The 110,616-nt window shown below is 72.9% G+C and carries 113 protein-coding genes, 3 tRNA genes and 4 pseudogenes (1 of these 120 cut by a window edge); 71 read left to right on the top strand and 49 right to left on the bottom strand.

The features are described from left to right. Window positions 1–39: 39 nt before the first annotated feature. The 3 genes from AB0D28_RS15470 to AB0D28_RS15480 all read right to left on the bottom strand — a co-directional run bounded on the left by AB0D28_RS15470 (window position 40) and on the right by AB0D28_RS15480 (window position 3,462). Window positions 40–999, bottom strand: a complete 960-nt coding sequence (locus AB0D28_RS15470; protein WP_357386188.1) for a carbohydrate ABC transporter permease — start codon at window positions 997–999, stop codon at window positions 40–42. A gap of 1 nt (window position 1,000) precedes the next feature. Then, window positions 1,001–2,050, bottom strand: coding sequence for a sugar ABC transporter permease (locus tag AB0D28_RS15475; protein ID WP_357386190.1), 1,050 nt, complete (start codon window positions 2,048–2,050; stop codon window positions 1,001–1,003). A 71-nt stretch (window positions 2,051–2,121) separates the two neighbouring features. Continuing rightward, on the bottom strand, window positions 2,122–3,462 hold the full coding sequence (locus AB0D28_RS15480) for an ABC transporter substrate-binding protein (protein ID WP_357386192.1): 1,341 nt from the start codon (window positions 3,460–3,462) through the stop codon (window positions 2,122–2,124). A gap of 237 nt (window positions 3,463–3,699) precedes the next feature. Between AB0D28_RS15480 and AB0D28_RS15485 the strand changes: the two genes are divergently transcribed. After that, on the top strand, window positions 3,700–4,476 hold the full coding sequence (locus AB0D28_RS15485; protein WP_357386194.1) for a peptidoglycan DD-metalloendopeptidase family protein: 777 nt from the start codon (window positions 3,700–3,702) through the stop codon (window positions 4,474–4,476). Between the two features lie 44 nt (window positions 4,477–4,520). Here the strand turns inward: AB0D28_RS15485 and AB0D28_RS15490 are convergent, their stop codons facing one another. The 5 genes and pseudogenes from AB0D28_RS15490 to AB0D28_RS15510 all read right to left on the bottom strand — a co-directional run bounded on the left by AB0D28_RS15490 (window position 4,521) and on the right by AB0D28_RS15510 (window position 6,952). Next, window positions 4,521–5,018: a TspO/MBR family protein gene (locus AB0D28_RS15490; RefSeq protein WP_357386196.1), complete on the bottom strand. Its 498-nt coding sequence runs from the start codon at window positions 5,016–5,018 to the stop codon at window positions 4,521–4,523. A gap of 158 nt (window positions 5,019–5,176) precedes the next feature. Continuing rightward, window positions 5,177–5,323, bottom strand: a complete 147-nt coding sequence (locus AB0D28_RS15495) for a GPGG-motif small membrane protein (RefSeq protein WP_013288160.1) — start codon at window positions 5,321–5,323, stop codon at window positions 5,177–5,179. Continuing rightward, window positions 5,314–6,094: pseudogene (locus tag AB0D28_RS15500) on the bottom strand (metallophosphoesterase). Before AB0D28_RS15500 ends, AB0D28_RS15495 begins: the two are co-directional and overlap by 10 nt. A gap of 10 nt (window positions 6,095–6,104) precedes the next feature. Then, window positions 6,105–6,314 carry a hypothetical protein gene (locus tag AB0D28_RS15505; protein ID WP_225853111.1) on the bottom strand — a complete coding sequence of 70 codons (210 nt, stop codon included), beginning with the start codon at window positions 6,312–6,314 and terminating at the stop codon, window positions 6,105–6,107. A 56-nt stretch (window positions 6,315–6,370) separates the two neighbouring features. After that, window positions 6,371–6,952, bottom strand: a complete 582-nt coding sequence (locus tag AB0D28_RS15510; protein ID WP_357386198.1) for a nucleotidyltransferase — start codon at window positions 6,950–6,952, stop codon at window positions 6,371–6,373. Window positions 6,953–7,099: 147 nt separating this feature from the next. Between AB0D28_RS15510 and AB0D28_RS15515 the strand changes: the two genes are divergently transcribed. Continuing rightward, on the top strand, window positions 7,100–7,858 hold the full coding sequence (locus AB0D28_RS15515; RefSeq protein ID WP_357386200.1) for a dTMP kinase: 759 nt from the start codon (window positions 7,100–7,102) through the stop codon (window positions 7,856–7,858). Here AB0D28_RS15515 and AB0D28_RS15520 read toward each other — a convergent pair. After that, window positions 7,843–8,520 (bottom strand): SDR family NAD(P)-dependent oxidoreductase, encoded by a 678-nt coding sequence (locus AB0D28_RS15520; protein WP_357386202.1) that lies wholly within the window; start codon window positions 8,518–8,520, stop codon window positions 7,843–7,845. The genes AB0D28_RS15515 and AB0D28_RS15520 overlap by 16 nt on opposite strands. A 265-nt stretch (window positions 8,521–8,785) precedes the next feature. On the opposite strand from AB0D28_RS15520, the gene AB0D28_RS15525 reads away from it, so the two are divergent. The 3 genes from AB0D28_RS15525 (at window position 8,786) to AB0D28_RS15535 (ending at window position 12,098) form a co-directional block, all read left to right on the top strand. Continuing rightward, the gene (locus AB0D28_RS15525; protein ID WP_174533806.1) at window positions 8,786–9,700 is read left to right on the top strand and encodes a MurR/RpiR family transcriptional regulator; all 915 of its coding nucleotides are present in this window, start codon (window positions 8,786–8,788) and stop codon (window positions 9,698–9,700) included. Further along, window positions 9,697–10,644, top strand: a complete 948-nt coding sequence (locus AB0D28_RS15530; RefSeq protein ID WP_357386204.1) for an N-acetylmuramic acid 6-phosphate etherase — start codon at window positions 9,697–9,699, stop codon at window positions 10,642–10,644. Before AB0D28_RS15525 ends, AB0D28_RS15530 begins: the two co-directional genes overlap by 4 nt. 464 nt (window positions 10,645–11,108) lie before the next feature. After that, window positions 11,109–12,098, top strand: coding sequence for a sigma-70 family RNA polymerase sigma factor (locus AB0D28_RS15535; RefSeq protein WP_357386370.1), 990 nt, complete (start codon window positions 11,109–11,111; stop codon window positions 12,096–12,098). A gap of 73 nt (window positions 12,099–12,171) precedes the next feature. Here the strand turns inward: AB0D28_RS15535 and AB0D28_RS15540 are convergent, their stop codons facing one another. Further along, window positions 12,172–13,137: an NlpC/P60 family protein gene (locus tag AB0D28_RS15540; RefSeq protein WP_357386206.1), complete on the bottom strand. Its 966-nt coding sequence runs from the start codon at window positions 13,135–13,137 to the stop codon at window positions 12,172–12,174. A 415-nt stretch (window positions 13,138–13,552) separates the two neighbouring features. On the opposite strand from AB0D28_RS15540, the gene AB0D28_RS15545 reads away from it, so the two are divergent. Further along, window positions 13,553–14,071 carry a DUF6232 family protein gene (locus tag AB0D28_RS15545; RefSeq protein WP_357386208.1) on the top strand — a complete coding sequence of 173 codons (519 nt, stop codon included), beginning with the start codon at window positions 13,553–13,555 and terminating at the stop codon, window positions 14,069–14,071. A gap of 7 nt (window positions 14,072–14,078) precedes the next feature. Here the strand turns inward: AB0D28_RS15545 and AB0D28_RS15550 are convergent, their stop codons facing one another. Together AB0D28_RS15550 and AB0D28_RS15555 are read right to left on the bottom strand one after the other, a co-directional pair. Beyond that, window positions 14,079–14,408: a DUF3817 domain-containing protein gene (locus AB0D28_RS15550; RefSeq protein ID WP_357386210.1), complete on the bottom strand. Its 330-nt coding sequence runs from the start codon at window positions 14,406–14,408 to the stop codon at window positions 14,079–14,081. 25 nt (window positions 14,409–14,433) lie between these two features. Then, window positions 14,434–14,907, bottom strand: a complete 474-nt coding sequence (locus AB0D28_RS15555) for a hypothetical protein (protein ID WP_357386212.1) — start codon at window positions 14,905–14,907, stop codon at window positions 14,434–14,436. A 124-nt stretch (window positions 14,908–15,031) separates the two neighbouring features. Here AB0D28_RS15555 and AB0D28_RS15560 point away from each other — a divergent pair, with 124 nt between their 5' ends. The 3 genes from AB0D28_RS15560 to AB0D28_RS15570 are packed head-to-tail and all read left to right on the top strand — an operon-like array spanning window position 15,032 to window position 16,219. Next, entirely contained in the window at window positions 15,032–15,325 is a 294-nt protein-coding gene (locus AB0D28_RS15560; RefSeq protein WP_357386213.1) for a DUF6158 family protein, read from the top strand. Next, window positions 15,325–15,642: an SRPBCC family protein gene (locus tag AB0D28_RS15565; RefSeq protein WP_030502250.1), complete on the top strand. Its 318-nt coding sequence runs from the start codon at window positions 15,325–15,327 to the stop codon at window positions 15,640–15,642. The genes AB0D28_RS15560 and AB0D28_RS15565 overlap by 1 nt, the downstream gene beginning before the upstream one ends. A 34-nt stretch (window positions 15,643–15,676) precedes the next feature. Further along, window positions 15,677–16,219, top strand: coding sequence for a DUF1360 domain-containing protein (locus AB0D28_RS15570; protein ID WP_357386216.1), 543 nt, complete (start codon window positions 15,677–15,679; stop codon window positions 16,217–16,219). A 61-nt stretch (window positions 16,220–16,280) separates the two neighbouring features. On the opposite strand, the gene AB0D28_RS15575 is transcribed toward AB0D28_RS15570, so the two are convergent. Genes AB0D28_RS15575 through AB0D28_RS15585 form a run of 3 tightly spaced genes read right to left on the bottom strand, consistent with a single transcriptional unit; the run spans window position 16,281 to window position 17,890 of the window. After that, a complete protein-coding gene (locus tag AB0D28_RS15575; protein WP_354871007.1) occupies window positions 16,281–16,490 on the bottom strand; it encodes a hypothetical protein in 210 nt (69 codons plus the stop codon). A 25-nt stretch (window positions 16,491–16,515) separates the two neighbouring features. Further along, window positions 16,516–16,740: a hypothetical protein gene (locus tag AB0D28_RS15580; RefSeq protein WP_269704453.1), complete on the bottom strand. Its 225-nt coding sequence runs from the start codon at window positions 16,738–16,740 to the stop codon at window positions 16,516–16,518. A 49-nt stretch (window positions 16,741–16,789) separates the two neighbouring features. Further along, complete coding sequence (locus AB0D28_RS15585; protein ID WP_357386372.1) at window positions 16,790–17,890, bottom strand: 3-deoxy-7-phosphoheptulonate synthase; 1,101 nt, start codon at window positions 17,888–17,890, stop codon at window positions 16,790–16,792. Between the two features lie 252 nt (window positions 17,891–18,142). On the opposite strand from AB0D28_RS15585, the gene AB0D28_RS15590 reads away from it, so the two are divergent. Then, on the top strand, window positions 18,143–18,364 hold the full coding sequence (locus tag AB0D28_RS15590; RefSeq protein ID WP_354871002.1) for a hypothetical protein: 222 nt from the start codon (window positions 18,143–18,145) through the stop codon (window positions 18,362–18,364). On the opposite strand, the gene AB0D28_RS15595 is transcribed toward AB0D28_RS15590, so the two are convergent. After that, complete coding sequence (locus tag AB0D28_RS15595; protein ID WP_357386218.1) at window positions 18,339–19,052, bottom strand: phosphodiesterase; 714 nt, start codon at window positions 19,050–19,052, stop codon at window positions 18,339–18,341. The genes AB0D28_RS15590 and AB0D28_RS15595 overlap by 26 nt on opposite strands. A gap of 85 nt (window positions 19,053–19,137) precedes the next feature. Between AB0D28_RS15595 and AB0D28_RS15600 the strand changes: the two genes are divergently transcribed. The 6 genes from AB0D28_RS15600 (at window position 19,138) to AB0D28_RS15625 (ending at window position 25,980) form a co-directional block, all read left to right on the top strand. After that, window positions 19,138–20,427, top strand: coding sequence for a pitrilysin family protein (locus AB0D28_RS15600; RefSeq protein WP_357386220.1), 1,290 nt, complete (start codon window positions 19,138–19,140; stop codon window positions 20,425–20,427). Then, window positions 20,427–21,770 carry a pitrilysin family protein gene (locus AB0D28_RS15605; protein WP_357386222.1) on the top strand — a complete coding sequence of 448 codons (1,344 nt, stop codon included), beginning with the start codon at window positions 20,427–20,429 and terminating at the stop codon, window positions 21,768–21,770. The genes AB0D28_RS15600 and AB0D28_RS15605 overlap by 1 nt, the downstream gene beginning before the upstream one ends. A gap of 96 nt (window positions 21,771–21,866) precedes the next feature. After that, window positions 21,867–22,889 (top strand): aspartate-semialdehyde dehydrogenase, encoded by a 1,023-nt coding sequence (locus AB0D28_RS15610; RefSeq protein ID WP_357386224.1) that lies wholly within the window; start codon window positions 21,867–21,869, stop codon window positions 22,887–22,889. Window positions 22,890–22,970: 81 nt separating this feature from the next. Further along, entirely contained in the window at window positions 22,971–23,387 is a 417-nt protein-coding gene (locus AB0D28_RS15615; protein ID WP_357386226.1) for a CBS domain-containing protein, read from the top strand. 161 nt (window positions 23,388–23,548) lie between these two features. Then, window positions 23,549–23,920: an SCP2 sterol-binding domain-containing protein gene (locus AB0D28_RS15620; protein ID WP_357386228.1), complete on the top strand. Its 372-nt coding sequence runs from the start codon at window positions 23,549–23,551 to the stop codon at window positions 23,918–23,920. Next, window positions 23,920–25,980, top strand: a complete 2,061-nt coding sequence (locus AB0D28_RS15625; RefSeq protein WP_357386230.1) for a glycogen debranching N-terminal domain-containing protein — start codon at window positions 23,920–23,922, stop codon at window positions 25,978–25,980. Before AB0D28_RS15620 ends, AB0D28_RS15625 begins: the two co-directional genes overlap by 1 nt. Window positions 25,981–26,027: 47 nt before the next feature. On the opposite strand, the gene AB0D28_RS15630 is transcribed toward AB0D28_RS15625, so the two are convergent. Further along, a complete protein-coding gene (locus AB0D28_RS15630) occupies window positions 26,028–26,417 on the bottom strand; it encodes a VOC family protein (RefSeq protein ID WP_357386232.1) in 390 nt (129 codons plus the stop codon). A gap of 77 nt (window positions 26,418–26,494) precedes the next feature. Here AB0D28_RS15630 and AB0D28_RS15635 point away from each other — a divergent pair, with 77 nt between their 5' ends. Next, the gene (locus AB0D28_RS15635) at window positions 26,495–27,247 is read left to right on the top strand and encodes a lysophospholipid acyltransferase family protein (RefSeq protein WP_357386234.1); all 753 of its coding nucleotides are present in this window, start codon (window positions 26,495–26,497) and stop codon (window positions 27,245–27,247) included. A gap of 40 nt (window positions 27,248–27,287) precedes the next feature. Here AB0D28_RS15635 and AB0D28_RS15640 read toward each other — a convergent pair whose 3' ends face one another. From AB0D28_RS15640 to AB0D28_RS15655, 4 genes are all read right to left on the bottom strand, one after another. Beyond that, window positions 27,288–28,031, bottom strand: coding sequence for a hypothetical protein (locus AB0D28_RS15640; RefSeq protein WP_357386236.1), 744 nt, complete (start codon window positions 28,029–28,031; stop codon window positions 27,288–27,290). A 74-nt stretch (window positions 28,032–28,105) separates the two neighbouring features. Then, window positions 28,106–28,822 (bottom strand): response regulator transcription factor, encoded by a 717-nt coding sequence (locus tag AB0D28_RS15645; protein WP_357386238.1) that lies wholly within the window; start codon window positions 28,820–28,822, stop codon window positions 28,106–28,108. Continuing rightward, window positions 28,792–29,937: a hypothetical protein gene (locus tag AB0D28_RS15650; RefSeq protein WP_357386374.1), complete on the bottom strand. Its 1,146-nt coding sequence runs from the start codon at window positions 29,935–29,937 to the stop codon at window positions 28,792–28,794. Before AB0D28_RS15650 ends, AB0D28_RS15645 begins: the two co-directional genes overlap by 31 nt. 40 nt (window positions 29,938–29,977) lie before the next feature. Beyond that, on the bottom strand, window positions 29,978–31,153 hold the full coding sequence (locus AB0D28_RS15655) for an ATP-binding protein (protein WP_357386240.1): 1,176 nt from the start codon (window positions 31,151–31,153) through the stop codon (window positions 29,978–29,980). Between the two features lie 257 nt (window positions 31,154–31,410). Between AB0D28_RS15655 and AB0D28_RS15660 the strand changes: the two genes are divergently transcribed. The 3 genes from AB0D28_RS15660 (at window position 31,411) to AB0D28_RS15670 (ending at window position 33,209) form a co-directional block, all read left to right on the top strand. After that, entirely contained in the window at window positions 31,411–31,851 is a 441-nt protein-coding gene (locus AB0D28_RS15660; protein WP_357386242.1) for a hypothetical protein, read from the top strand. After that, window positions 31,848–32,249, top strand: coding sequence for a pyridoxamine 5'-phosphate oxidase family protein (locus AB0D28_RS15665; RefSeq protein WP_357386244.1), 402 nt, complete (start codon window positions 31,848–31,850; stop codon window positions 32,247–32,249). The genes AB0D28_RS15660 and AB0D28_RS15665 overlap by 4 nt, the downstream gene beginning before the upstream one ends. Window positions 32,250–32,357: 108 nt before the next feature. After that, the gene (locus AB0D28_RS15670; protein ID WP_357386246.1) at window positions 32,358–33,209 is read left to right on the top strand and encodes an aminopeptidase; all 852 of its coding nucleotides are present in this window, start codon (window positions 32,358–32,360) and stop codon (window positions 33,207–33,209) included. 28 nt (window positions 33,210–33,237) lie between these two features. Here AB0D28_RS15670 and AB0D28_RS15675 read toward each other — a convergent pair whose 3' ends face one another. Further along, window positions 33,238–33,597: a MerR family transcriptional regulator gene (locus AB0D28_RS15675; protein WP_357386248.1), complete on the bottom strand. Its 360-nt coding sequence runs from the start codon at window positions 33,595–33,597 to the stop codon at window positions 33,238–33,240. Window positions 33,598–33,671: 74 nt separating this feature from the next. Here AB0D28_RS15675 and AB0D28_RS15680 point away from each other — a divergent pair, with 74 nt between their 5' ends. Next, a complete protein-coding gene (locus tag AB0D28_RS15680; protein WP_357386250.1) occupies window positions 33,672–34,400 on the top strand; it encodes an SDR family oxidoreductase in 729 nt (242 codons plus the stop codon). Window positions 34,401–34,431: 31 nt separating this feature from the next. Here AB0D28_RS15680 and AB0D28_RS15685 read toward each other — a convergent pair whose 3' ends face one another. Beyond that, a complete protein-coding gene (locus AB0D28_RS15685) occupies window positions 34,432–34,929 on the bottom strand; it encodes a hypothetical protein (RefSeq protein WP_357386252.1) in 498 nt (165 codons plus the stop codon). Between the two features lie 172 nt (window positions 34,930–35,101). On the opposite strand from AB0D28_RS15685, the gene AB0D28_RS15690 reads away from it, so the two are divergent. Then, complete coding sequence (locus tag AB0D28_RS15690) at window positions 35,102–35,524, top strand: Imm10 family immunity protein (protein ID WP_357386253.1); 423 nt, start codon at window positions 35,102–35,104, stop codon at window positions 35,522–35,524. A gap of 86 nt (window positions 35,525–35,610) precedes the next feature. On the opposite strand, the gene AB0D28_RS15695 is transcribed toward AB0D28_RS15690, so the two are convergent. Further along, window positions 35,611–35,683: transfer RNA gene (locus tag AB0D28_RS15695), tRNA-Arg, on the bottom strand. A 171-nt stretch (window positions 35,684–35,854) separates the two neighbouring features. Between AB0D28_RS15695 and AB0D28_RS15700 the strand changes: the two genes are divergently transcribed. Continuing rightward, on the top strand, window positions 35,855–36,589 hold the full coding sequence (locus AB0D28_RS15700; RefSeq protein WP_357386255.1) for a hypothetical protein: 735 nt from the start codon (window positions 35,855–35,857) through the stop codon (window positions 36,587–36,589). A gap of 64 nt (window positions 36,590–36,653) precedes the next feature. Here the strand turns inward: AB0D28_RS15700 and AB0D28_RS15705 are convergent, their stop codons facing one another. Next, the gene (locus AB0D28_RS15705; RefSeq protein ID WP_357386257.1) at window positions 36,654–37,670 is read right to left on the bottom strand and encodes an alpha/beta hydrolase; all 1,017 of its coding nucleotides are present in this window, start codon (window positions 37,668–37,670) and stop codon (window positions 36,654–36,656) included. Window positions 37,671–37,827: 157 nt separating this feature from the next. Beyond that, window positions 37,828–38,238, bottom strand: coding sequence for an HPF/RaiA family ribosome-associated protein (locus AB0D28_RS15710; RefSeq protein ID WP_357386259.1), 411 nt, complete (start codon window positions 38,236–38,238; stop codon window positions 37,828–37,830). 285 nt (window positions 38,239–38,523) lie between these two features. On the opposite strand from AB0D28_RS15710, the gene ssb reads away from it, so the two are divergent. The 3 genes and pseudogenes from ssb to AB0D28_RS15725 form a co-directional block, all read left to right on the top strand. Beyond that, window positions 38,524–39,378 carry a single-stranded DNA-binding protein gene (gene ssb, locus AB0D28_RS15715; protein WP_357386261.1) on the top strand — a complete coding sequence of 285 codons (855 nt, stop codon included), beginning with the start codon at window positions 38,524–38,526 and terminating at the stop codon, window positions 39,376–39,378. Window positions 39,379–39,483: 105 nt separating this feature from the next. Further along, on the top strand, window positions 39,484–40,491 hold the full coding sequence (locus AB0D28_RS15720) for a cobalamin biosynthesis protein (RefSeq protein ID WP_357386376.1): 1,008 nt from the start codon (window positions 39,484–39,486) through the stop codon (window positions 40,489–40,491). Then, window positions 40,488–42,159, top strand: a pseudogene (locus AB0D28_RS15725) (cobyric acid synthase); the annotation flags it as partial. The gene AB0D28_RS15720 and the pseudogene AB0D28_RS15725, both read left to right, overlap by 4 nt. Here the strand turns inward: AB0D28_RS15725 and AB0D28_RS15730 are convergent. Next, window positions 42,058–42,459, bottom strand: a complete 402-nt coding sequence (locus AB0D28_RS15730; protein WP_357386378.1) for a rhodanese-like domain-containing protein — start codon at window positions 42,457–42,459, stop codon at window positions 42,058–42,060. The pseudogene AB0D28_RS15725 and the gene AB0D28_RS15730 overlap by 102 nt on opposite strands. Between AB0D28_RS15730 and AB0D28_RS15735 the strand changes: the two are divergent. From AB0D28_RS15735 to AB0D28_RS15750, 4 genes and pseudogenes are all read left to right on the top strand, one after another. Then, window positions 42,394–43,268 (top strand): annotated as a pseudogene (locus AB0D28_RS15735) (hypothetical protein); the annotation flags it as partial. The gene AB0D28_RS15730 and the pseudogene AB0D28_RS15735 sit on opposite strands and share 66 nt — an antisense overlap. Next, on the top strand, window positions 43,246–44,610 hold the full coding sequence (locus AB0D28_RS15740; protein ID WP_357386263.1) for a dipeptidase: 1,365 nt from the start codon (window positions 43,246–43,248) through the stop codon (window positions 44,608–44,610). The pseudogene AB0D28_RS15735 and the gene AB0D28_RS15740, both read left to right, overlap by 23 nt. A gap of 78 nt (window positions 44,611–44,688) precedes the next feature. Continuing rightward, window positions 44,689–44,895, top strand: a complete 207-nt coding sequence (locus AB0D28_RS15745; protein ID WP_192580616.1) for a hypothetical protein — start codon at window positions 44,689–44,691, stop codon at window positions 44,893–44,895. Between the two features lie 170 nt (window positions 44,896–45,065). Further along, window positions 45,066–46,649, top strand: coding sequence for an ATP-dependent DNA ligase (locus AB0D28_RS15750; protein WP_357386265.1), 1,584 nt, complete (start codon window positions 45,066–45,068; stop codon window positions 46,647–46,649). A gap of 4 nt (window positions 46,650–46,653) precedes the next feature. On the opposite strand, the gene AB0D28_RS15755 is transcribed toward AB0D28_RS15750, so the two are convergent. Beyond that, window positions 46,654–47,349, bottom strand: a complete 696-nt coding sequence (locus tag AB0D28_RS15755; RefSeq protein ID WP_357386267.1) for a hypothetical protein — start codon at window positions 47,347–47,349, stop codon at window positions 46,654–46,656. Between the two features lie 82 nt (window positions 47,350–47,431). Beyond that, window positions 47,432–48,256, bottom strand: a complete 825-nt coding sequence (locus tag AB0D28_RS15760; RefSeq protein WP_357386269.1) for an SURF1 family protein — start codon at window positions 48,254–48,256, stop codon at window positions 47,432–47,434. 134 nt (window positions 48,257–48,390) lie between these two features. On the opposite strand from AB0D28_RS15760, the gene AB0D28_RS15765 reads away from it, so the two are divergent. Further along, a complete protein-coding gene (locus tag AB0D28_RS15765) occupies window positions 48,391–49,761 on the top strand; it encodes a cobyrinate a,c-diamide synthase (RefSeq protein WP_357386271.1) in 1,371 nt (456 codons plus the stop codon). Next, on the top strand, window positions 49,758–50,327 hold the full coding sequence (locus tag AB0D28_RS15770; protein ID WP_357386273.1) for a GNAT family protein: 570 nt from the start codon (window positions 49,758–49,760) through the stop codon (window positions 50,325–50,327). The genes AB0D28_RS15765 and AB0D28_RS15770 overlap by 4 nt, the downstream gene beginning before the upstream one ends. 136 nt (window positions 50,328–50,463) lie before the next feature. On the opposite strand, the gene AB0D28_RS15775 is transcribed toward AB0D28_RS15770, so the two are convergent. After that, window positions 50,464–52,596: a transglycosylase domain-containing protein gene (locus AB0D28_RS15775; RefSeq protein ID WP_357386275.1), complete on the bottom strand. Its 2,133-nt coding sequence runs from the start codon at window positions 52,594–52,596 to the stop codon at window positions 50,464–50,466. Window positions 52,597–52,717: 121 nt separating this feature from the next. Between AB0D28_RS15775 and cobC the strand changes: the two genes are divergently transcribed. Genes cobC through cobA form a run of 3 tightly spaced genes read left to right on the top strand, consistent with a single transcriptional unit; the run spans window position 52,718 to window position 56,117 of the window. Beyond that, window positions 52,718–53,800, top strand: coding sequence for an Rv2231c family pyridoxal phosphate-dependent protein CobC (gene cobC / locus AB0D28_RS15780; RefSeq protein WP_357386277.1), 1,083 nt, complete (start codon window positions 52,718–52,720; stop codon window positions 53,798–53,800). Then, window positions 53,800–54,870, top strand: a complete 1,071-nt coding sequence (gene cobT, locus AB0D28_RS15785; protein WP_357386380.1) for a nicotinate-nucleotide--dimethylbenzimidazole phosphoribosyltransferase — start codon at window positions 53,800–53,802, stop codon at window positions 54,868–54,870. The genes cobC and cobT overlap by 1 nt, the downstream gene beginning before the upstream one ends. Next, the gene (gene cobA / locus AB0D28_RS15790) at window positions 54,867–56,117 is read left to right on the top strand and encodes a uroporphyrinogen-III C-methyltransferase (protein ID WP_357386279.1); all 1,251 of its coding nucleotides are present in this window, start codon (window positions 54,867–54,869) and stop codon (window positions 56,115–56,117) included. The genes cobT and cobA overlap by 4 nt, the downstream gene beginning before the upstream one ends. Before the next feature lie 231 nt (window positions 56,118–56,348). Here cobA and otsB read toward each other — a convergent pair whose 3' ends face one another. The 4 genes from otsB to AB0D28_RS15810 form a co-directional block, all read right to left on the bottom strand. Further along, the gene (gene otsB, locus AB0D28_RS15795; protein ID WP_357386281.1) at window positions 56,349–58,949 is read right to left on the bottom strand and encodes a trehalose-phosphatase; all 2,601 of its coding nucleotides are present in this window, start codon (window positions 58,947–58,949) and stop codon (window positions 56,349–56,351) included. Then, a complete protein-coding gene (locus tag AB0D28_RS15800; protein WP_013288079.1) occupies window positions 58,946–60,346 on the bottom strand; it encodes a trehalose-6-phosphate synthase in 1,401 nt (466 codons plus the stop codon). The genes otsB and AB0D28_RS15800 overlap by 4 nt, the downstream gene beginning before the upstream one ends. A 141-nt stretch (window positions 60,347–60,487) precedes the next feature. Then, complete coding sequence (locus AB0D28_RS15805; RefSeq protein ID WP_357386284.1) at window positions 60,488–60,874, bottom strand: hypothetical protein; 387 nt, start codon at window positions 60,872–60,874, stop codon at window positions 60,488–60,490. Next, window positions 60,867–61,148, bottom strand: coding sequence for a hypothetical protein (locus AB0D28_RS15810; RefSeq protein WP_052165697.1), 282 nt, complete (start codon window positions 61,146–61,148; stop codon window positions 60,867–60,869). The genes AB0D28_RS15805 and AB0D28_RS15810 overlap by 8 nt, the downstream gene beginning before the upstream one ends. Before the next feature lie 209 nt (window positions 61,149–61,357). On the opposite strand from AB0D28_RS15810, the gene ettA reads away from it, so the two are divergent. From ettA to AB0D28_RS15830, 4 genes are all read left to right on the top strand, one after another. Beyond that, window positions 61,358–63,034, top strand: a complete 1,677-nt coding sequence (gene ettA / locus AB0D28_RS15815; RefSeq protein ID WP_357386286.1) for an energy-dependent translational throttle protein EttA — start codon at window positions 61,358–61,360, stop codon at window positions 63,032–63,034. After that, window positions 63,027–63,470, top strand: coding sequence for a thioesterase family protein (locus tag AB0D28_RS15820; protein WP_357386288.1), 444 nt, complete (start codon window positions 63,027–63,029; stop codon window positions 63,468–63,470). The genes ettA and AB0D28_RS15820 overlap by 8 nt, the downstream gene beginning before the upstream one ends. Next, window positions 63,467–64,129 carry a hypothetical protein gene (locus tag AB0D28_RS15825; RefSeq protein ID WP_357386290.1) on the top strand — a complete coding sequence of 221 codons (663 nt, stop codon included), beginning with the start codon at window positions 63,467–63,469 and terminating at the stop codon, window positions 64,127–64,129. The genes AB0D28_RS15820 and AB0D28_RS15825 overlap by 4 nt, the downstream gene beginning before the upstream one ends. A gap of 131 nt (window positions 64,130–64,260) precedes the next feature. Continuing rightward, on the top strand, window positions 64,261–64,845 hold the full coding sequence (locus tag AB0D28_RS15830) for a YbjN domain-containing protein (RefSeq protein ID WP_357386292.1): 585 nt from the start codon (window positions 64,261–64,263) through the stop codon (window positions 64,843–64,845). Between the two features lie 7 nt (window positions 64,846–64,852). On the opposite strand, the gene AB0D28_RS15835 is transcribed toward AB0D28_RS15830, so the two are convergent. The 3 genes from AB0D28_RS15835 to AB0D28_RS15845 form a co-directional block, all read right to left on the bottom strand. Next, the gene (locus AB0D28_RS15835) at window positions 64,853–65,239 is read right to left on the bottom strand and encodes a globin (protein ID WP_357386382.1); all 387 of its coding nucleotides are present in this window, start codon (window positions 65,237–65,239) and stop codon (window positions 64,853–64,855) included. 78 nt (window positions 65,240–65,317) lie between these two features. Then, window positions 65,318–66,691 carry an MFS transporter gene (locus AB0D28_RS15840; protein ID WP_357386294.1) on the bottom strand — a complete coding sequence of 458 codons (1,374 nt, stop codon included), beginning with the start codon at window positions 66,689–66,691 and terminating at the stop codon, window positions 65,318–65,320. Between the two features lie 235 nt (window positions 66,692–66,926). Further along, window positions 66,927–68,000 (bottom strand): mechanosensitive ion channel family protein, encoded by a 1,074-nt coding sequence (locus AB0D28_RS15845; RefSeq protein ID WP_357386296.1) that lies wholly within the window; start codon window positions 67,998–68,000, stop codon window positions 66,927–66,929. Window positions 68,001–68,207: 207 nt separating this feature from the next. On the opposite strand from AB0D28_RS15845, the gene AB0D28_RS15850 reads away from it, so the two are divergent. Then, window positions 68,208–68,747, top strand: a complete 540-nt coding sequence (locus AB0D28_RS15850) for an HNH endonuclease (RefSeq protein WP_357386298.1) — start codon at window positions 68,208–68,210, stop codon at window positions 68,745–68,747. Between the two features lie 7 nt (window positions 68,748–68,754). Here AB0D28_RS15850 and AB0D28_RS15855 read toward each other — a convergent pair whose 3' ends face one another. The 3 genes from AB0D28_RS15855 to AB0D28_RS15865 form a co-directional block, all read right to left on the bottom strand. Beyond that, window positions 68,755–69,618, bottom strand: coding sequence for a class F sortase (locus AB0D28_RS15855; protein ID WP_357386300.1), 864 nt, complete (start codon window positions 69,616–69,618; stop codon window positions 68,755–68,757). Window positions 69,619–69,630: 12 nt separating this feature from the next. Next, on the bottom strand, window positions 69,631–70,140 hold the full coding sequence (locus tag AB0D28_RS15860) for a hypothetical protein (RefSeq protein ID WP_357386301.1): 510 nt from the start codon (window positions 70,138–70,140) through the stop codon (window positions 69,631–69,633). 78 nt (window positions 70,141–70,218) lie between these two features. After that, window positions 70,219–70,659 (bottom strand): Lrp/AsnC family transcriptional regulator, encoded by a 441-nt coding sequence (locus tag AB0D28_RS15865; RefSeq protein WP_091423095.1) that lies wholly within the window; start codon window positions 70,657–70,659, stop codon window positions 70,219–70,221. 142 nt (window positions 70,660–70,801) lie between these two features. Here AB0D28_RS15865 and AB0D28_RS15870 point away from each other — a divergent pair, with 142 nt between their 5' ends. From AB0D28_RS15870 to AB0D28_RS15920, 11 genes are all read left to right on the top strand, one after another. Further along, window positions 70,802–71,686, top strand: coding sequence for a tryptophan 2,3-dioxygenase family protein (locus AB0D28_RS15870; RefSeq protein ID WP_357386303.1), 885 nt, complete (start codon window positions 70,802–70,804; stop codon window positions 71,684–71,686). Window positions 71,687–71,700: 14 nt separating this feature from the next. Then, complete coding sequence (kynU, locus tag AB0D28_RS15875) at window positions 71,701–72,981, top strand: kynureninase (protein WP_357386305.1); 1,281 nt, start codon at window positions 71,701–71,703, stop codon at window positions 72,979–72,981. Then, a complete protein-coding gene (locus AB0D28_RS15880) occupies window positions 72,978–74,306 on the top strand; it encodes an NAD(P)/FAD-dependent oxidoreductase (RefSeq protein WP_357386307.1) in 1,329 nt (442 codons plus the stop codon). Before kynU ends, AB0D28_RS15880 begins: the two co-directional genes overlap by 4 nt. A gap of 20 nt (window positions 74,307–74,326) precedes the next feature. After that, window positions 74,327–75,808, top strand: a complete 1,482-nt coding sequence (locus tag AB0D28_RS15885; RefSeq protein ID WP_357386384.1) for a 2-hydroxymuconic semialdehyde dehydrogenase — start codon at window positions 74,327–74,329, stop codon at window positions 75,806–75,808. A gap of 136 nt (window positions 75,809–75,944) precedes the next feature. Continuing rightward, a complete protein-coding gene (locus AB0D28_RS15890; RefSeq protein ID WP_357386309.1) occupies window positions 75,945–76,742 on the top strand; it encodes a fumarylacetoacetate hydrolase family protein in 798 nt (265 codons plus the stop codon). 76 nt (window positions 76,743–76,818) lie between these two features. Continuing rightward, window positions 76,819–77,754: an acetaldehyde dehydrogenase (acetylating) gene (locus AB0D28_RS15895; protein WP_354870887.1), complete on the top strand. Its 936-nt coding sequence runs from the start codon at window positions 76,819–76,821 to the stop codon at window positions 77,752–77,754. Next, entirely contained in the window at window positions 77,751–78,806 is a 1,056-nt protein-coding gene (dmpG, locus tag AB0D28_RS15900; RefSeq protein WP_357386311.1) for a 4-hydroxy-2-oxovalerate aldolase, read from the top strand. Before AB0D28_RS15895 ends, dmpG begins: the two co-directional genes overlap by 4 nt. Next, complete coding sequence (locus AB0D28_RS15905; protein WP_357386313.1) at window positions 78,803–79,576, top strand: 4-oxalocrotonate decarboxylase; 774 nt, start codon at window positions 78,803–78,805, stop codon at window positions 79,574–79,576. Before dmpG ends, AB0D28_RS15905 begins: the two co-directional genes overlap by 4 nt. A 20-nt stretch (window positions 79,577–79,596) precedes the next feature. Continuing rightward, the gene (locus tag AB0D28_RS15910) at window positions 79,597–80,058 is read left to right on the top strand and encodes a RidA family protein (RefSeq protein ID WP_357386315.1); all 462 of its coding nucleotides are present in this window, start codon (window positions 79,597–79,599) and stop codon (window positions 80,056–80,058) included. Then, window positions 80,051–80,575 carry a 3-hydroxyanthranilate 3,4-dioxygenase gene (locus tag AB0D28_RS15915; protein WP_013288058.1) on the top strand — a complete coding sequence of 175 codons (525 nt, stop codon included), beginning with the start codon at window positions 80,051–80,053 and terminating at the stop codon, window positions 80,573–80,575. The genes AB0D28_RS15910 and AB0D28_RS15915 overlap by 8 nt, the downstream gene beginning before the upstream one ends. Before the next feature lie 3 nt (window positions 80,576–80,578). After that, window positions 80,579–81,574 (top strand): amidohydrolase family protein, encoded by a 996-nt coding sequence (locus AB0D28_RS15920; protein WP_357386318.1) that lies wholly within the window; start codon window positions 80,579–80,581, stop codon window positions 81,572–81,574. Window positions 81,575–81,632: 58 nt separating this feature from the next. Here the strand turns inward: AB0D28_RS15920 and AB0D28_RS15925 are convergent, their stop codons facing one another. Further along, complete coding sequence (locus tag AB0D28_RS15925; RefSeq protein WP_357386320.1) at window positions 81,633–82,565, bottom strand: alpha/beta hydrolase; 933 nt, start codon at window positions 82,563–82,565, stop codon at window positions 81,633–81,635. 250 nt (window positions 82,566–82,815) lie between these two features. Here AB0D28_RS15925 and AB0D28_RS15930 point away from each other — a divergent pair, with 250 nt between their 5' ends. The 3 genes from AB0D28_RS15930 (at window position 82,816) to AB0D28_RS15940 (ending at window position 85,045) form a co-directional block, all read left to right on the top strand. Then, window positions 82,816–84,288, top strand: coding sequence for an amidase (locus AB0D28_RS15930; RefSeq protein ID WP_357386322.1), 1,473 nt, complete (start codon window positions 82,816–82,818; stop codon window positions 84,286–84,288). A 72-nt stretch (window positions 84,289–84,360) separates the two neighbouring features. Beyond that, window positions 84,361–84,645: a hypothetical protein gene (locus AB0D28_RS15935; RefSeq protein WP_357386386.1), complete on the top strand. Its 285-nt coding sequence runs from the start codon at window positions 84,361–84,363 to the stop codon at window positions 84,643–84,645. After that, window positions 84,632–85,045 carry a DUF5130 family protein gene (locus AB0D28_RS15940; protein WP_357386324.1) on the top strand — a complete coding sequence of 138 codons (414 nt, stop codon included), beginning with the start codon at window positions 84,632–84,634 and terminating at the stop codon, window positions 85,043–85,045. The genes AB0D28_RS15935 and AB0D28_RS15940 overlap by 14 nt, the downstream gene beginning before the upstream one ends. A 120-nt stretch (window positions 85,046–85,165) precedes the next feature. Here the strand turns inward: AB0D28_RS15940 and pepN are convergent, their stop codons facing one another. Further along, the gene (pepN, locus tag AB0D28_RS15945) at window positions 85,166–87,712 is read right to left on the bottom strand and encodes an aminopeptidase N (RefSeq protein ID WP_357386326.1); all 2,547 of its coding nucleotides are present in this window, start codon (window positions 87,710–87,712) and stop codon (window positions 85,166–85,168) included. Between the two features lie 228 nt (window positions 87,713–87,940). On the opposite strand from pepN, the gene AB0D28_RS15950 reads away from it, so the two are divergent. From AB0D28_RS15950 to AB0D28_RS15965, 4 genes are all read left to right on the top strand, one after another. Further along, complete coding sequence (locus AB0D28_RS15950; RefSeq protein WP_357386328.1) at window positions 87,941–88,564, top strand: disulfide bond formation protein DsbA; 624 nt, start codon at window positions 87,941–87,943, stop codon at window positions 88,562–88,564. Window positions 88,565–88,689: 125 nt separating this feature from the next. Beyond that, complete coding sequence (locus tag AB0D28_RS15955; protein WP_357386330.1) at window positions 88,690–89,034, top strand: hypothetical protein; 345 nt, start codon at window positions 88,690–88,692, stop codon at window positions 89,032–89,034. A 133-nt stretch (window positions 89,035–89,167) separates the two neighbouring features. Then, window positions 89,168–90,367 (top strand): DUF1015 family protein, encoded by a 1,200-nt coding sequence (locus tag AB0D28_RS15960; RefSeq protein ID WP_357386332.1) that lies wholly within the window; start codon window positions 89,168–89,170, stop codon window positions 90,365–90,367. Window positions 90,368–90,439: 72 nt separating this feature from the next. After that, a complete protein-coding gene (locus tag AB0D28_RS15965) occupies window positions 90,440–90,910 on the top strand; it encodes a ribose-5-phosphate isomerase (RefSeq protein ID WP_013288048.1) in 471 nt (156 codons plus the stop codon). A gap of 68 nt (window positions 90,911–90,978) precedes the next feature. On the opposite strand, the gene AB0D28_RS15970 is transcribed toward AB0D28_RS15965, so the two are convergent. Continuing rightward, the gene (locus AB0D28_RS15970) at window positions 90,979–91,377 is read right to left on the bottom strand and encodes a hypothetical protein (protein WP_357386334.1); all 399 of its coding nucleotides are present in this window, start codon (window positions 91,375–91,377) and stop codon (window positions 90,979–90,981) included. Window positions 91,378–91,686: 309 nt separating this feature from the next. Continuing rightward, the gene (locus AB0D28_RS15975; protein ID WP_357386336.1) at window positions 91,687–92,907 is read right to left on the bottom strand and encodes a GNAT family N-acetyltransferase; all 1,221 of its coding nucleotides are present in this window, start codon (window positions 92,905–92,907) and stop codon (window positions 91,687–91,689) included. Window positions 92,908–93,006: 99 nt separating this feature from the next. Here AB0D28_RS15975 and AB0D28_RS15980 point away from each other — a divergent pair, with 99 nt between their 5' ends. Then, window positions 93,007–93,546, top strand: a complete 540-nt coding sequence (locus AB0D28_RS15980; protein ID WP_357386338.1) for a hypothetical protein — start codon at window positions 93,007–93,009, stop codon at window positions 93,544–93,546. Window positions 93,547–93,595: 49 nt separating this feature from the next. On the opposite strand, the gene AB0D28_RS15985 is transcribed toward AB0D28_RS15980, so the two are convergent. Then, window positions 93,596–93,919 carry a hypothetical protein gene (locus AB0D28_RS15985; protein ID WP_357386339.1) on the bottom strand — a complete coding sequence of 108 codons (324 nt, stop codon included), beginning with the start codon at window positions 93,917–93,919 and terminating at the stop codon, window positions 93,596–93,598. Window positions 93,920–94,385: 466 nt separating this feature from the next. Between AB0D28_RS15985 and AB0D28_RS15990 the strand changes: the two genes are divergently transcribed. Beyond that, window positions 94,386–96,266: a propionyl-CoA synthetase gene (locus AB0D28_RS15990; protein WP_357386341.1), complete on the top strand. Its 1,881-nt coding sequence runs from the start codon at window positions 94,386–94,388 to the stop codon at window positions 96,264–96,266. A gap of 57 nt (window positions 96,267–96,323) precedes the next feature. Here AB0D28_RS15990 and AB0D28_RS15995 read toward each other — a convergent pair whose 3' ends face one another. Next, complete coding sequence (locus AB0D28_RS15995; protein WP_357386343.1) at window positions 96,324–98,447, bottom strand: M14 family zinc carboxypeptidase; 2,124 nt, start codon at window positions 98,445–98,447, stop codon at window positions 96,324–96,326. A 77-nt stretch (window positions 98,448–98,524) separates the two neighbouring features. Then, on the bottom strand, window positions 98,525–101,434 hold the full coding sequence (locus AB0D28_RS16000) for an Hsp70 family protein (RefSeq protein ID WP_357386345.1): 2,910 nt from the start codon (window positions 101,432–101,434) through the stop codon (window positions 98,525–98,527). 129 nt (window positions 101,435–101,563) lie between these two features. Between AB0D28_RS16000 and AB0D28_RS16005 the strand changes: the two genes are divergently transcribed. After that, complete coding sequence (locus AB0D28_RS16005) at window positions 101,564–102,211, top strand: MOSC domain-containing protein (RefSeq protein WP_357386347.1); 648 nt, start codon at window positions 101,564–101,566, stop codon at window positions 102,209–102,211. A gap of 21 nt (window positions 102,212–102,232) precedes the next feature. Here the strand turns inward: AB0D28_RS16005 and AB0D28_RS16010 are convergent. Beyond that, a pseudogene (locus AB0D28_RS16010) lies at window positions 102,233–102,727 on the bottom strand (hypothetical protein); the annotation flags it as partial. Between the two features lie 81 nt (window positions 102,728–102,808). On the opposite strand from AB0D28_RS16010, the gene AB0D28_RS16015 reads away from it, so the two are divergent. The 5 genes from AB0D28_RS16015 to AB0D28_RS16035 all read left to right on the top strand — a co-directional run bounded on the left by AB0D28_RS16015 (window position 102,809) and on the right by AB0D28_RS16035 (window position 105,447). Next, window positions 102,809–103,840 (top strand): hypothetical protein, encoded by a 1,032-nt coding sequence (locus AB0D28_RS16015; protein WP_357386349.1) that lies wholly within the window; start codon window positions 102,809–102,811, stop codon window positions 103,838–103,840. 15 nt (window positions 103,841–103,855) lie between these two features. Next, a complete protein-coding gene (locus tag AB0D28_RS16020) occupies window positions 103,856–104,281 on the top strand; it encodes a nucleoside deaminase (protein WP_357386351.1) in 426 nt (141 codons plus the stop codon). Between the two features lie 99 nt (window positions 104,282–104,380). Continuing rightward, window positions 104,381–104,542 (top strand): hypothetical protein, encoded by a 162-nt coding sequence (locus AB0D28_RS16025; protein ID WP_357386353.1) that lies wholly within the window; start codon window positions 104,381–104,383, stop codon window positions 104,540–104,542. Window positions 104,543–104,651: 109 nt separating this feature from the next. Further along, window positions 104,652–104,852, top strand: coding sequence for a hypothetical protein (locus AB0D28_RS16030; protein ID WP_357386355.1), 201 nt, complete (start codon window positions 104,652–104,654; stop codon window positions 104,850–104,852). 235 nt (window positions 104,853–105,087) lie between these two features. Beyond that, entirely contained in the window at window positions 105,088–105,447 is a 360-nt protein-coding gene (locus AB0D28_RS16035; protein WP_357386357.1) for a hypothetical protein, read from the top strand. 594 nt (window positions 105,448–106,041) lie between these two features. Here the strand turns inward: AB0D28_RS16035 and AB0D28_RS16040 are convergent. Continuing rightward, window positions 106,042–106,112, bottom strand: a tRNA-Gly gene (locus AB0D28_RS16040). Window positions 106,113–106,262: 150 nt separating this feature from the next. Between AB0D28_RS16040 and AB0D28_RS16045 the strand changes: the two genes are divergently transcribed. The 5 genes from AB0D28_RS16045 to clpX form a co-directional block, all read left to right on the top strand. Continuing rightward, window positions 106,263–106,336 (top strand) — tRNA-Pro (locus AB0D28_RS16045). A 149-nt stretch (window positions 106,337–106,485) separates the two neighbouring features. Beyond that, window positions 106,486–107,832, top strand: a complete 1,347-nt coding sequence (gene tig, locus AB0D28_RS16050; RefSeq protein WP_357386358.1) for a trigger factor — start codon at window positions 106,486–106,488, stop codon at window positions 107,830–107,832. 175 nt (window positions 107,833–108,007) lie between these two features. Beyond that, a complete protein-coding gene (locus tag AB0D28_RS16055; RefSeq protein WP_013288035.1) occupies window positions 108,008–108,649 on the top strand; it encodes an ATP-dependent Clp protease proteolytic subunit in 642 nt (213 codons plus the stop codon). 14 nt (window positions 108,650–108,663) lie between these two features. Then, on the top strand, window positions 108,664–109,326 hold the full coding sequence (locus AB0D28_RS16060) for an ATP-dependent Clp protease proteolytic subunit (protein ID WP_013288034.1): 663 nt from the start codon (window positions 108,664–108,666) through the stop codon (window positions 109,324–109,326). Between the two features lie 227 nt (window positions 109,327–109,553). Beyond that, a protein-coding gene (gene clpX / locus AB0D28_RS16065; RefSeq protein ID WP_091423211.1) for an ATP-dependent Clp protease ATP-binding subunit ClpX crosses the window boundary here: on the top strand, window positions 109,554–110,616 show its 5' portion. It continues 230 nt past the right edge of the window; the window shows 1,063 of its 1,293 coding nt (coding positions 1–1,063); its start codon is at window positions 109,554–109,556; the stop codon falls past the right edge of the window.

Consider the following 110,616-nt stretch of genomic DNA (forward strand, 5'->3'; position numbering starts at 1 on the left):
CGGTCCCGCCGCCGGCACTGCCGGCGGCGGGACGCCGGATCAACCCTTGACGCTGCCGGCGAGCAGACCTCGCACGAAGAAGCGCTGGAGGGACAGGAACACGATCAGCGGTACGACGATCGACACGAACGCGCCGGCCGTCAGCCGCTGCCACTCGTTGCCCCGGGTGCCGGCCAGCTCGGCGAGCCGGACGGTCAGCGGGGCGGTCTCGTCGCCGCCGCCCGCGAAGATCAGCGCGACCAGCAGGTCGTTCCAGACCCAGAGGAACTGGAAGATGCCGAACGCCGCCAGCGCGGGCATGATCAGCGGCAGCACGATGGTGCGGAAGATCTTCGGGTGGGTGGCCCCGTCGACCCGGGCCGCCTCCATCAGGTCGCCGGGGAGCTGCGAGATGAAGTTGTGCAGCAGGAACACGGCGAACGGAAGCGCGAAGCAGGTGTGCGCGAACCACACCTGGGCGAACTTCTGCTCGTCGACCAGGTCCCACGCGGGGAGGATCTGCACGCCGGCGACTGTGACCCCGGTGGAGAAGAACCGCAGCAGCGGCACCAGGGCCATCTGCAGCGGCACGATCTGCAGCGCGAAGATCCCGATGTAGACCCAGTCCCGGCCCTTGAAGTTCATCCATGCCAGCGCGTACGCGGCGAGCGACGCGAAGGCCAGCGGGAACAGCACCGAGGGGATGGTGATCGCCAGCGAGTTGATGAAGTAGCTGGCGAGCTGCCCGGAGGAGCCGGAGCTGAACAGCACCTCCTGGTAGTTCTCCAGGGTGAACTGCGGGTTGCTGAAGAACGTCCACCAGCCGGTGGTCTTGATCTCGTTCTCCGGCCGGATCGAGGAGATGAACAGGCCGAAGGTCGGGATCGTCCAGAGCATCGCGATGACGATCGACACGAGCGTGGCGGTACGGCTGTTCAGGCGCTTGCGCACCCGGGCACCCCGGGTGGTCGGCTCGGTGGCCTGGGCGCCGACTCCGACGGTGGGCGTGGCGGTGGTCATCTCAGCCCTCCCGCTGCTTGCGCAGGTTGCGGATCTGGTAGATCACGATCGGGATCACCAGGACGAACAGGAACACCGCCAGCGCCGAGCCCTGGCCGTTCTCCTGGTAGCGGAACGCCTGGTTGTACATCTCGGTCGCGATCACGTTCGTGTCGTAGTTGCCGTTCGTGGCGGTCCGGACGATGTCGAAGACCTTGAGCGTGGCGATCGAGATCGTCACCACCACGACGATCAGCGCCGGCCGGATGCTCGGAATGGTGATCCGCCAGAACATCTGCCACGCGGTGGTGCCGTCGAGCCGGGCCGCCTCGACGATGTCGGCCGGGATGGCCTTGATCGCGGCGGAGAGCACCACCATGGCGAAACCGGCCTGGATCCACACCATGATCACAATGAGCAGGAACGTGTTGAGCGGCGAGTCCAGCAGCCACTGCTTCGGTTCTCCGCCCAGGCTCACCACGATCTGGTTGAGCAGGCCGATCTGGTCGCCCTCGCCCCGGTAGGCGTAGACGAACCGCCAGATGATGGAGGCGCCGACGAACGAGATCGCCATCGGCAGGAAGATCAGGGACTTGGCGACCGCCTCGAACCGCGCCTTGTCCACCAGGACCGCGTAGATCAGGCCGAACGCGGTGGCGACCAGCGGCACCAGCAGCACCCAGATCAGCGTGTTGATCAGGACCCGGACGATCGAGTCCTCGGCGAACATCCACCGGTAGTTGTCCAGGCCCACCCAGTTGCTGCTGCTGGAGTCCATGAAGGAGAGCAGCGTGGTGCGGACGGCGGGGACCACCAGCCCGACGGCGAGCAGCAGCAGCGTCGGCAGCAGGAAGAAGAACGCGAACGCGCCCTCGCGCTGCTGCGCGCGCCGGCGGGGCAGCGGCGCGCCGCTCGCCGAGGCGGCGACCAGCTGCGCCTCCCGGCGCCGGGCGAAGTACGAGGGCACCACGTCGAGGAGCAGGAGCAGTCCGCCCACCACCGCGACGAAGGCGATCAGCCCGTACATCAGCATGAGGAACTTCGGCTGCTCCGCCGCGAAGTCGAACTCCATCGACCCTCCTTCAAGGGCTCGGTTGCCAGAGGTGGCCCGGTCCGCGGACGCGGACCGGGCCACCTGCTAGATCACTTCCAGCTGCCCTCGATGTCGTTCAGGACGGAGGTGGTGTCCTTGCCGTTGATCCAGGCCACCATGCCCTTCCAGAAGGTGCCGGCGCCGACCGCGGCCGGCATCAGGTCCGAGCCGTCGAAGCGGAAGACCGTCTTCTCGTCCTGGAGGATGCCCACGGAGAGCTTGTCCACCGGGTTCGGGACGTTGTTGATGTCCAGCTTCTTGTTCGCGGACACCCAGTCACCGATCTTGGCGCGGCTGTTGGCGTACTCGCCGGAGGCCAGGTAGGTCTGCACCGCCTGGACCTCGGGCCGGTCGGCGAAGGCGCCGACGAACTCGCCGCCACCCAGCACCGGCTTGCCCTTGGCCGGGTCGATGGCCGGGAAGTAGAACGCGAAGACGTCGCCGTCCTCGGCCACCGTTGTGCCCTTGGGCCACTGGTTGGCGTAGAAGGACGCCTGGCGGTGCAGCGCGCACTTGCCGGTGGTGATCGGCGTGCCGCCCTCCTGGAAGGCGGTGGTGGAGATGCTCTTGACGCCGCCGAAGCCGCCGTTCATGTACTTCTCGTTCTTCAGGATGGTGCCGGCCCGGTTGAGCGCGTCGGCCACCTGCGGGTCGTTGAACGGGATCTGGTGGGTGGTCCACTTGTCGTAGACCTCCGGGCCGCCGGTGCGCAGCAGCACGTCCTCGATCCAGTCGGTGGCCGGCCAGCCGGTGGCGTCACCGGACTCGATGCCGGCGCACCACGGCTTGGTGCCGCTGGCCGCGATCTGGTCGGAGAGCTTGATCATGTCGTCCCACGAGGTGGGGACGGTCCAGCCCTTCTCCTTGAAGGTCTTCGGCGAGTACCACACGAAGGACTTCACGTTGGAGCCGAGCGGGGCGCCGTAGAGCTGGCCGTTGACGGTGCTGTACTTCAGCCAGTCGGGGGAGTAGTTCTGCTCGGCCATCGCCTTGGTGTCGGCGCCGACCGGCTTGAGCTTGCCCGAGTCGACGAAGCGCTTGAGCAGGCCCGGCTGCGGGATGAAGGCGAGGTCGGGAGCGTTGCCGCCGTCGACCCGGACCGGGAGCTGCGCCTCGAACTCGGCGTTGCCCTCGTGGTCGATCTCGATGCCGGTGCAGTCCTCGAACTCCTTCCAGGACTGGTCGAGGCGGTCGGCCTCGATCTCCCGGATGGAGGAGTAGATGGTCACCTTCTTGCCGTCGTGACCGTCGTACTTCTCGTATGCGGCGCACTCGGCCGATCCGGCCTTGTCGCTCTTCTTGTCGTCGCCGGTGCCACAGGCGGCGACGCCGAGCGCCAGCCCCAGGACGCCGGCGACCGCGAGCGTCTGGCGCGATCTGGCAAACGCCATGCCGATCTCCTTCCTTGCCGGCGCGTGGGGGGATCGAACCCGCGCCGGTCCGATGTCGTCCCCACATGTAAGCGCTTGCATCGTGTCGGGTCCACCCCTGGCCGGACACGGCCCGGTAACAATCCCGAAACCCTGACCCCGGGGGGGTGGGCGCGCTCCCACGAATCTTCCCGGGAACGGAACTTTCTGTCAGGATGTCCACAACATATTGAAGACTTTCAACATGGGAGGCAGTGGATGCGGAAGCGATGGCTCGCCCTCGGGGCGAGTGCGGCGGTCCTGGCGGCGACTCTCGTGCCGGCCGCGCCGGCGATGGCCGCGCCGACGTTCAAGGTCCCGTTCCCGTGCAACCAGTCCTGGTCCGGCCAGACCCGGACGAACCACAGCCCGGCGAACGCGATCGACTTCAACCGCACGGACGACGTCGGCGACCCGGTGGTCGCCAGCGCGCCCGGCACCGTCGACGTGGTCACCAACCTCGGCGACACCAGCTACGGCAAGTACGTCCGGATCAACCACGGCGGCGGCCACACCACCTACTACGCCCACCTGAGCGCCTTCAACGTCTCCGTCGGGCAGACCGTCGGCTACGGCCGTGTGATCGGGTACGTCGGCACGACGGGCGGCTCCACCGGCCCGCACCTGCACTACGAGCAGCGCGTCGACGGCAGCTCGGTGAAGATCAAGTTCAACGGGGTGCAGGCTCTCTACTGGGGCACCAAGACCTACACCAGCGACAACGGCTGCGGCGGGACGAACACCGGCGAGGGCACCGTGAACACGGCCGGCTCCCCGCTCACAGTCCGCTCCGGCCCCGGCACCGGCTACAGCTCGGTCGGCACGGTCGCCGACGGGGCGAAGGTGACGATCCAGTGCCAGACCAGCGGCACCAGCGTCAGCGGCACGTACGGCACCAGCTCGATCTGGGACCGGATCGGCTCCGGCCGGTTCATCTCCGACGCCTACGTCTACACCGGGTACGACGGCTACATCCCCGGCGTACCCCGCTGCTGAGCCCGGCGGGCGCGGGGGCGACCGGCCTCCGCGCCCGTAACCGGTCAGGAGTTCAGCCGCCACACCGCGAAGTTCAGCGCGGACGCGAACGTCACCCAGGCCCAGTACGGCAGCATCAGCAGCGTGGCCGGCCGGGAGACGCGCCGGAACAGGGCCACCGTCACGCCGATCGCCAGCCACATCAGCACGATCTCGGCGAAGGCCAGCCCGTACGCCCCGGCGCCGAAGAACAGCGGCGTCCAGATCGCGTTGAGCACGAGTTGCACGACCCAGGCCCACAGCGCGGGGCCGAAACCAGCCCGGCGCCAGACCAGCCAGCCGGCGATCGCGATGAGCGCGTAGAGCGCGGTCCAGACCGGGCCGAACAGCCACGACGGCGGCGCCCAGGCGGGCTGCTCCAGGCTCTGGTACTCGGCGGAGGTGCCCTGGACCCCCAGCCCGCCGATCGCGGCGGCGGCGAACGTGGCGGCGCCGAAGCCGAGCAGCGCCCACCATCTGCGGGCTCCGGTGGTGCGCCGGGCGACACTCTGCGACGTCTCCATCGTCGAGATGTTTCCGCTCGGCGGGCCCGGCAAACGCGGCACGGCCGCCGGGCCGCCGCCGGACACGGAAAAGGCCGGGGTCGCCGGGCCCGGACGTTCGGCGTCCGGCAGGACGGAACGCCCGGGCCCGGCGACCCCGGCGGGTACGGGAACCTCGGTTACGTGTTGAAGATGCTGACGCCACCCGGGCCGACCAGCAGGCCGACGACGATGAGGACGATGCCCCAGAGGATCTGCCGGCGGAACAGGGCGAGAATTCCGGCGACCACCAGTACGACTGCGAGAATCCAGAGAATCAGCTCCATGTCGGCTGAATACCCGGCCGCCCGATCCCGGAAACCTCGCGCTCAGTCGAGCTGATCACCGCCCAGGTGGAAGACGCTGTACGCCTGCTTGATCACCGGGTGCGCCACGTTGCGGACCCGTACGCCGCCCGGCGTGGTGCCGCGCTCGGTGCCGTGGTGGGCGTGCCCGTGCAGCGCCAGCGCGGTGGGGGCGGAGTCGATCGCCTGGCCGAGCTGGTAGCAGCCGAGGAACGGGTAGATCTCCAGCGGCTCGCCGGCGAGCGTGTCCGGGACGGGGGAGTAGTGGGTGAGCGCGACGAGCGCGTCGCAGTCGAGCGAGAGCAACGCGTCGGCGAGCGCGTCGGCGGCCTCCCGGGTGGTGCGCACGAACGCCTTCATCTCCGGCTCGCCGAAGTCGCTGGCGCAGCGCCCGGCGAACCCGCCGCCGAACCCCTTCACGCCGGCCACCCCGAGCCGTCCGCCGGGGGTGTCCACCACGGTGCCCGTGCCCTCCAGCACGGTGATCCCGGCGTCCTCCAGCACCTTCACCACCTGCGGCACCTCGTCGCACTGGTGGTCGTGGTTGCCGAGCACGGTGATCACCGGTACGCCGAGACCGCCGAACTCCTGGGCCACGCACCGCGCCTCGGCCTCGGTGCCGTGCCGGGTCAGGTCACCGGCGAGCAGCAGCGCGTCGGCGCGGCCGGGCAGTTCCTCCAGCGCCGGGCGGAACCGGCCCACCACGTCCTCGTCCAGATGCACGTCGCCCACGGCGGCGATCCGGATCACCATCGAACCTCCCTCACGGCAACTCCTCGACCTGGGTGGGCGCCTGGGTGCGGATCACCCCGATGTCGCTGGTCACGGGCGTGTCCGGGAAGCGCTCGGCCACCCGCCGCAGGATCTCCTCCCGCCGGTGCGGGCTCTCCACCTCGCCGTAGAGCACCAGCCCGTTCTCCCGCCGCACCACGGTGATGCCCTGTTCGGCCACGGTCGGGTCCTCGGCCAGCATGCTCTGGATCTCCGCCTCGACGTACTCGTCGGGGGGAACGTCGCCGGACAGCCCGGTCACAGGGTCTCCCTTCCGCCGGGCGTGCCGCCGGGCAGCACGTCCAGCCGGTCCAGCAGCACCAGGAACGCCTCCGCGTACGGCGAGTGCTGCGTCTCCTTCCGTACCCGTTCCCAGTCGATCTGTTCCCGCAGCGAGCGGGCCAGCGGCAGGGCGCGGGCGAAGTCGCAGTAGTGCTGGGAGAAGCTCAGCAGCTTGTGCACCATGAGCTGGCTGGCCGAGAGCACCGGCATGTGGATCGCGTCGACCGGGCGCACGATGGTGTCGGCGAACGTCTCCTCGGTGACCGGCGTCTCCACCGGCCGGTGGATCAGGTCCACCATCCGGTCCTCGTCGTAGACCTTCACCAGCCAGTCCTCCGGCGGGCGCTCGGCGGTGAAGCCGGCCTCGACGAGTGCCTCCAGCGCCCGGTCCACGTCCGCCTCGCGGAGCAGGAAGTCCACGTCGTGGTCGCTGGAGTGGCCGCCGTGGGCGTACACCGCGAAGCTGCCGCCGAGCGCGAACGGGATCTCGGACTGTTTGAGCACGGCGGCGACCTTCTTCAGCGTGTGCACCAGGGTCTCGTCCCCGCGCTCGGCCATCTGCGGCTCCCTCGTCGTATGGGCGGTGGGACCACGATGCGTACCCGGTGGACGCTTTGGTCACACCTGTCGCGGCGCGATCCGTGCGCCGGGGCAGCAAAGCGACGAACGGGGCCGGGCGAGCATCGGTCGGATAACCTCGGGAGGGTGGCCAGCTCACTGCGGACGCGGCGGGGCGGGGCCCGGCCGCGCATCGTCGCCCTGATCGGCATCGACGGCTCAGGCAAGACCACCCAGGCCCACCGGCTGGCCCAGGCGCTCACCGCCGCCGGTATCCCCGCCACCTACCACCGCAACGCCGGTGGCCGCCGCTGGCTCGGCCGGCTCGCCCAGCGGGTGGGCCGCCCGGACGCGCAGCGGCTCGTCGGGCGCGGCGGCCTGCTCGCTGTCGAGTCGGTGCTGCGGTGGCTGGCCATCGCGCTCGCCCTGCTCAGTTGCCTGGTGACCGGCCGGACCGCGGTGATGGACAGGTGGTCCGCCTGCCAGTACGCCAGCATCCGCGCGCACGGTGGGCAGCGGTGGGAGCGGTGGGCCCGGGCCGGCTACCGGATCTTCCCGGCGCCTCAAGTCACGTTCCTGCTCACCGTCGACCCCGCCGAGGCGTTCCGCCGGATCGAGCGGCGCGGCACCGACCACGAGAGCATGGCGTGGCTGACCGCCGCGGACGCCGCGTACCGGGCGCTACCCGAGTACGGCGGCTTCGTGGTGGTGGACGGCAACGGCCCGCCGGAGGACGTCGCCCGCCGGATCCGGGCACACCTGAGCGAGTGGCTGCCCGGCGACCCGTCCGCCGGCCCCGGCCCCGCGCCGGCCGGCCCGCGACGCCCGGCCGGCGGCACGGACCCGTCCGGTCCGGCCGGTGGCGCCGGACGGGACGGGCCGGTGCCGGTTCAGGCCCGCCCGTAGACCGGGATGCTCGCGCCGCTCGTGGGCGCGGACTCGGGGGAGGCCAGGAAGCGGACGACCTCGGCGATCTCGGCCGGCGGCACCCAGCGCCCGTGATCGGCGCCGGGCTGGGCGGCGCGGTTGGCCGGGGTGTCGATGACGCTCGGCAGCACCGTGTTGCACCGCACGCCGCGCTGCCGGTACTCGACCGCCACCGTCTCGGCGAACGCGCGCACTGCTGCCTTGGCGGTGACGTAACCGGAGGCGCCGGGGAACGGCGAGACCGCCGCCCGGGCCGAGACGCAGACCACCGCGCCGTCGCCGGACGCCATGAGGTGCGGCAGCGCCGCGTGGGTGACCAGGTACGTCGGGCGGAGGTTGAGCCGTAGCATCCGCTCGAAGTCCTCGACCGGGGTCTCGTGCACCAGCCCGCCGGCGGCGTACCCACCGACGAGGTTGACCACCGCGCGCAGCGGTGCGGCCGGCTCGTCGGTCGCGGCCTGGACCGCCCGCGCGGCCCCCTCCGGGGTCAGCAGGTCGGCCACGACCCGGACCGGGCCGTCGTCGGTCCCGGGCTCCCGCTGGGGTACGACCACCCGCCAGCCGGCGTCGAGGAAGGTGGCGGTGACCGCGCGGCCGAGCCCGCCCGTGCCTCCGGTCACCAGCACCGTGCGTCGCGTCATGGACACACGCTAGCCAACCGCCGTGCCCGGCCGACCGGTGACCCGCACCGGCCGTCCGGTCTGCCCGGTCGAGGACGACCAGGCAGGCCGGGCGGCACGACGGGGGACCGGTCTGCCAGGCGGCAGGAGTGACTCGGCCGGACCGGATGAGGCGGTGGGGCTGGGAGAATGGGATCCTTGGCCCGGGCGGACACGGAAGACGGTAAATTTCCCGATACGCGGTGTCATGGTTGACGCTCACGCCTGGTGAAAGTAAGTTTCATCCGTGGCGAAGAGTCCGAAGATTTCTGCGAGTCACGAGCCCGGTGGACTGATCGTCCACATCAGCGGCCTGCTGCCCTCGCTGTCCCCGGCCGAACAGCGGGTGGCCCGGCTGGTCGTCGCCGATCCGGCGGACGCGGCCCGGCGTACGATCACCGACCTCGCCACCGCCGCGGAGACGTCCGAGGCGACAGTGATCCGCTTCTGCCGCTCGGTGGGCATGGACGGCTACCCCCAACTGCGGATCCGGCTCGCCGCCGAGGCCGCCCGCCGGGTCGAGCCGCCGGACGCGCGGGTGGTCGGCGGCGACATCCCGCCGGGCGCGGACCTCGCCCAGATCATCGCCACCATCGCGTTCAACGACGCCCGGGCCGTCGAGGAGACCGCCGAGCAACTCGACCCGGCGGTCTGCGAGCAGGTCGTCGAGGCGATCGGCGCGGCCGGCCGGATCGACGTCTACGGCGCGGGTGCCAGCGGTTTCGTCGCCTCGGACTTCCAGCAGAAGCTGCACCGCATCGGCCGCATCGCGTTCTACTTCCCGGACGTGCACACCGCGCTCACCTCCGCCGCCCTGCTGGGCCGGGGCGACGTCGCGGTCGGCATCTCGCACACCGGCACCACCTCCGACGTCATCGAGGTGCTGGAGCAGGCGCGGGCACGCGGCGCCACCACCGTGGCGCTGACCAACTTCCCCCGCTCGCCGATCACCGAGGTCGCCGACCACGTGCTCACCACCGCCGCGCGCGAGACGACGTACCGCTCCGGCGCGACGGCGAGCCGGCTGGCCCAGCTCACCGTGGTCGACTGCCTCTTCGTCGGCGTGGCCGCCCGCAGCCGGGCCCGGACGAAGAAGGCCCTGGAGGCCACCGCCGAGGCGGTCAAGTCGCGCCGGGTCGGTCCCGGGCGGAGGCGGGGATGACGGCGGGCCGGGTGGAGCGCGACGGCGTGGCGGCGATCCGGCCGGTGGTGCGCGTCGGCGCACCGACCGAGCGCCGCAACCCGCACAGCGTCGACCTCGACCTGATGTCCACCCGGGACGTGCTCACCGTGATCAACGAGGCGGACCGCCGGGTGCCGGCCGCTGTCGCCGCCGTGCTGGACGAGATCGCCGAGACCGTCGACCTGGCCGTGGCCGCGCTGCGCGACGGGCACCGCGTGCACTACTTCGGGGCCGGCACCTCCGGTCGGCTCGGCGTGCTGGACGCGGCCGAGCTGGCGCCCACGTTCAACTCGCCGCGGCACTGGTTCTGCTCGCACCTGGCCGGCGGCCCGGAGGCGATGTGGCGGGCGGTCGAGGACGCCGAGGACGACGAGCGCGGTGGCGCCGCCGAGGCCGCCGAGTGCGTACGCCCCGGCGACCTCGTGGTCGGCCTGGCCGCCAGCGGGCGCACGCCGTACGTCCTCGGGGCGCTCGCCGCGTCCCGGGCGCAGGACGCCGGTACGGTGCTGCTCTGCGCGAATCCGGAGGCCGAGGCCGCCGCGTCGGTGGACGTCTTCATCGGGGTGGACACCGGGCCGGAGGTGGTCACCGGGTCGACCCGGATGAAGGCGGGCACGGCGCAGAAGCTGGTGCTCAACACGTTCTCCACGGCCGTGATGGTGCGTCTGGGCCGGGTCTACTCGAACCTGATGATCGACATGGTGGCCACGAACGCCAAGCTGCGCGGCCGCATGATCTCGATCCTCGTGGACGCCACCGGCTGCGCCGAGGAGGTGTGCCGGGTCGCCCTGCGGGAGGCCGACGGCGACCTCAAGACCGCGCTCGTCGCGCTGGTGTCCGGCGCCGAGGTGCCGGCCGCCCGGGCCGCGCTGGCCCGCTCCGCCCACCAGGTACGCGGCGCGCTCGCCCTGCTCGCCTCCTGACCGTCCCCGCCCGCCCGATCGATCCACCCGCCGGCGCATCCGCCCGGCGGGTGCGACGCGTATCACGTGCGGGGAGGGGACGACCCCTCCCGCACGGATTGTTCAACGAGGCGGAGGGTAATCCTTGAGCATGGCTGAACCGGCCGGTCCGCAGCCGCGTATCTCGCAGTGAGCAGGATCGCAACGACCCGGTGACGCGGCTCGCTGTGTTCATGGAAGAGACAATGGTGCCATTCCATGGGCGAACGGTGATTCCGCGACTCCGGTATGCGTCGAAATCGGCGGCCGGGAGCCCCGGAACCGGGCCGGTAACAGGAAACATGGACCGGGCTCTCAGCTACTACTCAGGCATTCGTGACAGTTTCGACTCACGACATGGAATCCCCGACGCGTCACATCTGTTGTGTAGGTGTCAGCACCTACGGGCACAGCGGAGGTTACGGGGAGGGCTGATGAACGTGGGGATGGCAAGGAACCGGGCAACCGGCGCGAGCGAGGGGACCGTGGCAATCGTGGACAAGAACATCGGCATGCGTACCGACGAGGTCGCCGAGGAGCGGGACCTGGTCGGCGTCTACCTGCACGAGATCTCCCGGACGCCGCTGCTCGACGCCGCCCGGGAGGTCGACCTCTCCAAGGCGATCGAGGCGGGCCTCTACGCCGAGCACCTGCTCGACGAGGGGCGCATCCCCGACGGCGCCGACCGGGAGGACCTGGAACGGCTGGTCATCGAGGGCGAGCGCGCGAAGGACCTGTTCATCCGCGCGAACCTGCGACTGGTCGTGTCGATCGCCCGGCGCTACGTGCGCTCCGGCATGCCCATGCTGGACCTGATCCAGGAGGGCAACACCGGCCTGGTCCGGGCGGTCGAGAAGTTCGACTACGAGCGGGGCTTCAAGTTCTCCACCTACGCGACCTGGTGGATCCGTCAGGCCATCAGCCGGGCGATCGCCCAGCAGGAGCGGACCGTACGGCTGCCCGTGCACCTGGTCGAGGACGTCAACCGGATGCGCAACGTGGCCCGGCAGCTCACCCGCGAGCTGGGCAGCGACCCGGAGCCGGAGCAGATCGCGACCGCGCTCGGCGTGACCGTCGAGCGGGTGAACGAGCTGGTCCGCTGGTCGCAGGACACCGTCTCGCTGGACACCCCGGTCGGTGACGACGGCGACACCAACCTCGGTGACCTGGTCGCCGACAGTGACGCCCCGTCGCCCGAGGAGATCGTGCTGACCGGCCTGGAGCGGCAGCGGATCGAGGGCCTGCTCAACCACCTCGACGACCGCTCCGCGGGCATCATGCGGGCCCGGTACGGCCTGGAGGACGGGCGTGAGCACTCGCTGACCGAGGTCGCGTCGCGGTTCTCGCTGTCCCGCGAGCGCATCCGCCAGCTGGAGATCCAGGCTCTCGGCCGGCTGCGTGAGCTGGCTCGCGCGGAGGGGCTCCAGGCGGCCTGACCTGGTAACAATTGACGGCGAACGGCCGGCGTCCGACAGGGGGACGCCGGCCGTTCGCCGTCTTGCGGGCCGGTCAGACCCGCCCGTAGCCCTGGATCGACATGATGTTCATGCCGCGCTTGCTGACGTTGCGTCCGGCGCTCGGCGCGTCGATGATCTGGCCGTTGCCGACGTAGAGCGCCACGTGCCCGAGCCCGGAGTAGAACACCAGGTCACCCGGTTGCAGCTGGCTGCGGCTGATCCGGGTGGTGGCCTCCCACTGCCGCGCCGCGCTGTGCGGCAGCGACTTCCCGGCCGCCCGCCAGGCGGCGAGCGTCAGGCCGGAGCAGTCGTAGCTGCCGGGGCCGTCCTGGGCGTAGCCGTAGGGCTTGCCGACCGCGCCGTAGGCGTACCGCACGGCGGTGCCGGCGTCACCGGAGACGGCGGGCGGCTTGCCCGCCGAACTCGACTTGGCGGGTGCCTCGGTGGCCCGCCCGTACGCCTTGCGCCGCATCTCGTAGAGGCCGGACAGGTCCGCCTCGATCCGCGTCTTCGCGGACTTGAGTTGCCTGGCCTGCGCGGCCTCCCGGGCGAGCGTGACGTCCAGCCGGGTCTTCTGGTCGATCAGCCGCTGCTGATCGGCGGTGAAGCTGTTGATGGTGCGCTGCCGCTGGCGGGTGAGCTGGTCGAGCGTGCCCAGCCGCTCCGGCAGTGTGGCCTGGCCGCCCGGGTCCAGCAGGGCCGCCGCGGTGCGCATGCCACCGGTCTTGTACGCCGTCGCGGCCAGCACGCCCACGTCGGCGCGGCTGCGTTCGGCCTGTTCCTGCAACGGCCCGATCTGGGCCTCCAACTTGGCCGCGGTGGCCTTGTTGGCCTTGATGTCCTCGTTGAGCTTGTTGTAGGACTCGACGATTCGCTCCAGCTCAGTCGAGGACTTCTCGATCTGCTTCGTCAGCTCGGCGGGGGTGGGCTCGGCCCGGGCCACCTGCGCCGGGGCGAGCAGCGCGGCCGAGAGGCCGGCCACCGCCAGCGAGCGGAGCAGCATCCGTAAGGACGACAAGAGCGGAAAGCTCCTCTCCCACCGGTCGCCGGGCGCGTCTGCGGCCCGGCGACACCGGCCCGGGGCCATCCGGGTGGATGGCTGTCGACCGGGCCGACCTGGACAACCTAACCCGTGATCGCAGTGACCGGGAGTTCAAGCAGGGGCGAAAGTTGGCAAAGTGGCGGAAAGTGACGAGAGGGAGCCGGTGGGTGGATGAGGCGACTCGCCCGATTCGTCGTTCTGGGCGGATGTAGCCAGGCAACGGCGGGCAAAGTCACGACAAAGACGGAAATCGCTCTCTGTTTCCGGCTGGCACGGCCGGGCCGACGAGCCACGCGAGCGCCGAAAGCCCGAGGTCAGGTGGCGCAAGGCGACCACAATGAAGCCCGGACGGGAAATCCCACCACGGGATCCCTGCTCCCGGGAGGCCGCCGTGCAGACCGACCGCTCCGCCACCCAGCCGCCCCGTTCGCCGCGACCGGCCGCACCCAGGCTGCTCTACGCCCGGCCGGGCATCGTCGTCACCGCCGAGCGTTTCACCGTCGGCCGCAACACCTGGCCGGTGGCCGGGATCACCCAGCTCCGGACCGACCGCGGGCCGCACGACCGGCTCGCCGTCCGGGCCGTCGTCGTGTCCGCCGCGATGCTCGCCGCTGTCGGCCTGCTGCTCGGGTTCACCGGCGGCCTGCACCGGCTCACCGCCGGGGCGTACCTCGTGCTCGGCGCGGTCGGGCTGGTGCCGCTGCTGCTCGTGCTGATCGGCGACCGCGTGCGGCCCCCGGCGCACGAGCTGTGGGGCCGGGTGGACGGCACCGAGGTGCTGCTGTTCAGCAGCGACGACGAGCGGCAGTTCGGTCAGGTCGCCCGCGCGCTGGGGCGGGCCCGGGAGGCGTCGCGGCTGGGCGGCTGGGCCGACCCGCCGGCGGCCGAGCCGTGGCGGCCGGCCCGATGAGCCGCGGTCAGCCCGCGACCGGCTCCGGGGTACGCGACCGGCTCTCGGCGGCCACCCAGTGGCTCACCCGACGCTCGGCGTAGAACGAGACGAACGGCACGGTGCCGGCGAGCATCACCAGCAGCATCCGCTTCAGCGGCCAGTCCGCCCGGCGGGACAGGTCGAACGTGAGCGCCAGATAGAGCATGTACAGCCAGCCGTGCGCCACGCCGACCACGGCCACCACGCTCGGGTTGTCGAAGCCGTACTTCAGCGGCATGCCGATCAGGACCAGCACCACGAGCGCCACGCCCACGATCCAGGCGATCACGCGGTACCGGGTAAAGGCTCCGCCCACCGTCGTCCGTCCTTCCGCACCGGCCTCAGCCGGGATAGTCGCCGGGCCGGGCGCCCGGATTGGCGTTCAACCAGGATAGGTAGCGGTTGTACGCGGCCAGCTCGGCGTCGTCCGCCCCGTCGGCCGGAGCGGCAGGCACCCGCACGACGCGCACCGGCCGGCGTACCGCCGGGGTGGCGGTGGCCGGCCCGGCGCCGGCGGTCACCGACGGCGGGCGACCGGAAGGCGACGCCGCGTCGTCCGACGGCGCGGGGCCGTCCGACGGCGAGGCGGCATCCGGTGCCGGATCAGCGGCGCGCAGCGTCTGACGGACCTCACGCCACCAGACGAAGACCACGAAGGCGGCGAACACCGGCCATTCGATCGCGTAACCGAAGCTGAGCGCGTTCCCCCCGGCGGCGCGGGTGACCTGCCACCAGCCCAGCCCGAGGAAAGCCACCACGAGCACGACCATGGCCACGTGGCGGACGATCCACGCCGGTGTCCAGAGCCGATTCATGCAGACGAGAGTACCGGGGCCACCGGGTGTCTCCGACACGGCGTCGTAGTCCGGGCGGTGGTTTGGTGACACTCCCGCTGGGCATCCGGACAGGTGCCAACCCGAACGAGACGAGGGGGCGACGATGACCGAATCGGTACGCCGGGACGCGAGCCCGGAACAGCGGGTCGCGGAGTGGGACGGCGACCACGCCCGTACCGTCGACGGCGAGCAGCTCGGGGTGGACCCGGTGGAGCTGGGCGACGACGACCTGATCCGGGAGATGCAGAGCCTGCACCGCACCCGGCTGGACACGCTGCGGCACGCCACCGACTCGGCGCTCGCCAACCACCTGCGGCGCACCGCCGAACTGGAGACGGAGTACCTGGCCCGGCACCCCGGCCGGGAGGTCGACCCGAGCCGGCTGCGGGACGCCTGATGGCCAGCCACGCCGAGCGCGGCATGTCCGCACCGCCGGAGGTGGTGTTCAACACGGCGACCGACCCGGACCGCTCCTCGGCCTGGCTGCCCGAGCGGCTGCGCAACTCCGGCACCTGCCGGGTGGAGGTCGTCGACGCCGACGACATGCGGGCCCGGTGGAGCGCCGCGGACTGGTCCGCCGAGATCGACGTGGAGCCGGCCGGCGCGGGCGGCGCCCGGGTACGGCTGGACCTGGCCGGGCCGGACCACGACCTGGCCGACGAGATCCTGGCCAACCTCGACCGCGAGGTGGCCGACAACCTGACCGCCGGCTGAGCCCGGCCCGCACGACTAGGACGAGGAGGCCGGGTTGACCGGTAGTGGCCTGAAGCAGAAGGTGGCGCGCCTGCGCCAGGCGTACGCGCCGCACGAGCATCGGCCGCTGGAGGGCTACCTCAAGGCGATGGGCACGTACGCCGGGGTGACCGCTGCGATCGTGGGCCTGGTCCGGGCGACCGGCCGGCCGGTGCCCGAGCGGCCCACGCCCGCGGACGTGGTGCTGCTCTCGATCGCCACGCACAAGCTCAGCCGGCTGCTGTCCAAGGACGCGATCACCAGCCCGCTGCGGGCGCCGTTCACCCGCTACGACCACCCGATCGGCAGCGGCGAGGTGATGGAGCAGGTCCGCGACGAGGGCAGCCCGACCCGGCACGCGCTCGGCGAGCTGGTGAGCTGCCCCTTCTGCCTGGCGGTCTGGGTGGCCACCGGGCTGACCGGCGGCCTCGTGCTGGCGCCCCGGCTGACCCGGCTGGTCGCCACCGCGCTGACAGCCGTGGCCGCCTCCGACTTCCTTCAGATGGGGTACGCGGTCGCCCAGCAGGCGGCCGAGGGTGGTCGCCACCACCAGGAGTGAGAAGCAGACACGGAAGAGGGCCGGCGTTCGCGCGCCGGCCCTCTTCCGTGCCTCCCACCCGTCAGGTGGGGGTGGTGCCGTGGTCCTCGCCGGCCCAGCCGCGCGACGCCTCCGGCTCCCGCTCGTCCTCGTCCTCCCCGGTGACGATCTCCCGGTCCACGGCGGTGCGGTCGTGCTCGTTGGCGAAGTCCGGCTCGGGCAGGGTGTCGACGCCCTCCGGGGGCTGGCCGAGCGCCGCCAGGTGCTCGTGGTCGGGGTTGCGGTCGGTCATGTCGCGTCCTCTCGTCGGCGGGGGCTCAGGCGACCGTGCCGCCCAGCAGATCGGCCGCCTCGTCCGCCGCGTACTCGCCCTCGGGGAGCGCGGCGATCCGGGTGAGCAGTTCCGCGGGGAGTTCGGCGGCCACCGCCCGGCGGTAGATGTCCGCCTGGGTGATCCGCTCCTGGCCGTGGTAGATGTCGTCGAGCAGGTCGTCGAGCGGCCTGGTGTCCGGCTGCTCGGTAACGGGCGCGTCATCGGTCACGCCGACCACCTACCCGGCCCCGAACCGGTCAAACTCGCCCCAACCCCGCTCAGGTCCGCGCCGGGAGCGTGGCCCGGCGGGCCCGGACGGCCTGGGCCAGGTGCTCCAGGACCTCGGCCGTGGTGTCCCAGCCGATGCAGGCGTCGGTGACCGACTGGCCGTACGCCAGCTCCCGGGTCGGGTCCAGGTCCTGCCGGCCGGGGGCCAGGAAGCTCTCCAGCATGATCCCGGCGATCCCGCGCTGACCGGCGGCGAGCTGGGCGGCCACGTCGGCAGCGACGAGCGGCTGGTTGCGGTGGTCCTTGCCGCTGTTGGCGTGGCTGGCGTCGACCACCACGCGTTCCGGCAGGCCCGCGGCGCGCAGCAGCTCCAGCGCCCCGGCCACCGACTCCGCGTCGTAGTTCGGCCGGCCGCCCCCGCCGCGCAGCACCAGGTGGCCGTCCGCGTTGCCCCGGGTGTGCATGATCGCCGGGGTGCCGGAGACGTCGATGCCGGGGAAGACGTGCGGCACCCCGGCGGCCCGGATCGCGTCCACCGCGGTGGCGATGCTGCCGTCCGGCCGGTTCTTCATACCGATCGGCATGGACAGCCCGGAGGCGAGCTGCCGGTGCACCTGGCTCTCCACGGTCCGCGCCCCGATCGCGCCCCAGGCCACCGTGTCCGCGATGTACTGCGGGGTGATCGGGTCGAGGAACTCGCAACCCACCGGCAGGCCCAGTCGCAGCACGTCCAGCAGGAGCGCCCGCGCGGTACGCAGGCCGGTGTTCACGTCGCCGGAGCCGTCCAGCGCCGGGTCGTTGATCAGGCCCTTCCAGCCCACCGTCGAACGCGGCTTCTCGAAGTAGACACGCATGACCACGAGCAGGTCGTCGGCGACCCGCTCGGCGGCCTCGCGCAGCCGGCCCGCGTACTCGAGGGCGGCGGCCGGGTCGTGCACGGAGCAGGGGCCGACGACGACGAGCAACCGGTCGTCCTCGCGGTCCAGTACCCGGCCGACGGCCCGGCGGCCCGCCACGACGGCCTCGGCCAGCGGGGTGTCGAGCGGCAGGTGATGGTGCAGCAGGGCCGGGGTGGTCAGCGGCACCACACGGTCGATGCGCTGGTCGATGACCCGATGGGCATCCTGGGGGGAGGTGGTCACGGTGGGGATCCTTCCGCCGACCGTGCCCCCGTGCCGGCGCCCGGGGATCGAGCCGGCTGCTCGCGTGCGAAAGGCAAGGAAAACGATCCCTGCCCGGCCGGCTCGAAGAGGAAGTGACGTCAGCTCATGGTCGAGTCACCGGCTCCTCCAGCCGGCTTCCTAAACCATCGATACGACCGCGTCACGTCGGCCAGCCTACCCGACGCGCGCCGGAAAGCCCGCTGTCGTTCCGAAGTGCGGAACGCGGGGTATGAGAGCGCCATGACCACGAGCCACGACCCGAGTGATCAGGAACGAATCGAATCCCGAGCGCATCTGTTGCCGGAGGAGGCGGCGGCGGGCAGCGACGACGCCGAGGCGCAGGCCGACGCGATCCTCGCCGAGTCCGACATCCGCGAGGCGGACCAGAACGCCGCCCCCGACACGGTGCTGGAGCACCGCACCTCCGAGCAGACCGTCACCCCCATCGAGCCGCCCGACTGAGCCCCGCACCCCGGGCCCGGCGGGACCCCCGGTAGCTGTCGTCCCGCAGCCGGGCCAGCGGGCCGGTCAGTCGCAACCCCGGCGGTACGTTGCCGACCGGATCGAACGCGAGCGCGGCGTCCTCGGCGGCGCCGCGCTCGTCGTCGAGGCGTACCTCGCCGAACGGCCGCCAGCGGCCCACCGTCGAGGCCACCGCGAGCACCAACCGGGCCTCGCCGCCCGCCACCACCGCGCCCGCCCCGGCCAGGCCACGGCCCAGGTCCGGTGAATCCGGGTCGGCCAGCACGGCCAGGAACAGCCGCCGCCCGCCGGCCCGGAACGGCATGATCGACGTGTACGTCCCGGTGAGGCGCCGCCGGGGCAGCGGCAGGTTCCGCAGCACCGGCGCGGCGCAGCTGGAACTCCACAGCAGGTCCACCGGGGGCTCCGGGTCGCGGTGCAGCCGTACCGCCACGCCCAGCACGTCCGGCCAGGCGCCCGGCGTCGGCACGCCCTTGGAGAGGCGGATCGTGGCCGGCCACCGGCCGGGTGAGTCGAGCAGCGGCACCCCGGTCGGCGGCCCCGGCGTACCCCAGATCCGGGCCTCGCCGCCGAACGTGCGCCCGGCCGGGTGCAGCAGCCGGGCGTGCCGGAGCCGGGCCAGCGCGGCGGCGGCGCGCTCGACGGCGGAAGACGTGGTGGTGGCCATGCCCGCACGGGTACCCCGGCGCGCACCGACGATGCTCCGGCGTGCGTGTCACCTTTCCGCCTCCGAGATCGGATAGCGTCGTCTCATGCCCGACAGCGGTTTCCCCTGGCCGATCGAGACGACCCGACTGGACAACGGCCTGCGTGTGGTGGTGAGCGAGGACCGCACCGCCCCGGCCGTGGCGGTCAACCTCTGGTACGACGTGGGCTCACGCCATGAGCCGGCGGGACAGACCGGCTTCGCCCACCTCTTCGAGCACCTCATGTTCGAGGGCTCGGTCAACGTGGCGAAGACCGAGCACATGAAGCTGATCCAGGGCGCGGGCGGCTCGCTCAACGCGACCACCAACCCGGACCGGACCAACTACTTCGAGACGGTCCCGGCCGAGCACCTGGAGCTGGCGCTCTGGCTGGAGGCCGACCGGATGGGCGGGCTGGTGCCGGCGCTGACCCAGGAGACGCTGGACAACCAGCGCGACGTGGTCAAGAACGAGCGCCGGCAGCGCTACGAGAACGTGCCGTACGGCGACGCCTGGCTGCGCCTGCTGCCGCTGCTCTACCCGCCCGGCCACCCGTACCACCACGCCACGATCGGGTCGATGGCCGACCTGAACGCCGCCGACCTGGCCACCTTCCAGGAGTTCCACAGCACCTACTACGCGCCGAACAACGCGGTCCTCACGGTGGCCGGCGACACCACGGCGGCGGAGGTGTTCGCGCTCGCCGACAAGTACTTCGGCGGCCTGGCCGCGCGCGCCGACATCCCGGCCGCGCCGGACGGCCGTACCGTGCCGGCCACCGGCCGTCCCGCCGTGGAGACGGTCACCGCCGACGTGCCCGCCCCCCGCGTCTACCTCGCGCACCGCACCCACCCGTTCGGCACACCGGGGTACGACGTGACGACGGTGCTGACCACAGTGCTCGGCAGCGGCCGGGGCAGCCGCCTCTACCAGCGGCTGGCCGACGGTGAACGGATCGCCCAGCCGGACCTGGTCGGCGCGTACGGGGTGGATCTGGCGCACGCGCCCGCCCCGCTGATCGCCACCGCCACGGCCCGCCCCGGGGTGAGCTCGCAGCGGCTGCGCGACGGGCTGGCCGAGGTGGTCGACGAGCTGGCCACGGTGCCGGTGACCGCCGCCGAGCTGGACCGGGCCAAGGCGCTGCTGAGCACCATGTGGTGGCGGCAGATGGCCACTGTGGACGGGCGGGCGGACACGCTCGGCCGCTACGCCACCCAGTTCGGCGACCCGGCCCGCGCCGCCGACCGGCTGCCGGCCTGGCTCGCGGTGACCGCGGAGCAGATCGCCGAGCAGGCCGCCGAGCTGCTCGGCGCCGACGACCGGGTGATCCTGACCTACCTGCCCGAGGAGAAGTGATGTCGCTGATCACCACCCGTCCCGGCCCCGGCGCCGCCCGCGCCTACCGGTTCCCGCAGGTGGTCCGGCGGACGGTGGCCGGCGGCCAGGTGGTCGCCGCGCACCTGCCCGGGCAGAACCTCGCCGTCGCGCTGCTGCTGCTCGACGGCGGCGCGGGCCGGGAGCCGGTCGGCAAGGAGGGCCTCGGCGCGGTGCTGGCCAAGGCGCTGGAGGAGGGCACCGCGCAGCGGGACGCCACCGCGTACGCGCTGGCCATCGAGGCGCTCGGCACCGAGCTGGCGACCGGGCTCGACTGGGACTCGTTCCAGGTGAGCGTGCAGGTGCCGGTGGACCGGCTGAGCGCCGCCGTGGAGCTGCTGGCCGAGGCGGTCCGTACGCCCCGGCTCGACCCGGCCGACGTGCGGCGCGTACGCGACGACGAGGCGACCGCGCTGCGGATGGACTGGGCCAACCCCGGCCCGCGCGCCGACGCGGTGCTGCGCGCCGAGCTGTTCGGCGCGCAGCACCGGTGGGGCCGCCCGCTCTACGGCGACCCGGACAGCGTGGCCGCGCTGGAGGTGGACGACGTGACCGTCTTCCACTCGGAGTGGTTCATCCGCCCCGGCACGCTCGTCGTCGCCGGTGACCTGGAGCGGATCGACCTGGACGCGCTCGCCGCGACGGCGTTCGCCGGCACCGGCGGGGGACCTGTGGAACGCGGCGCCCCGATCGAGGTGCCGACGGCCGGGCAGCGGCGGATCATCCTGGTCGACCGGCCCGGCTCGGTGCAGTCCACGCTGCGCCTCGGCCACCCGTCCCCGCACCGGGCCCACCCGGACCACGTGCCGATGACGCTCGCCGGCACCGTGCTCGGCGGCGCGTTCACCTCCCGGCTCAACCACCTGATCCGTGAGGTACGCGGCTACACGTACGGGATCCGGGGCGACTTCGCCTCGTCCCGGCGGTTCGGCCGGTTCGCGGTCAGCTCCGGCGTGCAGACCGGGGTGACCGCGCCGGCGCTTGTCGAGTCGGTGGGCGAGATCTCGCGTACCCAGCTCACCGGCGTCACCGAGGACGAACTGGAGGTGGCGCGCTCCTGGCGGGCCGGGCAGCTCTCGGTCGAGCTGCAGAGCCCGCGGGCGATCGCCTCGGCCCTGAGCACGCTCGTCGTGCACGACCTGCCGGACGACTACCACGCGCGGCTGCGGGAGCAACTGCTCGCCGCGACAGTCGAGGAGGTCTCCGCCGCTGCGGCGACGTACCTGCACCCCGAGTCGCTGACCATGGTGGTCGAGGGGGACGCGGCGGTCATCCGGGACGAGCTGGTCGCCAGCGGTCTCGGCGAGGTGGTCGACCACACCTGACCGGACGGGGCGCGGGCCTGTGATTCCCGTCGCCCCCCATCCGCGCGGTGGGAAACGTTTCCCACCCGCGCCGCCCGGCTGGGTAGCCTCGCGGGCATGAGGATCGGCATTGTGGGAGCCACCGGCCAGGTCGGTGGCGTCATGCGGCAGGTGCTGGCGGAGCGCGAGTTCCCGGCGGAGCAGGTGCGCCTGTTCGCCTCGGCCCGGTCGGCCGGGCGCACGCTGCCCTGGCGCGACGGCGAGGTCACGGTCGAGGACGCGGCCACCGCGGACTACCGCGGGCTGGACATCGTGCTCTTCTCGGCGGGCAAGGGCACCGCGAAGGAGCTGGCTCCCCGGGTCGCCGAGGCCGGCGCCGTGGTGATCGACAACTCCTCGGCGTTCCGGATGGACCCGCGGGTGCCGCTGGTGGTGGCCGAGGTCAACCCGCACGCGATCGCGGACCGCCCGAAGGGCATCGTGGCCAACCCGAACTGCACCACGATGGCCGCCATGCCGGTGCTGCGCCCGCTGCACGACGAGGCCGGACTGGTCAGCCTCGTCATCGCCACGTACCAGGCGGTCTCCGGCGCCGGCCTGGCCGGCGTGGCGGAACTGGACGAGCAGGTCCGCAAGGTGGCCGAGGGCGCCACCGGGCTCGCCTTCGACGGCGGGGCGGTCGAGTTCCCGGCGGCGCGCTCGTTCGCCCGCCCGATCGCCTTCAACGTGCTCCCGCTCGCCGGCTCGATCGTCGACGACGGCTCCGACGAGACCGACGAGGAGCAGAAGCTGCGCAACGAGAGCCGCAAGATCCTGGAGATCCCCGGGCTGAAGGTCTCCGGCACGTGCGTGCGGGTGCCGGTCTTCACCGGCCACTCGTTGCAGATCAACGCCCGGTTCGCCCGGCCGATCGACCCGGCCCGTGCCCGTGAGCTGCTCGACGGCGCACCCGGCGTGGCGCTGCGCGACGTGCCGACGCCGCTGGAGGCGGCCGGCCAGGACCCGACGTTCGTCGGGCGGATCCGGGCCGACGAGACCGTCGAGCACGGGCTCTCGCTGTTCTGCGCCAACGACAACCTGCGCAAGGGCGCGGCGCTCAACGCCGTGCAGCTCGCCGAGCTGGTCGCCGCCGAACGCTGACGCCGCCGTCGTGGGCTCCTCCGCGTTACCCCGGCTCGGCCGGCGGGTAGACCGCCGTGCCGACACCGAGAGGGGAGCACCATGACAACGGTCGGAGAGTTCATGACGACCCGGTTGGTGACGATGGACGGCAACGACACGCTCATCGCCGCGGCGCAGGAGATGCGGGACAGCGCCATCGGCGACGTGGTGGTGACCGACGGTGACAACGTGGTCGGCATCGTGACGGACCGGGACATCACGGTACGCGGCGTGGCGGAGGACATGGATCCCACCGCCACCCGGCTCAACCAGATCACCAGCCGGGACGTGGTGACCGTGAGCCAGAACGACGACGTCGTGGCCGCCGCCGACCTGATGCGCACGTACGCGGTCCGCCGGCTCCCGGTGGTCGACGACGGCCGTCTGGTCGGCCTGATCTCCATGGGTGACCTGGCGGTGGAACGGGAACCCCAGTCGGTGCTCGCGGACATCAGCGCCGACGACCCCAACAACTGACCTGTCCGCCGCGATGACGCCGGTCCCCGGTTCGGGGGCCGGCGTCGCGTTGTCCGCGCCGTGCGCCGGGCTCACCCGGTTCGGGCGAGGTTGACCCCGGGCCGGGTGGGGATACGGAGCCTCGGACAGGTGGACCGCGGATCGCGGGAGGAGTCACCCGGATGGTGGACATGACCACGAGATTCTTCGAGGACCTGGATCGGCGCGGGTTCGAGCCGCTGCTGGCCAAGACATCCGGGACGCTCCGCTGCGACCTGCACGAGGGCCCGCACACCACGCACTGGCTGCTGGAGATCGACCACGGGAACCTGCGGGTCCGGCAGGAGGACGGCGAGGCCGACACTGTCGTCGGCACCGATCCGCGCCTGTTCGCCGAGATGGTCGGCGGCGAGGAGAACCCCATCGCGGCGCTGCTGCGCGGCGACATGACAGTCGTCGGGGACCTGCGGCTCGTGTTGCAGGTCGAGCGGGTCTTCCCCGGCCCGCCGGCCTCCCGGGGACCGCACCACACGTTCGCCGGGAGGGCCGCCTGATGCCCGGCGGGAACACCGTCCGGATCCTGGACGGCAACACGTTCGTGGTGAGCCAGGACACCGGCGACATCGAGGCCACACCGAGCGAGCCGACCGGCCTGTTCTCGCTCGACACGCGGTACCTGTCGAAGTGGGTGCTCACCGTCAACGGCGAGCGGCTCAACGCGTTGTCCTACGACGACCTGCAGTACTACGAGGCCCGGTTCTTCCTGGTGCCCGGCGTGGCCACGCACTACATCGACGCGAAGCTGTCGGTCATCCGGGAGCGGGCGGTCGGCGGCAGCTTCCGCGAGACGCTGACCATCCTCAACCACGACGAGAAAGCGGTCGACCTGGAGATCCGGATGGACGCCGGGGCCGACTTCGCCGACCTGTTCCAGGTCAAGGACGAGATCCTCAACAAGAAGGGCGAACACTACGCCGAGGCCGATCCGGACCGGCTGCGCCTGGGCTACCGGCGCGGCAACTTCCGGCGCGAGACGTTCGTCTCGGCCAACCGGCCGGCCCGCTACGACCAGCGCGGCTTCGCCTGGAGCATCCGGTTGGAGCCCAACGAACAGTGGGACGCCGTCATCGACGTGCAGACGTTCGCGATCGGCCCCGGCGGCCGGGACCTGCGGATGGGACTGCGCGCGCACGGCACCGAGCGGCTCGCGCTCCAGCACGACCTGGAGGAGTGGATCAGCCGGGCCCCGAAGCTGAACAGCGAGCACGAGGAACTCGCCGCCACGTACCGGCGGAGCCTTGTCGACCTCGCCGCGTTGCGCTTCTCGCCGCTGTCGCTCGGCGGGCAGACGCTGCCCGCCGCCGGCCTGCCCTGGTTCATGACCATGTTCGGCCGGGACAGCATCCTCACCTGCCTCCAGGTGCTGCCGTTCGCGCCGGAGATGTCGAAGACCACGCTGCGCATCCTCGGCGCGCTCCAGGGCACCCGGTTCGACGACTTCCGGGACGAGGACCCGGGCCGGATCCTGCACGAGATGCGGTACGGCGAGACCGCCGCGTTCGAGGAGCAGCCGCACTCGCCGTACTACGGCTCGGTGGACGCGACGCCGCTGTTCGTGGTGCTGCTCGACGAGTACGAGCGGTGGAGCGGCGACGGCGCCCTGGTCAAGGAGCTGGAACGGGAGTGCCGGGCCGCGCTGAAGTGGATCGACGACTACGCCGACCTGCTCGGCAACGGCTACATCTGGTACGAGCGGCGCAACACCGACACCGGCCTGGAGAACCAGTGCTGGAAGGACTCGTGGGACTCCATCTCGTACGCCGACGGCACGCTGCCGCCGTTCCCCCGCGCCACCTGTGAGGTGCAGGGGTACGCGTACGACGCGAAGACCCGGGCCGCCCGGCTGGCCCGGCTGTTCTGGGACGACCCCGCGTACGCCGATCAACTGGAACGCGAGGCGGCGGAGCTGAAGCGGCGCTTCAACGACGACTGGTGGGTCGCCGACCGGGGCTTCTACGCGCTCGCGCTGGACCCGGACGGCCGCCAGTGCGACGTGCTCAGCTCCAACATCGGCCACCTGCTGTGGAGCGGGATCGTGGACGAGGAGCGGGCGCCGAGGATCGCGGAGCATCTGCTCGGCCCCCGGCTCTGGTCCGGCTGGGGGGTGCGGACGCTGGCCGAGGGCGAGGTCCGCTACAACCCGATCGGCTACCACAACGGCACGATCTGGCCGTTCGACAACTCGTTCACCGCGTGGGGCCTGCGCCGGTACGGCTTCGCCGAGGAGGCCGCCACCGTGGCGAACGGCATCCTCGACGCGGCCACCTACTTCGACGGCCGGCTGCCGGAGGCGTTCGGCGGCTACCAGCGCGAGCTGACGAAGTTCCCGGTGGAGTACCCGACCGCGTGCAGCCCGCAGGCCTGGTCCACCGGTGCGCCGCTGCTGCTGTTGCGGACCATGCTGGGGCTGGAGCCGCACGAGGGGCACCTGGTGGTGGACCCGCGGCTGCCGGTGGGCATGGGGCGGATCGAGGTGCTTGACATCCCGGGCCGCTGGGGCCGGGTGGACGCGTTCGCCAGGGGCCGGCTCGACCTTGACGAACCGGCCGGCTGAGCCGGCTCAGCCGCCGGGCGGCGGCTCGGTAACCGGCCGGCGGTGGCTCAGTGGCCCGGCGGCGGCGCGGTGTGCGCCTCGTTCGGCGGCAGCAGGCAGAACTCGTTGCCCTCCGGGTCGGCCAGCACGGTCCAGCGCGGCAGCTCGCGCACGACTGTCGCGCCCGCCTCCAGCACCGCGGCCCGCTCCTCGGCGTCGCCGACCAGGTCGAGGTGGATCCGGCCGGGCGCCGGCAGCACGTCGGCCGGGCTGATCCACAGGTCCGGACGCCGGCCGTGCGGATCACGCAGCAGCACCGCCTCGGTCGGCGCGAGCGTGCCCTCGGTGAGCTTCACCCGATCCTCCTCGACCAGCGGCAGCCCGGTGACCGCACTCCAGAACGGGGCGAGCAGGTAGGGGTCGCGGCAGTGGATGACGATCGCGGCGAGGTCGGGCATGCCTCGAACCTAGTCGCCGGCGACGGCGGTCAGATCGGCCCTACGGTCGCGTAACCTACTCGGGGTAAAGTTTCGGCATGTCGGAACTCGTGTACCCCCCTGTGATCACCGCCGCCAAGACGATGTTCCGGCTGCTCGACCTGCGTCTGGACGTGTCCGGCAGCGAGCACGTGCCGGCCACCGGCGGCGCCGTCCTCGCGTCCAACCACGTGAGCTACCTCGACTTCATCTTCTGCGGCTACGGCGCCCACCCGGCGAAGCGGCTGGTCCGGTTCATGGCCAAGGACAGCGTCTTCCGGCACAGCGTCTCCGGTCCGCTGATGCGCGGCATGAAGCACATCCCGGTCAACCGCGCGGCCGGCGCCAGCTCGTACTCCACGGCTGTCGCCGCGCTGCGCCGGGGCGAGGTGGTGGGCGTCTTCCCGGAGGCGACGATCAGCCGCTCCTTCACCGTCAAGGACCTGAAGAACGGCGCGGCCCGGATGTCGCAGGAGGCCGGCGTGCCGCTGCTGCCGGTGGCGCTCTGGGGCACGCAGCGGCTGTGGACCAAGGGCCGCCCGCGTACGCTGACCCGCCGGCACACGCCGATCACCATCATCGTCGGCGAGCCGATGGACCCGGCCGCCTACCCGGACGCCACAGTCATGACCGCCGACCTGCGTACCCGTCTGTCGGCGCTCGTGGACCGGGCCCAGCGGGAGTACCCGGACAAGCCGTCCGGCCCGGACGACGCCTGGTGGCAGCCGGCCCACCTGGGCGGCGGCGCGCCGACCCCGGAGGAGGCGGTCGAGCTGGACCGGTCCGAGCGCCGCACCCGCAGCGCCTCCTGACCGCGCCCGCGCCCGGCGACCCGCCCGCGACGGGGGAGCGTCAGCAGGCGGAGCCGGGCCGGTCGTGCGCCGGGAAGCCGGACCACGACCACCGCGACGTCTCGGCCTCCGGCGAACGGTAGTAGTCGTCGCGGGACAGGAACTCCACCGGCAGCGAGCCCGGCAGCGTCACGGTGCCGAGCGTCGGGCCGGGGGAGGCGGCCACCCGGACGGCGAGCGCGTCCCGTTCCGGCCGGGACAGGTCGACCAGGTCGGCGTTCGCCAGCCGGAAACCGGCCACCGCGCGGCGCACCTGCCGGGCCAGCGCGGCCACCGTCCCGACCGGGCCGGTCAGCGCAAGCGCGGGCTGCCTGATGGTACGCAGCGCGTCGCAGACGACGCGCAGCTCACCGCTGCCGTCGCCGATCTCGGCCAGGTCCAGCCGGGACGGCCACTGCCAGCGGATCTGCGCGCTGACCAGGCGGGACAGCCGGCCCGGGCGCCGGTGCCGGGCGTCCGTCCGGCCGTCCCGCCCGGAGACCAGTGACAGCTCGGAGCCGGTGCAGACGTACGCGATCCGGCGGTCGGTCACGGTGACCGTCGCCGGGGTGGGCAGCGACCAGCAGCGGACGTCCTCGCTCGGGCCGAGCAGATGACCGGCGACGCGCAGGCGATGCTGGCCGAGCAGGCGTTCGCCCGGCTCGGGCACCAGCTCGTAGCGCCGGTCGAGCACGGGACGGGTGGGGTCGTCGTCGGCGTCGAACCGGTGTGGCCCGACGAAGAAGGGTGTGGCGTCCTCCGGCACGGTACGACCTCCCGATGACGGTTGGCGGTATCGGAGAGCCTGCCGGATTCCCGAGGTGACTGTCATGACGCCTGTTAGGGGGTCGGCCGGTCGGCCGACGCCTGCGACCGGTAGATGCCGATATCTTCCGGTCGGACGAGTCCGTCCTCGATCGCCCGGGCGAGCAGCGCCGACTTCGTGGCGGCCGGACGACCCGCTCGGGTGTACTTGATCCGCGCCCGGTCGACGTACTGCTTCACGGTGTGCTCACTGATCTGCATCCGGCGGGCCACCGACGCCTTCGACATCGACTGGAACCACAGCAGCAGCGCCTCCCGCTCCTTGTCCGACAGGGACGGACGGTCCGGCCGGGCGTCACCGACCATCGCGCCGGCCAGCGCCGGCGGCACGTACGGCCGGTCGCTCGCCGCCGCCAGCACAGTGGCCACACAGTGCTCCCGCCCCTCGTGCTTGGCCAGGAACGCGACCGCACCGGCATCGAGCGCGGCGAGCATGGTCTGCGGGTCGCTGTGCTCGGAGTAGACCACCACCCGGCGCCCGGCCGCGCTCAGCTCGGCCAGCTTGTCCAGCACCATCCGGCCGTGCAGGCGCAGGTCGAGCAGCACCACCTCGGCGTCCGGCGCGGCGCGCAGCACCTCGTCCGGGTCGTCGCCGGTGGCGAGCACCCGCAGCCGTGGTTCGCCGGACAGCCAGGCGCGCACCCCGTCGATCACCACCGGGTGGTCGTCCACGATCGCCACCCCGATCGGGGTGCCGGCGTTCACGTCCGCCGCCAGCGGGTCTGCGTCCATCTGATCTCCCCGTCGCGTTCGTGCAGGTGCTCCACCGGCCCGTAACCGCCGGCCGCCGGCTCGTCAGGGCCGTCGTGATCCGGTGTCACCAGGCTGACCACCACCTCGTCCGGGCCCGCGACCACAGTCAGCCGGGCCCAGCCCTCAGCCGCGGCGAGCGCCGCCGTGAGCGGGTCGGCCAGCCCGCGCCGGATCTCCACCGGCAGCTCCGGTGGCGTGCCGACCGACACCAGGTCGATCGGTAGTCCGTTGCGCTCGGCCAGGTCGGCCGCCGCGCGCAGTTCGTGCAGCAACGCGTCCGGCACGTCGTCCGACTCCGCGATCAGCCGGCGCAGCCGGGCCGCGGCCAGCACCGCGCGCCGCCGTACCGCCGGGTCGGCCGGGTCGGCCGCACCGGCCGCCAGCTCGGCCAGCACCTCCTCGGCGGTGCCGCTGACCAGGGCCAGGCGCGCCTGCCGTTCGGTGCGGGCATGCTCGGCCGCCTCCTGCTCCGCCGCCACGGCGAGCGTCGCCGCGGCGGTGGCCGCCCGCTCCCGGGCCTGCGCGGTGATCGCCGCCGCGCCGACGAAGACCGCCACCGGCAGGGTGGAGGTGCCGTAGACGTACATCGCGGTGCGGCTCAGGTCGGCCGGGGCGGTCGCCCCGTAGAACACCACAGCCGCCAGCGCGATCGCGCCGTGCGCGGTGAGCATGACCAGCAGCCAGCGCGCCGGCCGCTGCCAGATCGCCAGCAGGAAGAACCAGGCCAGGCCGCCCCACACCCAGTTGGCGGTGCTGAACAGGAACCGCTCGCCGGCCCCCGTGACCACCGCCGCGTCGACCACCAGCAGCACCGCGGCCAGCGGCCCGGCCGGCGGCAGTCCGCCGCGCAGCAGCCGTACCCCCGCGCCGACGCCGACCAGCGCGGTCACCAGCCAGCCCGCCGCCACCACGGCCGGGGCCGCCATGCCCTGCCCGGCCCGCGACACGGCCGGCAACGCGACCCCCAGATGCCAGGCCGCCGCGATGACGATCACCGCGATCCGCGCGCCCTGGTCGGACGCGTGGGCCACCGCGTGCGCCTCGGGCGGGGCCGTCGGCGCTCCGGATCGCGCCGCCGCACGAGGCCGGGGCAGCGGCCGCAGCGCGGGGCCGGCCGTCGCCGCCGTGCCCGACTCAGTCGCCACCGGACCACTCCAGCCGGATACGGGTGCCGGCGCCAGGGGCGGAAGTCACCACCGCCCGACCGCCCACAGTGCTCATCCGCCCGTGGATCGACTCGCGCAGCCCGTACCTGTGGGCCGGGACCGTCGCCGGGTCGAAGCCGGGACCGTCGTCGGCCACCTCGACCACGACGGTGTCACCCTCGCGGGCCAGGCGCAGCGCCGCCGCCGCGCCCGGCGCGTGCCGCGCCACGTTCGCCAGCGCGGCGGCGGCGCTGTCGGCGAGCGCCGTGACGACCTCCGCCGGCAGCCGGCACGGTTCCAACGTCGCGGTCACCGCCGGGCCGGGCGCACCGGCGAGCAACTCGCGCAGCCGTTCGTCCAGGTCGGCCTCGGCGGGTGCGCTCGCGGTCCGCGCCCCCGCCAGGGCGGTGAGGGTACGCAGGTCGTGCACGCACCGGTCGCGCAACGTCGCCGAGTCGGGCACCGCGCCGAGGCCGACCATGGTGAGCGTGCCCAGGACCGTGTCGTGCAGGTCGCGGTTGTGCCGCCGTTCGGCCTCGCGGGCGGCGCGCGCCACCACCGCCTCGCGGGACAGCCGCTGGTAGTCGGCGAACGCGGCGTCGGCGCGGGCGATCCGGCGGCGCATCACCGCTGTCATCACCGCCGTGCTGCCGGTCTGCACCAGCAGTGTCGCGACGTGCGCCCGCGCCTCGGCCGGGTTGCCGGCCAGCGTGGTGCCGGTGCCGTACGCGGCGGCGACCAGCAGGCCGGCCGGCACGGACCAGCGGGCCGGCGCGGTGGCCTGCGCGTTGATGATCGTCGAGCTGGCCAGCACCGCGATCCAGCTCGCCTCGCCCGGCAGCACCTCCGGCGCGACGAGCCACGGCACGGCGAGCGCGGCGGCGGTGGTCAGCGCCACGTCACCGGCGACCAGCGGGCCGTCGATGCCGTGCCGGAACGCCCGCCACGCGTACCAGACCGACCAGGCGGTGAGCACGACGACCGCGGGGATCAACAGCGCGACCCGCACCGGCGGCGTACGCACCGACAGCGCGACCACCGCGCCGACCAGGCCGCAGGTGAGCCGCAGCAGCGCCGGCAGGGTGGTGAAGATCAGGCTGAACGCGTCACCCGCCGGGCGGGCCAGCGGGGGCCGTGGCAGCGGCATGGCGGCAGCGACCGGCATCGGGGGGATGTCCTTCCGGCAGCGACCCGGCCGGGTCCGCGCGGGCTTAGATCGACGCCGGAGAATAACACGGTTTGTCGCAACTGGTCACCCTTGGTGGTTGACGAGTTTCGCTCCGCCGTAAAGTAGCCGCCCTCCGGCCCGGCGTTCAGCGGCGCGGATCCCGGGTGCGCTGTGCCGACATCGGTCGATGGCCGGCGAGAAGGGGAGGCCGGGTATCCGGTTAACGCTTGTCCGGGCCTCCTATCCTGCCGATCATGGCGTATCAGCAGCCCCCGGTCCCGCCCAAGAAGTCCAAGCGAACCCTGTTCATCGTCCTGGGCGTGGTGCTCGCGCTCTGCTGCTCCGGCGGCGTGTTCGGCGGATTCCTCCTGTTCCGCGTGGTGAAGGACGCCACCGGGCCGGCCCGATCCGCTGCGGAGACGTTCGCCGAGGCGATCGTCGACCGCGACTATCCGGCCGCGTACCGGCAGCTCTGCACCCGGGTACGCGAGCGGGTCAGCGAGGAGGAGTTCGCCCAGCAGCGGGCCTCGCAGCCGGAGTTCACCGGCTACGCCATCACCGGCATCAACGTGTCGAACAACAACGGTCTGGTGAGCGGGTCGACGACCATCCGCTTCACGCCGGAGGTCGGCAACAAGGTGACCCAGGAGTTCCCCATGGTCAAGGAGGACGGGGAGTGGCGGATCTGCGAGTGAGCCGGGCTGAGCTCGCGGCGGACGTCGCGGACCGGCTCGCCCGCGAGCGCAACGTCTGGCTCTGCACGCTGCGCCCGGACGGCTCCCCGCACGTCACTCCGGTGTGGTTCGTCCACACCGACGGCGTCTGGTGGGTCGCCTGCGAGGGACGCAGCGTCAAGGCGCGCAACGTGACCGCCGACCCCCGCGTCTCGCTCGCCCTGGAGGACGGCGTCCACCCGGTCGTCGCCGAGGGCGAGGCCCGCGTGCACCATGCCGCCTTCCCGCCCGCGATCGTCGCGGCGTTCGCCGAGAAGTACGCGGGATGGGACATCCGGCAGCCGGTCACCACGGACGGGGACCGGGTGCTGCTGGAGGTGCCCGTCCGGCGGTGGCTGCTCGCCGGAACGGCACGCTAGTCCCGCTCGTCGACCGCCACCGCTCGGCGGCGTACGCGATCATGCCCAAGACCACCGACGAAAACGGCGGGTCCTCGCGGCCCGGATTCCTGTGCCACTCTCTCCGCCATGCGCTTGTCGTCGGGCCTGCGAGTCGCCGCGGTCGTCGCCGGTCTGCTGTCGGTCGGAGCCGCGCTGCTCGCCATGCGGGAGGCTTCGCTTCTGTGGGCGGTGGTCACGCTGGCGGCGCTGTGCGGCCACGCCCTCACGGCCTCCGGCACCCGCCGGGCGCGGTGGGGCGCCGCCGCCGGTGCCGGGCTGTTCGCCCTGGTGGCGGCCGCGAACATGCACCGGCACCGGGAGCAGGCGGCGGACGCGGGCGAGCCGCTACGGGGCCAGGCGGCGGCGCGGGCGTACCTGCTGGAGAGCTGGCAGGACGGCCTCGACCGGCAGCGGCTGACCGCGTGGGGCCTGGCTCTCGGCGTACTCCTGCTGGGTGTCGCCGTGTCGGCGGCTCCGGCGCGCGGCGGGCGGCGCGGTGTGGTGACGACGGTCCTGGCGGTGGTCGTGGTCGTCTGGTGCGTGGTGAGCGTGGCGCTGACACCCGGCGAACCGCCGCTGCCCGACCTGTTCGTGGCGGTGTGGCCGGCGTTGCTCGCCGTGCTCGTGACCGCCGGGGTGCTGGCGTCGTCCGGACGGCGGAGCGACCGGCGCGGGCTCCTCCCGGCGGGAATGGCCCTGCTGTCGGTGGTCGCGGTGTGGACCTGCGCGGATCTCGCCTCCACATGGGCGAGCTGGTGGACGTTCGTCGAGCCCGCGAAGGGCGCCTTCCTGCAACCCGGCGTCATGGTGAGCGTGGACGCTCCGGCGGCAGGCGCCCTTGAGGTGTCCTCGGCGGTGGAGATGGCTGTCGCGCTCGGCGGCGTGGGGCTGGCGGTCGTCGGCGCGCTGCGCGCCCGCCGGGAGGCCGAGGACCGCTGAGCACCCTGCCGGGTCCGGCGGGCCGCGCCTACGGGTGCGTGTCGGTGATCGCGATGACCTCGTCGAGGCGGTCCAGCGCGGCCCGGAGGTCGTCGACCTTGGCCTGGATACGCTCGCGCTCGGCGCGCAGCATGGCCCGCTGCCCGGGATCGGTGTGCCCGGAGTCCCAGCACGGCAGGAGTTCGGCGATCCTGCGGCTGGTCAGGCCGGCCGCGTACATCTGCTGGATGAAGCGCACCAGCGTGACCGTGTCCGGCCGGTAGAGGCGCTGGCCGGACGCGCTGCGCCGGGGGAGGAGAAGGCCCTGCTGCTCGTAGTAGCGCACGGCACGCACCGAGACACCGGCGTCGCGCGCCACCTCCCCGATGCGGATCAGCGGCTCGGTCACGGTGACCCCTCTCACCCCGGTGTCGGCGATCAACACTTGCCTCTGACGTCAACGTCAGGTTTTAGCGTACCGGCATGGACATCAACGAATCGGTAGCCCTCGTCACCGGAGCCAACCGCGGCCTGGGCCGCGCCTTCGCCCAGCGCCTGCTCGAACGCGGTGCCCGCAAGGTCTACGCGACCGCCCGCCGCCCCGAGACCGTCGACCTGCCCGGCGTCGAGGTGCTTCCGCTGGACATCACCAGTGCCGCGTCGGTGCGAGCCGTCGCCGCTGCCGCGCCGGATGTCACGCTGCTCGTCAACAACGCCGGGATCCAGACCGGAACCGACCTGGTGACCGGCTCGCTGGACGGGGTACGGCACGAGGTGGAGACCAACGTGCTCGGGCATCTGACGATGATCAGGGCGTTCGCACCGGCGCTCGCCCGGCACGGCGGCGGTGCGATCGTGAACGTGCTCTCCGCCATGTCGTGGTTCGGGACCAGGGGCGCCGGCGCCTACCACCTGACCAAGGCCGCCGCGTGGGCCATGACGAACGGCGTACGCCTGGAACTCGCCGACCAGGGCACGCTCGTGACGGCGGTGCACCTCGGCCTGGCCGACACCGACATGTCGGCGGGCTGGCCCGTCGACAAGATCGCGCCGTCCGAGCTGGCCGACGCGGCGCTCGACGGTGTCGAGGCGGGTTCCGCCGAGGTGCTGGCCGACCAGTGGAGTCGCGACGTCAAGTCCCGGCTGACGCTGAAGCCGGAGGAGTTCAACGCCGCGATGGACCGGGCCTTGGCGGCGCTGACGGCTGCCTGAGCGGGCTTCGGCCATCCAGTCGCGCTGACGATCACGGCTCGGCGACGTTCGACCGCCGGGCCCTGATCGTCACCCACGCCATGGTCACGAGGAGCACCACGGACACCACAGCCGCCCCGGCCACCAGCGGGTTGACGAACCCCGGCACCAACTCCGGCCCACACGTGGTGTCATGCAGTGGCCAGATGGACGACGACCCACCCGCTCGCTCCGGGTCGTACGGCATGTCGCCACGCATCGCGATCCGGCACCTGTCGTCGGGGTCGGTCGGCAAGCCGGACGCCATTCGGCTCAGCCCGTAACCGTATGTGGCAAGTGCCGTCAGCACCGGCCCGGCGATCAGCAACCAGCGGACACGTCTCTGTCGTCTGGCCGGGTCGGGTGTGCTCATTCGTCTTCGCGCGTTCACCAGGACGAGCAGACCCCACAGGGGCAGCGTCGCAGCGCCGACCGCGAGCAACGGCCACGCCAGCGTTAGCAGCACCAGGACGACGTAGGCCGACATCAACGCGAACCGGGTGAACTCCATGGCGGCCACAACCTACTAGCTGTCGCTCGCGATCTGGTGCCTGTGCCCGTACCGATGGCTGTACCGCACCTGTCTTGACCGAAGGCGGGACGCCACCATTCGTACGGAGGTTGCACGGCTCCTGACCGATGAGCAAGATCAGCGGCAGGACAGCCGACCGAAGGATGACGCGATGGGCACCTCACACGGATTCGCACCGTCGACCCTGCGCGACGTGGGTGAGGAAGACGATGGCGTCTACGTCATCGCGGTGGGCGACACCGGTGAACCAGAGTCCTGGCAACTGGCCCTGATGGAGTGCGACGAGGATGCCCTGGAAGACCCGCAGGAAATCGCCTTGGGCTTTGACACGTACTGCCTGGTGGTCGATCCGGGGCAGGCTACCCACTACGGCGGAGTCGTCGAATGTGAGGTGACCGGGACGCGGCTGAGGCTCAAGCTCACGAGCGAGGCGGCCCAGGCACTCGCGTTGCCGACCGATGCCACCTTCGGCCTGCACCTGACCGCTGATCAGGTTTCGATGCTCAAGCGTGGCCTGACCCGGGTTCTCACATCCGGCCGCAGCGACGCTCGACCCACGCTGCTGCTCAACTAGCTAGCTGCCCACCACCCGCGAACCGGAACCGTTCGGCGACTCCGTCTCAACCGGTGGCGTCAGCCGCCGACCTGCGGTGGTGGGGGTGCGCCCGGCAGGATTCGAACCTGCGGCCTTGGGATTAGAAGTCCCCTGCTCTATCCGCTGAGCTACGGGCGCGCGCCGACGATCGTCGCGCCAAGAGGGTACCGCCGCTCCCCACGTGTCCGGGGGTACGGGTCGGCGCGTCCGTTTCCGTCCCTCAGCGTCCCATGCCGGGGCCCGGACCGGCACCACAGTTCCGGCGGGTCCGGCGCGGGCCGGGCGGGCCGCGATCCGTACCCTCGTCGGATGCTGCTCGACCAGGAAACCGAGAACGAGATCGTCTTCGAGCTGTGCCAGCTCCTCGGGCGGGCCATTCTGCCCCTCACCGGCTCGGACGCGCCGGGAGCGCCGGCGGGCGTCGCCGGCACCGCCTTCTTCTACAGCGAGCTGGTCGGCGCCACCGACGACGGCGAGATCGCGCACGAGTGGCTGCTCACCGCCGACGCGCTGACCGGCCGGGCGTACGGCGAGATCGGGTTGCGGCCTAGCGTCACCGACCCGGCCGAGGGGGCGGACGAGCCGATCGACCTGCCCGGTTTCGCCGACCACTGGCTGCACCTGCCCGAACTGGGGATCGCCGCGATGCCGACCGGCGGCCTGCACGGCTACGCCGACGATCGGGGCTGGTGCTGGCGTACCCAGCAGGTCACCGAGGCGGTGGCCGCGCCGCCCGGCTCGGTCGCGCGGATCGGCGCGGCGCCCGCGTCGGCGTTCGTGCTGGCGCTCGGTGTCGGCGACGGCGGGTCGCGGCCGTTGGAGGCGGTGGTCGAGCGGGTCGCCCGGGACGGCGGCGAGGTGCGGGTCACGACGGAGCTGCCCGCAGGTTATGTGGGCGCGCCGGTGTTCGCGGTCGAGGCCGGGCCGGACGGCGGGCCCGTGCTGCGCTGCCTGGGCGTGGTGCTGCCGCCGCGCGCGGGCGGGCACCCGGTCGCGACGTTCGACCGGATCCGCGCCGCGCTCGCGGCGGTCGTCGCCGACTGAAGTGGCCGTCCGGCGGCGGGACGGCCGACCGAACCCGACGTCCCGGCGGTGGGACGGACCGGCCTCAGCCCTCGGCGTTCGCGTCGGCCGGCCTGCGCGGGGCGGGCGGCGTCGTCGGCTCCGGCTCGGTCGGCCCGGCGCGGAGGAAGCCCTCCGCCCACCGTCCGACCTCCGCGAAGACCTTCTCGCGTACGCCGGGACTGGACAGCGTGAGGTCGTGCAGCCCGCCGTCGAAACGGGCGAGCGTGACGTGCCGCCCGAGGCGGGGCGCCCAGCGCACCATGTGCTCGACGTCGAGCACCGCGTCGGCACCGGTGGCGCTGTCGTGCCACTTGGCGCCCCGGAAACTGCGCGTGGAACAGGCGAGCAGCACCGGCACCGGGATGTCCAGCCCGGCCCGCAGGCGGCGCTGACCGGCACGGATCGCGTTGATCCAGCCGGCCCGCACCGGGAATCCGGCGAGCGGCTTCCAGGCCAGGTCGTACCGCCACTCGCCCCGGTGGTCGGCGTGCAGGCTCTCGCCGTACACCGTGCCCAGGCCGAACGGCAGCACACGCCGCGGCGCCCGGCGGCCCAGGCGGGAGACGGCGGCCGCGAGGGGGCGGCGGACCATCCAGGGCGCGTTGATGTCGAAGAAGGGGCTGTTGAGCACGATCCCGTCGACCAGGCCCGCGTCGCGGCGGTCGTGCGCCCAGAGCGAGATGATCAGACCGCCGGTCGAGTGGCCCATGGCGAGCAGGGTGTCGTGGCCCTCCTCGGCGCGGATGATCTCCGCGGCGGCGTCCAGCTCGGGGAAGTAGTCGCTCAGGTCGCGGCAGAAGTTCGGGGTCTGGTGCGGGAGCAGGCTGCGGCCGTACTTGCGCAGGTCGAGCGCGTAGAAGTCCCAGCCGCGCTCGGCGAAGAAGTCGGCCACGTGGGTCTGGAAGAAGTAGTCGACGAAGCCGTGCACGTAGAGCACGGCGCGGCCGGTCGGGCGGTCGGTCCGCCGCCGCACGAGGGTCGCGACCACCGGCCCCTCGTCGTCGGTGCCCAGCTCGATCGTCCGCCGCTCGTAGGGGGCGCCCAGCACGTCCGGTTCCACGACCGCGACGGTACGCCGCCGCGCTACCCGGCGGTAGGGGTGGTGAAAGGAGGGGGCCCTTGTTAACGCCTCCGGTAGAGGAAGGGCCCCCTGTTAACAACGCCTCGGCGCAGGACGGCCCGCCCGCCGGCACCGGGCGGGCGGGCCGTGCCGGAATTCATGCGGTCTCGGCGTCCTCGCGCTCGGCGTCCAGCAACGGGGTTCCCTCGGGCTGGTCGACGGCGCGCAGGTGCTTGTTGTGGCGCGGCTCCTGCCGGGTCTTCGCGTCGTTGAGCTTGCGGCGCAGGTCGTCCCGGACGTCGTTGAGCGCGGCGTGCAGATCCTCCTCGGTCGAGGTGGTGACGATCTTCTGCCGCCCGGCGATCCAGCACTCCAGGGTCACCTTCTGGCCCCGGGCCTCGCGATCCTTGACGGACACCTCCAGCTCGGTGGCGTCGGCGTGGAAGCCGGCGAGCCGGGCGTCCAGGGTCCCGAACTGCTCGGCGATCCAGTTGCGGTCGCCCTGGGAGAACCCGGCGCCGACCCGCAGGCACTCGGCCACGGTCGCGGGGTTCGCCACGGCGCTCATCGCGCTGCCTCGCGGACGTCTCGGAGAAGCATCGGAGCTCCCTTTCTCTCGGTTGATCACAGACATACCCAACCGGCCTGATTCCGGAACGCCTGCCTGCCGGCTCCTCTCGATCATGCATCGCCGCAGGTCAGGCCCGTAGGGCCGGTCGGCCTAGCAGATCGGGACCTTGATCAGGTGGTTGTCCACAGGGCCGCCCGTCATCCACAGGTCCGGGCCGGCGGATGGTCCGGGCGGGGCATCCGGCCGACGCTCACCGGGACAAGCCGATCCCTGGGAGGGGCGATGTTCGATACGTACGTGACGATCGTCGGCAACGTGCTCACCGCGCCGGAGTGGCGCCGTACCACGCAGAGCGGAACGCTGGTGGCCAACTTCAAGGTCGCCTCGACCGCCCGCCGGCTCGACCGCGACAGCGGCCGCTGGGTCGACGGCAACAGCCTTCGGGTACGCGTCAACTGCTGGCGCCGCCTCGCCGAGGGAGTGGCCGCCTCGGTGGCGGTGGGTGATCCGGTGATCGTCGCCGGCCGCCTCTACACCCGGGACTGGACCGACGAGTCCGGCACCCACCGCACGCTCTACGAGCTGGAGGCGGTCGCGGTCGGGCACGACCTGTCCCGCGGCCGGGCCCGCTTCCTGCGCAACCAGCCCCGCGCCGCCACCAGCACGGTCGAGGACGCCGAGGCCGAGCAGCGGGTGCACGGCGAGGCGACCGAGCCGGTGCCGGCCGCGCAGGCCCCCGCCACGTTCGACGACCGGCCCTTCGACGACGACTTCCCGCCGCCGGAGTACGGGGGCGGCCGGACCGGGCCGGCCGATGCGGTCGAGCGGGTGGGCGAGCCCGACCCGTTCGATGTCGGCCCTGGCCTGCCGGGCGCCGCCGCCCTCGGTGCCCGGCCGCGCGCGCAGGGCACCGGCTTCGACCCGGGGGCGGGCGACCCGGTCGCGGAGGAGGACGAGCTGGGCGACGTGGCGGACGACGGTCCGGTCACGGCCGAGGACGACGAGCTGGGCGCTGTCACACCGCTGGAGATCGACGCGCCGGGTGGTTCCGGACCGGATGGGGCCGAGCCGACCGGTGCCGGCGGCGGGAGCGCTCCGGGGCGTCGCGGGCGGCGGCGTACCCCGGTGCCCGCCTGACCCTCCGTCCGACGGGGGCGCGGGGTGGTGACAGCGGCGTCACCACCCCGCGGTACGACTAGGCTGGCCGGCCGGAGGTGGTGACGGGTGCGGCAGGCGACCGCCATGGCGAACGCGACCGGGCTGGTGGCGGGCTACGCGCTCGACGCCCTGCTCGGTGACCCCCGACGGTGGCATCCGGTGGCCGGCTTCGGCCGCGCGGCCGGCACGCTGGAGCGGCAGCTCTACCGCCCCGACCGGGCGGCCGGCGCCGCGTTCACCGCGCTGGCGGTCGGCGGGCCGGTCCTGCTCGGCGCCGCCGCCGCGCTGGCGACCCGGCGCCATCCGATCGCGCGGGCCGCGCTGGTGGCCGCCGGCACCTGGACGGTGCTCGGCGGGCGCACGCTGCGGCACGAGTCCCGGGTGATGGCGCGGGCGCTGGGCCGGGCCGACCTGCCCGCCGCCCGGGCGCGTCTGGGCAACCTCTGCGGGCGTGACCCGTCCACCCTCGACGAGCCCGAGCTCGCCCGCGCCACCGTCGAGTCGGTCGCCGAGAACACCTCGGACGCCGTTGTCGCCCCGCTGGTCTGGGGCGCGGTCGCGGGCCTGCCCGGCCTGCTCGGCTACCGGGCGGCGAACACGCTCGACGCGATGGTCGGGCACCGCTCGCCCCGGTACGCCCGCTTCGGCACGCCCGCGGCCCGGCTGGACGACGCGCTGAACCTGGTGCCGTCCCGGCTGACCGGGTTGCTCACGGTGGCCGTCGCGCCGGTGGCGAACGGGAACCTCGCCACCGCCTGGCACGTGTGGCGGCGGGACCGGGCCGACCACCCGAGCCCGAACGCCGGCCAGTGCGAGGCGGCCATGGCGGGCGCGCTCGGCGTACGGCTCGGCGGACGCAACGTCTACTTCGGCCGCGCCGAGACCCGCCCGTTCCTCGGTGACGGGCCACGCCCCGACGCGCGGCACCTGAAGCGGGCCGCCCGCATCTCCGGCGCGGTGGGTGCGGCCGCGCTCGGCCTGGCCGCGCTCTACCCGGTGACAGTCGGCCGGGTGGCCGGGGCCGCCGGGCGGGCCGCGCTCGGCGCCGTCACCCGAGCGGCCCGTGGCTCAGGCCGGGGGAGCGCGCGGTGAGCGGCGGGCTGCTTGTCGCCGGCACCACCTCCGACGCCGGCAAGAGCGTGCTCACCGCCGGCATCTGCCGCTGGCTGCGCCGCCGGGGTGTCCGGGTCGCCCCGTTCAAGGCGCAGAACATGTCGAACAACTCCGCGGTGGTGGTCGGCCCGGACGGCCGCGGCGGGGAACTGGGCCGGGCCCAGGCGATGCAGGCCGCAGCCTGCGGGCTCGACGCCGATCTGCGCTTCAACCCGGTGCTGCTCAAGCCGGGCAGCGACCACGCCAGCCAGGTGGTGCTGCTCGGCGAGGCGGTCGGCACGGTCACCGCCGGCAACTACCAGGAGGTACGGGCCCGGCTGGCCACCACCGCGTACGCGGCGCTGGCCGAGCTGCGGGCCGAGTACGACGTGGTGATCTGCGAGGGCGCGGGCAGCCCCGCCGAGATCAACCTGCGCGACGGCGACTACGTCAACATGGGGCTGGCGCGGCAGGCCGGGCTGCCCGCGATCGTGGTCGGCGACATCGACCGGGGCGGGGTGTTCGCCTCGATGTTCGGCACCGTCGCGTTGCTCGACGCGGCCGACCAGGCGCTGGTGGCCGGGTTCGTGGTGAACAAGTTCCGCGGCGACCGTGGTCTGCTCCAGCCGGGGCTGGACATGCTGCGCCGGGTCACCGGCCGCCCGGCGTACGGGGTGGTGCCCTGGGCACTCGACCTGTGGCTGGACGCGGAGGACTCGCTCGCGTACGGGCGCGTGCTCGGCCGCCCGCCCGCGCCCCGGGGCACCGACTGGCTCGACGTCGCCGTGGTGCGGCTACCCCGGATCAGCAACGCCACCGACGTCGAGGCCCTCGCCACGGAGCCTGGTGTGCGGGTACGCCTCACCGTCGAACCGGCCGAACTGGCCGCCGCCGACCTGGTGGTGCTCCCCGGCACCAAGTCGACTGTCGCCGACCTGGAGTGGCTGCGGGAGACCGGCCTGGCCGACGCGGTGCTGACGCACGCCGCCGCCGGACGGCCGCTGCTCGGCATCTGCGGCGGCTTCCAGATGCTGGGCCGGGCGATCCACGACCCGGTGGAGAGCCGCCGGGGCAGCGTGCCCGGCCTCGGGCTGCTGCCCGTCGAGATCACCTTCGAGCCGCGCAAGACGGTACGCCGGGCCGAGGGCACCGCCTCCGGAGACGTGCCGGTGCACGGCTACGAGATCCACCACGGCCGTGTCTCGGCCGCCGACCCGGGCCTGGCGCCGCTGCTGCGCTACGCCGACGGCACCGGCGAGGGCGCCCGCCTCGGCACCGTGTACGGCACGCACTGGCACGGCGCCTTCTCGTCGGACGCGTTCCGCCGCCGGTTCCTCACCGAGGTCGCGGAGGCGGCCGGACGGACCGGGTTCAAGGTCGCGCCGGACACGTCCTTCGCGGCGGCCCGGGAGCGGACGCTCGATCTGCTCGGCGATCTGGTCGAGGAACACCTCGACACGGACGCGCTGTGGCGGCTGATCGAGTCCGGGCCACCGCCCGGGCTGCCGTTCGTGCCACCCGGCGCGCCACCGGCGTAGAGCGTCGGAGGGCGGCCGCCGCGACGGCTCAGTAGCGCACGTCGGCCGGGCGGTCGGACATCGGCAGCCCGGCCTCCCGCCAGCCCCGCACCCCGCCGACCATGTCGGTGGCCTGCCGCAGACCCAGCGTCTGGAGGCTGGCGGCGGCCAGGCTGGAGCTGTAGCCCTCCCGGCACACCACGATGATCTCGCGGTCGTACCCGGTGGCCTCCGGGATGCGCCACGCGCTGGCCGGGTCGAGCCGCCACTCCAGCACCGTGCGGTCGATGACGATCGCGCCGGGCAGCTCACCCTCCTCGCGGCGCTGCGCCTCGGTACGCGTGTCGATAAGCAGCGCGCCGCCACGGACCGCCTCGACGGTCTCGTGCGGAGTGAGCCGGCGGAGACCGGCGCGGGCCTGTTCCAGAAGGGCGTCGACGCCCGGACACATCACGTCATGGAGCACCCCCCGATGATGCCCAGCGGCCCGCGCCGCCGCTCGGCGAAACGGTCCGCCCGGGTCGCAGGTTCCAGCGGACGGGGGAACGTTAGCGTCGGTCGGGTGAACGTGGCGGTGATCGGGGCGTACGCCGGGTTGGCCCGCCGGGTGCTTGCCGGTCCGGCGCGGTTGGGGCGTACCCGGCTGGTCGCCGTCGACGGGCCGAGCGGCGCGGGCAAGAGCGTGTTCGCGACGCGCCTCGCGGACGCCCTCGCGGAGCGGGCGGGCACCCCCCGCCCGCCGCTCGTGCACACCGACGACCTGCTCGACGGCTGGGACGACCAGCTCACGTTCTGGAACCGGCTGGAGGAGCAGGTGCTCGGCCCGGTGCGGGCGGGGCGGCCGGGCGGCTACCGCCGCTACAGCTGGGTGCGCCGCCGCTTCCTGGACCGGGTGGTGCCGGTGCCGGCCGCACCGGTGCTGATCATCGAGGGGGTGAGTGCCGCCCGTGCCGTGGTACGCCCCGAGCTGACGCTGTCGGTGCTCGTCACCGCGCCGGCCGAACTGCGGTTGCGGCGGGCGCTGGCCCGCGACGGCGCGCGGATCCTGCCGGAGCTGCGGCGCTGGCACGCGGGGGAGCGGGCGCACTTCGCCGCCGACGGCACCGCCTCGGCGGTGGACCTGGTCGTCGACGGTGCCCCGGACCTGCCGCACGACGCGGACCGCTACTACGTGCGCGTGGGTCGGCGATCGGGCTCGGGCGACGTGACGGGGTAAGGCCAGCATACGATTCCGGTCATGACCACTCCGATCCTCTCCGAGTCCGAGGTGCGGGCCGCCGTCGAGCGGGAACTCCCCGGCGTCCGCGCCGACCTCGAGCGACTCGTCCGCATCCCGGGCATCGCCTTCGAGGGCTTCGACCACTCGCACGTGGAGCGTTCCGCCGAGGCGGTGGCGGAGCTGCTGCGCGGCTGCGGCCTCGACACGCGGATCGTCCGGTCCGGCGGCCAGCCCGCGGTGATCGGCACCAAGGCGGCCCCGCCCGGCGCACCCACCGTGCTCATGTACGCGCACCACGACGTGCAGCCGGTCGGCGACCTGTCGCTGTGGGAGTCGGACCCGTTCGAGCCGGTGGAGCGCGACGGCCGCCTCTACGGCCGGGGCGCCGCCGACGACAAGGCCGGCATCATGGCGCACGTCGCCGCGCTGCGCGCGTTCGGCGAACGGCTCCCGGTCGGCGTGGTGCTGTTCATCGAGGGCGAGGAGGAGTACGGCTCGGACTCGCTGGAGCGGCTGCTCGCCGAGCACCGTGACGACCTGGCCTCGGACGTCATCGTCATCGCCGACTCCACCAACTGGGACGTCGGCGTGCCGGCGCTGACCACCTCGCTGCGCGGCATCGTCAACTGCTTCGTGGAGGTGCGCACGCTCGACCACGCGGTGCACAGCGGCATGTTCGGCGGTGCCGTGCCGGACGCGCTCACCGCGCTGGTGAAGCTGCTCGGCACGCTGCACGACGAGGCCGGCGACGTCGCGGTGGACGGGCTGGTCGGCCGCGAGGGCGCCAGCGTCGACTACCCGGAGGACCGGTTCCGCGCCGAGGCCGGCCTGGTAGAAGGCGCCAAGCTGCTCGGCACCGGCCGGATCACCGACCGGCTCTGGACCAAGCCGGCGCTGGCGATCCTCGGCGTGGACGCGCCGTCCACCGGCGAGGCGCCGAACGCGCTGGTGCCGTCCGCGAAGGCGAAGCTGAGCGTACGGCTGGCGCCGGGCGACGACCCGAAGAAGGCGTACGCGGCGTTGACCGCGCACCTGGAGCGGCACGCGCCCTGGGGCGCACAGGTGTCGGTGACGTTCGAGCACGACGGTGCGCCGTGCGTCATCGACGCCTCCGGGCCGATGTTCGACGCGGCCCGGTCGGCGTTCCGCACGGCCTGGGACGGCACCGACCCGGTCGACATCGGGGTGGGCGGGTCGATCCCGTTCATCGCCACGTTCCAGGAGATGTTCCCGCGGGCCGCGATCCTGGTGACCGGTGTGGAGGACCCGCACGCGCGGGCGCACGGGCCGAACGAGAGCCTGCACCTCGGCGAGTTCGCCCGGGTCTGCCTGGCCGAGGCGCTGCTGCTGGCCCGGGTGGCCGAGGTCGGAAACCGCGCCTGAGGTGTCGAAACCGTAACTTCGGGGCCGATGTCGGAGTTTGTGGTGTGTCGGCGGGCGGGGTGTTATAGCCTTTCGAACATGCGTACGAACGACGAGATCGAGCGGCTTCAGGCCGCCGTCCGTGCTCTGGGGGACGTCGACGTCTCCGCGTGGTCCGAGGACACGCTCAACGAACAGATCGGCGAGCTCTCCGCCGCCCTGGTCACGCTCGACGCGCTGCTCACCCGGGTCGCAGAGGGCGTGCGCGGGCGCGGCCTGCGCATCGAGGAACCCGTCTCGGCCTGACCGCCGGCCCGGCGACACATCGGCCCCGGCGACACGTCGGCCCGGCGGCCCGGCGATTCGGCGGCCCGGCGATTCGGCGGCCCGATGATTCGGGCGGCCCGGCGCACCCCTGCGGTGTGCCGGGCCGCCGGATCCGCCCCGATGTCACAGGCGGCTGGCAGGATGTGGACGTGCGTTTCGCGGAGCTGGCGGCCACCTCGGCCGCGGTCGGCGCCACCAGCGGCCGTCGGGCCAAGGTGGAGCTGCTGGCCGCCGCGCTGCGCGGGCTGGAGCCGGGCGAGATCCCGGCCGGCGCCGGTTACCTCGCCGGTGAGCTGCGCCAGCGCCAGACCGGTGTCGGCTGGGCGGGCCTGCGTGACCTGCCCCCGCCGGCCGCCGAGCCGACGCTCACCGTCGCCGCCGTGGACGCGGCGATCGAGGAGATCTCCCGCGTCGCCGGATCCGGCTCGCAGGCCCGGCGGCGGGAACTGGTCGGCCGTCTCTTCGCCGCCGCCACCGCCGACGAGCAGCGCCTGCTGACAGGCCTGTTCCGGGGCGAGTTGCGCCAGGGCGCGCAGGCCGGGCTGCTGACCGACGCGGTCGCGCGCGCCGCCGACGTGCCGCTCACCGCCGTCCGGCGGGCCCTGCTGCTCGCCGGTGACCTTCGGGCGGTGGCGGTCGCGGCGCTCACCGGCGGCGCCGACGCGCTGGCCGGGTTCGGGCTCCAGGTGGGCCGGCCGCTCGCGCCGATGCTCGCGCAGAGCGCCCCCTCTGTCGACGAGGCGCTCACCGCCACCGGCGTGCCGGCGGTGGTCGACGTCAAGCTCGACGGCATCCGCATCCAGGTGCACCGCTCCGGAGCGGACATCGCCGTCTTCACCCGCAGCCTCGACGAGGTCACCGGCCGGCTGCCCCAGGTGGTGGCCGCCGTCCGCGCGCTGCCCGCCCGCGAGCTGGTGCTCGACGGTGAGGCGATCGGGCTGGACGCCGCCGGCCGGCCGCTGCCGTTCCAGGAGACGTCCAGCCGGGCGGCCCGGCGCACCACGCCCAGCACCACCGGGCAGGCGCCTGTCGCGCCGGCCGTGCTGGCCGCCGCCGAGCGCACCGGCGAGCCGGTGCTCACGCCGTACTTCTTCGACCTGCTGCACATCGACGGGGCCGACCTGATCGACGCGCCGGGGCGGGAGCGGTGGGCGGCCCTGGCCGGCGCGGTCGACGCCTCGCTGCTCGTCGACCGGGTCGAGGTGGACGACGTGGCGCAGGCCGCCACCGCGTTCGCCGCGGCGGTCGACGCCGGTCAGGAAGGCGTGGTGGTCAAGGACCCGGCCGCCCCCTACGACGCGGGCCGGCGCGGCTCGGCCTGGGTCAAGGTGAAGCCGCGACACACGCTCGACCTGGTGGTCCTCGCGGTCGAGTGGGGCAGCGGCCGGCGGGAGGGGTGGCTGTCCAACCTGCACCTGGGCGCACGCGATCCACGTACCGGCGAGTTCGTCATGCTCGGCAAGACGTTCAAGGGCCTCACCGACGAGCTGTTGCGCTGGCAGACCGAGCGGTTCCTGTCGCTCGCCGTGGAGAAGGGCGACTGGGTGGTGCGGGTCCGGCCGGAGCAGGTCGTCGAGATCGCGTTCGACGGGGTGCAGACCAGCAGCCGCTACCCGGGCGGCATGGCGTTGCGCTTCGCCCGCGTGCTGCGTTACCGCGACGACAAGACCGCCGCCGAGGCGGACACCATCGACGCGGTCCGCGCCATCCACGCCGGCCGGGTCACCGGCTGACGACTCAGCCGGCCGACAGCGACCGGGCGTAGTTGACCTGGTTGTTGATCTGCTGCACCTGGAACTGGTCGGCCACCGGGATCCGCGCGACGTACTGGTGACCGCCGCTGCTCACCGTCACCTGCACGGTGCCGTAGTGCCGCGTCTCCTTGATCAGCAGGAACAGGAGGCTGAACACGGTCAGGCAGAAGAAGCCGAGGATCGCGGCGACGATCGCCCAGGGAGCGATCTTCTCCTCCCGCTGCCAGTAGTCGGTCACGTACCAGGAGGCGCCGGCGAGCGGCAGCACACCGGCCGGGGTACGGATGACCGGCGGCGTCACCACGATCTCGGCGATCTGCACGGCGACCGCCGACTGCGCGGGCGGCACCGGCCCGCCCGGCGGGTACGGCCCGTGGTGCGGTGCGACCGCCCCGGCCGGCGGCACCGGTGGCGCCGAGAACTGGGCCGGCGGCGCCGAGAACTGGGCCGGCGGCGCGGAGAACTGCGCGGTCGCCGGTGGGCCGGAGAACGGTGCGGGTGGCGCGGAGAACTGCGGCGCGGCGGGGAACTGCGCGGTGGGCGCGGGGGTGACAGGTGCGTCCGGCACGGCTACCACCGGGAACTGCTCGGTGGGCGGCGCGACGGCCGGCGGCATGGCCGACCACGGGTCGTACGCGGGCGGCTCGGCGGCCGGGGGCGTCGTGGAGTCAGAGGTCACCGCGACCCCCACGATTGACGATCATCCGCGGACCTTACAACGTCCCCGCCGTCCGGTGTGCCCACCGGGAGGGCGGACGTCGTCAGGCGGAGGTGGGGGCGGCCGGCTCGGCGGCCCGGTCCACCGGCTCGCCCGGCTTGTCCAGTCCGGCGAGACGGCGGGCCTCCCGGCGGGCGACCCAGCCGTAGCCGAACAGGCTCATCACCGCGAAGATCCACCACTGCCAGACGTAGCCGAAGTTCTGCCAGTTGTTCGTGTGCCCGATCTGGACCGCCTGGAAGGCCGGGTCGGCGGCCGGAGTCTGCCCGTCGAGCAGCACGTAGCCGCCGCTCACCGGGTAGGGAAGCTGTTCGGCCAGGCGGGGGATGTCGATGCGGCGGGCCTCCAGCTTGCCGTCGCGCCGGGCGACCGCGCCGCCGCCGCTCTCGCTGCCGACGACCCGGCCGGTCACCGTCACCTCGCCGGTCGGCGCCGCCGGCACCTGTGGCTGGACGGTCGCCGCGGCGCCCGGGGCGGGCGGGATCCAGCCGCGGTCGACGAGGACCGCGCTGCCGTCGGCCAGCACCAGCGGGGTGAGCACCTCGAAGCCGACCGTCCGGTCGACGGTCCGGCCGCGGATCAGGACGACGTTCGCGCTGTCGTACCGGCCGGTGGCGGTGACCCGGCTCCAGGTGACCTGCTCCGACGGGGCGGGACCGACGTCACCGGCGCCGCCGCTGGGCGCGGGGAGCGCGTCGCGCAACGGCGCGGGCGTCATGGTGGCCCCGGCGTCGATGCGCTCGTTGACCGCCGTCCGGCCCCGGTAGCGGTCGAGCTGCCAGTTGCCCAGGAACACCATCACCGTCGCGGCGACGAGCGTGAGCGCGAGGTAGCCGAGCCAGCGCGGGGTCAGCAGGAACCGGTACACGTTGGCCAAGGCTACCCGTATGAGCGGAGCCACTCGCCGCAGCCAGGGAGAAAGGGTGGTGTGCGCGGCTCTCGCGCGCGGGAGCGGACGGGTATGGTCACGCGGGCGGAAACCACCCACATCAGGAGTCGATGATGACCGACGTGCCGCGCGTCGTGCTGAGTGCGCCCTCCTCGGGGCACGGCACCGGCGCCGTCTCCCTCGGCCTGCTCGCGGCGCTCACCGACCGGGGGCTTCCGGTGGCCGGGTTCAAGGTCGGGCCGGACCAGGTGGACGCGGCGTACCTGGGGCTCGCCGCCGGCCGCGCCGGGCGCACGCTGGACCCGCGACTGGTCGGCCCGGAGCGGGTCGCGCCCCTGTTCGCGTACGGCGCCGCCGACACCGAGTTCGCGCTGGTGCAGGGCACGATGGGCCTCTACGACTCGGTCGCCGGGCGGCCGGAGAGCGAGTCGACGGCGGCCGTCGCCACCGCGCTGCGCAGCCCGGTGGTGCTGGTGGTGGACGTGGCCGCGATGGGGCAGTCGGTGGCCGCGCTGGTGCACGGCTTCCGGGCGTACGACGACGAGCTGTGGCTGGGCGGCGTGATCCTCAACCGGGTGGCCTCGCCCCGGCACGAGGCGCTGCTGCGCGAGGCGCTCGACGACGTGGGCGTCCCGGTCTACGGGGCGTTGCGCCGGCACGAACTGCCCCCGGTGCTGCCCGCCCGCCGGTACGGCACCGGGCCGGTGGTGCGCGCCGACGCCGAGGCCGAACGCGGCGTACGCCGCCTCGGTGAGGCGGTGGCCGCGACAGTCGACCTCGACCGGCTGCTGGCGCTGGCCCGCTCCGCCCCCGCGCTCACCGTCGAGCCGTGGTCGCCGGAGCCGGCCGACGGCCCGTCGGTGCCGGGGGAGCGCCCGGTGGTGGCGCTGGCCGGCGGACCGGCCGGCGCCTACAGCCACCCCGAGACCGCCGAGCTGCTGCGCGCCGCCGGAGCCGAGGTGGTCACGTTCGATCCGTTGCGCGACGAGGCGCTGCCCGCCGGGGCCCGCGCGCTCGTCGCCGGCGGCGGGCTGCCCGAGACGTACGCGGATCAGCTCTCCGCCAACCGCCGCCTCTGCATCGCGGTGGCCGAGCTGGCCCGCTCCGGCCGTCCGGTGATCGCCGAGGGGGCCGGTCTGCTCTGGCTGGCCCGGGAGCTGGACGGCCTGCCCATGTGTGGGGTGCTCGACGCGGTCGGCACGGTCCGGGACGGCCTGGTGGTCGGCTACCGCACGGCCACCGCGGTCACCGACAGCGTGGTGGCGGCGGCCGGTACGACGGTGACCGGGCACAAGCAGCACGCCGCCGTGCTGACCCCGCGCGCCGGTGACCGGCCGGCGTGGCGCTGGGAGGGCGGCAACCCGGAGGGCTTCGTCCGGCAGGCGGTGCACGCCTCGCAGCTCGTGCCGCACTGGGCCGCGCATCCGGGCATCGCGGCCCGGCTGGTGGCCGCCGCGCTGGCCCCGGCGGGGGCGTCGGCGTGATCGGACAGGTGGCGGTACGCCGCTTCCCGGCGCTGACCGTCTCCACCCCGCGCATCGAGGTGCGGCACCTGACCGCCGCGGACGCGGAGGCGGTCGACGAGGTGTTCGCCGACCGGCAGACGCAGCGCTGGCTGCCGCTGGCCGAGGCGTCCGGGCAGATCGACGGGCAGGCGTGGTGCACCGAGCTGGCCCGGCAGCGGCGGGACAGCGGCGACGGCGACCACTGGGCGGTGGTCCGCCGGGAGGACCAGCGGGTGGTCGGCTCGCTCTGGGCCCGGCGTACCGACTGGGGTGCCCGGCTCACCGAGCTGTCGTACGCGATCGCGCCGCATGCCCGGGGCTACGGCCTGGCGGTCGAGGCGGTGGACGCGGTGGCCGTCGCGCTGATCCTGGAGCACGGGTTCCAGCGGGTGGAGCTGCGGGTGGCGGCCGGCAACGTGGCGTCCCGGCGGGTCGCCGAGAAGGCCGGGTTCAGCTACGAGGGCCTGCTGCGCAACGCCGGCTTCGTCCGTGGCGCCCGGGTGGACCTGGAGCTCTGGTCCTTCGTGGCGGCCGACCTCCGCTGAGCCTCGCCGCCATCCTTCGCAACGTCGATCAAGGAGTTCGCGTCGGCGGATCGCGCGATCCCTGACGCAAACTCCTTGATCAACTACCCGGGCGCACCCCCGGGCGGAACTGGGTGGTGGGGCGGGACGGGGTGGGTCAGCCGACTATCTGGTCTGAGGGTGGGGTGAACTGGCGGGTGGGCTGGCCCTTGAGGGAGTCCCTCAGGGTCTGCGCCACCGCGTTCACCGGGATCTGGGACTGCCCGTCGCCCACCGCGTTGAACGGATTGTCCGGGTCGGCGATGAAGCTCGCCGCCGCCAGCTCCGGCGTGTAGCCGACGAACCACGCCGACCGGGTGCTGTCCGTCGTACCCGTCTTGCCGGCGACCGGGCGGCCGACCGTACCCCGCACGCTGTCGGCCGTCGACCAGCCGCCGCAGCTCCCCTTGGCCGGGGTGTCGCCGGTCGGGCACCGGGCCGCGTCGGTGGCGGCCCGGGCCGCGTCGGCGTTCACCACCTGCCGGCATCGCGGTTTGGCCACCTCCCGCTGCACCCCGCCCGGCGTGGTGTACGTGGCCGGAGTGCCGTCCCGGTTCATGATCGCGTTGACCGGGATGGCCTCGCAGTAGCGCCCGTCGGCGGCGATGGCCGCGTACGCGTTCGCCATCTCCAGCGGGGTGGCGTCGGAGACGCCGAGCGTGAACGCGCCCCACTTCTTCGCCTTGCCCGGCGACGCCTGCTCCTTGTCCACGTCGGTACGCCAGCGCAGCCCCAGTTGCTCGGCCAGGCGCACCCCGGCGTCCGCGCCGATCTTCTCCTCCAGCTGGACGAAGTACGTGTTCACCGACTTGCCGAAGCCGGACCACATGGTCTGCCGCCCGGTCATCGCGCCGCTGGCGTTCGACGGCGCCCACCCGTCGTAGACGGCCGACTTGTACGTGTACGGCGAGTCGTACGCGGTGGACAGCGGCATTCCCGCGTTGAGCGCGGCGAGCATCGGGAACATCTTGAACGTCGAACCGGCCTGGTAGCCCGGGAGCGTCCCGCCGCCGAGCAGCGGCGCCACCGTGTTCGGATAGTTCGCCTTGACCTTCGGCCCGGCCTCCGGGTTCGAGCTGTTCGGGTTCTCGGCCAGGTCGAGCGAGTAGTTCCGGTTCACCGCCATCGCCTTGATCCGCCCGGTGCCGGGCTCGGCGACCACGATCCCGTTGGCGAACGGGCTGCCGGTGTTGTCCTTGGCGCCGACGTTCTTCTCCGCCGCCTCCTGCGTCTTCGGGTCGAGCGCGAGCACGATCCGGTAGCCGCCGCGACGCAGCTTGTCCATCCGTTCCAGCCGGTTCTCGCCGAACGCGGGCTGGGCGCTCCACCAGTTCTTGAGGTAGTCGCAGTAGAAGCCCCAGCTGCGGTGGCCGCCGTCGATCGCGGCGCAGTCGTTCGGCGGGTCGGTCAGCTTCAGCTTGATCGGCTGGCTCTTGGCCTCGGCTGCGGCGTCCGGCGACAGGTAGCCGAGGCGGGCCATGTTGTCCAGCACGTAGTTGCGCCGGCCGGTGGCGTCCTTCTGGTCGGAGGTGATCGGGTCGTACTCCGACGGCGATTTCACCAGCCCGGCCAGCGTGGCCGCCTCGACCGGGCTGAGCGTCGCAGGGGTCTTGGAGAAGAAGATCTGCGAGGCGGCGTAGATCCCGTACGCGCGGTGGCCGAAGTAGGCCGAGTTGAGGTAGCGCTCCAGGATCTGTTCCTTGCTCAGTTGCTTCTCGATGTCCAGCGCCATGCGCATCTCCTTGACCTTGCGCAGGCTGGTCTGCTGGGTGGCCTCCTGGACCTCCTTGGGCGTGGTCGCGCTGTCCCGCAGCGCCATCCGCACGTACTGCATGGTGATCGTCGACGCGCCCTGGGACACGCCGCCGGACTGGGCGTTGGAGACGAAGGCACGCGCCACGCCCTTCGGGTCGACGCCGTGGTGCTGGTAGAAGCGGTTGTCCTCGGCGGCGACGATCGCCTGCTGGACGTTCGGCGACATGTTCTCGATCTTGGTGTACTGCCGGTACTCCTCGTAGAACATGGTCAGCACCGTCTTGCCGTCCGGCGCGTAGACGTACGAGGTCTCGGCCGGCAACGCGGTCTTGAGGATGTTCGTCTTCTGTTCCACCGCGTGCGCGGTGGCCTTGGCCCCGAGGCCGGTGACGGCGACCAGCGGATAGAGGGCGGCGGCGACCACGATGCCGGCGATCAGCCCGGCGCGGAGTAGGGGAACGAGACGGCCTGCGGAAGCAAGGGAACGACTGCTCACGGGGTCAAGCTATGACATTTCCGATTCGGAAATGAGAAGAACTCATAAACCGGCGGACCGTGACGCGACCCACGCCGGGATGCGCTGTCCCGGGCGGCGGCTACCCGGCAGGATCGCGGACATGCCCGCACCACCGACCGGGAGCGCCGCCGCGCTCGACGAGCCCGACCTGGGCCACCACGGGGACGCCGAGGCCACCGACGGCCTGGTGGACCTCGCGGTGAACGTGCGCCGCGCCCCGATGCCGGACTGGCTGGCCGACCCGATCACCGCGGCCCTGGGCGGCCTGGCCGCGTACCCGGACCCGGCGCCCGCCCGCGCCGCCGTCGCTCACCGGCACGGGCGACCCCCGGAGGAGGTACTCCTCACCGCCGGGGCCGCCGAGGGCTTCGTCCTGATCGCCCGCGCGCTCTCCGGCGTCCGCCACCCGGTGGTGGTGCACCCGCAGTTCACCGAGCCGGAGGCCGCGCTGCGGGCCGCCGGGCACCGGGTGGACCGGGTGCTGCTCGACCCGGCCGACGGCTTCCGCCTGGACCCGGCCCGCGTCCCGGACGACGCCGACCTGGTCATGATCGGCAACCCGACGAACCCGACCTCGGTACTGCACCCGGCGGGCGCGATCGCCGCGCTGGCCCGCCCCGGCCGGGTGCTCGTGGTCGACGAGGCGTTCGCCGACACCACTGCCGCACCCGGAGTCGACGGCGAGCCCGAATCGCTCGCCGGCCGCCGCGACCTGCCCGGCCTCGTGGTGGTGCGCAGCCTCACCAAGACCTGGGGCCTGGCCGGGCTGCGGATCGGCTACCTGCTCGGCGACGCCGCGCTGCTGGCCCGGTTCGCCGCCGCGCAGCCGCTCTGGGCGGTCTCCACCCCGGCGCTCGCCGCCGCCACCGCCTGCGCCGCGCCGGCCGCCGTCGCGGCCGAACGCGCCATCGCCGCCGAACTCGCCGCCGACCGCGACCACCTGGTGGCCCGCCTGTCCGGCCTGCCGGGGGTACGCGTGGCGGGCCGCCCCGCCGCCGCCTTCGTGCTGATCCACACGGCCGGCGCCGCCGAGGTACGCGAGCGGCTGCGCGCTCACGGCTGGGCGGTACGCCGGGGCGACACCTTCCCCGGGCTCGGCCCGGACTGGCTCCGGATCGCCGTACGCGACCGGGGCACCACAGACGCGTTCATCGAGACGCTGGCACGGATCCTGGAGGCATGATGCTGGAGCCCACAGTCGCGGCGATCCGGCCGCTGGACGAGGCCGCCATGGCGGCGGCCCGCGAGTTGCAGGGGCGGCTGACCAAGCCCGCCGGCTCGCTCGGCGCCCTGGAACCGCTCTCGGTACGCCTCGCCGGGCTGGCCGGCGCCTGCCCGCCGCCGCTGCCCGAGCCCGCCGCGGTGGCGATCTTCGCGGGTGACCACGGCGTGCACGCCCAGGGCGTGACCCCGTGGCCGCAGGAGGTCACCGCCCAGATGATCGCCAACTTCCTGGCCGGCGGCGCGGTGGTCAACGCGTTCGCCCGCCAGGCCGGCGCCTCGGTCACGGTGGTGGACGTCGGCGTGGCCACCCCGATCCCCGGCGCCGAGTCCGCCGACCCGGCCGGGCCGCGCCTGGTGCCGGCGAACATCCGCCCCGGCACCCGGGACATGACGGTCACCGCCGCGCTGACCCCTGACGAGGCCCGCGCGGCTGTCGAGACCGGCATCCGGGTCGCCGGTGAGCTGATCGACGCCGGGGCGGGCATCCTGCTCACGGGCGACATGGGCATCGGCAACACCACCCCGTCGGCCACGCTCATCGCCGCGTTCTCCGGCGTGGACGCGGAGGCGGCCACCGGCCGGGGCACCGGGGTCGACGACGAGACGTACGCCCGCAAGGTGGCGGTGGTGCGGGCCGCGCTGGCCCGGCACGAGCCCGACCCGGCCGACCCGCTGGGCGTGCTCGCGGCGGTCGGCGGGCTGGAGCACGCCGCGCTGGCCGGCCTGATCCTCGGCGCCGCCGCCCGGCGGGTGCCGGTGCTGCTCGACGGCGTGATCGCGGTCAGCGCCGCGCTCGCCGCCGCCGCGTTCGCGCCGGACGCCGTGGGCGCCATGGTCGCCGGGCACCGCAGCGCCGAGCCGGGCGCCACGGCGGCGCTGCGGCACCTCGGGCTGGAGCCGCTGATCGACCTGGGGCTGCGGCTCGGCGAGGGCACCGGGGCGCTGCTCGCCCTGCCGGTGGTCACCGGCGCGGTCCGGGTCCTGCACGAGGTCGCCACGTTCGACTCCGCCGGGGTGGCGGAGAAGTGACAGGGCCGACGCCGCCCAGCCCGTACCCCCTGGGGTTGCGGCTGGACGGGCGGCGCGTGGTCGTCGTGGGCGGGGGAGCGGTCGCCACCCGGCGGGTGCCGGCGCTGCTCGACGCCGGCGCGGACGTGCTGCTGGTGTCGCCCGAGCTGACCCCGGCGCTGCGCGCGCACGTCGACGCCGGGCGGCTGCACTGGGAGCCGCGCCGGTTCGTCCCCGGCGACCTGGACGGCGCGTGGCTGGTCCAGGTGGCGGTGGACGACCGGGCCGCCGCCGCGTCGGTCAGCGCCGCGGCGGCCGAGCGGCGGATCTTCTGCGTCCGCGCCGACGACAGGTCGGCGGCGAGCGCGTGGACCCCTGCGGTGACCCGGCACGGCCCGGTCACCGTGGCGGTCCTCGGCGGCGGCGACCCCCGCCGAGCGATGGCCGTCCGCGACGCCGTCCGCGAGTTGCTCGCAAGGAAGGGCCCCCCGTTAACGCCTGCGGTAGAGGAAGGGACCCCTGTTAACACCGGCGGCCGCGTCGCGCTGGTCGGCGCCGGGCCGGGCGACCCGGAGCTGATCACCGTGAAGGGGTGGCGGCTGCTCACCGAGGCCGAGGTGGTCGTCGCCGACCGGCTCGTGCCCGGCCTGCTCCTGGACGAACTGCGGCCGGACGTCGAGCTGGTCGACGCCTCCAAGATCCCGTACGGGCCGTCGCGTGCCCAGGAGGAGATCAACCGGATCCTGGTCGACCGGGCCCGGGCCGGCAAGGTGGTGGTACGGCTCAAGGGCGGCGACCCGTACGTCTTCGGGCGTGGCGGCGAGGAACTGCTCGCCTGCGCCGAGGCGGGCGTACCGGTGACAGTGGTGCCCGGCGTGACGAGCGCCATCGCGGTGCCCGAGGTGGCCGGCGTGCCGGTGACCCACCGGGGCGTGGCGCACGAGTTCACGGTGGTCTCCGGGCACCTCGCCCCCGACGCGCCCGCGTCGCTTGTGCGCTGGGACGCCCTGGCCGGGCTGCGCGGCACGCTGGTGATCCTGATGGGCCTGAAGAACCTCGCCGCGATCAGTGCCACACTCATCGCGCACGGCAAACCGGCGCAGACTCCCGCCGCGGTGATCCAGGAGGGCACCACAGCGGGCCAGCGCACGCTGCGCTCCACGCTCGCCACTGTCGCCGCCGACGTCGAGGCCGCCGCCCTGCGCCCACCCGCGATCGTGGTGCTGGGCGACGTCGTCCACGCCCTGACCCCCGACGCCCCCGCCTGACCCCGCCCGCGCTCCCTCGCCCGACCCGCGCGCTCTCGCCCGAACCCGCCCCGCCCGATGGCGCCGATCTTGCACTTGGTGCCCGCCTGGTGCCCGCTATACCCCTTTCGCCGGGGCAGCAAGTGCAAGATCGCCGGGCCGGGGTGGGCCCGGCGGCCGAGGTGGGGTGGAACGGGGACGGCGGCGGGGGACCGTTGGTCTCCCGCCGCCGTCCCCGGTGCTTCGGTCAGGTCACTGCTTGAGCATGTTGTCCAGCAGCAGGGCGCAGCGGACCAGGCCGAGGTGGCTGTACGCCTGCGGGTGGTTGCCCAGCCCGCGCTCGGCCAGCGGGTCGTACTGCTCCGGGAGCAGCCCGGTCGGCCCGGCCGTGTCGACCATCTGGGTGAACAGCTCCTCGGCATCGCTGCGGCGGCCGGTGCGCAGGTACGCCTCGATCAGCCACGACGTGCAGATGTGGAAGCCGCCCTCCCGGCCGGGCAGGCCGTCGTCCCAGTGGTACCGGTAGACGACCGGACCGCTGCGCAACTCCGCCTCGATCTTGAGCACGGTGGAGAGGAAGCGCGGGTCGTCGCCGGCGAGCAGCCCGGAGATGCCGATCCACAGCGACGAGGCGTCCATCTCCTCGTAGCCGTAGGCGACGCTGTACGCCTCGGCCTCCGGGTGCCAGCCGTGCTCCAGCACGTTCGCGGCGATCCGGTCGCGCAGCTCGACCCACTCCGGCCGGTCCTCGCCGCCGTGCTGCCGCACGACGTGCAGCGCCCGGTCCACAGTCATCCAGAGCATGACCTTGGAGAAGACGTGGTGCCGTGGGGGGAGGCGGGCCTCCCAGATGCCGTGGTCGGGCTCGTGCCAGCGGCGGCGTACCGCCTCGACCATGTTCTCCAGCACCCGCCACTCGTCCTCGCGGATCGAGCCCCGGGCGTCGGCCACCGCCGCGATCAGGTCCGCGACCGGGCCGAAGACGTCGAGCTGGAGCTGGTGGTTGGCGAGGTTGCCGACGCGTACCGGCCGGGAGCCGGCGTAGCCGGGCAGCGTGTCGATGACCGCCTCGGCGCCCAGCTCGAAGCCGTCCACGGTGTAGAGCGGGTGCAGCCGCTCCGGGTGCCCGCCGGTGCGCTCGACCACGCCGTCGATCCAGCGCAGCAGCCCTTCGGCCTCCTCGGTCGAGCCGAGGTCGACAAGCGCCCGTGCGGTCATCGCGGCATCCCGCAGCCAGCAGTAGCGGTAGTCCCAGTTGCGGACACCGCCCAGCTCCTCCGGCAGCGACGTGGTGGCCGCGGCGAGGATCGAGCCGGTCGGCTCGTGGCAGAGCCCGCGCAGCGTCAGCGCGCTGCGGGCGACCAGGTCCCGGGCGGTGGCCGGCAGTCGCAGCGAGGCCACCCAGTCCTTCCAGGGCTGCTCGGCGGCGGCCTGCCGCTCGTGCACCGGCAGCCGGTGCGGTTCCAGGCTCTGCGTGCCGAAGCGCAGCTCCAGCACAACCTGGCCGCCGGCCGCCGACAGGTCGACCACCGCCTTCGCGGTCTCGTACCCGGCGTCGCTCGTGACCTCCCACTCGACGCCGGGGGAGTGCAGCGCGACCGGCTCGTTGGAGCCGAGCACCAGCAGCCCGTCGTCGAGCGGCTGGAGCTGCACCGCCACCTGACCGAACTCGGGACGCGGCGCGAACTCGATCCGGGCCCGCCCGGTGCCGGTGAGCACCCGGACGAGTGTCGAGTCGCCGCTGACCACGGCCGGGTCGTCCGGCGTGGTCTCCCGCGCCGGCAGGTCGAGCCAGTCGGTCACGGTGAGGCCGGACCAGCGGGTCTCGACAGTCATCGTGTTGCTGCGGTAGCGCTGCCCCAGCGGGATGCCGCCGCGCTCCGGACCGACAGTGAAGTGCCCGGCCGGGCTGCCGCCGACCAGGTCGGCGAAGATCGCCGCCGAGTCGGGCTTCGGGTGGCACAGCCAGGTGATCTTGGCTTCCGGCGTGACCAGCGCGACGGTACGGCCGTTGGCGAGCATCGAGTGCCGCTCGATCGGCACCGCCCGCTCGCCGAACAGCCAGTGCCGCCGTGTCTCCAGCAGCAGACCCAGCGCGCGGGCCGCCTCGATCGGCTCGGACACCCGGTAGTCGGCGCGGGTCTCCCCGGGACCGATCTTGATGCCGACGTCCGGGCCGGTCAGGTTGCCGAACGCGTTCTCGTCGGTGACGTCGTCGCCGATGAACAGGACCGCGCTCGCGGCGAGCTGGGTGCGGAGCTGGTCGACGGCGGTGCCCTTGTTCGTGACCACCACCGACAGCTCGATGACCTCCTTGCCCTGGGTGACAGTCACGCCCTCCCAGGTCGCGGGGCCACTGCGGACCGCCTCGACGGCCCGGGCGGCGACGTGCGGGTCGACGCCGCGGGTGTGCACCGCCACGCTCGCCGGCTTGCGCTCCAGGCGGATGCCCGGGTGCTCGGCGGCGATCTCGCGCAGCGCCTCGCGGAGCCGGTGCCGGGCCGCGATCAGCTCGGGGCTGAGCCGCTCGACGAAGCCGATGTCGAACTCCGAGCCGTGGCTGCCGACCAGGTGCACCTCGCTCGGCAGCCGGGAGAGTGTGGCCAGGTCGCGCAGGGCGCGACCGGAGACGACGGCGACGCTCGTCTGCGGCAGCGCGGCGAGCGCGCGTACGGCCGCCACCGACTCGGGCAGCGGCACGGCCTTGCTGGGATCCTCGACGATCGGCGCCAACGTGCCGTCGTAGTCGCAGGCGACCAGGAGTTGCGGGACCCGGGCGATGCGGCCGATGGCGGCGCGCAGCTCGGGATCCAGCACGCCGCCGTGGGCGGCGGCGGTGGCGGGCGGGGTCACGCAGCCTCCGTATCGGGGACGCCGAGCTCGCTGAGGAACGACTTGGCCCAGTGGCCCACGTCGTGGCTGCGCAGATGGCGCTGCATGACGCGCATCCGGCGGCGGGCTTCGGGTTTCTCGACGTGCACGGCCCGTAGCAACGCGTCCTTCACCGCGTCCGGGTCGTGCGGATTACACAGGAACGCCTGGCGCAGCTCTGTGGCGGCGCCGGCGAACTCACTGAGCACGAGCGCGCCGCCCTGGTCGGCGCGCGATGCGACGTACTCCTTGGCCACCAGATTCATTCCGTCTCGCAGCGGGGTCACCATCATCACGTCGGCCGCGACGTACATCGCGGCCAGTTCGGAGCGACTGTACGACTGATGCAGGTAATGCACCGCAGGCACGCCGACCCGGCCGAATTCACCATTGATCCGGCCTACCTCGCGTTCCACCTTCACCCGAAGTGCCTGGTAGTGCTCCACCCGCTCGCGGCTGGGCGTGGCGACCTGCACCATAACCGCGTCGGGAACTGTCAACTTTCCGTCAGCAAGAAGTTCGCGGAAGGCCTTGAGGCGGAGTTCGATGCCCTTGGTGTAGTCGAGCCGGTCGACCCCCAGGATGATCGTCTTCGGGTTGCCCAGCTCCTCGCGGATCTGCTTCGCGCGGGCCTGGATCGCCGGGTCCTCGGCCAGCCGCTCCATCTCCTTCGTGTCGATCGAGATGGGGAACGCGCCCGCCTTCACCTGCCGGCCGTCGACCTGGATCATCTGGCCCTCGTAGCGCAGGCCGAGCAGGTGCCGGGCCAGCCGGACGAAGTTCTGCGCCGCCAGCCGCTGCTGGAAGCCGACCAGGTCCGCGCCGAGCAGTCCACGCAGGATCTCGGTGCGGAACGGCATCTGCATGAACAGCTCGATCGGCGGGAACGGGATGTGCAGGAAGAAGCCGATCCGCAGGTCCGGCCGTAGCTCGCGGAGCATCGCCGGCACGAGCTGGAGCTGGTAGTCCTGGACCCAGACGGTGGCGCCCTCGGCGGCCACGTCCGCCGCGGCCTCCGCGAACCGGGCGTTCACCAGCCGGTACGCCTCGCGCCAGCGCCGCTTGTAGGCGGGCGTCTCCACCGCGTCGTGGTAGAGCGGCCAGATCGTCGCGTTCGACTGGCCCTCGTAGTAGCGCTCCAGCTCCTCGGCGCTCAGCGGCACCGGGTGCAGCCGGATGCCCTCCAGGTCGAACGGCTCGGGCGCGGCGCCGGTGCCGCCGGCCCACCCCACCCAGGTGCCCTGGTGCTCGGCGAGGACCGGGTGCAGCGCGGTGACCAGCCCGCCGGGGCTGCGCCGCCACTGCCGCCCCTCGGGTGTGCTCACCTCGTCGACCGGCAGGCGGTTGGCCACTACGACAAAGGAGCTACGGACGGTCACGATCGGCTACCTCCGGGTACTGACGGGTCCACCGCGATGAGCGTACTGAGCGTAGCTGCGGCTTCTGATCCCCCGTGCCGGAGTTACCTACCCGTCCCAGAACCGCCGAATCCATCGCGTGATCTTGTCGACACCGGCGGTTCAGAGGTCGATGATCGGCCACTCCTTGGGCAGCACCTCACCGAGCAGTTCCCGCCGGTCGCTCATGATTGGCGTGGCGGCCCGCGCGGCCTCCAGCGCCACCTGGGCGAGGTCCATGCTGAGGAGCGTGCGTGACCAGCCGCCGAGGAACATGCACATGTCGTGCGCGACAGGGGTGACGACCACGTGGTCGAGATCGCCGAGGATGTCCAGCAGGCGCCAGCCGTCCACGGCCACCTGCCGGTACGCCTCGGCAAGACACAGCGCCGGCACGATCACCGTCTGTCCCCGGTCCGCGACCGACGCGATCTGCTCCCCGACCGCCTCGGTGCCGTCCGAGTAGGCCAGCAGGCAGGCGGTGTCGAGCACCAGCCCGGGGTCAGTCACGGGTCAGCCGTCCACGCGACGACTCGCTCAGCAACTCGGCCGCCCGGGCGCGCAGTTCTGGGGTGATCTTCGCCTGGGCCTCGTCGAGCGCGTGGCCCGCGTCGGCGAGCCCGCCGTCGGACAGCCGGAAGCCGACCTGCCGGAGCGCGCGCCGGGTGCGCTCTCCCGCCATCCGCTGCCGCACGCTCTCGGTGACGAACGCGGAGACGTTCTGCTCCTGGGCCAGTCGTTCGGCCACGTCGTCGGGGACGCTGATGGCGATCTTCTTGGTCATACTGTCGACGGTAATGAGTAGTACCGAGGGCTGCAACGAGGCACGCCGCCGTACCCCTGGGGTGGGGTGATGTGGGCGTGGCGGTCCGTACCTGTCAGGATTGACGGCGGCGTGCGGCCGGCTCCCGGCCGGCGGCGGCTGGCGCAGATCGGCGCCGCGCCCCGCACCCGACAAGCCCGCGATCGCAACCGACGGAGGTAGCCCGCACCGTGGCCCAGTTCATCTACGTCCTGGACAAGGCGCGCAAGGCGCACGGCGACAAGGTCGTGCTCGACAACGTGACGCTGAACTTCCTGCCGGGTGTCAAGATCGGGGTGGTCGGTCCGAACGGCGCCGGTAAGTCCAGCCTCCTCAAGATCATGGCAGGGCTGGACCGGCCGAGCAACGGCGAGGCCCGGCTCATGCCCGGCTACTCCGTCGGCATGCTCGCCCAGGAGCCGCCGCTCAACGAGGAGAAGACGGTCCTCGGCAACGTCGAGGAGGCGGTCGCCGAGACCAAGGCCAAGCTGGAGCGGTTCAACGCCATCGCCGAGCAGATGGCCACCGACTACTCCGACGAGCTGATGGAGGAGATGGGCAAGCTCCAGGAGGAGCTGGACGCCGCCGACGCGTGGGACATCGACTCCAAGCTCGAACTCGCCATGGACGCGCTGCGCTGCCCGCCGCCGGACGCCGACGTCACCCAGCTCTCCGGTGGTGAGCGCCGCCGGGTCGCGCTGTGCAAGCTGCTGCTGGAGGCGCCGGACCTGCTGCTGCTCGACGAGCCCACCAACCACCTGGACGCGGAGAGCGTGCAGTGGCTGGAGCAGCACCTGGCCAAGTACGCGGGCACCGTCCTGGCGATCACCCACGACCGGTACTTCCTGGACAACGTGGCCAACTGGATCCTGGAGCTGGACCGCGGCCGGGCCTACCCGTACGAGGGCAACTACTCCACCTACCTGGAGAAGAAGGCCGCCCGGCTCTCCGTCGAGGGCCGCCGCGACGCCAAGATGAAGAAGCGCCTCTCCGAGGAACTGGAGTGGGTCCGCTCGAACGCCAAGGCGCGGCAGACCAAGTCCAAGGCCCGTCTGGACCGCTACGACGAGATGGCCGCCGAGGCGGAGAAGACCCGGAAGCTGGACTTCGAGGAGATCCAGATCCCGCCGGGCCCGCGCCTGGGCAACACGGTCATCGAGGCGCAGAACCTGACCAAGGCGTTCGGTGACCGGGTGCTGATCGACAACCTGTCGTTCTCGCTGCCCCGCAACGGCATCGTCGGCATCATCGGCCCGAACGGCGTCGGCAAGACCACGCTGTTCAAGACCATCGTCGGGCTGGAGCAGCCGACAAGCGGCTCGGTCCGGGTCGGCGAGACGGTCTCGCTGTCGTACGTCGACCAGAACCGGCAGGGCCTGGACGGCGACAAGACCGTCTGGGAGGTCGTCTCCGACGGGCTGGACCACCTCATGGTGGGCAAGGTCGAGATGCCGTCCCGGGCGTACATCGCCGCGTTCGGCTTCAAGGGCCCGGATCAGCAGAAGCCGACGAAGGTGCTCTCCGGCGGCGAGCGCAACCGGCTCAACCTGGCGCTGACGCTCAAGATCGGCGGCAACGTGATCCTGCTCGACGAGCCGACGAACGACCTGGACGTGGAGACGCTGTCCAGCCTGGAGAACGCGCTGCTGGAGTTCCCCGGCTGCGCCGTGGTGATCTCCCACGACCGGATGTTCCTGGACCGGGTCGCCACGCACATCCTGGCCTGGGAGGGCGACGACCAGAACCCGGCCAAGTGGTTCTGGTTCGAGGGCAACTTCGAGGCGTACGAGAAGAACAAGGTCGACCGGCTCGGCGCCGAGGCGGCCCGGCCGCACCGGGTGACCTACCGCAAGCTCACCCGTGACTGACCGCTTCGTCTACCACTGCGCGTTGCGCTGGTCCGACCTGGACGCGTACGGCCACGTCAACAACGCCCGCTTCCTCACGCTCTACGAGGAGGCCCGGGTGGCGATGATGTTCGCCGGCGGCCGGGCGTGGGGGGTGGGCTCGTTCGCCGACGGTGTGGTCATCCGCCGGCACGAGGTCGACTACCTGCGCCCGGTCGACTACGCGCTGGGCCGGGCCAGCGCGGAGGCCGCGCCGGCGGTGCGGATCGAGCTGTGGGTGGACCAGATCCGGGCCGCCTCCTTCTCGGTCGCGTACGAGCTGTACGACGGCGACACGCTGGCCGGCACCGCCCGGTCGCTGCTGGTGCCGTTCGACCTGACGGCGCAGCGCCCGCGCCGGATCTCACCGGAGGAGCGGGCGTTCCTGCTCCGCTACGCGCCGGGGCTGAGCGGATGACCGGGCACGGGTTGACCGGGACGGCCGACGCCGGGGCCTTCCTGGCCCGGCTGGTCCGGTTCGACCCGGCCACAGTGGTCCGGCTGCGGCCGGTGCCGGACACGGGCCGTACCGCCCTCTGGGCGCGTCTGCCGTGGGGGGTGCTCGTGGTCCGTACCGTGCCCGGCACTGCCCCCGCCGACGTCACTGTGGCGGCGGGGGAACTGCTTGCCGAACTCTCCGCCGGGGGGACGTCTCTTCCGGTACGCCGGGACGACGGCTGGCGGTGGCAGCTTCCACCGGCCGCGAGCCGGGCCGTGGAGGCGCTGCCCGGCGCCGAGGTGCGCCGGATCGCGGAGGCGGCGGCCGGGACGCTGCGCGAGGCCGCCGTGCACGGCGTGGCGGGCCGCGCGGTCGGGCAGCGGGTGCTCCGGGATGCGCTGCTGGACCACGTCGCCGTGGTGGTGACCCCGGACGAGGCGCCACGCACCCCGGTGGAGGTGTCGCAGCGGCTGGTGCAGGGCCTGGTCCGGATGGGTTTCCTCGGCACCGGCGAGGACGACGTTCAGGTGCGCAGTGCGGGCCGATGGGTCGGGCTCGTCGGTCCGTTCGGGGCGGTCTGGTCGCGGACCGTTGCCGATCTTGCACTCAGGCCGACGGTAGGTCATCCGAAAGGATGACCCCATGTCGTCCTTCCGGCCTGGGGCGGTCGTTGGGGGGATGCCTCACGCCGCCTGTCCGGGTACCGTCCATCCTCGGATCCAACGCACCGTAGGCGTCCGGATCCGCTGGGGAGTGAGGTGCGCGAGCGATGCCGTGGTGGTCATGGCGCCCTGGTCCCGCCGTTGGCGGGGAGCCGGAGACTCGAAGCGGGACCACAGTGGATGACACCATCCGGGTCGGGCCGCCGGCCCCCCGCCCTCCGGGCGACGACGTGGCGCCACCCGAGCGGCCGGCCCTCGCGGACATGCCGGCCACCGTCGCGCCGGTCACCCTGAGCCGGGTCTGCGACGCGCTCGACCTGCTCGACGTGCGCTATCTGGCCGACGGGGACGGCAACCTGCTGGCCATGTGGGAGCGGCACGCGGTGCTGGTCGCGCTGGAGGGTCCGGAGGACGAGATCCTGGTGATGCGGGCCCGCCCGCACGCGACGGTCCCACCGGACTGGGCCGACCGGGCCTACCGCGTGGTGAACGAGTGGAACCACACCCGGCGCTTCTGCAAGGCGTACATCGGCGACCCGACCGAACGCGGTCAGCTCCCGATCTACGCCGAGTTGCAGGTCCCGCTCGGCGCCGGCGCACACGACGCCCTGCTGGTCGAGATGCTCGACTGCGGCGCCGCGGTCGCCGTGACGTTCGTCGACTGGCTGCACGACGAGGGTGCCCTGCTCTGAGCCGGGCTCAGCCCGCGGCCGGGTCCTCCATCACGTTCACCATGAAATAGGCGGCCCGCTCCAGGTAGTCCCAGAGCGCGGCGGCGAGCTGCGGCGGCAGGTCGAGCGTGTCCACCGCCCGGCGCATGTGGTGCAGCCAGGCGTCCCGCTCGGCCGCGCCGATCCGGAACGGTGCGTGGCGCATCCGCAGCCGCGGGTGGCCGCGCTGCTCCGAGTAGGTGTGCGGGCCGCCCCAGTACTGCATGAGGAACAGGGTCAGCCGGTCCGCCGCCGGGCCGAGGTCCTCCTCCGGGTACATCGGCCGCAGCAGCGGGTCGTCGGCGACGCCGGCGTAGAACTCGTCCACCAGCTTGCGGAAGGCCGGTTCGCCGCCGATCGCCTCGAAGAGGGTCATCGACTCGCCTGGGGAAGTCACGCTTCCATCCTGCCAGGTGCGCCCCGGCACCCGCGCCCGCCCGCCGGGCGGCGCGGATCACGTCACCGCGTGCCGGTGCCGGCCGGGTTCGCGGTTGCGGTCACCCGGCGCCGGGCCGGGCGGGTGCGCGTGCGCGACCCCGGTGGCGGCCGAGGACTCGGCGCGGGCGGTCTCGATGGCCTCGTTGATCACCTGTGGCCGGGGCCAGGCGAGCGCCGCCCCGGTCATGATCAGCACCCCGGCCGCGCTCCAGGCACCGACCACCGCCGGAACCGAGAACCGCTCGGCGAGCGCGCCGGTGGCCAGCACCGCGGCACCCTGGATGATCTGTGTGCCGCTGGCCATCACGCCGAACGCCCGGGCCCGGAACCCGTCCGGCAGCGCCTGCACGAACAGGCCGTTGGCGATCGGGACGAGCCCGGCGACGGCGAAGCCGCACCCGGCCGCGAGCAGCGCCACCACCGTCGGTGGCGGGTTGAACAGCGCGGGTACGAGCGTCGCCGGCGCGATGATCATCAACGGTCGCATCAGCGTCAGCCGCCGGGCCGGGCCGACGAGCCGGCTGATGGTCAGCCCGCCGAGGATGTAGCCGACCGGCACGGCGGCCATGATCAGCCCTTGGGCGGTGCCGGTGTTCATCCGGCCGTCGGCGCGGTCGGCGGCCCAGCCCGCGGCCAGCCCCTCGGGGACGATCGAGAAGAGCATCGCGCTGAACACCAGCACCGCGATGGCGCGCAGCACCGGCCGGTCGAAGACGATCTGGAAGCCCTGGACGGTCTCCCGCAGCAGGTGGCTGCGGTGCACCTCGGCCATCGCCGGTGGCCGCTCGCGGATGCCGAAGCGGACCAGCGCGGCCGACACGGCGAAGGTGACGGCGTTGACGAGCAGCGCGATGTTCGGGTTGAGCGCCGCCACTGTGGCGCCGATCAGGTAGCCGACGACCTGGGCGGCCTGGCCGGCGCTGGTCAACGCGGACAGGCCCACGACCAGCCGGTCCCCGGTCAGGATGTGCGGCATCAGCGCCGACCGCGCCGCCTGGCTGGGCGGGTTCGCGAGCGTGGCCAGGAAGATCAGCGCGAAGATCGACCAGGTCGGCATCCGGGGCATCGCGACGAGCGCCATCAGCGCCATCCGGAGGACGTCGCAGACCACCATGACCCGCCGGTAGTGGTGCCGCTCGGCGAGCGCGGAGAGCAGTGGGCCGCCGACCAGCCAGGGAAGGTAGCTGGCGGCGAACGCGGCGGCGGAGAGCGCTACCGAGTCGGTCTCGCGCAACACGAGCACGGCGACCGCGGCGCGGGCCAGGTAGTCACCCACCCAGGAGAGGGTGTTGGCGGCGAAGATGACGCGGAACTCCGACTGGCCGAAGACGTCCCGAAAGGTGGCCGGGCTCTCCTGGGCGGGTCGCGCGTCGGACACCGTCGCCTCCATCGTTCCTGGTCGACCACTTGTGATGGCCCGACCGGGAACCGTCGTCAGATCAACCGATCAGCGAGGACACGAGCACGCTCCCCGGTGGAGCGTGTGCACCGGATTCTGCCCGATCGTCTGACAACTGGCTAGGGCGAACGGATTGATCGTCGCATCTCCGACTGAACCGAACGGACGATACCCGAGGGGCCGCGCGGCGCGCGACCCCCGGAAATTGTCCGGCTCGTCCGGCGACTCAGGTGGGTCCGCCGGTCCCCGTGCCCTCGGTGGCGGGCGGCGCCGGCGGCTGGACCGGCAGGCCCGGGAACAGCCGGGCGGCCGCGATCTGCGCGACGATCCCCGAGTTCTCCAGCGCCTCCGCGAGCCGGCGGCGCAGCTCGCGGCCGACCGCGAACTGGCCGTCCGCGGTGGTCTTGACGACGGTACGGATCACCGCGCCGTCGACGGTGATCTGCTCGACGCCGAGCACCTCCGGCTCCTCGACGATCTTCGGCGCCAGCTCCGGGTCCAGCGCCACCGACGCCGCCGCGGTACGCAGCACAGCGGTGGCCTCCTCGGTGGAGGCGAACCCGATCGGCAGGTCGACCACCACCAGCGCCCAGCCCTGGCTCTTGTTCCCGACCCGGATGATCTCGCCGTTGCGGATGTACCAGAGCACGCCGCGGCCGTCCCGGACGGTGGTGACCCGCAACCCCACCGCCTCGACCACGCCCGTCGCCTCGCCCAGGTCGACCGTGTCGCCGACGCCGTACTGGTCCTCGATCAGCATGAACAGGCCGGCGATGAGGTCCTTGACCAGGCTCTGCGCGCCGAAGCCGAGCGCCACGCCGGCGATGCCCGCGCTGGCCAGCAGCGGGGCCAGGTCGAAGCTGAACTCCTTGAGCACCATCAGCAGCGCGATGCCGAAGACGAACGCGGTGACCATGCTGCGCAGCACCGACCCGATCGCCTCGGCCCGCTGCCGCCGCCGCTCCGGCACGAACTGGTTCGGGTCCAGCGTGGCGCTGGGGATCCGCTCGCGCAGCGGGCGGAGCATGGTCGGCACCGCGCCGTCGGTGGTGGTCCGCACCAGCCGGTTGATGGTCCGGTGCAGCGCCCACCGGGCGGCCACCGCGATCATCAGGATCAACGCGACCCGCAGCGGTTTCAGCAGGATCCAGTAGCTGCTCTCGGCGAACCAGGCGGAGCCGGTGAGCCGGTACAGGAACTCGCAGGAGCTGCTGCCCTGGCAGTCCGGGCGCCGGTCGGAGAGGGCGGACACCACGGCGGAGATCAGGTCGGAGACGTTCACAGTGCTTTCGTACCGCACGGGCGGGCGGCGGCGGACATCGCCACCACGGCGAAGTGCCGCTGCCCGGGGGAAGCCGGGATTAGTACGTGCAATCGAGGGCGCGATCAGGGACTATTGGCGCAACGGACGTCGGTGATCCAGCCGGCGTCGGAGCTGTTCCGCGCTGTTCGCGGGCGGTTCCGGCGCGCGGGCGGCGGGAGCGGCTGGACCGGGAGGGTGAGCGCGATGCCTGACATACGACCCACGGCGGGCTCCGGTGCACTCGTTCTCAACGCCACCTACGAGCCCCTGTGCGTCGTGTCGGTGCGTCGTGCCGCGATCCTCGTCCTCTCCGCCAAGGCGGTCTGCGTCGCCGACGGCGAGGGCATCCTGCACAGTGCGCGCAACGCGTTACCGGTGCCCTCTGTGGTACGCCTGACCCGCTACGTCCGGGTGCCGTACCGCACCCATGTCGGGTTGTCCCGGCGGGCCGTGTTCGCCCGCGACGGGTGGCGGTGCGCGTACTGCCGGGGGCCGGCCGAGACCATCGACCACGTGTTCCCGCGCAGCCGGGGCGGCCGGCACGCCTGGGAGAACGTGGTCGCCGCCTGCGCCCGGTGCAACCACACGAAGGGCGACAAGACGCCGGCCGAGCTGGGCTGGCGGCTGCACCACCTGCCGGCCGCGCCCAAGGGGACCGCCTGGCGGGTGCTCGGGCACCGCGCCCCCGACCCGCGCTGGGCGGACTGGCTCGACCTGCGCGAGCCCGAGCCCGAGGCGGCCTGACCGGCGCTCAGCGCGCCTTGACCAGCGAGGCGTAGACCACCAGGTTGTCCGCGTACCCGGTCTCGCCGCCGACCCAGCGCCCGCCGCAGGTGATCAGCCGCAGGCCGGGCCGGCTGAAGTCGCCGTAGACGTCCTCCACCGGCAGCTTCTCCTTGCCGTACCGCTCGATCGAGGTCACCTCGAACACCGCCACCGAGCGGTCCTGGCGGGTCACCTCGATCCGGTCGCCGTCGTCGAGTTCCCGCAGCCCGTGGAAGACGGCCGGCCCGGTGGTGGTGTCGACGTGGCCGACGAGCACCGCCGGGCCGTACTGGCCGGGGGTGGGGCCCTGGTCGTACCAGCCGACCTCACCGGCCCGTTCCACGTCCGGCACCGCGATGCTGCCGTCCGGCGCGATGCCGACCCGGTGCACCGGCGCGCGCAGGTCCAGCTTCCCGATGCTCAGGTCCGTCGGCGGACTGGCCGGCAGCACCGGGAACTTCTTCGGCGGCGGGCGCAGACCGGCGACGATCCGGTCGGGCAGCACGCTGACCCCGGTCACCCGTTCCACGCCGAGCATGGCCACGATCAGCGCCATCACGCTCGCCACCACGAGCACCGGGACACCCGGGTGCCGGCTCGGGGCGTACCGGCGGGTGGTGGTCCGGGCGGCGCGGGCCGGAACCGGCCGGGACTGCGGATCCGCCGTGGCGACGCTGGCCGAGAACGCGTGCCCGGCGATGTGGGCGAACCGGCGCGCGGCCCCGGCGGTCAGCCGCAGCGCGGCCCGGAGCCGTCCGGTACGCCCCCGCGACCGGCGGGCGGCGGCGCGGCGGCCGGTGCGGTCCGCCGCCGGGCCGGTACGGTCCCGGCGGCGTGATGAGCGGGCCATCGCGGCACCCCGTCAGACGCGGCCGCCGGTCTTGCGGCGGGCGCTCACACCGGCCACCACTGCCACCGCTACCAGACCGCCGACCAGCAGCAGCGAGCCCGTGCCCCGGCTGCCCGCGGTGCCACCGCCGCCGGTCGCCGGCCCCTTGCTCGGCTGCGCCATGTTGAGCACGGTGAGCATGGTCGAGGCGGTGTTGCCGTTGGAGCAGTCCAGGTTCACCGGGTAGTCGCCGGGCGCCTTGTTCCCGGGCACTGTGACCGAGCCGGTGAGGAAGCCGTTGTCCGGCCGCAGCGTCACCCGCCCGAAGGCGTCCGAGGTGACCTGCGCCTGGCGGTTGTTGCTGTTGTCGCAGCCGGCCCGCAGGTTGACCCGGGAACCGGCCTGGACGCTGTTCGGCGTCACCTCGATGAACACGCTCTCCCCGGCCCGGGCCGGCGGCGCGGTGGTCAGGACGAACGCCGCGACCAGGCCGAGCAGGCCCAGCAGGGACGACAACGCACGATGTGACACGAGCCCTCGCATGGTTCCCCCCTCCCGGCGCGACGGTGCGCCGGACCACTGACGGGCAGCGGCGGCTGTGTTCCCGGGAGGTGGGGGAAGCTAACGAGGCGCCTTGACCACCGGGTGCCAGGCCAGCGGCGTGGAGAGCACCATCGTGCTGGACGGCTGCCCGTACGGCGCGAGGCGGTCGATGACCTCTTCGAACTCGCCCATGTTCGTCGCGGCGACCTTGAGCATGCTGCACGCGTCCCCGGTGATCCGGTGGATCTCCATGATCTCCGGCCAGCCCGCGACGTCGGGGTCGTTGAGGATGCAGCGTGCGCCGTAGCAGGACATCCGGATCAGCGCGAGCACCGTGCGCCCGGCCCGGGTGAGGTCGACGTGGGCGTGGTAGCCGGTGATCACGCCGGATTCCTCCAGCCGCCGCACCCGCTCGGCGACCGCGGGCGGGGACAGGTGGACCCGGCGGGACAACTCGCTGTACGACAGCCGGGCGTCGGCCTGGAGCTCGCGCAGCAGCGCCCAGTCCATGTCGTCCACGCGCGGACCTTCCTTCCGTAAAGAGGGCGACGCGAGATGGTTTCGGTTCGCCAAGTGAGACCACCATACCGCCGTTGAACAGGCATTCCATTCGGTCGCCCACCGGCGGGATCATGACGTCTACCCCGCGCACGGACGGAGAATGACTGTGGAACAGACGACGGCGGTGCGCCCGGTAACCCCGCAGGAACGGGCGGCTCGGGCGGCGCGCAACGGCGGCGAGCCGACCCTGGAGTTCGCCGACCGCGTGCCGTACGACGCGTACGTGCGGGCCAGCACGCTGCACCGGCTCCAGGAGCCGCTCAGCGACGACCCGGGCGAGATGTCCTTCCTGATGGTCAGCCAGATCATGGAGCTGTACTTCGGCCTGACCTGCCACGAGCTGCGGCACGCCAAGCGCGAGCTGCGCGAGGACCGGATCTGGGAGGCGCTGCCCCCGCTGCGCCGCGCCGCCCTGCACCTGGAGGGCCTCAACGCCGCGTGGCACGGCCTGCGCTGGATGAGCCCGGCCGACTTCAACCGCTTCCGCGACCGGCTCGGCGAGGGCTCCGGCTTCCAGTCCGCGATGTACCGGCAACTGGAGTTCCTGCTCGGCCTGCGCGACCGGGCGCTGATCCGCCCGTTCCGCCGGCACACCGAGGTCTACGACGAGCTGACCGCCGCGCTGGCCACGCCGAGCCTCTGGGACGAGGTGGTGGCGCTGCTGGCCCGCAAGGGCTTCGACGTGCCGGCCGAGCTGCTGTCGCGGGACGTGAACGCCGAGCACGAGGCGCACCCGGCGATCGAGGCGGCCTGGGTCCGCATCTACGGCGACAACGGCCCGGACAACCACCTGCGCCTGCTCGGCGACGCGCTGACCGAGATCGCCGAGGAGTTCGGCGACTGGCGCTGGAACCACGTCAAGGCCGTGCAGCGCACCATGGGCGCCAAGGTCGGCAGCGGCGGTTCCGCCGGACTGGCATGGTTGCAGCGCAGCATGGCCCGGGTGGTCTTCCCGGAGCTGTGGTCGGCCCGCACCGCGATGTGACGAGAGAGAACAGCATGCACACCCCCGAGAACGAAGCCCTCCGCCGCGACGCCGCCGATCCCGGCCACCGGCACCTGTTCCACATCCCACCCGCCGACGGCGGGCGCTACCCCGACACGGCGTACCTGGCGGGCAACTCGCTCGGCCTTCAGCCCCGGGCCACCCGGGACGAGCTGCTCGCCGACCTGGACGCCTGGCAGCGCCTGGGCGTGGAGGGGCACCTGGAGTCGGAGCGGCCCTGGCTGCCGTACCACGAGCTGCTGACCGCACCGGCCGCCCGCCTGGTCGGCGCGCTGCCCGCCGAGACCGTGGTGATGAACTCCCTCACCGTCAACCTGCACCTGCTGATGGTGAGCTTCTACCGGCCGGCCGGCGAGCGCACCCGCATCGTCATCGAGGACAGCGCGTTCCCCTCGGACAGCTACGCGGTGCGCAGCCAGGCCCGCTTCCACGGCCTGGACCCGGACACCACTGTCGTACGCCTCAAGCCGCGCCCCGGCTCCGACACGCTCGGCACCGAGGACGTGCTGGACTTCCTGGCCCGCGAGGGCCACACGGTGGCGCTGCTGATGCTCGGCGGCGTGAACTACCTGACCGGCGAGCTGATGGACATCCCCACCATCACCGCCGCCGGCCGCGCGGCGGGCGCGGTGGTCGGCTGGGACCTGGCGCACGCCGCCGGCAACGTGCCGCTGGCGCTGCACGACTGGGACGTCGACTTCGCCGCCTGGTGCTCGTACAAGTACCTCAACTCCGGGCCGGGCGCGCTCGGTGGCGTCTTCGTCCACGAGCGGCACCTCGGCGATCCGTCCATCCAGCGCTTCGAGGGCTGGTGGAGCACCGAGGCGGCCACCCGGTTCGAGATGACCCCGGTGTCCCGGCCCCCGGCCACCGTCGAGGCGTGGCAGATCTCCAACCCGCCGATCTTCGCGATGGGCCCGGTGCGTACCTCGCTGGAGCTGTTCGACTCCGTCGGCATGCCGGCGCTGCGTGAGCGCAGCCTGCGGCTGACCGCCTGGCTGGAGCAGCTGCTCGACGAGGTGACGCCCGGCCGGCCGCTCACCGTGGTCACCCCGCGCGACCCGGCCCGGCGCGGTTGCCAGCTCTCGGTGCGGATCGGCGTCGGTAGCGCCAACGAGCTGACCAAGCGGCTGCGGCACGAGCACGGCGTGGTCGCCGACGCCCGGGAGCCGGACATCGTCCGGTTCGCGCCGGTGCCGCTGTACTCCACGTACCACGACTGCTGGCGGGTCGCCGAGGCGCTGGCGGCAACGTTCGAGAAGGAGGGCTCGTGAGAGAGCGCGACGAGATCGCTGTGGTCGGCGCCGGACTGGCCGGCTGCCTGCTGGCCTGCTACCTGGCCCGGCGCGGCTATCCGGTGGCCCTCTACGAGCGGCGGCCCGACCCGCGTACCGGCACGGTCGAGCGGGGCCGGTCGATCAACCTGGCGCTGTCCGAGCGCGGCCTGGACGCGCTGCGCCGCATCGGCCTGGAGGACGAGGTGATGGCGGACGCGCTGCCGATGCGCGGCCGCATGATCCACCCGGTCGAGGGCGAGCCGGAGTTCCAGTCGTACAGCGGCTCCGGGGACCGGGCGATCAACTCGATCAGCCGGGGCGCGCTGAACAACGCGCTGCTCGACGCCGCCGCCGCGCTGCCGAACGTGCGCGTCGCGTTCGACCACCGGCTGGTCGGCCTCGACCCGCTCGGCGGCGAGATGACGTTCGAGACGCCGCAGGGCAAGGTCGCCGCCACCGCCTCGGTCGTCCTCGGCGCCGACGGCGCCGGCTCCGCGGTGCGCGGGCAGCTGCTCGCGTACGGCGGCCTGACCGAGAGCCTGGACTTCCTCGACTACGGCTACAAGGAGCTGACCATCCCGCCGCTGGGCGGGGAGTTCGCGCTCGACCCGGGCGCGCTGCACATCTGGCCGCGCGGCACCTCGATGATGATCGCGCTGCCGAACCCGGACCGCTCCTTCACCTGCACGCTGTTCTGGCCCACCCACGGCACCCGCAGCTTCGCGTCGCTGAGCAGCCCGGCCGCGATCGAGCAGTTCTTCGCCACCCACTACCCGGACCTGGTCCCGCTCGCGCCGAACCTGGTCGACGACTACCAGCACAACCCGGTCGGTGTGCTCGGCACGGTGCGCTGCACGCCGTGGCAGGTAGCCGGCAAGGTCGGCCTGATCGGCGACGCCGCGCACGCCATCGTGCCGTTCTACGGCCAGGGCGCGAACTGCGCGTTCGAGGACGTGGTCGAGCTGGACCGCTGCCTGGACGAGTGCGACGACGAGTGGACCGCCGCGCTGCCGCTGTTCCAGCACCGCCGCCAGGACAACGCGGAGGCGATCGCCCGGATGGCGCTGGCGAACTTCGTGGAGATGCGGGACAAGGTCGCCTCGCCGGTGTTCCGCACCCGCAAGCAGGTCGAGCACGCCCTGGAGCGGGCGCTGCCCGGCCGCTACGTCTCCCAGTACGAGCTGGTCTCCTTCTCCACCACCCCGTACGCGCAGGTGCGCCGCCGGGTGCGCGCGCAGTACGCGGTGGTCGGCGCGGTGGCGGCCGGCGCGCTGGCGCTGCTGGCCGGTGGTGTCCGCGCGGCCCTGGGACGGCGGCGATGACGCTCTGGGATCCCCGGCTGATGACCGGGCACGCGCCGGACGGCCCCGGCCTGCTGCGCAACTTCGTCGGCGGCGAGTTCGTCGACGCCGGCTCCCGGTTCACCAAGCGCAGCCCGGTCACCGGCGAGCCGGTGTTCGAGGTGGTCGAGGCGTCGCAGTCGACTGTGGACGACGCGGTCGCCGCGGCACGGGCGGCGCTGCGCGGCCCGTGGGGCCGGATGGGCGAGCGGGAACGCGCGGAGGTGCTCCGCCGGGTCGCCGACGAGCTGGAACGGCGCTTCGACGACCTGGTCGCCGCCGAGGTGGCGGACACCGGCAAGTCCATCTCGCAGGCCCGTACGCTCGACATCCCGCGCGGAGCTGCCAACTTCCGGGCGTTCGCGGAGATCGTGGCGACCGCGCCCACCGAGTCGTTCACGACCGTCACACCGACCGGTGGGCGGGCGCTCAACTACGCGGTCCGTAAGCCGGTCGGCGTGGTGGCGGTCATCGTGCCGTGGAACCTGCCGCTGCTGCTGCTCACCTGGAAGGTCGCCCCGGCCCTGGCCTGCGGCAACGCCGTGGTGGTCAAGCCCAGCGAGGAGACCCCCGCCTCGGCCACGCTGCTGGCCGAGGTGATGGCCGCGGCGGGCGTGCCGGAGGGCGTGTTCAACCTGGTGCACGGTTTCGGACCCGGCTCGGCCGGTGAGCACCTGACCCGGCACCCGGGCGTGGACGCGATCACGTTCACCGGCGAGTCGGCGACCGGCAGCGCGATCATGCGCGCCGCCGCCGACGGGGTGAAGGCGGTCAGCTTCGAGCTGGGCGGCAAGAACGCCGGCCTGGTCTTCGCCGACGCCGATCTGGACGCGGCGGTCGCCGGTTCGGTGCGGTCCAGTTTCACGAACGGCGGCCAGGTGTGCCTGTGCACCGAGCGCGTCTACGTGCAGCGGCCGGTGTTCGAGGAGTTCACCGCCCGCCTGTCCAAGCGCGCCGACGAGCTGGCGTACGGCTGGCCGGACGACGAGGCGACGGCGAACATGCCGCTCATCTCGCACGGTCACCGGGACAAGGTGCTCGGCCACTACGCGCTGGCCCGTACGGAGGGCGCCGAGGTGCGCGCCGGGGGCGGCGTGCCGCGCTTCGGCGACGCCCGCGACGGCGGGGCGTACGTGCAGCCGACGGTGCTCACCGGGCTCGGCCCGGACGCCCGCACCAACCAGGAGGAGATCTTCGGCCCGGTGGTGCACGTCGCGCCGTTCGACGACGAGGACGAGGCGTTCGCGCTCGCAAACGGCACCGCGTACGGCCTGGCGGCGACGGTGTGGACGCGGGACGTGGGCCGGGCGCACCGGGCCGGTGCCCGGCTCGACGCCGGCATCGTCTGGGTGAACACCTGGTTCCTGCGCGACCTGCGCACCCCGTTCGGCGGGATGAAGGCGTCGGGTGTCGGCCGCGAGGGCGGCGTGCACTCGCTCGACTTCTACTCCGAACTGACGAATGTCTGCGTGGATTTGACGTGAGCGCGAGGAGTGAGCCGGTGTTGCGAGCCCCGCAGTCGCGAACGAAGGGTGGCCCAGCATGAGCGCGCGGACTGGCGCGGGCGCGCGTGGTGGGCAGAATGGCCGGAATCCGCAGCGACGTAAGCGAGGAGCCGCCATGACCGTGGACATCGAGGCCGCCAACCGGGAACTCGCAGTGGCCCGGCAGGAGGGGAAGCCCTGCCCGCCGCTGCGCGGCCGGCTGCTGCCCGAGGGCGACATCGAGGCCGCGTACCAGGTGCAGCAGGTCTACACCCGGCAGCGGCTGGGCAAGGGGCACCGCCGCGTCGGCGCGAAGATCGGCCTGACGTCGCGGACCGTGCAGGAGAGCTTCGGCGTCTTCCAGCCCGACTTCGGGGTGCTCTTCGACGACATGGCCGTCGGTGACGGCGTCGAGGTGCCGATCGGGCGGCTGCTCCAGCCACGGGTGGAGGCGGAGATCGCCTTCGTGCTCGGCGCGGACCTGCCGGACGAGCGGGTCACCACTGTCGACCTGATCCGGTCGGTGGACCACGTGCTGCCGGCCATCGAGATCGTCGACTCGCGGATCGCCGACTGGGACATCTCCATCGTGGACACGGTGGCGGACAACGCCTCCAGCGGGCTGTTCGTGCTCGGCACCGCGCCCCGGCGGCTCGCCGATGTGGACCTGCGGCTGTGCGGCATGGTGCTGGAGCACGCCGGTGAGCCGGTCTCGGTCGGCGCGGGCGCGGCCTGCCTGGGCAATCCGCTGCACGCGTTGCAGTGGCTGGCCGCGACCATGGCCCGGGCGGGCGACCCGCTCAAGGCCGGTGACGTGGTGCTCTCCGGCGCGCTCGGCCCGATGGTGCCGGTCACGCCCGGCGCCGCGTACGAGGCGCGCATCTCCGGGCTCGGTTCGGTGCGTACCTGTTTCTCGAAGGAGACCAGCTCATGAGCGAGCGCCAGCGAGCGAATCATCGATACAGGGCCGTCGAGCCTCATGGCGGCACGCAGCGCAGCGGAGGGCCGGCATGAGCGTCGGAGTGGCGGTGCTCGGGTCGGGCAACATCGGCACCGACCTGATGATCAAGGTGCTGCGGCTCAGTGAGAGCCTGCGCATGGTGGCGATGGCCGGCATCGACCCGGCCTCGGACGGTCTGGCCCGGGCCCGCCGGCTCGGCGTGACCACCACCGCCGAGGGCGTCGACGGCCTCGTCGCGCTGCCCGAGTTCGCCGACGTCCAGCTGGTCTTCGACGCCACCTCGGCCGGCGCGCACAAGCGGCACGACGAGGTGCTGCGGGCACACGGCCGCACGGTGGTCGACCTGACCCCGGCCGCGATCGGCCCGTACGTGGTGCCGCCGGTGAACCTCGACGAGCACCTGGGCGAGCCGAACGTCAACATGGTGACCTGCGGCGGGCAGGCGACGGTGCCGATCGTGCACGCGGTCGGCCGGGTCACCCCTGTCGCGTACGGCGAGATCGTCGCCTCGATCGCCTCGAAGTCGGCCGGTCCGGGCACCCGGGCCAACATCGACGAGTTCACCGAGACCACCGCCCGCGCCATCGAGGTGGTCGGCGGCGCCGAGCGCGGCAAGGCCATCATCGTGCTGAACCCGGCCGACCCGCCGCTGCTCATGCGCGACACGGTCTACTGCCTGTGCCCGGACGCCGACGCCGACCGGGGCGCGATCGCCGCCTCGGTGGCCGACATGGTGAAGGCCGTGCAGGAGTACGTGCCCGGCTACCGGCTCAAGCAGGACGTGCAGTTCGACCGGGTCGACACGTACGCGCCGGTGCTCGGCCGGCACTTCACCGGCCTCCAGGTGTCGGTGTTCCTGGAGGTCTCCGGCGCCGGGCACTACCTGCCCGCGTACGCCGGGAACCTGGACATCATGACGTCGGCAGCGCTGCGTACCGCGGAGCGGCTGGTGGCGCTGCGCGCGACGGAGGTGAGTGCGCGATGACCGACCTCTACATCCAGGACGTGACGCTGCGCGACGGCATGCACGCCATCGGCCACCGCTACACGGTCGACCAGGTGCGTACCATCGCCGCCGCGCTCGACGCGGCCGGCGTGGCGGCGGTCGAGGTGGCCCACGGCGACGGCCTGGCCGGTTCCAGCGTCAACTACGGGCACGGCGCCGCCGCCGACGCGGACTGGATCGCCGCCGCCGCCGAGGTGCTCACCACCGCGCGGCTCACCACGCTGCTGCTGCCGGGCATCGGCACCATCGCCGACCTGAAGGCGGCGAAGGCGCTCGGCGTGACCAGCGTACGGATCGCCACGCACTGCACCGAGGCGGACATCTCGGCCCAGCACATCGCCTGGGCCCGGGAGAACGACATGGACGTCTCCGGGTTCCTGATGATGTCGCACCTCAACGACCCGGCCGGGCTGGCCGCGCAGGCGAAGCTCATGGAGTCGTACGGCGCGCACTGCGTCTACGTCACCGACTCCGGCGGGCGGCTGCTGATGTCGGACGTGGCGCAGCGCGTCGACGCGTACCGGCAGGTGCTGGAACCCCAGACGCAGATCGGCATCCACGCGCACCACAACCTGTCCCTGGGTGTGGCGAACAGCGTGCTGGCGGTCGAGCACGGCCGGATCCTCGGCGACGGCCCGCTCGGTTCGCCGTCCGGGCGGACCGTCCGGGTGGACGCGTCGCTCGCCGGCATGGGCGCGGGCGCGGGCAACGCGCCGCTGGAGGTCTTCGTCGCGGTCGCCGAGCTGCACGGCTGGAAGCACGGCTGCGACGTGTTCGCGCTGATGGACGCCGCCGACGACCTGGTCCGCCCGTTGCAGGACCGGCCGGTCCAGGTCGACCGGGAGACGCTCTCCCTGGGGTACGCGGGCGTCTACTCAAGCTTCCTGCGCCACGCCGAACGGGCCTCGGCCAAGTACGGCGTGGACGTCCGCTCGATCCTGGTCGAGCTGGGCCGTCGCCGGATGGTCGGCGGCCAGGAGGACATGATCGTGGACGTGGCACTGGACCTGGCGAGCAAGGAGAACCCATGATCGGGCCGGACATCGCAGGCATCGCGGAGAAGCTGGGCGCGGCGGCTGACGACGCCACCGCGATCCCGCAGCTCGCCGCCGAGACCGGCCTCGACGTCGACGCCGCGTACGCGGTGCAGACCGCGCTGGTGAAGCGCCGCCTCGACCGGGGTGAGCGGCTGGTCGGGCTCAAGATGGGGCTGACCAGCAAGGCCAAGATGGCCCAGGTCGGTGTGGACGAGGTGATCTGGGGCCGGCTGACCGACGTGATGCGGGTGCCGGACGGCGGCAGCGTCGACGTCGGCGACTTCATCCATCCCCGGGTCGAGCCGGAGGTGGCGTTCCTGCTGGACCGGCTGCCCGACCCGGGCGAACCGGTCGGCTCGTTCACCCGGGCCGTGCGCGCCGTCGCCCCGGCGATCGAGCTGATCGACTCCCGGTACGCGAACTTCACCTTCTCGCTGCCGGACGTGGTCGCCGACAACACCTCGGCCGCCGCGTTCGTGGTCGGGCCGTGGTCGCCGGTGCCGGACGGGCTGGACAACCTCGGCGTGCTGCTGGAGATCGACGGACGGGTGGCACAGGTCGGCTCGACCGCCGCCATCCTCGGCGACCCGCGTCGCGCGTTGGACGAGGGGCTGCGGCTGGCCGGCCGGCACGGCGTCCGGCTGCGCAAGGGCTGGGTGTTCCTGGCCGGCGCGGCCACCGCCGCGGTGCCGCTGCGCCCCGGCGCGCACGTCCGCGCCACTGTGGAGAAGCTCGGGTCCGCCTCCCTGAAGGCACTCTCGTGAGCGCGAGGAGTGAGCCGGGTTTGCGAGCCCCGCAGTCGGGAACGGAAAGCGGCCCGGCGACGGCCCGGGTGGTGGCCGGGAAGGCCGTGCCGCGGGGCGCGTTCCCGCACGTCAAGGTGGCCGGTGGGTTCGTCTACGTGTCCGGCACGTCGTCGCGCCGGCCGGACAACACGTTCGCCGGGGTGTCGGTGGACGAGTTCGGCACCACCGACCTGGACATCCGGGAGCAGACCCGGGCCGTGGTGGAGAACATCCGTGACCTGCTCCGCTCGGTCGGCGCCGACCTGAGCGACCTGGTGCAGGTCACCAGCTACCTGGTCAACATGAACGACTTCGGCGGCTACAACGAGGTGTGGGCGGAGTTCTTCGACGCCACCGGCCCGACCCGGACCACAGTCGCCGTGCACCAGCTTCCGCATCCGCATCTGCTGATCGAGATGCAGGCAGTCGCCCTACTTCCGTCGGGAGGTTCCCATGAGTGAGATCGCCGAGCCGTTCAGCTTCTCCGGCTGGATCGGCGAGAACCAGCACCTGCTCAAGCCCCCGGTGGGCAACAAGGAGATGCTGCCCGGCAGCGACGACTTCATCGTCATGGTGGTCGGCGGCCCGAACCAGCGCACGGACTTCCACGTCGACCCGTACGAGGAGTTCTTCTACCAGGTCAAGGGCAACATGCACATCAACCTGATGCTGCCCGAGGGCCCGCGTACGGTGCACGTGCGCGAGGGGCAGATGTGGATGCTGCCGCGCAACACCCCGCACTCGCCGCAGCGCCCCGAGGCCGGCTCGATCGGCATGGTGATCGAGCGGGTCCGCGAGGAGGGCACGCTGGAGAAGTTCCAGTGGTACTGCGGCGAGTGCCACCACAAGGTGCACGAGGTGGAGTTGCAGGTCCGCGACATCGCCGCCGACCTGCCCCCGGTCTTCGCCGCGTTCTACGCCGACGAGAAGGCCCGCACCTGCGACAACTGCGGCGCGCTGCACCCGGGCAAGGGCTGACGCGTGCCGGTCGTGGACGTGCACACGCACGTCGTACCGAAGGGGTGGCCGGACCTCGCCGCGGCGTGCGGCGGGTCCGGGTGGCCCTGGTTGCGGGTGGACTCCGAGCGCGCCGCCATGATCATGGTGGGGGAGACGGAGTTCCGCCCGATCGGCGGGCAGTGCTGGGACGCGCCGACCCGGCTCGCCGACATGGACGCCGACGGCGTGGACGTGCAGGTCGTCTCGCCCACCCCGGTCTTCTTCAGCTACGACCGCCCGGCCGACCAGGCGGTCAAGGTGGCCCGGATCTTCAACGACCTCACGCTGGAGGTCACCGCCGCCGGCGGCGACCGGCTGGTGCCGTTCTGCCAGGTGCCGTTGCAGGACGCGGACGCGGCCTGCGCCGAGCTGGACCGCTGCCTGGCGGCCGGGCACGCCGGGGTGGAGATCGGTAACCACGTCGGCGACCGGGACCTGGACGACGCGGGCATCGTGCAGTTCCTGACCCACTGCGCCGAGGTGGGCGCGCCGGTGTTCGTGCACCCGTGGGACATGCCCGGCGGCCCCCGGCTGGACCGGTGGATGGCGCGCTGGCTGACCGGGATGCCGGCCGAGACGCACCTGTCGGTGCTGGCACTGATCCTCGGCGGCGTGTTCGACCGGGTGCCGGAGACGCTGCGGATCTGCTTCGCGCACGGCGGCGGCAGCTTCCCGTTCTGGCTGGGCCGCGCCGACAACGCCTGGCACCGCCGGGGTGACCTGGTACGCGGCGCGTCGAGCGCACCGCCCAGCTCCTACGTCGACAGGTTCCACGTCGACTCGGTGGTCTTCGAACCGGCCGCGCTGCGGCTGCTGGTGGACACCATGGGCGCCGAGCGGGTGCTGCTCGGCAGCGACTACCCGTACCCGCTGGGGGAGCGGCCGGTCGGCCAGGTGGTGCACCGGGCGGACTTCCTCACCGACGCGCAGCGGGACGCGCTGCTTGGCGGCAACGCGCTGCGGTTCCTCGGCCGCTGAAGACCGGCGCGGGTGCGTCCGTCGTCGCCCTAGAGTCGACGGACGCACCCGGCGCTGCTCAGGAGTGCGGGCAGGTGTCCCGGTACTCCTCGATGGCCGTGCCCCGGGGTGCCGGGCAGAGGAACTGCTCGTAGCGGGTGTCGTCGTCGACGAACCGCTTGAGCCAGGAGATGCTGTACTTCGCGACAGTCACGTTCGGCGAGGTCGGCGCCGAGTGGCTCGCCGCGTTCAACTCCAGGTACGCCTTGTCCAGCGTGGCCGGCAGGCTGGTGTAGAACGGCTCCGAGTGCGACGACACCGGCGCCACCGTGTCGTTCTCCGCGCCGATGACGAGCGTCGGCACGCGTACCGACGACCAGTTCTTCGTGGAGTGCCAGCCGGTCAGCGGGATCGCCGCCTGGAGCGCGGGCCGGGCGTTCGCCGCCGACAGGCTGCCGCCACCGCCCATCGAGTGCCCCATCACCGCCAGCCGGTTGCGGTCGATCCGGGTACGCACCGCGCTGGTGTTCGTCAGGTAGTCCAGGGCGGCCAGAAGCTGGGTGCCGCGGCTGGCCGGCTGGTCGTAGACGGAGAGGGTGTCGATGGTGATGACCACGAAGCCCTGTGAGGCCAGCCGGGGCCCGAGCCAGGACACCGCCGACTGGCTGGCGGTGAAGCCGGGGGAGACGGCGACCGCGCCGAAGGTGCCCTCGGCGGTGCTTGTCGGGTAGTAGATGGTGCCGCCGCGGAAGCCGCTGACGCTCGACGCGGAGACGGTGGTCTGGGCGATCGCGAACGGGCCGCGGGTGGCCTCGATCGACGCGGTGGTGGGCGCGGGACCGCGCTCGTAGGGGTTCGCGGCGAGCGCCGCGGCCGGCCCGCCGTCGCCGGCTCCTGCCGGTGCCACCGGCAGGGCGGCGAGGCCGGCGGCGGTCAGGGCGAGGGCGAGCAGGGGGCGCAGGGCGCGCGGGAGCCGGGACGGGCGGGCCGGTGTGCCGGGTGCGTGGTGCACGGGGTGCTCCTCGGGGTGGTCGGGGCAGCCTTCAATCGAGTTACGTCGATTTGCACATCCTGCGCGCCCCACCCGCCCGGCGGACCATCCCGAACCGGTCATGTCACCCGGATATGGACCGGCCACCGCCGGTCGGATCACCCGGATATGGACCGGCCACCGCCGGTCGGATCACCCGGATACGGACCGGCCACCGCCGGTCGGACGTGTCGCCCGGTCGTCCGGCCGCCGGACCGGCAGGATGGGCGGCATGGCCGAGCCGCACGACCTGACCGCGCTGGAACAGGCCGCCGCGATCCGCCGGGGCGAGCTGTCCAGCCTGGAACTGGTCGAGCACCACCTGCGCCGGGTCGAGGCGCTCGGCGACACTGTCGGCGCGTTCGTCACCGTCACCGCCGAGCGGGCCCGGACCGCCGCCCGCGCCGCCGACGCGGTGGCGGCGGAGGAACGCGGCCCCCTGCACGGGGTGCCGACCGCGATCAAGGACCTGACGCTCACCGCCGGGGTACGCACCACCTTCGGCTCGGCCGCCTTCGCCGACTTCGTCCCACCCGTCGACGCCGACGTGGTCCGCCTCCTGGCCGACGCCGGCCTGGTCAGCCTCGGCAAGACCACCACCTCCGAACTCGGCTGCTCGCTCTACTCCGAGGGATTGGTGGCGCCACCGGCCCGCAACCCGTGGGACCTCGCGTACACGGCCGGCGGATCCAGCGGCGGCGCGGCGGCAGCTGTCGCCGCCGGGCTGGTCCCGGTGGCGCAGGGCTCCGACGGCGGGGGCTCGCTGCGCATCCCGGCCGCGCTCTGCGGACTGGTCGGCTACAAACCGAGCCGGGGCATGGTCTCCGGCGGACCGCTCGGCTTCGGCGGCTTCGGGCTGCCGGTGAACGGGCCGATCGGCCGTACCGTCGCCGACGTGGCCGCGCTGCTCGACGTGCTCGCGCGGCCGGTGCCCGGCGAGCCGTACCTGCCGCCGGTCGCGCCCGCCGGCGGGTACCTCGGCGTCACCCGCGCCGCCCGCTCCGCCGGCCCCGGCCGGCTGCGCGTCGGCCGCTTCACCACGCCGATGCTCGCCGCCGAACCGGTCCACCCGGACTGCGCAGCCGCCGTCGACCGGACCGCCGGGCTGCTCGCCGACGCCGGCCACGAGGTGGTCGACGTCCCCGCGCCGCTCGGCCCCGAGGCGTGGCCGCTGTTCGAGACCGTCTGGTACGCGCTGGCTGTCACCCCCGTCCCGGCCGGGCGGGAGGGCGACCTGCTGCCGCTGACCCGGTTCCTGCGCGAACGCGGCGAGGCGCTCGGCGCGGCCCGGCTGATCGCCGCGCTCGGCGAACTCCAGGCGCAGGTACGCCGTGGCGTACGCCGTACCGCCGGCTGCGACCTGCTGCTCTGCCCGACGCTCGCGGCCCCGCAGGCGCCGGTGGGGGCGTTCGCCGCCCTCGAACCGGCAGAGGACTTCGACAGGCAGCGGCGTTTCTCGCCGTACTGCGCGGTCTTCAACGTCACGGGCGATCCGTCCGTTTCCCTGCCGGTCGGGCGGACCGCCGACGGGCTTCCGGTGGGGGTGCTGCTCACCGGTCGCTACGGCGACGACGCGACACTGCTCGCCACTGCCGCGCAGCTGGAGCACTGGAGTGACGGATGGGATCAGCACCCCGCAATCTGGCGGGCCGCCGACTCCGCTAACGTGAACATCACAAGTGAGGTGGGGCGCGACCGGTCCTGACCGGCCAACCGACCCGCCATTCCTGGTCTCTCTTTCCGCCTGGGGGCGTTGGGATTGTCTGTTACCGAGACGTTGGTGGTCTTCGTCGGCATCCCGGTCGCCGCGGTGCTGCTGATCGCCGCCCTGGCGGCCGCCGGCAGCCGTGGCAACGGTGGCGGCGCCAAGCGCTACCGGCCGGGCCGGCCCTTCGACTTCACTCCGGTCTGGTTCCTGAGCCGTCCGGAGCAACTGGCCGACTCGGCCGGCACGGCCCTCGCGGCCGGGGCGCAGGCGCCGGCGTTGACCAGCCGCAAGCAGGAGCAGGCCGGCCGGGAGGCACCGGCCGCTGGAACCGGAGGCGCAAGTGACCGTTGGTGAAGCGCGGCCCACGACGGGGACGGGCACCCCGCCCGCGGTGCTGGACGGACCGTTCTCGACCCGTCAGCTGCTCCGCATCGACGAGGCGCTGCGCCTCGCCGACCAGGGCACCGGCCTGGTCTTCTCGGTGTTCGTCGGCGGCCTCGACGAGCCGATCCGGGAACACGCCGAGCGGCTGCACCGGCAGCTCGGCGAGCCGGACCGCTCGGTGCTGATCGCGGTGTCGCCCAACCAGCGGCAGCTGGAGATCGTCACCGGCAAGTACGCGCGCAAGCGCATCCCGGACACGTACGCCAAGCTGGCCGCGCTCTCCATGGTGGCCGCCTTCGGCGGCGGCGACCTGGCCGGCGGCATCATCCAGGGCCTCGACCAGCTCGCCAGCCACGCCGGCAAGGGCTGATCCGCCCGCACGCACGCACGACGAAGCCCGGCCCGCGTACGCGTGGGCCGGGCTTTCTCGTGGTCCCGCCGGGGCCGGCGCGGGCTGCCACCCGCGCCGGCCCCGGCCGGCATGCCTCACTCAGGCGGTGCGCGCGTCCCGCTCGCGGGCCTTCAGCGCGCGGACCACACCGTCGCGGCCCTCGGCCACCAGTCGCCGCAGCGACGCCGGCTGCCCGTCCTGGGCCAGCCACGCGTCGGTGGCCGCGACCGTGTCCTCGTCGACCAGGTACGCCGGGTAGGCGAGCTGCACGAACTCCTGCGCCGGCTCGCTGTCGCGCTGCGCCCACACCTGGTCCACCGTGGCGAAGTACCGCTCCCGGTAGGGCGCGGTCAGCTCGACCTGCGCCGGGTGGGTGAAGCCCTGCAGCAGCGCCCGGTTGCGCCAGTTGGGCAGCGCGTCCGGGCCGGTGAGCAGCGCCCACACCGCCGCCTTGTTCTCCACGGTCGGCACCAGCGCGTGCGCGTACGCTGCCTCCCGCTCGCCACTGGCGGTACGGTCGGCGGCCAGCTCCGCGTCCACGTCGGCGGCGCCCGCCGCGCCGTTGGCGACCAGCGACTGGAGCACCGTCCAGCGCAGCTCCGTGTCGACGGTCAACCCCTCCGGCACCCCGTTGCCGTCCAGCCAGCCGCGCAGCGTGGCCAGGTCCTCACCGGAGCGGGCCGAGGAGGCGTACGCGCGGGCCCAGGCGAGCTGGAAGCCGCTGCCCGGCTCGGCCGCCGCGAGTCCGGCCCGCGCGGTACGGGCCAGCTCGGCCCAGCCGGTCGGCGCCCAGGCCGGGTCGGCGTAGAAGGTGAGCGCGGTGGTCGCCTGCCGCAGCGTGGCGGTGATGAGGTTGATGTCCGTCTCGGCGGTCAGCCCGGCCAGCACCAGCGCCACGTAGTCGCGGGCCGACAGCTCGGCGTCGCGGGTCATGTCCCAGGCGGCGGTCCAGCACAGTGCCCGGGCCAGCGACGAGTCGAAGCCGGCGATGTGCTGCACCACGGTGGCCATGGACCGCTCGTCCAGCCGCAGCTTCGCGTAGGTGAGGTCCTCGTCGTTGAGCAGCAGCACGTCCGCGGCGGGCTTGCCGTGCAGCTCGGACAGCTCGGTCAACTCGCCGGTCACGTCCGTCTCGATCAGCTCCCGGCGCACCAGCCGGCCGTCGGTCAGGTCGTACAGGCCGACGCCGATGCGGTGGGTACGCAGCGTCGGGTAGCCCGACGGCGCCTCCTGCCGGACCACCACCCGCTCGTACGTGCCGTCGGCGCCGATGGTCACCTCCGGGCGCAGCGTGTTCACCTGCGCGGTCTCCAGCCACTGGGCGGCGAACTTGCGCAGCTCCCGGCCGGAGGCCGCCTCCAACTCGGACAGCAGGTCGTCGAAGGTGGCGTTGCCCCAGGCGTACTTGCCGAAGTAGGCGCGCAGGCCGGCCAGGAACGGCTCCTCGCCCACGTACGCGACGAGCTGCTTGAGCACGCTCGCGCCCTTGGCGTACGTGATGCCGTCGAAGTTGACCTCGACGGCCTCCAGGTCCGGCATCTCGCAGTAGACCGGGTGGGTGGAGGAGAGCTGGTCCTGCCGGTAACCCCAGTTCTTGCGGATCGACAGGAACGTGGTCCACGCGTCGTTGAACCGGGTGGCGTTCGTGTTGCACCAGTGGCTGGCCCACTCGGCGAACGACTCGTTCAGCCACAGGTCGTTCCACCAGCGCATGGTGACCAGGTCACCGAACCACATGTGCGCCAGCTCGTGCAGGATCGTGTTGGCGCGCTGCTCGTACTCGAAGTCGGTGACCTGCGAGCGGAAGATGTAGTGCGACTCGGCGTGCGTGACGCAGCCGAAGTTCTCCATCGCGCCGGCGTTGAAGTCCGGCACCCAGAGCTGGTCGTACTTGGGCAGCGGGTAGCGCACGCCGAACTTCTCCTGGAAGAAGTCGAAGCCCTGCGTGGTGATCAGGTGCAGGTCGTCGGCGTCCATGTGCTGAGCCATGCTGGCCCGGCAGAAGTAGCCCATGTCGATGCCGTCGTGGGTGCGGCGTACCTCGTGGTACGGCCCGGCGCAGAGCGCGGTGATGTAGGTGCTCATCCGCTCCGACACGGTGAAGTGCACCGTCTTCAGGCCCTCACCGGCGGCCTCCTCGCGCGCCACCGGCATGTTCGACACGACCCGCCAGTGCTCCGGGACGGTGGCGTGCCAGGTGTAGACGCTCTTCAGGTCGGGCTGGTCGAAGCAGGCGTAGACCTTCTGCGCGTCAGCGGTCTCGAACTGGCTGTAGAGGTAGGTCTCGCCGTCCACCGGGTCGACGGTGCGGTGCAGGCCCTGCCCGCTGTTTGAGTAGCCGAAGTCGGCGTCGACCACCAGTACGTTCTCGGCGGCCAGGCCGCTGAGGGTGAGCCCCTTCTCGGCGGACCAGCCGGACAGGTCGACCGGCTCGCCGTTGAGCGTGGCCGAGCGCACCGATTCGGCAGCGGTCTCGATGAAGGTGGTCGCTCCCGGCTCGGCGCAGCGGAACCGGACCTCGGTCACCGAGCGGAACGTGCGACCGGTGGACTGCACCGCGGTCGACAGGTCAAGGCTGATGTCGTACCCGGTCACCTCGAGCAGGCGGGCCCGCTCGGTAGCCTCGACCTGGGTCAGGTTGCGCACTCCCGGCACTGTTCGTCTCCATCCCGCTCGTCTCGCCGCGCCCCGCGGCGCCGGTTCTCGCCCGGCCGCTCGTGACGGCCCGCTGCGAACCGAGTCTTCCATGTACGGACCGCCCTCGGTGGTCGAGGTCACGCTCTCATTCCGGTACCGGTCTATGCGGTGCGGGGTGAGGATCGAAGGTGACCGCGCCGGGTCCCCGGCGCGACGATGGCGTGAAGGGAAGACACAGTGACCGAACGTGTCACCGCGGACATGTGGTTCGACCCGCTGTGCCCGTGGGCGTGGATCACCTCCCGTTGGCTGCTGGAGGTCGAGCAGGTCCGGGACGTGGACATCCGGTTCCACGTGATGAGCCTGTCCGTGCTCAACGACGGCCGGGAACTGCCGGAGGAGTACCAGGACCTGATGGTCAAGGGCTGGGGCCCGGTGCGGGTGTGCATCGCCGTCGAGCAGGCGCACGGCGCCGAGGCGCTGGCGAAGCTCTACACCGCGATGGGTACCCGGATCCACCTCCGCCAGGAGGAGCTGGGCCGGGAGATGATCGTGGGCGCGCTCACCGACGTCGGCCTGGACCCGGCGCTCGCCGACGCGGCCGATTCCACGCAGTACGACGACGCGCTGCGGGCCAGTCACGAGGCGGGCATGCGGCCGGTCGGCACCGATGTGGGCACTCCGGTGATCCACGCGCCGGGTCCGGACGGCGGTCAGGTCGCCTTCTTCGGCCCGGTGATCACCCCGGCGCCGAAGGGCGAGGCGGCCGGCCGGCTCTGGGACGGCGTGCTGCTGGTCTCCGCCACCCCCGGTTTCTACGAGCTGAAGCGCACCCGCGAGCAGGGCCCGATCTTCGACTGAGCGTGGGACGTGGCGCGTCCGAGCCCCGCACCGCCCGTCACCGGGCCGGTGCGGGGCTCGTTTCACCGGGTGTCCCAGCCGACGGCCCGCGGGGCCGCGGCACGGCAGTTCCTGGAGGCGTTCCCATGGCCAAGCACCGCCGCATGTCCGACGACGCGCCGCAGCAGGCGACCGAGGACTCCGGTGCGACGTACTGGTCGGTGACCGAGAGCGACTGGCCGGTCGGCCCGGCCGAGGTGGCCGACCTGCTGGCCCCGCCGATCGTGGTCGGCGTGGCCCGGGTGGTGGCCACCTCGCGGATGACACCGCCGGATGAGCCCGGCCGGCCCGCCCGCGCGCCGTCGCGGTCCGGCGCCGCCGCCCACCCAGCCGCCGCGGGTGCGACGACGGTACGCCTTAACGCCGGCTCCCGCCCCGCCGCGCCGGCCCGCCGTCCGGCTCCCGGCCGGCACCGCAACGCCACCGCCTGAGTCGCCCTTCCCGGTGTTAAGAAGGGGCCCTTCCTCTACCGGAGGCGTTAACCGGGGGCCCTTCCTTTCACCTGGTGGTAAGCGGGTGAGTCGGGCGGCGGCGGCGATCGGGGCCCGGGTAGCGTCAGCTGACATGACGGTCGTGCATCCGATCGCCCGGGCCTGGATCACCACTGGCGGCACCGGCGCGCAGAACTACGACGAGTTCGCCGACGACGCGGAGATCACCTCCATCGTCGAGGCGAATCCGCACAGCGCCCTGGGCATCGAGATGCCCCACCGGGCGCCCGGCAGCCTCGGGAAGTCGTTCCTCGACGCGCTGCCCGACGCGGTGGCGCGCCTGGCCGAGGCGAAGGCGGACGGCAGCTACACGCCGGCCGAGCAGGTGGTGGTGCTCTACCGGATCAGCGCGCCGGGCGAGGAGAGCGCGTACGGGCTGTGGGCCATGGTCGACACCGACCAGATCTCCACCCGCGCCGACGAGCCGGGCCTGGTCATCCGCAACGAGGACGTGTTCATCGCCAAGGTGCGCGAGCGCGTCGCCCTGGCCGAGGCGCTCGGTCACCTGCTCTCGCCCGTACTCCTGCTGCAGACCGGCAAGGGCGACGAGCTGCACGCCGCGCTCGCGGCGGCGACCGACGCGGCCGGCGCGCCCGCCGCGACCGACGTCGACCAGTCCGGTCGCACGCACGCGATCTGGCTGCTGGGCCCGGGTGCGGCGCAGGACGAGCTGACCGCGCTCGCCGGCGGCGGGGACCTGGTGGTCGCGGACGGCAACCACCGCAGCCTGGCCGCGCAGACCGGTGGTTTCCCGCGCTTCCTCTCGGTGATCACCACGCCCGCGTCGGTCGCCATCCAGCCCTACAACCGGCTGGTCAGCGAGCTGACCACCACGCCGGACGAGCTGCTCGACCGGCTGCGCGCGGCGGGCGCGGAGGTCACCCCGGCGGCCGGGCCGGTCGACGTGCCGGCCACCGGCGGCGTCGTGCACCTCTACCTCGGCGGCCGGGGGTACGCGGTGACGCTGCCGCACGTCGGCGCCGGCCGGCTGGAGAACCTCGACCACGCGCTCGTCGAGCGCCTGCTGCTGCGCGACGCCCTGGGTCTCGACCCGGGCGACAAGCGGATCACGTATGTGGGCGGCGACTACCCGGCGAGCTGGCTCGTCGGTGAGGTCGACGCCGGCCGGGCCGAGCTGGCGGTGCTCGTCGCGCCGGTGACCGTCGACGACTTCGTCGCGGTGAACCTGGCCCGGGAGAAGATGCCGCGAAAGAGCACCTGGTTCACCCCGAAGGCGCGGGCCGGCCTGGTCGTGGCCGAGCTGCCGCACTGACCGTGTGACGAAACCGCCTCCGGGTCGCCGCCCGCGCGCCGGCCCGGGGGCGGGCCTGTCAGACTGCGCGGTATGCGCGTCTACCTGGGATCCGACCACGCCGGTTTCGAGTTGAAGGTGCACCTCGCCAACCACCTGGCCAAGCAGGGCTACGAGGTGGTCGACGTGGGCCCCCACGTCTTCGACCCGGACGACGACTACCCGGCGTTCTGCCTGCACACCGGCGACCGGGTGGTCGGTGACCCGGGCAGCCTCGGCGTGGTGATCGGCGGCTCCGGCAACGGCGAGCAGATCGCCTCGAACAAGGTGGCGGGCGTCCGGGCCGCGCTCGCCTGGAACGTCGACACCGCACAGCTCGCCCGCGAGCACAACGACGCCAACGTCGTCGCGATCGGCGCCCGGCAGCACACGCTCGACGAGGCGACCGCGCTGGTCGAGGCGTTCCTGACCACGCCGTTCTCCGGCAACCCCCGGCACAGCCGGCGCATCGAGCAGGTGGCCGCCTACGAGCAGAGCCGCCGCCTGCCCGAGCTGCCCGCCTGACCGGACACCCTTCTCGGTGAGCCGGTCACCGGGCCCGGGCCGGAGCCGCCTGACCGGCCTCCGCGGGCTCAGCGCCCGTTGCGGGGCAGGTCCTCGCGCGGCACCCAGTTGCGGCGGATGAGCACCACCCGCCGTTCGGCTTCGGCGAGGTCGTCGTCGGTGGGGCGGGCGGCGTCCCGTGTTCGCAGCGCGGCCGTCACGCTCACCTGCGACGAGCCGGAGCCGACCAGCCCGCGCAGCCCGCGCTCGCCCTCCTCGGCGGGCGCGGCGCGGCGCGCGCGGGGCTCCGGCTCACCCGGCCGGCCGCCGCGCGGGGACCGGGGCGTCACGTCGTCATGCACGGGTGCGGTGCTGGCGGTGCTGCCGTCGGCACCCGTGCCGACGGCACCGGTTCCAGCGGTCTCCGTCGGCGGGACGGCGTCGCCGTGATGCCGTAGCCGTCGTCGCCGTCGCTCCGCCTCACCCATCCCCCGACCGTACCGCCCCCGAGCCCGCCCGCGCGCCGCTCGCACCCCGCGCTGCCCACACACGCTCCCCGACACACCCGATCCAGCCAGCCTCCGTCGATCATGGAGTTGTGGCGCCCGGAGTGCCCCGTAAGCGAGGTATGTGAGGTGCCACAACTCCAAGGTCGACGGGGCACCCGCCCGCACGATCATGAAGTTGGCCTGGATAAAACGGACGCTTCGCGCCGCTAACTTCATGATCGCCGGGATGGGCCGGGCGCGCGGGCCGGGGTGGGCCGGGTGGGCGGGCGCGCGGGCCGCTGGGGACGACTAGAAGACCTCCATGGGGGAGGGGGCGCGGTGCCAGGTGAAGGCGGGCGTCAGCGCGGTCAGCGTGTGCGGGATCAGCTCCCGGACGAGACCGGCGGCGGCCAGCGCGTACGGGTTCGCGCCGCCGAGGTACAGCTCACCGAGAGCGCGTACGTCACACGCCAGCCCGGCCGGTGCGGTGGTGGGCGTGCACTCCGCCCCGTCGGGGCCGCCGACCAGCCGCCAGCGGCCGGTGTTCTCCTTCAGCAGCTCGTCGGCGACCTCGATCACCACGTCGACGTCGGTGGCGTAGCGCCGGGCGGCCAGCGCGGCCGGCACGTCCACCACGCGTACCCAGAGCGCGTCGGCGAGGTGCGGGGAGAGCTGGCGGGGCTCGTCCACCAGCCGCAGCAGCGGCTCGTCCAGGGCCGCGATCGGGAACGACAGCCGGCGGGTCAGGTCGACCGAGAGCAGCAGCCGCCACAGCGCCGTGTACGCCTCCGGTGTCGCCGCCACCACCTCGCTCACCTGCACCTCGGCCTGCGGTCCGGTGGCCGTCGAGCTGTCCTTCGTCCGGTAGAGCGCGTACCCGTCGAACCCGTCGGCGCCCTCGTGCAGCAGCACCCGGCGTTCGGTGGCGCCGCCCCGGTGCGCCTTGAGGTCCGCCAGCAGGTACGACCACCAGCGCTCGTCGCGCCGGGACCAGCCGGGACGCCCGGCGCGGACCCGCTCGTACAGCCGGGCCAGCTCGTCGCGGTGCGCGTCCGGACGGTCCAGTCGCAGCGTGCCCTCGGCGGACGCCGGGGCGGGCAGGCGCAGCCCGGTGGTGTCCGCGGACAGCACGTAGCGCGGCGCTGCCGACCCGTAGCCGAACCGGGGGTAGATGCGTCCCTCGCTGGCCCAGAGCACCGCGATCGGTTCCCGGCCGGCGTCGCGGACGTCCCGCAGCTGGCGGCGCATCAGCGTGGTGAGCAGGCCGCGCCGCCGGTGCGTCGGCGCCACCGCGACCATCGTCACGTGCGCGGCCGGCACGTCCGCGCCGGGGACCGCGAGGTCGCGGCTGAACGCGGCGGCGTTTGCCACGGCCGTGCCGCCGTCACGGACCAGCAGCGACCGGTCCGGCTCGAAGATCGGGCGTTCCAGCGCCTGCACGTCGGGGTCGAGATCGCCGTGGAAGGCCAGCGCCAGCAGCGCCGCGATGTCGTCGAAGTCCTCGGCCCGGGATACCAGCACGTCAGTCACGGCACGTGTGTATCGCACCGTGACGGGGGTCGGCACCCAATTTGCGGGCTGGCTACCCTCGGAACCGAGGCCGGAACCGGTCGAGGGGGAGGACGGAAGATGGCGGACCAGACACAGCCGTGGGCCGAGCGCACCGTGGAGGTGCCGCCCCAGCCGGGCGTGGTGCCCCCGCAGCGGGACGCGTTCCAGCGCGGGGTGGCGGCGGTCGGTCAGCCGCGCCCGTCGCGTACGCCCCGCACCGAGCAGTTCCCCACCGTCGAGCACAGCGACTGGGCGGCCGAGCCGGCGCCGCGCCGGCCGATGAGCTGGCACCTGGCCCAGGCGCGCAAGGGCGGCGAGCTGAGCGCCGCCGGCGCTCTGTTCGCGTTCGTGTGCTGGGGCATCTGGGCGATCTCCGGCCGGGGCAACCTCGTGGCCCCGCTGCTCACGTTCGTGCTCAGCCTGCTCACCGCGGTCGGCCTGTTCGCGCTGGCCCGGCTGCTCGGCCGGCTGATCCTGGAGCGGCAGTTCGGCCGGGTGCGCCGCAGCGCCAAGGGCGCCCACCTGGTCACCGCGTTGTTCCTGGCCGGCGTGGGTGTGGCGTACCTCCAGCAGACCGAGTGGGTGGTCTCCGCCTGGAACTGGGTGACCGGCAGCTGAGCCGGCCGGTCGTCCGTCCGGCTGCGCGCCGGACGGACGACCCGGGGTGTCAGAAGGTGGTCGGGGCGCCGGCGGTCTTGCAGGCGGCGTTGATGTCCTTGCTGGCCTTCTCCATGGCCGGGTTGTCGGCGGCGGTTCCCGGGTCGGCGGCCGAGCCCGCCTTGCCGGCCTCCGCGGCGAACTCCTTCAGGGCGGTGGCCGCCTTGCCGTCCCCGGCGGTCCCGGCCAGCTTGGCCACCCGGTCACCGAGTTCGGTCAGGATCTCGCCGGTCTGCTTCGTCAGGTCGCCACCCGACTGCACGGCGGTCATGAGCTTCGCCCGCATGTCCTTGTTGATTTTTTCTGCGGCGGTGCAGAGGTCCTTGTCACTCATCGCGGCCGCCGAGGGCGAGGGGGCCGCCGTGGAGGGTACGGCGGAGGCCGAGGTGGCCGCCGGCCCGGCCGTGGTCGCTGGTTTTTCGTCGCCGCACGCGGCGAGGCCCAGCACGGCACAGGCAAAGAGGATCGGGATGATCCGGTTCGTTTTCACGCCTGGGCACGCTAGTCGATGCCCGTCATTGATCAAACTCGGTTTGCCGGGGCCGGTCCGCGGAATGCGCGGGCGGGCGGCATTCGTGCCGCCCGCCCGCGTCCGGCCGCGGTACGCCGCGACGCCGGTCGTCGCTCCACCAGGACCGTTCTGCCTTACCCCGCCCCACGGGCTTCATCCGTCGCCCGTTGGGCTGAGCGGTCACCGCCCAGCGCCGTGAGGGGCCGTTCGGCGAGCCGGGGCGTGCTTCCGGCGCACCGGACCCGGTCGGCCGTCGTGCCGGTGCGGTGTCGCGGAGCAGCATGACGGCATGGGCGCGTATCGATCAGCGTACGACCGGAGCATCGCCGACCCGGCCGGCTTCTGGCGGGACGCGGCGGCCGACATCGACTGGGTCATCCCACCGGACCGCATCCTCGACGACTCGGCGGCGCCGCTGTACCGCTGGTTTCCCGACGGGGTGCTGAACACCTGCCACAACGCGCTGGACCGGCATGTCGCCGCCGGCCGGGGCGACCAGCCCGCGCTGATCCACGACAGCCCGGTCACCGGCACCGTCAGGACGCTCACGTACGCCGAACTGCTCGCCGAGACCGCCCGGTTCGCCGGTGCGCTTCGCCGCCTCGGCGTCGGCCGGGGCGACCGGGTCCTGCTCTACCTGGCGATGGTTCCGGAGGCGGTGGTCGCCATGCTGGCCTGCGCCCGCATCGGCGCGGTGCACTCGGTGGTCTTCGGCGGCTTCGCCGCGCACGAACTGGCCGTCCGGATCGACGACGCGCGGCCGAAGGTGGTGGTCGCCACCTCCTGCGGCATCGAGGTCGACAGGGTGGTGCCGTACCACCCGATCCTGGCCGCCGCGCTGGACGAGGCCACGCACGCGCCGGAGCGATGCGTGGTGGTGCAGCGCCCGCAGGACCCGGCCCCGCTGGTGCCCGGCCGCGATCTGACCTGGGACGAGGTGATGGCGGACGCGGAACCGGCGCCGTGCGAGCCGGTGGCCGCCACCGACCCGCTCTACATCCTCTACACCTCCGGCACCACCGGCCGGCCCAAGGGCGTGGTGCGGGACAACGGCGGGCACGCGGTGGCGCTGCGCTGGTCGATGCGCAACGTCTACGGCATCGAGCCGGGCGAGGTCTTCTGGGCCGCCTCCGACGTGGGCTGGGTGGTCGGCCACTCCTACATCGTGTACGCGCCGCTGCTCACCGGCGCGACCACGGTGCTCTACGAGGGCAAGCCGGTCGGCACCCCCGACGCCGGGGCGTTCTGGCGCGTCGCCGCCGAGCACCGGGTGGCCGCCCTGTTCACCGCGCCCACAGCGATCCGGGCGATCCGCCGGCAGGACCCGGAGGGCGAGCACATCTCCCGGTACGACCTGAGCGCTCTGCGTACCCTCTTCCTCGCCGGTGAGCGGCTGGACCCGGACACCTGGGCCTGGGCGGGGGAGCGGCTCGGCGTACCCGTCGTCGACAACTGGTGGCAGACGGAGACCGGCTGGCCGGTGGCGGCCAACCCGCGCGGCCTGGAGCCGCTGCCGCTCAAGCCCGGGTCGCCGTCGGTGCCGGTGCCCGGCTACGACGTGCGCGTGGTCGACGGCGCGGGCCGCGACGTGCCGCCGGGCACTGACGGCTCGATAGTGATCCGGCTGCCGCTGCCGCCCGGCTGCCTGCCCACGCTCTGGGGCGACGACGAGCGGTTCGTCCGCTCCTACCTGTCCACGTTCCCCGGCACCTACCTGACCGGCGACGGCGGCCGGTTCGACGAGGACGGCTACCTGTACGTGATGGGCCGCACCGACGACGTCATAAACGTGGCCGGGCACCGCCTGTCCACCGGTGCGATGGAGGAGGTCCTGGCGACGCACCCGGCGGTGGCCGAGTGCGCGGTGATCGGCGTGGCCGACGCGCTCAAGGGGCAGGTTCCCAGCGGGTACGTGGTGCTCAAGGCCGGCGCCGACGTGGACCCGGACGCGCTCGCCGCCGAGCTGGTCGCGCTGGTCCGGCAGCGGATCGGCCCGGTGGCCGCGTTCCGCCGGGTGAGTGTGGTGCCTGCGCTGCCGAAGACCCGGTCCGGGAAGATCCTGCGGCGCACCATGCGCGGCCTGGTGGAGGGGCGCGACGAGCCGGTACCGGCGACCATCGACGACCCGGGTGCGCTCGCCGTCTTCCGCGACCTCGGCACCGCGGACTGAGCTGGGCGGGGCGGACGCGGTCCCCGGCCGGATCGGCCGGCCGGGGACCGCCCGCGGTCAGCGCCGGACCGGGTTGCGGGCGGCGTAGTCGCGGGCCACCCGGACCAGTTCGATCAGGCCGCCCGCGTACTCCTGCGCCTCGGCGTGCGCCTCGTCGAACGGCGGCTGGAAGCCGACGCCCTCCCACTGGCCGGTGGCCTCGTTCCACCTGTCGTTTCCGACCTCGAAGTCCCAGGCGAAGATGCCCAGCTCGTAGTAGAGCTGGTCGGCGGAGTTGCCGGCCGCCGAGTAGAGCACGTCGGCGACCGGGCCGGTCTGCGACGGCCAGGTGACGGTGCCGCGCTCGGCCGCGATGGCGCCGACGATGCGCCGCGCGCTGCCCAGGAAGAGCGTCGACTCGTCGATCGACGGGCGCGGCAGCGTCACCCGCCCGTCGGCCTTGTACGCCCCGGGCGGCCACATGAAGTAGCCGCCGTAGGAGTGCACGTTCATCGCGAACCTGATGTTCGGGTGGGCCTTGGCCAGGTCGATCACGTTGCGGCTCTCCGGTTCGGACAGCTCGGCGGTGCCCGCGTAGTTGCCGGCGAGGCAGTTGGTGCTCGCGCCCACGTACCCGTCGAACAGGGAGCCGACCGTGTAGTTGCGGTTGACGTCGACGCCCCACATGGTGCGGTACTTCGGGTCCCGCGCCTCGCCGGTGCAGTGGTTCACCAGGTTCTTGCGCTGGAAGTTGTAGTCGTGGAACGAGTAGTTCGCGCCGTCCGGGTTGACGGTCGGGACGACGAACACGTCCACCTGCTCCAGCAGTTTGCGGGTGGCCGCGTCGGTACGGGCGTTGGCGAGCAGCCGCTCGGCGAACTCCAGCGTCACCAGCGGGGTCGCCCACTCCCGGGCGTGCTCCTGCGAGTACGCCAGCACGCCGATCCGGGAGCCGTCACGGTGCTTGCCGATGCGCAGCGCCTGCACCGTCCACGGCCGGGCCGGCACCTCGGTGCCCTGCAACCCGTCGTCGAGGCGTACCGGCCCGGCCACCGGCATCGGCAGCCCGGCCGAGCCGTCCTCCACCGTGGCCCGGAAGCGGGCGCCCCGCGGGGCGTTGATCAGGGCGGCGACGTCGTCGGTGGTGCTCGTGACAGTGCCGGCGCCGTCGGTGGCCAGCGAGATGGTCAGCACCCGGTCCCGGTAGCGCATGCTCAGCGGCCGGTTCGGCCGGCCCGGGTCGACGGTGCGCACCTGTACGCCGTTCATGCCCTGGTCGCCGAAGCGGACCGACTCGACCACCACGGCGGCGGCCGCCGGGTCGCCCAGGTAGGCGGCGGCGGTCCGGCGGTAGCCCTGGGTCTTGTTCGGCAGGTCGATCACGTCGACCAGGTCGCGGTACTGGCGGCCGAGCCGGGCGATGCGCGCCTTGATGTCCACGGGCGTCAGGTACGCGTCGATGAAGTCCTTCTGGTAGCCGGCCGGCTGCGGCGGCGGGGTCGCGTTCGGCCAGAGCGACGGCGTCACCGGCCGGCTCGTGCCGCCCAGCGTGGAGGTGGCGGTGAGCTGCACCGGGCGGCTCGGCACCGGCTGCGGCAGCGCGTAGTGGTACTGGTACTCGCCCGAGTCCTCGAAGCGGTACAGCGGGAACGAGCCGGTGGCACCGTCGGCGGTCCGCCAGGTGACGGTGATCTCGACGTCCGGGTCGTCGGTGGCGGTGGTGGCGACCTGGGCCTGGAGGAACGTCCGGCCGCCGGTGGTCCACCAGTACGCCTGGAGGAACTGGAGCGTGTCGACAGCGGCGGTGGTGCCGCTCGCGCGCAGCCCCGCGCGGGTGCGGTCCTGCGCGGCGCGGCGGCTCTCGGCCAGGCGCCGCGCCCCGTCGTCGGCGCGCTGCACCACCTGCGCGGCGGTGGCTCCCTGCCGGGTGAGGTCGGCGAGCTGCCGTCCGGTGAGGACGAGGTCGGCGGTCAGTTCGCCGTCGCGCGAGCGGGGGCGGTTGGCCAGGTCGGCGCCGCCGGCCACCAGGCGGTCGAGCTGCGCCCGGTCGGCGAGCCGCACGCGGACGAGGGCGGTCTCGGTGGGGGCGAGCGTGATCGCGGGGGCGGGCGGTGCGGCGGCGGCCTGCCCGGGGTGGGTCAGCGCCGCGGCGATCAGGATGCTTGTGGCGGTGAGTGCGGTCCACCGTCGTCGGACGAACACGGGGCCTCCTGACGAACGTCGATCTCTCTGCCGTTCACACCAGCCGAGGCATCGATCGCTGTCAAGCTCACTTCCGGTCAGTCGGCGAACCGGTACAGCTGGAACCCCTTCTCCGCGCCGCACACCAGCATCTCGGTGTTCCACGAGCAGGACTCGCTGCGGATCTGCTTCAGCTGCCCCATCTCGACCGGCTTGCCGTCCACCGCCATGCCGGCGAGGACCCGGTCGTCCTCGAAACTGCTCGGGGCCTTGGAGAAGATCAGCACGTTGCCGGCGTCCAGCCGGACCGCCGACCCGTCCCGTTCCCGCACCGCGGTGCCGTCCGGCGCGAACAGCGTCAGCGCGTCCGGCGAGGTCCGCCCGGCCAGCACGTGCTCACCGACCGGCACCAGCGACTCGGCGCGCGGCGCCGCCCACTGCCGGGTGCCCGCACCCTCGGTCGCCGCCACCACGCGGGTGTCGTCGGCGCCGCTGCCGGTCGTCTCCAGCAGGCACACGCGACGCTCACCGCAGGTGACCAGATCCTTCACCCGGCCGCCCTGCTCCGGCGCCTCGTACAGCACGCCCGGCGTGCCGAGGCTGCCCAGGTCGTAGGCGAGCAGCCGCAGGCCACGCTCGTCCTCCGCGACGTACAGCCGGTCGTCGCGGGCGGCCATCGGATCGTCGAGGCCGGCCACGTTGCCCCGCTCCTTGAGGATCTTTCCGGTGCGCATGTCAAGCACCCGGACCGAGCGGTCCGCGCCGACCTGCACGAGCCGGTCCGCCTTCCCCGCCCACGGGGCGAGCGGCGCGCCCTCGGCGTCGGCGGCGCCGTCCAGCGCCGCACCGGTGGCGACCGGCAACACCTTCGTGCGCGCGTCGCCGTACTCGGTGCGCGGGTTGGGCCGCTCCCACCGCTGCCGGCCGTCGCTGAGCCGCAGCCCGGCCAGGCGTTCGCCGGTGCGGTCCAGCCGGACGATCGTGTCGGGCCCGAGGTGCAGGGTGTCGTCGCGGCCGACGTCAGTCCGCCAGCGCTGCTCGCCGGAATCGCCGTCGAGCACCGCGAGCACGCGCGGGTTGTCGCCGCCGGTGGCGTCGGAGAGGACGAGCAGCCCGTCGGGCAGCGCCCGGACCCCGGCCCACCGCTGCGCGCTCGCGTCGGTCCGCGTCTCCCAGACGGTCTTGCCGGTCGACGCCTCGACTGCTGTCACGTGGAGATGGTCGTCGGGCAACGAGCGGGCCAGGTAGGCGCGGTCCCCGAGCGTCGCGGTGAACATCTGGTCCGGCCGCGTGTCACCGGCGGCCACCGTCCGCACCAACTCGGGGGCGTGGAAGTCCAGCGCCGGGTGCCGGTCCCGGAACACCCAGAGCAGCACCGACGCCGCCACGGCGACCACCACGAGACCCGCGCCGAGCGCGATCCACCGGCCGCGCCGGGGCCGGCCGCCGCCGGGCCGGACACCGTTCGGCGCGGGGGAGAAGGGCGCCCCGGGTACGCCGGGCTGCCAGCCGCCGCCGGGCGGAGGGGCACCGTATCCCCCGGCGGGCTGGGGCGGAACCGGACCGTGGGCGGCGGGTGTGCCGTCGTACCTCGTGGGCTGGGGCGGAACCGGACCGGCGAGCGGCGTGCCGTCGTACCTGGTGAAGGGCGTCTGCGGGGCGGCGCCGTCGGCGACCAGCGTGCCGTGCGGTCCGGCGGACGCCGCGTCCGGCCCGCCGAGGCGCGCGGTCGGGTTCGTCCTCGTCGCACCGGCGGCGACCGTGGCGGCGGTCTCGCCCGCGGCCGGCGCGGGCCGTGCCGATTCGGGTTGCGTCGGCGCGGGTGGTGGCGGCGCGGCCTGGACCGGCACGGCGGGACGGCCGGACCGGCGAGGTAGCGGCAGGTCCGTGAGCGCGCCCTCGGCGACCGGCATCTCCGGCTGTTCCAGCACCGTCGGCGCGATGCCCAGCTCGGCGTGCAGCAGCCGGGCCACGAGCGGCACCCGCGTCGACCCGCCGACCAGGAACAGGCCGGACAGTTGCTCGGGGCGCAGCCCGGCGGCGGCGGTCACCTCCCGGGTCTCCGTCACCGCCCGGGCCAGCAGCGGCGCGGCCAGGCGTTCGAAGTCCTCCCGGGACAGCGGGACCGCCGCCTCCACCCCCGGTACGGCGACCGGCGCCACCATGGCCCGGGAAAGCATCTCCTTGGCGCCGCGCACGTTGTCCCAGAGTTGCTGGCGGTCCCGCCGCTCGGCGGTGCTCGCCGGAGCGGTCAGCCGGGCCCACTCGCGCGGGTGGACCGGGCCGACCAGCTCGCCGAGCCGTCCGAGCAGGGCCGCGTCCAGGTCGAGACCGCCGAGGTCGGGGATCCCGCCGGTGGCGACCAGCTGGAAACCGGAGTCGCCCCACGGGTCGGCGCCCTCGTTGCGCAGCACCGCCACGTCGAGCGTGCCGCCGCCGAAGTCGAACACCGCCACCGAGCCGCCCACCGGCACCGGCCGGCGCAGCACCTGCGTGAAGTAGCGCGCGGCGGCCACCGGCTCGCGCAGCAGGCGGGTGCCGGGCGCGATCGGCCCGGCCAGCGTGTGCTCGGCCGCGGCCGGCCAGCCGGCGAGTTCCAGCGCGTCGTGCAGCACCTGACGGCGGGCCGGAGTCCAGGCCGCCGGGTGGGTGACCACCGCCGGGGGCAGCATCCCGACCGCCGCCACCGCCGCGTCCGCGACCGCGCGCAGCGTCGCGGCCAGCAGCTCCGCCGGCCGGTACGCCCGCCCGCCCAGCTCCACCGTCTCCTCGTCGACCCGGCGCTTCGGGTTCGGCTCGTAGCCGGCCGGGTCGGCCTGGGCCAGGCGCTGCGCGTCCCGCCCGACGTGCAGGTGACCGTCCGCGTCGGCGTGGACGCCGGACGGCAGGATCGGGTGGCCGTCGACGAGCACCGGCCGGGTCCGCCCGTCCGGCCAGCGCAGCACCGCCACGGTGTTCGAGGTGCCGAGGTCCACGCCGAGGGCGAAACCGTCCTGCTGGCCTGCCATCCGCGGCTACCTCCACCACCCGACGAGGATGTCCGGCCCGCATCGTACGCAGCCCACGCTGCCCCGCCGCCCACCCGGCCCGGCGGAATGGGGTGGCCGGCTGGACCGGGGCCGCATACCGTCGCGGTCATGAAGGTGATCTCCGTCAACGTCGGCCGACCGCAACCGAACCCCTGGAAGGGGATCGGGGCCACCGGCATCGACAAGCGGCCCGTGGACGGTCGCGTCGCCGTCACCGCGCCCGGCCCCAAGGGCACCGGCGACGTCGGGCTCGCCGGTGACCGGGTCTACGACGTCGCCCACCACGGCGGCACCGACCAGGCGGTCTACGCGTACGCGCGGGAGGACCTCGACCACTGGGAGGCCGAGCTGGGCCGCCCGCTCGCCGACGGCAGCTTCGGGGAGAACCTGACCACCACCGGGCTGGACGTCAACGGCGCGCGGATCGGCGAGCGGTGGCGGATCGGGCCGGACCTGGTGCTGGAGGTCTCCTGCCCGCGCATCCCCTGCGGCACGTTCCAGGGGTGGCTGGGCGAACGCGGCTGGATCAAGCGGTTCACCCAGGAGGTACGGCCCGGGGCGTACCTGCGGGTGATCACGGCGGGCAGCGTCGGCGCCGGGGACCCGGTCGAGATCGTGCACCGGCCCGACCACGACGTGACGGTGGCGCTGGTGTTCCGGGCCACGATGCTGGAGCCGGAGCTGCTGCCCCGGCTGCTGGTGGCCGACGCGCTGCCCGCGGAGGACATGGCGCAGCTCCGCCGCCGCCTGTCCTGACCGGGGGACGGTCAGGGGCGTCCGCCTCCGGCCCGCCACCACCAGCCCGGCGGCGAGTACCGCCACTGTCGCGCCGCCGACGATCCACCAGGGGCCGGGGACGTGCCGTCCGGCGACCTGCGTCCGCTCCGCCGAGGCGGCGGACGGGGTGGCGGCGAGCGCCGGGGCCGAGATCTCGCGGATCCCGGCGCACAGCCCGGTGGCACCGGCGGACGAGTTCACCCGGTACCGCGCGCCGACGCGGAAGCCGTAGCCGCAACTCTCCTCGCTGCGCGACACCTTCAGGCCGAGCGTGTTGCCGACCCCGGCGCCGCCCTTCTCGACGGAGTCGACGGTGATCCGGACCCCGCGGTCGGTCACCTCCGAGACGGTGCCGACGACGATGCTGTCCGCCCGCTCGTCCCGCTCGGTCGTGGACAGGGCGCACGAGCAGGCCCAGGCGGGTTCGGCGGGTGACACGACCACGACCAGGCCGAGCGCGGCCAGGGCGACGACGAGCAGGGCACGAAGTCTCATGGCCGCTTCGACGCCGCCGGACACCAGTCGGTTCCGCGCCCGCTTGACGTCAACCGGACTTCAGGTCGGACGCTTGCGGGCGTGCTGAACTCCGTACTCGACGAGGCGTACGAGCGTGTACGCCACACCGGTCCCGAGCGCGACGGGTGGCTGTCCAACCACGTGCCGATGGCGGCGGAGGCCCTGGTGCGCCACGGCCACGGGCGGGCCGTGCATCGCTGGATCGACGCGTACGCCGACCGGCTGGAGGAACGCCCGCGCGGGATCCGGCGCATCGCCGCCGACGAGTGGCGCGACCCGCTCGGCGACCCGGTGCGTACCGGCGACTGGCTCGACCTCTTCGACCGCGAGCTGGCCGGCGAGCCGTGGCGCGACGTGCTGGCCCGGTGGTGGCCGCGCCTGCTGCCGGGCATCGCCGCCGGCGCCACCCACGGCGTCATCCGCGTCGGCCACGCCGTGCGCGCGCTGCTCGACGCCGAGACCGCACCGCGCGTGGCCGAACTCGGCCAGGGGCTCGCCTACTGGGCCGCCCGCTGGCAGCCGCTCGCCCCGCCCGGCGGCGGGCCGTACCCCGGAACCGACGCCCGGTCCGCGCTCGACGCCGTGCCGCGCGTACCCGATCAGCGGTTCGGCATCCGGTCCCGCCTGGCGCAGCTGGCCGACCTGGACCGGTGGTCGGCCGCCGCGGCGGCCGTGCCCGGCGACGCCGCCGACGACGTGCCCACCCGGCTCGCCGCTGTCGTCGACGCCGCGGTGGTCCGGCACGGCACGCACGGGTACGCCAGTCCCGTGATGCTCGTGCACGCCGCCACCGCGCCGAACGCCGTCCTGCGTACCCTGCCGGCCCTGCCGCCGGCGCTGTGGCACCCGAGCCTGGCCGCCGCCTGGGCGGCGACCGCCGCCGTCACCGCGGCCTACGCCCCGGCCGAGGCCCGTTCCCTCCCGCCGGCCGCCGGGCCGGAACTCGACGAGGCCATGGCGCGGGCGCTGGACACCGGGGACGCCCACGCGATCAAATTCGTCGACACCCTGAGCGACGCGTACGCCCGCAGCGCCGACCCGGCCCTGCTCGCCGTCGCCGCCCGATCCGTCGAGCAGATCGCCGCCGACTGAACACGTGGAGGGCCGATGACACCCGACGACGAAGCGTTCCTGCGCCGCGCCGTGGAACTCGCCGACCGGGCCGGCGCATCCGGCGAGCGGCCGTTCGCGTCGCTGCTCGTCGGCGCGGACGGCACCGTCCTGATCGAGGACCACAACACGGTGGTCTCCGACCGGGACGTAACCGCCCATCCGGAGCTGAAACTGGCCCGCTGGGCCGCCCGGCAGCTCGCCCCCGAGGCGGCGGTCGCCACCACCATGTACACCAGCTGTCAGCCCTGCCCGATGTGCACTGTGGCGATCAACGCGTCCGGCCTCGGCCGGGTCGTGTACGCGCTGTCCACCGAACAGTTCGAGCAGGTCAAGCCGGCCACGCCCGCGCCGCGGCCGGTGCGGTACGACGGGCCGGCGCTGTTCGACGAGGCACGCCGGCCGATCGAGGAGCACTACTGAGCGCACAGGCGCTGATCCGTTGACAACATTCCGCCGGATGCCGAGACTCACTGCCCGGCCCTCGGGCCGGCGGCGGGGCGAGCACGGGTGGAGAGGGCCGTGTCCGACGTGGACCTGGAAGCCGGGGGCATGTTCGTCGTCAACGTCGAGGCGGTACGCGCGTTCATGGTCGCTCACGCCGCTCTCGAGCTCACGATTCTGGTGGCGTCCCTGAGCCTGGCCTTCCGGCGGTGGCTGAGCCTGGGACTGCTCGTGGGATGAGCGGGCGGCGGGCTCCTGGACGCCGTCGCCCTGCGTCGCGACATGACCATGTCGTGGCCGCCCCTGCTGCGAGGGAACGGCTGGGCCGAGATATGGAAATAGTGAGACGGTGATCGCACCGGAATCGGCGCGGCAGATCACCGAGGAAGTCCCGGACACCGAGATCCGATATCGCTTCATCCATCCGGGCGTCACCGTGGAACTGCGCCGTGCCGCACGGCGACGGAGTGGGCTGGTGGGGCGTCGGCTGGGCTACGTCGCGATGGCGCTGCTGTTCGGCACAATTGGCCAGTCCGTCGGGTTCTGGTAGGGCGGCCGGGTCACCGCAGTGCTCACTTCCAAGTACAAAAGGCATGGCGTGAACGTGTAGGCCGGTGCCGGCGCTACGTGCGCCGCGCCGCAGATCTTGCCTGCTCGACCTCATGATAGGAAGATTCGCCGCTCCGGAGCAGGCAGAGTTGTCAGGGGTTTGACACTTCTAAGGCAACAGCAGGTGACACCTGATTGGATATAATCAATATAGGATCTCTTCGAGAGGATTGCCCATGATTCGCCGTGTCATCGCCCTGATCATTGCGGCCCTAACCTTGGCTCTCGCAACCACCGCCACGCGCACTGCGCCCGCTCACGCGGCGACGGCATTTGCTACATGCTCCACCGGATCGGTCAAGGTAAAAGCTTACAGTGGCATCCCTGTCTACAATTACTACGACGGTACCAAGACGCTGAAGGGAGAGCTTCAGCGGAATACGGTCATCATCTGCGTCGGCCCCGTCGACGTTGGCTCCCGGTACAACGGGTGCGGCGCCACCAATGCAAACGCTTGGCTCTTTGTCTATTGGGATAAGGGTAATAATAATGTCTTGTCGGGCTGGACCTATGCGACCTGCCTGACGGATCATTAATCTCTCCCTCTTTCCTGGCGACCTTGAAGGCCCTTGCTCGTCCGTCGTCCGTCGACCGGGGCTTTGAAGGATGGTGATTAGGCGTGGCTTCACTACCGGTAGACGTACAGCTGGACGTGGACGGACCGGCTGGCGACCTCGGTGAGGCGGCGTATGAGTGGCTGGAGGGGGTGCGGCGCGGTTGCTGCCGGATGAGCGGCAGGACCTGGCCCCCCTTCCCGCCCGTGTCACGAAGGGGGGCAGGGGAGCCGGCTGCCCTGTTCGGCGTGCTTGCGGTATCGCGCAGAAGGATCACTGTCCTGCGAAGGCAACGCAGCGTAACTGCTCCACTTCGGCGTTGGGCAACACTCTCCCCGATGGCACTGGTGCCAGCCTGGCTGGCTTGATGGCGTGCATGGGACACGGCTCGACCCGGGCCGCGATGATCTACCAGCACGCGACGGCCGAGCGTGACAAGTCCATCGCGGGAGCCCTTAGCGCCAGCATCGCCAAGGAACGTGATCGGGCACGTAGCGGGCACGTCCGCAAGGGCAAGGTATAAGTATGGATGCGGCCCAGGTCGGAATTCGCCTCTGACCTGGGCCACCATCAGGGAGCGGGCGACGGGAATCGAACCCGCACCGTCAGTTTGGAAGACTGAAGCTCTGCCATTGAGCTACGCCCGCGCGCACCCCACCATCGCGGGGTGCGCCGACAGCGTACCCAATCGTGGCGGACGTCGCGCAGCGCGTACCCCGGGCGGGCCCCGAACGCCGCCACACCGCGCCCCGGTCACCCGCGCGGGTGGCCGGACGGCATACACTCTTCGTCGCCACCGGGGTGTGGCGCAGCTTGGTAGCGCACTCGCTTTGGGAGCGAGGGGCCGTGGGTTCAAATCCCGCCACCCCGACTGTCGTTCGCGACCGGATCGTCCCGGGAACCGCCGGTTTTTTCCGCGCGGTGCCCGGGCACTGCCGATGCCGTCGGCCGGCTCGCCTACACTCGATGCGCGCAATCACGCCCCAGAACCAACACCCAGATCCGTCAAGGAGTACGCCTGTGAAGAGCACCGTCGAGACTCTGAGCCCGACGCGCGTGCGGCTCGCCATCGAGGTGCCGTTCGTCGAGCTCGAGCCGAGCCTCAAGAAGGCGTACCGGGAGATCGGCCAGCAGGTCCAGGTTCCCGGCTTCCGCCGGGGCAAGATCCCGGCCGCCGTGATCGACCAGCGGGTGGGCCGGGGGACCGTCCTCAACGAGGCGATCCAGGAGGCCATCCCGCAGAACATCCTCGCCGCGGTCCGGGAGCACGACCTGAAGACGCTCGGCCGTCCCGAGGTCGACATCACGGAGTTCAACGACGGCGACTCGCTCAACTTCACCGCCGAGGTGGACGTCCGGCCGGAGATCACCCTGCCGGACCCGGCCACCATCGAGGTCACCGTCGACGAGATCGAGATCGCCGACAGCGAGATCGACGAGCAGATCAACAGCCTGCGCGAGCGCTTCGCCACGCTGAAGACCGTCGAGCGGGCCGCCCAGGAGGGCGACTTCGTGCAGATCGACCTGAACGCCACCGTTGACGGCGAGGAGGTTCCGGGCGGCTCGGCGAGCAACATCTCGCACGAGGTGGGCAGCAAGCAGCTCCTGCCGGGTCTGGACGAGGCGCTTGTCGGCCTGGCCGCAGGCGACGACACCACCTTCACCACGCAGCTCGTCGGCGGCGACTACGCCGGCCGCGACGCCGATGTGGCGGTGACCGTCCGCACGGTCAAGGAGAAGGAGCTCCCCGAGCTCAACGACGACTTCGCGCAGATGGCCAGCGAGTTCGACACGATCGACGAGCTGCGCGGCGACCTGCGGGAGCGGGTCACCCGGGGCAAGCAGGTCGAGCAGATCTACGCCGCCCGTGACAAGGCCCTGGAGCAGATGGTGGCCGCCGCCGAGGTGCCGGCGCCCGAGGGCGTCGTCAAGGAGGAGGTCGAGAGCCGCAAGGCCGCGATGGTCGACCAGCTCGAGCGCATCGGCGCCTCCCTGGAGGAATACCTCGCGGCGGAGGAGAAGACCGAGGAGCAGATCGACACCGAGCTGACCGAGGCGGCGACCGACGGCGTCAAGATCCAGCTCCTGCTGGACACCCTGGCCGACGCCGAGGACGTGCAGGTCTCCGACGACGAGTTCGGTCACGAGATCGTGCACCGGGCGCAGCGCGCCGGCATGGCCCCGCAGCAGTACTACGACCAGCTGGTCCGCTCCGGCGCCGCCGCGGCCGTCTTCGGCGACGTCCGCCGGGGCAAGGCGCTCGCCGCGGTGATGGAGAAGATCAAGATCAAGGACTCGGCGGGCAACGAGGTCTCCCTCGACGCCCTGCGGGCCCAGAACGAGGCCGAGCACGACCACCAGCACTGATCATCGGGGGTGTCGGCCGCCGTCCCGCGCTGCGCGCCGGGAGGCGGCCGAAACCCTTTCCGGGGTACGCCGTGCGGGTGACTGCGCTGAGAGCGAACAGTGCCCCGACCGGGAGTACGCCCCCCGGCTGAGCGGTTAGTGTCGGGTAGGACGGTACGGAGAGCGAAGGGCTGCCATGACCGACATGCACATCCCCAAGAAGTCGCTCCGGGTGAACGAGGCCCGCGGTGGCGACTCCATTGGCAACCTCGACGACTCGGTCTACAACCGGTTGCTCAAGGAACGGATCATCTTCCTGGGCAGTGAGGTGAACGACCAGGTGGCCAACCGCATCTGCGCGCAGCTCCTGCTGCTCGCCGCGGAGGACCCGGACCGCGACATCTTCCTCTGGATCAACTCGCCGGGTGGCTCGGTCTACTCCGGCATGGCGATCTACGACACCATGCAGTACATCGACAACGACGTCTCGACCGTGGCGATGGGCATGGCGGCCTCCATGGGCCAGCTCCTGCTCTGTGCGGGCACCAAGGGCAAGCGGTACGCCCTGCCGCACGCGCGGATCATGATGCACCAGCCGTCGGGCGGCCTCGGCGGCACCGCGTCGGACATCGCGATCCAGGCCGAGCAGATGCTCTACACCAAGCGGATGTTCCAGGAGCGGGTCGCGTTCCACACCGGCCAGTCCCAGGCGCAGATCGAGGCGGACTCGGACCGTGACCGTTGGTTCACCGCCCAGGAGGCCATGGACTACGGCTTCATCGACAAGGTGATCATCGGGGCCGCGCAGGTTCCGGATGGCGCCGGGACCCTGAGCTGACCGAGGAGCTGACGATGACCGACCTGAGCCTGCCGCCCCAGTTCGCGGCCGTGCACAACCGCTACGTCCTGCCGTCGTTCGTCGAGCGCACGTCGTACGGGATGAAGGAGTCCAACCCGTACAACAAGCTCTTCGAGGACCGGATCATCTTCCTCGGCGTCCAAGTGGACGACGCGTCGGCGAACGACGTGATGGCCCAGCTGCTGACGCTGGAGGGCACCGACCCGGACCGCGACATCATCATGTACATCAACTCGCCCGGCGGCTCCTTCACCGCCATGACGGCGATCTACGACACCATGCAGTACGTCCGCCCGGACATCCAGACCGTCTGCCTCGGGCAGGCGGCGAGCGCGGCGGCGGTGCTGCTCTCCGCGGGCACCCCGGGTAAGCGGATGGCGCTGCCCAACTCCCGGATCATCATCCACCAGCCGGCCACCGAGGGCGGTTACGGCCAGGGCTCGGACATCGAGATCCAGGCGCGGGAGATCCTCCGGATGCGGACGCAGCTGGAGGACATGCTGTCCCGCCACTGCAACCGCCCGATCGAGCAGGTCCGCAAGGACATCGACCGTGACAAGATCATGACGGCCGAGGAGTCCAAGGAGTACGGGCTGGTCGACACGATTCTGACCAGCCGCAAGAAGGGTCTGCTGGCGTCGCACGCCGCAGGCTGATCAAGGTGTGGTCGGAGGTCGATCGGGGTATCGTTCCCGGTCGACCTCTGACACACCCGTTTTGGGGGTCGGAGAAAACCCGGCCACCGGGTAACGTCGGGTCTGTACCGCTCCGCCGGTCGGATCGGGTGGACTCGACAGCATGGTGGGACGACAGGACGGACGGGCGCTCCGGCGCTCGCAGGTCAGGGCCGGCGTTCCGGCCGATGAGTGCAGGGAGAACGTAGGTGGCACGGATCGGTGACGGCGGCGACCTACTGAAGTGCTCCTTCTGCGGCAAGTCGCAGAAGCAGGTCAAGAAGCTCATCGCGGGCCCCGGTGTCTACATCTGCGACGAGTGCATCGATCTCTGCAACGAGATCATCGAAGAGGAGCTGGCCGAGTCCGGCGAGGTGAAGTGGGAAGAGCTTCCCAAGCCGATGGAGATCTGCCAGTTCCTCGACAACTACGTCGTCGGTCAGGAGCAGGCCAAGAAGGCGCTCGCCGTAGCGGTCTACAACCACTACAAGCGGATCCAGGCGGAGGCCGCGGGTGCCCCGGGTTCCGGCACCGACGGTGTCGAGCTGGCCAAGTCCAACATCCTGCTGCTCGGCCCGACCGGCTGCGGCAAGACCCACCTGGCGCAGACGCTCGCCCGGATGCTCAACGTCCCGTTCGCGATCGCCGACGCCACCGCGCTCACCGAGGCGGGCTACGTCGGTGAGGACGTCGAGAACATCCTGCTGAAGCTCATCCAGGCCGCCGACTACGACATCAAGCGCGCCGAGACGGGCATCATCTACATCGACGAGGTCGACAAGATCGCCCGCAAGTCGGAGAACCCGTCGATCACCCGGGACGTCTCCGGCGAGGGCGTGCAGCAGGCGCTGCTGAAGATGCTCGAAGGCACTGTGGCCAACGTGCCGCCGCAGGGCGGGCGCAAACACCCGCACCAGGAGTTCATCCAGATCGACACCACGAACGTGCTGTTCATCTGCGGTGGCGCGTTCGCCGGGCTGGATCAGATCATCGAGGCCCGCACCGGCTCCGGCGGCACCGGCTTCGGCGCCCGGCTGCGGTCGGTGTCCGAGCGGTCGACCGACGACATCTTCAGCCAGGTCATGCCGGAGGACATGCTGAAGTTCGGGCTGATCCCCGAGTTCATCGGCCGGCTTCCGGTGATCACCAACGTGCGCAGCCTCGACCGCAGCGCCCTGGTACGCATCCTCACCGAGCCGCGCAACGCGCTGGTCCGGCAGTACCAGCGCCTGTTCGAGCTGGACGGCGTCGAGCTGGAGTTCGAGCCGCCCG

It is taken from the genome of Micromonospora sp. NPDC048169, from assembly GCF_040652815.1.
GTDB lineage: Bacteria > Actinomycetota > Actinomycetes > Mycobacteriales > Micromonosporaceae > Micromonospora.

Coding starts and splice junctions, on each gene's coding strand:
- AB0D28_RS15470 (WP_357386188.1), bottom strand. CDS start 999: ATGACCACCGCCACGCCCACCGTCGGAGTCGGCGCCCAGGCCACCGAG.
- AB0D28_RS15475 (WP_357386190.1), bottom strand. CDS start 2,050: ATGGAGTTCGACTTCGCGGCGGAGCAGCCGAAGTTCCTCATGCTGATG.
- AB0D28_RS15480 (WP_357386192.1), bottom strand. CDS start 3,462: ATGGCGTTTGCCAGATCGCGCCAGACGCTCGCGGTCGCCGGCGTCCTG.
- AB0D28_RS15485 (WP_357386194.1), top strand. CDS start 3,700: ATGCGGAAGCGATGGCTCGCCCTCGGGGCGAGTGCGGCGGTCCTGGCG.
- AB0D28_RS15490 (WP_357386196.1), bottom strand. CDS start 5,018: ATGGAGACGTCGCAGAGTGTCGCCCGGCGCACCACCGGAGCCCGCAGA.
- AB0D28_RS15495 (WP_013288160.1), bottom strand. CDS start 5,323: ATGGAGCTGATTCTCTGGATTCTCGCAGTCGTACTGGTGGTCGCCGGA.
- AB0D28_RS15505 (WP_225853111.1), bottom strand. CDS start 6,314: ATGCTGGCCGAGGACCCGACCGTGGCCGAACAGGGCATCACCGTGGTG.
- AB0D28_RS15510 (WP_357386198.1), bottom strand. CDS start 6,952: ATGGCCGAGCGCGGGGACGAGACCCTGGTGCACACGCTGAAGAAGGTC.
- AB0D28_RS15520 (WP_357386202.1), bottom strand. CDS start 8,520: ATGACGCGACGCACGGTGCTGGTGACCGGAGGCACGGGCGGGCTCGGC.
- AB0D28_RS15530 (WP_357386204.1), top strand. CDS start 9,697: ATGACGGCGGGCCGGGTGGAGCGCGACGGCGTGGCGGCGATCCGGCCG.
- AB0D28_RS15535 (WP_357386370.1), top strand. CDS start 11,109: ATGGCAAGGAACCGGGCAACCGGCGCGAGCGAGGGGACCGTGGCAATC.
- AB0D28_RS15555 (WP_357386212.1), bottom strand. CDS start 14,907: ATGAATCGGCTCTGGACACCGGCGTGGATCGTCCGCCACGTGGCCATG.
- AB0D28_RS15560 (WP_357386213.1), top strand. CDS start 15,032: ATGACCGAATCGGTACGCCGGGACGCGAGCCCGGAACAGCGGGTCGCG.
- AB0D28_RS15565 (WP_030502250.1), top strand. CDS start 15,325: ATGGCCAGCCACGCCGAGCGCGGCATGTCCGCACCGCCGGAGGTGGTG.
- AB0D28_RS15575 (WP_354871007.1), bottom strand. CDS start 16,490: ATGACCGACCGCAACCCCGACCACGAGCACCTGGCGGCGCTCGGCCAG.
- AB0D28_RS15590 (WP_354871002.1), top strand. CDS start 18,143: ATGACCACGAGCCACGACCCGAGTGATCAGGAACGAATCGAATCCCGA.
- AB0D28_RS15595 (WP_357386218.1), bottom strand. CDS start 19,052: ATGGCCACCACCACGTCTTCCGCCGTCGAGCGCGCCGCCGCCGCGCTG.
- AB0D28_RS15600 (WP_357386220.1), top strand. CDS start 19,138: ATGCCCGACAGCGGTTTCCCCTGGCCGATCGAGACGACCCGACTGGAC.
- AB0D28_RS15605 (WP_357386222.1), top strand. CDS start 20,427: ATGTCGCTGATCACCACCCGTCCCGGCCCCGGCGCCGCCCGCGCCTAC.
- AB0D28_RS15610 (WP_357386224.1), top strand. CDS start 21,867: ATGAGGATCGGCATTGTGGGAGCCACCGGCCAGGTCGGTGGCGTCATG.
- AB0D28_RS15615 (WP_357386226.1), top strand. CDS start 22,971: ATGACAACGGTCGGAGAGTTCATGACGACCCGGTTGGTGACGATGGAC.
- AB0D28_RS15620 (WP_357386228.1), top strand. CDS start 23,549: ATGGTGGACATGACCACGAGATTCTTCGAGGACCTGGATCGGCGCGGG.
- AB0D28_RS15625 (WP_357386230.1), top strand. CDS start 23,920: ATGCCCGGCGGGAACACCGTCCGGATCCTGGACGGCAACACGTTCGTG.
- AB0D28_RS15630 (WP_357386232.1), bottom strand. CDS start 26,417: ATGCCCGACCTCGCCGCGATCGTCATCCACTGCCGCGACCCCTACCTG.
- AB0D28_RS15635 (WP_357386234.1), top strand. CDS start 26,495: ATGTCGGAACTCGTGTACCCCCCTGTGATCACCGCCGCCAAGACGATG.
- AB0D28_RS15645 (WP_357386238.1), bottom strand. CDS start 28,822: ATGGACGCAGACCCGCTGGCGGCGGACGTGAACGCCGGCACCCCGATC.
- AB0D28_RS15655 (WP_357386240.1), bottom strand. CDS start 31,153: ATGCCGGTCGCTGCCGCCATGCCGCTGCCACGGCCCCCGCTGGCCCGC.
- AB0D28_RS15660 (WP_357386242.1), top strand. CDS start 31,411: ATGGCGTATCAGCAGCCCCCGGTCCCGCCCAAGAAGTCCAAGCGAACC.
- AB0D28_RS15670 (WP_357386246.1), top strand. CDS start 32,358: ATGCGCTTGTCGTCGGGCCTGCGAGTCGCCGCGGTCGTCGCCGGTCTG.
- AB0D28_RS15680 (WP_357386250.1), top strand. CDS start 33,672: ATGGACATCAACGAATCGGTAGCCCTCGTCACCGGAGCCAACCGCGGC.
- AB0D28_RS15685 (WP_357386252.1), bottom strand. CDS start 34,929: ATGGAGTTCACCCGGTTCGCGTTGATGTCGGCCTACGTCGTCCTGGTG.
- AB0D28_RS15690 (WP_357386253.1), top strand. CDS start 35,102: ATGGGCACCTCACACGGATTCGCACCGTCGACCCTGCGCGACGTGGGT.
- AB0D28_RS15700 (WP_357386255.1), top strand. CDS start 35,855: ATGCTGCTCGACCAGGAAACCGAGAACGAGATCGTCTTCGAGCTGTGC.
- AB0D28_RS15710 (WP_357386259.1), bottom strand. CDS start 38,238: ATGAGCGCCGTGGCGAACCCCGCGACCGTGGCCGAGTGCCTGCGGGTC.
- ssb (WP_357386261.1), top strand. CDS start 38,524: ATGTTCGATACGTACGTGACGATCGTCGGCAACGTGCTCACCGCGCCG.
- AB0D28_RS15720 (WP_357386376.1), top strand. CDS start 39,484: ATGGCGAACGCGACCGGGCTGGTGGCGGGCTACGCGCTCGACGCCCTG.
- AB0D28_RS15730 (WP_357386378.1), bottom strand. CDS start 42,459: ATGTGTCCGGGCGTCGACGCCCTTCTGGAACAGGCCCGCGCCGGTCTC.
- AB0D28_RS15740 (WP_357386263.1), top strand. CDS start 43,246: ATGACCACTCCGATCCTCTCCGAGTCCGAGGTGCGGGCCGCCGTCGAG.
- AB0D28_RS15745 (WP_192580616.1), top strand. CDS start 44,689: ATGCGTACGAACGACGAGATCGAGCGGCTTCAGGCCGCCGTCCGTGCT.
- AB0D28_RS15765 (WP_357386271.1), top strand. CDS start 48,391: ATGACCGACGTGCCGCGCGTCGTGCTGAGTGCGCCCTCCTCGGGGCAC.
- cobC (WP_357386277.1), top strand. CDS start 52,718: ATGCCCGCACCACCGACCGGGAGCGCCGCCGCGCTCGACGAGCCCGAC.
- cobT (WP_357386380.1), top strand. CDS start 53,800: ATGCTGGAGCCCACAGTCGCGGCGATCCGGCCGCTGGACGAGGCCGCC.
- AB0D28_RS15810 (WP_052165697.1), bottom strand. CDS start 61,148: ATGACCAAGAAGATCGCCATCAGCGTCCCCGACGACGTGGCCGAACGA.
- AB0D28_RS15825 (WP_357386290.1), top strand. CDS start 63,467: ATGACCGGGCACGGGTTGACCGGGACGGCCGACGCCGGGGCCTTCCTG.
- AB0D28_RS15830 (WP_357386292.1), top strand. CDS start 64,261: ATGCCGTGGTGGTCATGGCGCCCTGGTCCCGCCGTTGGCGGGGAGCCG.
- AB0D28_RS15835 (WP_357386382.1), bottom strand. CDS start 65,239: ATGACCCTCTTCGAGGCGATCGGCGGCGAACCGGCCTTCCGCAAGCTG.
- AB0D28_RS15840 (WP_357386294.1), bottom strand. CDS start 66,691: ATGGAGGCGACGGTGTCCGACGCGCGACCCGCCCAGGAGAGCCCGGCC.
- AB0D28_RS15850 (WP_357386298.1), top strand. CDS start 68,208: ATGCCTGACATACGACCCACGGCGGGCTCCGGTGCACTCGTTCTCAAC.
- AB0D28_RS15855 (WP_357386300.1), bottom strand. CDS start 69,618: ATGGCCCGCTCATCACGCCGCCGGGACCGTACCGGCCCGGCGGCGGAC.
- AB0D28_RS15860 (WP_357386301.1), bottom strand. CDS start 70,140: ATGCGAGGGCTCGTGTCACATCGTGCGTTGTCGTCCCTGCTGGGCCTG.
- AB0D28_RS15870 (WP_357386303.1), top strand. CDS start 70,802: ATGACTGTGGAACAGACGACGGCGGTGCGCCCGGTAACCCCGCAGGAA.
- kynU (WP_357386305.1), top strand. CDS start 71,701: ATGCACACCCCCGAGAACGAAGCCCTCCGCCGCGACGCCGCCGATCCC.
- AB0D28_RS15885 (WP_357386384.1), top strand. CDS start 74,327: ATGACCGGGCACGCGCCGGACGGCCCCGGCCTGCTGCGCAACTTCGTC.
- AB0D28_RS15890 (WP_357386309.1), top strand. CDS start 75,945: ATGACCGTGGACATCGAGGCCGCCAACCGGGAACTCGCAGTGGCCCGG.
- AB0D28_RS15895 (WP_354870887.1), top strand. CDS start 76,819: ATGAGCGTCGGAGTGGCGGTGCTCGGGTCGGGCAACATCGGCACCGAC.
- dmpG (WP_357386311.1), top strand. CDS start 77,751: ATGACCGACCTCTACATCCAGGACGTGACGCTGCGCGACGGCATGCAC.
- AB0D28_RS15905 (WP_357386313.1), top strand. CDS start 78,803: ATGATCGGGCCGGACATCGCAGGCATCGCGGAGAAGCTGGGCGCGGCG.
- AB0D28_RS15915 (WP_013288058.1), top strand. CDS start 80,051: ATGAGTGAGATCGCCGAGCCGTTCAGCTTCTCCGGCTGGATCGGCGAG.
- AB0D28_RS15930 (WP_357386322.1), top strand. CDS start 82,816: ATGGCCGAGCCGCACGACCTGACCGCGCTGGAACAGGCCGCCGCGATC.
- AB0D28_RS15955 (WP_357386330.1), top strand. CDS start 88,690: ATGGCCAAGCACCGCCGCATGTCCGACGACGCGCCGCAGCAGGCGACC.
- AB0D28_RS15960 (WP_357386332.1), top strand. CDS start 89,168: ATGACGGTCGTGCATCCGATCGCCCGGGCCTGGATCACCACTGGCGGC.
- AB0D28_RS15965 (WP_013288048.1), top strand. CDS start 90,440: ATGCGCGTCTACCTGGGATCCGACCACGCCGGTTTCGAGTTGAAGGTG.
- AB0D28_RS15970 (WP_357386334.1), bottom strand. CDS start 91,377: ATGGGTGAGGCGGAGCGACGGCGACGACGGCTACGGCATCACGGCGAC.
- AB0D28_RS15980 (WP_357386338.1), top strand. CDS start 93,007: ATGGCGGACCAGACACAGCCGTGGGCCGAGCGCACCGTGGAGGTGCCG.
- AB0D28_RS15985 (WP_357386339.1), bottom strand. CDS start 93,919: ATGAGTGACAAGGACCTCTGCACCGCCGCAGAAAAAATCAACAAGGAC.
- AB0D28_RS15990 (WP_357386341.1), top strand. CDS start 94,386: ATGGGCGCGTATCGATCAGCGTACGACCGGAGCATCGCCGACCCGGCC.
- AB0D28_RS16000 (WP_357386345.1), bottom strand. CDS start 101,434: ATGGCAGGCCAGCAGGACGGTTTCGCCCTCGGCGTGGACCTCGGCACC.
- AB0D28_RS16005 (WP_357386347.1), top strand. CDS start 101,564: ATGAAGGTGATCTCCGTCAACGTCGGCCGACCGCAACCGAACCCCTGG.
- AB0D28_RS16020 (WP_357386351.1), top strand. CDS start 103,856: ATGACACCCGACGACGAAGCGTTCCTGCGCCGCGCCGTGGAACTCGCC.
- AB0D28_RS16035 (WP_357386357.1), top strand. CDS start 105,088: ATGATTCGCCGTGTCATCGCCCTGATCATTGCGGCCCTAACCTTGGCT.
- AB0D28_RS16055 (WP_013288035.1), top strand. CDS start 108,008: ATGACCGACATGCACATCCCCAAGAAGTCGCTCCGGGTGAACGAGGCC.
- AB0D28_RS16060 (WP_013288034.1), top strand. CDS start 108,664: ATGACCGACCTGAGCCTGCCGCCCCAGTTCGCGGCCGTGCACAACCGC.